The organism is Marinactinospora thermotolerans DSM 45154, from assembly GCF_900167435.1.
Lineage (GTDB): Bacteria > Actinomycetota > Actinomycetes > Streptosporangiales > Streptosporangiaceae > Marinactinospora > Marinactinospora thermotolerans.
On record NZ_FUWS01000003.1, the window covers coordinates 1 to 112007 of the forward strand.

Below are 112007 nucleotides of genomic sequence, written 5' to 3' on the forward strand. Positions count from 1 at the left end.
GGGGGACCATCCCCGCGTGCGCGGGGAGCACTCTTACTGACCTGCAACGTTACCGAGCTCCGAAGCCGTTCACGACCACTTCTTAAGAAACCGGCAAAACACCCACCGAACCACGAACCACCCTCTGGACGGCCACAGGCCACCTCCCGGAGGAACGGCGAGGTCCACACCCGCCCCGACCACCCGGGAGACCACACCCCGCTAGGAGCGTCGCCCCGGCCCTGTAGGAGCGCCGGCGAGAACGCGCCCGCCCGTCAGGCGCCGTTGGCGTACTGGCGGCACTCGCCCGTGAAGACGGTGGCCAGCTCGGCGGCGATCAGCGACTCGGCCAGCTCGGCCGCCGGCGTCCCGTTCACCCCGGCCGGGTCCCGGTAGACCTGGGTGGCGAGCCCCTCGGTCACGGCGGCGAGGCGGACCGCCGCGGGCCACGGGTCGAGGTCCGGGGCGACCTCACCGCACTCCTTGCCGTTGTGGACGGCCCGGGCGATGTCCTCGCGCACCCGCCGCGCGGTCTCGGTGTCGACCTCGGCGAGGGCGGGCGCGTCCAGGGAGCGGCCGGCGAACGCCCGGGTGACGCGGAACTCGGTGCGGCGCCGCTCGTCGAGGGGGACGAACTCGGTCAGCGCCTCGGCGAGGACCCACGCGATGGGCCGCCGGTGCTCGATCCCGGCCCGGATCCGCTCCCCGGCCCGGTCCCGGATGGCCGCGCTCACCTCGTTGAAAGCGTGCAGCAGCATCTCGTCCTTGCTGCGGAAGTAGTGCTGCACCAGGCCGACCGACATCCCGGCGGCGGCGGCCGTGCGGGCGACGGTGACGGCGTCCAGGCCGTGTTCGGAGATGAGTTCGCGGACGGCGCCGGCGATCTGACGGCGACGTTCCTCGTGGTCGGCGGTCCTCGGCACTTGATAACCGTACCACCATACGATAAAAACCGTATCGCCATACGGTTATCCGTCCCGCCTCCGAAACCGATGAGGAACCCATGCGCTCCCGCCTGCGGCGCGTCGCCGCGAGCACGTCATCCCTGCTGCTCTGCCTGCTCCTGTGCCCGCCGGCCGGCCCGGCGTCCGCCGCCACCACCCCGGCCGGCGGCTACGCCACGATCGACGCCTACGTCCAAGAGCGGATGGAGGCCACCGGCGCCCCCGGCCTCTCCTACGCCGTGGTCGGCCCCAACGGACCCCTCCACCAGCGTTCCTGGGGAACCGACGGGCACGGCGAACCCGTCACCGCCGACACCCCGTTCCTGTGGGGCTCGATCGCCAAACCGGCCGCCGCGACCGCCGTGATGGTCCTCGTCCAGGACGGGCGGCTCTCCCTGGACGACCGGATCGTCGACCACCTGCCCGGCTTCGGCTTCGGCGGCCCCGCGCACGCCTCCCGCGTCACGGTCCGCCACCTGCTCCACCAGACCGCCGGCATCCCCGCGTCAGCGACACCGAAGGTCACCGACTGCCTCGACGCCGACTGCCCCGGCGCGGCCGAACGCGCCCGCGCCCTCGACGACGTCACCCCCCTCGGCCCGCCCGGAACCGTGTACGCCTACAGCAGCGCCAACTACCTCGTCCTGACCGCCCTGGTCGAGTCCGTCACCGGACGGCCCTTCGCCGACCACCTCGAACACGCCGTGCTCGACCCGGCCGGCATGGACGGCGCCATCACCGGCCGGGCGTCCGCCCGGGAGCGGAACCTCCCCCCGGGGCACCAGCTGCTGTGGGGCGTCGCGAGCCCGGTCGCCGGCGGCGTGGACGACGACGGCGCGGGCTACGGCTACCTGGGCGGGGACCTGAACGACCTCGCCGCCTTCGCCGCGTTCCAGCTCCGACAAGGCGAGACCGCCGAGGGCGCGGCCGTCCTCACCCCCGAATCCACGCGGCTAATGCGTGAGGAGGGCCGGCTCCACCCCGACGGCTCCGGGACCGGGTACGGGCTGGGCTGGCGGGTCGGCGGCCTGGACGCGCCCCTCGACGGCGCCGTCTGGCACACGGGCGGGACCCCCGGCTACTCCGCGATGGTGTTCCTGCTGCCCGAACAGGACGTCGCCCTCGTCCTCTCCCAGAACCTGTACGGACTCCTCCAGGACACGGCGGTCATGGAGGTCGGCTTCGGCGCCGCCCGGATCCTCGCGGGCGGCGGGGCGCCCGCCGACGCGCCGTCCGCCTCCGCCCACCACGCGGCCGTGTGGGGCACCACCGCCCTGGCCGTGGCCATGGTCCTGGCGGCGCTCCGCTCGGCCCTGCTCCTGCGCCGCCCGGCCGCGCCCCTCCCCCTCCGGCGGCGCCTCACCTCGACCGTCGCCTGGTGCGTGGCGGGGGTGCTGCCGTGGGCCGCGCCGGCCCTGACCACGGGCCTGATGGGGCCGGGCCGGCTCGCGGCCTGGGTGCCCGACCTCGCCGTCTCGGTGGGTGCCGCCGTGGCCGCCGGCACCGCGACCGCCCTCCTGCGCATCGCCCTCGCCGTCCGCGACGCCCGCGCCGCCCGGCCATGACCGGCCCCCGGCCAGGTCGGTGACCCGCCGCGACCCGCCGCGCCCGGACCGCGAGCACGCGGGGAGCAGAAGCCGAGCGGCTCGCCACCAGTGCCGGTCCCGGGACCTTCTCCGCGCGCGTGGGCAGCAGATGCCCTCGCGCACCCAGCCGCGGATTTGTTTGGGACCATCCCCGCGTGCGCGGGGAGCAGGGGCTGGAACAGCAGTCCATGGCGTGGGTCCAGGGACCATCCCCGCGTGCGCGGGGAGCAGTTCCGCCTCGGCTTGCTGCTTGGTTGCTCGCGGGGACCATCCCCGCGTGCGCGGGGAGCAGCTCGGCCACGCTCTCGGGAGAGCGGCGCCGACGGGACCATCCCCGCGTGCGCGGGGAGCAGACTTACTGACCTGGGACGTTATCAGCAGGCACCCCTCGTTTCGACCACTTCTTGAAATTCGCCCAGTCGGCGAGAAAAACCATTCGGAGTCACAAAAGCCGCGAACAGTTCACGTCTTCGCCTCCCCCGCCTGTGGCGGTAGGCCCCGCTCCCGGCTCCGGAGTCGCGCGTCCGGCACCACGCACGGCCGGTCACAGCGTCGAGGACATGCCCGTTCCCAACGCGGACCGCTCCGAGGCCACGCCCCGCCCGCCCACCCCGTTCCCCTCCGGCCAGGGGAAACGCTGGATGCGCACGCCCACCGCGCCGCTCCTCCTCACCCCTCCTCCGCGTCGAACCGGGCGCGTGCGCGCTCGACGCGGGGCATGTTGGCGGTGGACCACTCCAGGAGCGCGTCGATGAGGTCCTGGAGCGTCTTACCGAGCGGCGTGATCCGGTACTCGACGGCGATCGGCCGCGTGTTCACGATGAGACGTTCGACCATCCCGTTGCGTTCGAGGCGCCGCAGCGTCGCCGTGAGCGACTTCTGCGTCACGACGGGGATCGCGCGGCGCAGCTCGTTGAAACGCAGGGACCGTTCACACAGCTCGTCGAGCACGTGGAGCGACCACTTGTCGAGCACCTGGTCGAGCAGCTCGCGGTGTGTCGCGGTGATCTGGGGCCGGTCGGGCGCGGGGTGGGCGGTTTCCTTCATGACACCTAGTCTCGTTGAAGTTCCCTTTACACACCAAGTAGACATGGGATACCTGCTGATCCGCAAGCGGAGGAGTCTCCCATGACCGTGCAGTTGCTGAGCCCCGAAGGCATGTTCCAGCCCGTCCCCTACCACCACGTCTCGATTGGCACGGGCACCCGCCACGTGCACGTGGCCGGCCAGATCGCCCGCGACGGCGAGGGGAACCGCATCGCGCCGGGCGACCTCGCCGGCCAGGTGGTGCAGTCCCTGCGCAACACCGCGCGCGGCCTGGCCGGCGCCGGGGCGACCTTCTCCGACGTCGTACGGCTCAGGTTCTTCGCCACGGACTGGAGCCCCGAGAAGTACGACGCCTTCATCGCGGGCATCGAACGCGCCACCGAGGAGCTGGGGATCCCGCGGCCGTTGCCGCCCGCGTCGCTCATCGGCGTCGACTACCTGTTCGAGCCCGACGTGCTCGTCGAGGTCGAGGCGTTCGCCGTCCTCGACTGACCGGGACACCCGCCACGGCCCCGCACTCCACGGAACGCGGGGCCGTCGGCGTCGGCCGGCCCCGCCCCGGCTTGATGCCGTGGGGCGCGCCTCGCAGCGGGTCCCACCCATCCCGGCGACGCCGCCCACAGCCCCCACGGTCTCCGGCCCACGCGATCCCGGTCCCCGCACGCGGGGCGACCCGGAAACCGGCAGGCCGCCGTGGGGCTGCCGGCCCCGGCGGGGAACGGATTTCCGTCCTTCCCTATCTCGCGCCGGATAGTGGCCGAAACCGGGAGACCGGAGATCAGCGGTTCGACATCTCCCGCAGTCCCTGCCGGGGAACCATCGGCCGTCGACCGGAACACGGGCCGCCCACTACGGCCGGACGGAAGCCCCTGTAAGACGGTTTCGGGCAGTCCGGTCGCGTCCTCACCACCGGAATGACCGCACCTCTATCGGCTCAGTGCATTTTCGTCATGGCCGGTTCTAGTCGGCGCGGCGAGTCCCCGCCCGCCGCCAACGGACCGGTTCTCCGCTTCACCCGCTGAGGGCCGACCTCGTGTGCGCCGAAACGTCGAAGGTGTGATCGCAGGCGTCGCGCACGCTGTCGTTGTGGGTGGCGACGAGCACGGTGCGCCCCTCACGGCTCATCTGCCGCAGCACGTCCACGACCATCGCGCCGTTGGCGGCGTCGAGCGCGCCGGTGGGCTCGTCGGCCAGCACCAGCGCGGGGCGTTTGACCAGCAGCCGGGCCAGGGCGACGCGCTGATGCTCCCCGCCGGACAGGTGGTGCACGATCTCGCGTTCACGGCCGGCCAGCCCCACGCGTTCGAGCGCCGCGCCGTGGTCCCGCGGGGTGCCGCGTCGCCGGGCCACGTCGAGGTTGGCCCGACCGTGGTGTTGTCGATGAGCGCGTAGTCCTGGAAGAGGTAGCCGAGCCGGTCGCGGCGGAACCGGCGCCGCCCGCCCGGCCGGAGCCGGGTCAGGTCGGTGCCCTCGAACAGGATCCGCCCGGTGTCGGGGTGTTCCAGCAGGCCGACGCAGTTGAGCAGGGTGGTCTTGCCCGAGCCGCTGGCGCCGACGAGGGCGAGCATCCGGCCCGGTTCGACCTCAAGGTCCAGATCGCTCCACAGGGTGCGCGCTCCGAAGGACTTGCCGAGGCTGTTCAAGGATGAGCATGCTCTCTCTCGCGTGTCAGGCCCGCGTGGCGCCTTGGCGGACCACTCGGCGGTGGAAGACGGTGAGGGCGCCCAGGACGAAGGCGGAGGCGAGCGAAGCGATCGGCCACGGCGTGGAACGGTTCGACGCCGAGGTGCGGGGGGAGGCCGGCGGGATTCGGCCGGATAGGGTCGCGCATGGCGGCGAGCAGGTTCAGGGGGCTCCAGGCCGACCAGCCGGCGAAGGCCAGGAGGATGGCCCCCTCCCCGGCCAGGAACCGCCGCGCGTCGCGGTGCCCCCTCCGCCCGGCGCATCTTCAGCTCGGTCCATCCCCGCGTGCGCGGGGCTTACACCGAGCGCGCCTACCCGGAGCTGGTCAACCACGGTCCATCCCCGCGTGCGCGGGGCTTGCTCGGCCGCGCCGCCCAGAGTGATCCCCGAGCGCGGTCCATCCCCGCGTGCGCGGGGCTTGCCCCGTAGGTAGGGGTCGCCAGGGCGTCCAGCTCGGTCCATCCCCGCGTGCGCGGGGCTTGCGGGCTCATGGGCCTCATCAGCCCGCTCGGGATGGGTCCATCCCCGCGTGCGCGGGGCTTGCAGAAGATGACCTGCGGGTTCGCGGGCCGTTATCTCCGCTTTATAAAACTCGGGAGCCCATTGGTGCGGCCCGTGGGTCGAGCCGGTGACAGTCATTCTGCCCGAAGGTTCTCCTTTCGGGACCGTGAAACCGGAGGGGCGCTCCGCGCGAGGAGCGCGTCATCCCAACGGGCGCCGTCATGACCCAGACGGGCCCCTCCCCGCCTGCGCGGGAGTGCACCCAGCCGACGACACCGCCGGGTAAGAGGCCGTCCCCTCCCCGCGCGCGGGGAGCACCGTCGTGACCTGGGACGTCATCAGTGGATCTCTCCCCGGAGCGGCCGCTTCCCGGAGCTCGGGTACGAGGCCCCGAAGCGCCCCGCGGCCCCCGGCTTCCAGGGTCCGGCGCCTCCCGCTCTTCCCGGGCGTTCGGAAGCCCTCCGCCGCCCGGTCGGTCTCCGAGCGTGTTCGCAGGACCCCTCCCGCCCCTGAGACGGGCCAGGGTCCTCTCAGGGTTACCTAGGGGGAAACCCCTATTGTCACCTGGCCATGCGTGCTAAATTCTGGCCATGCGGTCAGAAAATAAGCCAAGCGGCCAGAAGAACAGGAAGGGTCGTTCGTTCATCGAGCAGGCCCGGCGGGCGCAGATCATCGACGCCGCGATCGCCACGATCGCCGACGTCGGGTTCGCCAACGCCTCGTTGGCCCGGATCGCCGAGCGCGCCGGGATCAGCAAGGGCGTCATCTCCTATCACTTCGCGGGAAAGGACGAGCTGGTGCAAAAGGTGGTGGACCAGATCTACACCGACGTCGCCGATTCGGTGGTCGCCGAGATCACCGAATGGACCGAGGCGCCCACCGCCACCGCGGTCCTGCGTACCCACATTCTGACCGTGGCCGCCTATATGCGCGACCATCGCGAACACCTGAAGGCGCTGAGCGAGATCTTCACCGGATTCCGCGACCCCGACGGCCGTTCCCGCTACGGCGTGCAGAGCAGCGACCCGATCTACGACTCCCTGGAGGCCGTGTATCGGACCGGCCAGGAGCGCGGGGAGTTCCGCCCGTTCGACACGCGGGTGATGGCGGTCAGCCAGCAGGCGGCCATCGACCACATGTTCGCCTACTGGGAGAACCACCCCGAGCACGATCTCGACGCCTACGCCCGCGAGCTGGCCGACCTCTTCGAGCACGCCACTCGCGCCATCCCTCCCGGGAGCTGATCCCGGGCCCCCACCGGTACGGAAGCGAGCCCCCCCAGATGACCGAACAGGTACACCCCCCAACGGCCCCCGGCCGTCCGGAACCTCCCCGGACGGCCGGGCGGCCCCGGCTCTACTACGTCGACAACCTGCGCGTGGTGCTGACCGTCCTGGTCCTGGCCCACCACGTCGCCGTCACCTACGGCAACATCCCCGTCTGGTACTACAGCGAGCCGGCCACCGACGGCTCGGGGGCGCTGCTGGACCTGCTGGTCATCACCAACCAGACCTTCTTCATGGGCTTCTTCTTCCTCATCTCCGGGTACTTCGTGCCCGGCTCGCACGACCGCAAGGGGGGACGCGGCTTCGTCCGCGAGCGGCTGGTCCGGCTCGGCGTGCCGCTGCTGCTGTTCCTGCTGATCCTGCGCCCGATCGTGATGCACCCCAGCTTCGTCCTCATCCAGGAGGCGTCCGCCGCCGAGGGCACGGAGCTCCCGTACTGGCTGTTCTACCTGCTCTCCTGGGACCCGGGGCCGTTGTGGTTCGCCGAGGTGCTGCTGGTGTTCTGCCTGGTCTACGTGCTGGTGCGGCGGTTGCGCGACCGGCGGGCAAAGGACGTGGAAGCCGTGCCCGCGGCCCCCGGCCGGCTGCCCGGCCCGCTCGCGGTGGTGGCGTTCACGGTCGGGCTGGCGCTGGTCAGTCACGTCTGGCGCACCCTCTTCCCCGCCCTGCACTGGCCGGTCGTGGGCCTGCCCAGCCCGCAATACCTGCCGCAGTACGTGGCCCTGTTCGTCGTCGGCGTGTTCGCCTTCCGCGGGGACTGGCCCCGGCGGATCCCCCGCAAGGCGGGCGGGGTGGCCCTGGCCGTGGCCGGGGTGGCGTTGACCGCCTGGATCGCGGTGCACGTCCTGTGGGACGGGACCGTCCCGGGACCGGACGCCCTCGCGCCCGCGGTGCTCCTGCTGGTGGAGAGCACCTTCGCGGTGTCGGTGATCATCGCCCTGACCGTCCTGTTCCGCGAGCGTTTCAACCGGCAGGGCCGGTTCGGCCGGCTCCTGGCCGACAACGCCTTCGCCGTGTACGTCCTGCATCCGCTGGTGCTGATCGGGGTGAGCATGGCGTTGAGCGGCTGGGAGGCGATCGCCGTGGCGAAGTTCGCGGTGGTCTTGGTGCTCTCGGTGCCGCTGTGCTGGCTGGTGGCCGTCCTCGTCCGGGCGATCCCGGGGGTCAAACGGTTCCTGTGACGCCCCGCGGAGCGGGTGGGGGCGCCGTGCCGGTTACCCCGCCGTGAAGGCGGGTAGCGGCGCGGGGCACGACCGGCACGCGAGAGGAGCGGCGCGATGACGATGCCCGAGGAGAACAGGGCGAAGACCGGCGACACCGACCAGAACCTGCCGTCCCCCGATGAGGAGAACGAGCAGGGCAACGGGGAGGAGCGCGACGACCGGAGCCAGATGAGGGCCGCGCTGGAGGACGAGATGAAGCGGACGGGGACGACCCGCGAGGACTTCGAGTAGGCGCGCCCCGAGACGCTTCGCCGGCCGGTTCCCTCCACCCGGCCCCACGGCCCCCGCGGGCACGTTCCGCGGGGGCCGTCCCGTCTCCCCGAAGCGGGTCCGGCCGTTCCGGGCGTAGCGGACGACCGGATCCCCGACCCGGCCACCGGAACCCGCTGTTCCCGGCCCCCGCCCGCATGATTCCCCGAGCAGGGGGAATCCTCCGGGCGCGTCGGTGGCAGGACCGGTCCTCCCGGCCCGTTCCCGGTGATCCACCGGCGCAGGCGGCTCAGGAGGAAACGATGAACGTCCCCTCTCCGCAGACCGACGGACAGCCCGGCCCCGTCCGGGCCACACCCACGGAGCCGGGACAGCCCTCCCGGCTCCGGGCGTTCGGGGTACTGGTACTCCGCGCCCTCGCCGTGCTGGTGGCGTTCGTCGCCATGGTCGGCTTCGCGGCCTTCCTCGCCCAGATCACGCTCACCCCCGTGCCCGGCGCGGTCGGCGTGGTCCACAGCAACCTGGAGCCGGGCGCGTCGCTGCGGCTGTACCTGGACGCCCCGGCGCACGAGGCGCTCAAGCAGGTCGGCGGCAACGTCGTGCTGGGCGTCCCCTTCGGGGTGCTGCTGCCGGTGCTGCTGCCGCGGACGCGCGGCGTTCGGGTGGTGCTGTTGACCGCGCTGGTGATGTTGCTGGTGGAGGTGGCCCAGGGGCTCCTGGTGACGGGACGCGCCTTCGACATCGACGATGTCATCCTCAACACCTCGGGGGCGCTGATCGGGTACGCGGTGGTCGGCCGGCGTATCGCGCGGACCGTGCACCGGTCCCATCGGCGCCGCCGGGGCGCGCGGCACGCGGCCCGGGCCGAGCCCGGCGATGAGGCCACGGAGTCCACGCGGGCCGGCGCCGGCTAGGAGGCGGCCCGGCCGCCGAAGGTCCCCGGCCCTCGTCCGAGCGGCGAGGGGCGGGGACCCCCGCGCCCGATCAGACCCGCTCGACGATCGTGACGTTGGCCTGGCCGCCGCCCTCGCACATCGTCTGGAGGCCGTAGCGGCCACCGGTGCGGTGCAGTTCGTGGACGAGCTTGGTCATCAGCACGGCACCGGTCGCGCCGAGCGGGTGGCCCAGCGCGATCGCGCCGCCGTTGGGGTTGACGGTGGCGGGGTCGGCGCCGATCTCACGCTGCCAGGCGAGGGGGACGGGCGCGAACGCCTCGTTGATCTCGGTGACGTCGATGTCGCCGATGCTCAACCCCGCCTTCTTCAGCGCGATGCGGGTGGCGGGGATCGGCGCGGTGAGCATGTAGACGGGGTCGTCGCCCACCAGCGAGAGCTGCACGATGCGGGCCAGCGGGGTCAGCCCGTGGTCGGCCACCGCGCGCTCCGAGGCGATCAGGACGGCCGCGGCGCCGACGGAGATCTGGCTGGCCACCGCGGCCGTGAGCGCCCAGCCCTCGCGCAGCGGCTTGAGCCCGGCCATGGCCTCCAGGGAGGTGTCGGGGCGCACCCCCTCGTCGCGGGTGACGCCGGCGATCGGGGCGACCTGCCCGTCGAAGCGGCCCTCGGCGAGGGCGGTGGCGGCCCTGCGGTGGCTCTCCAGCGCGTAGACCTCCAGGTCCTCGCGGGAGAGACCCCACTTCTCGCACATGAGCTGGGCGCCGCGGAACTGGGAGATCTCCTGAAGGCCGTAGCGTTCGACCCACCCCTCGCCGTAGAGGGCGAGCCCGGCGTCGATCGCGTACTGGACGTTGGAGCCCATGGGGACCATGCCCATGTTCTCCACGCCGGAGGCGACCACGAGGTCCTGGGTGCCGGACATGACCCCCTGCGCCGCGAAGTGGACGGCCTGCTGGGAGGAGCCGCACTGGCGGTCGATGGTGACGCCGGGGGTGGTCTCGGGCAGGCCCGCCGACAACCAGGAGGTGCGGGCGAGGTCGAGGGCCTGAGGGCCGACCTGGCTGACGCAGCCCATGATGACGTCCTCGACCGCCGAGGGGTCCACCCCGGTGCGGTCGACGAGTTCCCTGAGCACGTGCGCCCCCAGGTCGGCGGGGTGCACGGCGGCCAGCGCGCCCTTCTTCGTCCCTACGGGGGTGCGGACCGCTCCGACGATGTATGCCTCAGCCACGGTGTCCTCCTGGGGGCCTCCGGTCGAACCTGTAAACCGAACCATATTCGGCCGAGGGCGGCCGGCACGACCCCGGGGCGCGATTGCGCGAGGTGGGCGGGCGTCCTACAGCGGGCGGGCGGGCCCCGGGTCGCGGACCAGCTCGGCGTCGGACTCCTCCCCCAGCGTCCGCCGGGACAGGTCGTAGAGCAGGGCCACCAGTTCGGGATGCTCCTCGGGCGAGTAGTCGCGCAACGCCCGGTGCAGCGCGTCGTCCTGGGCCTCGAAGAGCCGGCGGGCGACGTCGCGCCCGTGGGCGTTGAGCCGCCACGTCGAGGACTCGTCGGCGAGCAGGCGCGCGGCGGTGAGCTCCTGGTGCACCTGGTCGAGGGTCTCCTCCCGGGCCTTGGACAGGCGCGCCAGTTCCTCCCCGGTGATGGGACCGGTGACCGCCATGTGCGTCACCAGCCAGCACGCGGCCGGGGACAGGTCGACGTGGGCCTCCCCGGCCAGCCGTTCGTACATCCGCCGCCCGCCCTGGCGGCCGCTGATCCGCCAGGCCATCCGCTCGACCGCGGCGAGACGGTCGCGGCTGGTCGCCACCGGCGCGATCGTCTCGTCCAGGTCGGGGGTGCCGACCGTGGTGCGCAGCGGGACCTGGCGCAGGAACAGCGAGAGGAGGAAGGCGATGGCGGCCACCGGGACCGCGGCCAGGAAGACGGTGTCCACCGAGTCGGCGTAGGCGCCCAGGAACAGCTCGCGCGACTCGGCCGGGAGCTGCGCGAGCAGCCCCGTCTCGTTCTGGAGGCGTTGGATGTCCATACCGGCCGGGACCTGGATGCGCCCGGCCAGTTCGCTGATGTTGTCTTCGAGCTGCGCGGCGAACACCGCGCCGAAGATCGAGGTGCCGAACGCGCCGCCGATGGAGCGGAAGAAGGTCGCCGCGGACGTGGCCACCCCCAGGTCGCGGTACTCGGCCGCGTTCTGCACGGCGATGACGACCACCTGCATGGTCAGTCCCAGGCCCACCCCGAGCAGGAAGAAGTAGCCGCTCATGACCCACACCGAGGTGTCGGGTCGCAGGTGGGAGAGCAGGTAGAGGGCGACGGTCACCACCGCGGTCCCCACGATGGGGAAGAGCCGGTAGTGGCCGGTGCGGCTGACGAGAATGCCACTGCCGATCGAGCACAGCAGCAGGCCCAGCACCATGGGCAGCAGGTGCAGCCCCGAGGCGGTGGGTGAGTAGCCGTGCACCACCTGGAGGAACAACGGCAGGTAGGCCAGCGCCCCCATCATCGCGAACCCCACCGCGAAGCTCACCAGCACCCCGACGAGGATGACCGGGTTGCGGAACAGCCCCAGCGGCAGCACCGGCTCGGCCGCCCGGCGCGCGCTCAGCCACCACAGCGCCCCCAGGATGACGGCGGCCACGGCCAGGCCGATGATCTGCGGGGAGATCCAGTCATAGGTGGTGCCGCCCCACGAGGTGATCAGCACCAGCGCGACCGATGTCGCGCCGAGCAGCACGATCCCGGCGTAGTCGACGTCGGTGCGGCGGACGTCGGGACGCAGCGCGGGCAGCACGAACACCAGCACCACCAGCGCGACGACGCCCAGGGGGAGGTTGACGTAGAACACCCAGCGCCACGACAAGTTGTCGACGATGAACCCGCCCAGCAGCGGGCCGGCGACGCTGGCGACCCCGAACACCGCGCCGAACAGCCCCTGGTACCTGCCGCGCTCCCGGGGCGGCACCACGTCGCCGATGATCGCCTGGGCCAGCACCATGAGCCCGCCGCCGCCGACGCCCTGGACGGCCCGGAACAGGATGAGGTGTTCGAAGGTCCGGGCCAGCCCGCACAGCGCCGAGCCCACCAGGAAGATGACGATGCACAGCAGGAACAGCCCTTTGCGGCCGAACTGGTCGCCGAGCTTGCCCCACAGGGGCGTGGTCGCGGTGACGGCGAGCAGGTAGGAGGTGACCACCCAGGAGATGTGGCTGAGGCCGCCGAGGTCGGAGACGATCGTGGGCATGGCGGTGGACACGACCGTCTGGTTCAACGCCGACACCAGCACCGCCAGCAGCAGCGCGCCGACGATGACGAGGACGTGCGTCTCCCCCGCCTGCCGGCGCCTGCGGTAGGACGCCGCGTGCTTGGCCATGGCTCGCTCCCCCGTTCGAGACACCGGTCCCGCACATGACAATACGCTCAGTAACGTCTTCTTCACCTAGAGCGACGCAGTGAAGTTCCGACATCGGCGCCGGGAACACCTGCCATGTAAAACCGAACAGGATTCGGTTACGGTGTCCCCAGCAGACGACGGACACCGACCACCGCCCGCGCGGCGGCGCCGGCGCGACCGAGGGAGCGGAGATGCGCAGGGAACTCTTCGACACCGAACACGACCTCTTCCGCGCCTCCGTGGCCGAGTTCCTCAAACGCGAGGTCACCCCCTTCCACCCCCAGTGGGAGAAGGACGGCATCGTCCCGCGCGAGGTCTGGACGAAGGCCGGCGAGGTCGGCCTGCTCGGCCTGGGAGTGCCCGAGGAGTTCGGCGGCTCCGGGATCGACGACTACCGCTTCAACGCCGTGGTGGGTGAGGAGATCACCGCCGCCGGCGCCTCGGGGCTGGGCTTCACCCTGCAAAACGACGTGATGGCCCCCTACCTGGTCGGCCTGACCACCGACGAGCAGAAGCGCCGCTGGCTGCCCGGCTTCGCCGACGGGAGCCTCATCACCGCCATCGCCATGACCGAACCCGGGGCCGGCAGCGACCTCCAGGGCATCCGCACCACGGCGGTCCGCGACGGCGACCACTACGTCCTCAACGGGCAGAAGACCTTCATCACCAACGGCATCAACGCCGACCTGGTGATCGTCGTGGCCCAGACCGACCCCGACGCCGGCGCGCACGGCTTCTCCCTCATCGCCGTGGAGCGGGGCACGCCCGGCTTCGAACGGGGACGCAACCTCGACAAGATCGGCCTCAAGGCCCAAGACACCGCCGAGCTGTCCTTCACCGACGTGCGCGTGCCCGCCGCCAACCTCATCGGCACCGAGAACCAGGGCTTCATCCACCTGATGCGCAACCTGCCGCAGGAGCGGCTGTCGATCGCCGTCGCGGCGACCGCGGGCGCGGAGCGGATGCTCGCCCGGACCATCGACTACTGCAAGGAACGCACCGCGTTCGGCCGCCCCATCGGCAGGTTCCAGAACACCCGCTTCGTCCTTGCCGAGCTCGCCACCGAGATCGACCTCGCCCGTACCTACGTCGACCGCGCGATCACCCTGCACAACCGCGGCGAACTCACCGCCGAGGACGCGGCGAAGGCCAAATGGTGGACCACCGAACTGTGCAACAAGGTGATGGACCGCTGCCTCCAGCTCCACGGCGGATATGGGTACATGATGGAGTACCCCGTGGCGAAGGCCTGGCAGGACGCCCGCATCCAGTCGATCTTCGGTGGGACGACCGAGATCATGAAGGAGATCGTGGGACGCTCGCTGGGCCTGTAGCCACGTCCCCTCGGGTCACGGCGAAAGGGTCACGACGACATGTACTCCGGCGCGTACGACGGTGCCATCGTCCTTGGACTGCTGGTCATCCTCCTGGTCCTGGGGGTGCGCATGCTCCGCCGCCGGATACACGTCCCCTGGACGACCGGCGGGATCGTGGTGTTCTTCATCTTCCTGGTGCTGCTGCTGTGGGCGTGGTCCTGGCGGTGACACAACGGTGCGGGGCCCGTCGAGCGACGGGCCCCGCACCGTGGAAGCTCACTCGCCCTGCATGGGCACCTCGAACCAGACGGCCTTTCCGTCGGGGGTGGGACGCGACCCCCAGCGGGTGGCCAGCTGGTCGACGAGGTACAGGCCCCGGCCGCCCTCGTCGTCGGCGCCCGCGCTCCTGATCCGGGGCAGGCGCAGGTCGTGGTCGAACACCTCGACCCACACCGACGACGCGCCCCGCCGCAACCGGAGCAGGAACTCGCGGCTGGGCTGCTCCTCGGGTTCGCCGCCCGCCTCCTCCAGCAGGTCCGACCAGTCCTCGTCGAAGTCGTCGAACCCGCCCCCCGACACTCCGAAGTCGGTCGCGGCGTCGGAGTCCTTCACCCCGTTGGCGGTGAACTCGCGGCTCACGGGGTGCGGGGTGGCGTGGATGACGACGTTGGTGACGATCTCCGACACCAGCAGGCAGGCGAGCTCGGCCTGGTCGCGGTCCATCCCCCAGTCGGCGAAGGTCGACGCGGCGAGGTGGCGGGCCTCGGCGACGGTGGGCGCCTCGGCGACGAACCAGCCCTCCTGAAGGGCGAGCTCCTCGGGGTGGGAGCGCACCACCAGCAGCGCGGTGTCGTCGTCGATCTCGCCGGGGACCGCGGTCACGGCGGCCTCGGCGATCTGCTCCACGTCCTTGCTGGCGACCTCGCGCACCCGGTCGTGCAGCCGCGCCATCGAGCGGGCGATGTCGACCGTGCCCCCCAACGGGCGGCGGTCGACCAGGCCGTCGGTGTAGAGCAGCAGCGTGGCGCCCGGCGGGAGGGTGAGCGTGGCCTGGTGGTAGACCCCGTCGTCGAGGCCGGCCCCCTTGACCTTGACCCCCAGCAGGCGGTCGGTCACCTCGAGCTCCAGGTCCTCGACCCGGCCCTCGCAGATGAGCAGGGGCGGCTGGTGGCCGGCGTTGGCGTAGGACAGCTCGCGCGACCAGGCGTCGTAGACCATGTACAGACAGCTGACGCTGGGCACCCACACGCCGCCCTCGCCGTCGGGACGGCCGAGCTGGCGGACCCACTCGTCGAGCTCGCGCAGGATGTCGGCGGGTTCGCGGTCGGCCTGGGCGAAGGCGCGCAGCGCCGCGCGGAGCTGGCCCATGACCGCCGCGGCGTGCGGCCCCCGGCCCTCGACGTCGCCGACGACCATGCCGACCCGGCCCGCCGACAGGGGGATGACGTCGTAGAAGTCACCGCCCACCTGGGTCTGGATGCCGTGGCCGTGGGTCTCCAGCGGCTTGGCGGGGATGTAGCGGTGGGCGATCGTCAGGCCGTCGAAGGCGGGGAAGGAGCGGGGCAACAGGCTGTTCTGGAAGGCGAGCGCCGTGCTGCGCTCCTCCTCGAACAGCCGCGCGTTGTCGATGGCCAGCGCCACCCGCGAGGCGATCGCGCCCACCAGGTCACGGTCGAACCCGTCGTAGGCGGTCTTGTCGCGGGGGGACAGGTTGGACAGCGCGAGCGTCATGGCGCCCAGCAGCTCGCCCCGGGCCCGCAGCGGCGCCGCGATGGCCGAGGTGATGCCGACCTGCTCGGAGACGATGGCCGAGTGCTCGTTGGGGGCGACGTTGCCGGCGTGCACGTAGTCGCCGACGACGATGGTCTCGAGCCGCCGCATCGCCTTGCGCACGAAGTGGTGGTCGGGGTAGCTGACCTCCTCGCCGACGTCGATCCAGCTCCCGGGCGGGGGCCGCCACCCCTCGGCGTGCACCGAGACCTTGCGGACGAGACGGTCGTGGTCGTAGAGGTCGATGAAGCAGTGGTCGGCGAACTGGGGGACGAGGATCTCGGCGACCGACTTCATGGTGGTGCCGAACTCCAGGGAACTGGAGAGCCGGGTGCCGACCCGGTCGATCAGGCCGTACTGCTCCTCGACCCGGCCGTTGCGCATGGCCTCGTAGGCGAAGATGACGATGCCCTCGATGGCACCGGAGGAGTGCTTGTACGGAACGGCCTGGGCGCGCACGTGGATCCAGGTGGAATCGCCGCGCAGGGCCGCGAACGTGCCCTCCCAGGTCTCGCCCTTGAGGACCCTGCGGGCGAGCTGGGCGGCGTTCTCGGAGTCGGCGTCGTGGACGCCGATGTCGAGCAGGGAGGCGCCGAGGTGGTCACGACCGCGCGAGAGGCCGAACAGCTCCGCCGCGTAGGCGTTCCAGTAGCGGAGGTGACTGAAGCGATCGGTGACGATGACGGCGACCTGTGCATGATCCAGGACCTCGGCCCCTGCGAGCGGGTCCTCGCCGGAGAAGGTCTCCCCCCACCGCTTCATAAAGTCGCCACCTCGCCGTCACGGACCGTACTCATGATGACCCACACGTCCCGCACCGCCCCCGCGTGACGGGTACCTGGAGCTCCACGTCGACCGGCCCACGCCATGAGGTGAGGGTAGCAACAGGGAGAACACGCGCGCAGACCAACGTGACATCTGTCCGCGGAGCACCGCCCCGGCACTTCACGGATGTATCACGGCTTGGTGACGAAAATATGGCCGGCGATCTGCCGCGGCAGATCGGTCGGCTCACCGTCCCCGTTCGCCCCACTGCTCACCCGGACGCCATCGTCGCCGGCGACGACCACCACGTCCTGCTCGGGCCGGACCCCGGCGCGCTTGAGGAGCAGCATGACCTCGGTGTCGCTTTGGACCTGCTCGCTGATGCGCCGCACGGTGACGGCGGTCTCGACCGCGTTGGCGACCTCGACCATCGGGACGATCGAGTCGTCGGAGAAGGGCTCGGGCGAGTAGTCCTTGAGCCCGAGCTCGTCCAGACCGGGGATCGGGTTGCCGTGCGGGCAGACCGAGGGGGCGTTGAGCAGCTTGACCAGGCGTTCCTCGACGGCCTCGGAGATGACGTGCTCCCAGCGGCAGGCCTCGACGTGGACGTCCTCCCAGGGCAGGCCGATGACGTCGACGAGCAGCCGCTCGGCGAGACGGTGCTTGCGCATGACGTGAGTCGCGAGCGTGCGCCCCTCCTCGGTCATGACGAGGTGCCGGTCGTTCTCGACACGCAGCAGGCCGTCGCGTTCCATGCGCGCGACGGTCTGGCTGACCGTCGGACCGCTCTGCTGGAGTCGTTCGGCGATACGAGCGCGAAGCGGCACGATGCCCTCTTCTTCGAGCTCGAAGATGGTGCGGAGGTACATCTCCGTGGTGTCGATAAGCCCGTGTGCGGTCAAGGCTCCCCCTCCCCTCGTGGGCCCGTTGAGAGCGTTCAACGGCAGATCTCTCAACGCGGGCCAGCGCGCTCGTGTTCCGGGGTGTCCATGCGGTCTGCGCCGCATTTCGTCGGGTCACAGCGCTCCTGGCCGCGGGAGCGGCCACCGATATCCCCATCATAGCGTGGCAACGGAAGGCCCACTTCCCGGCAATGCACGGACCGTAACCGGGTCACACCCCCCGCGACCGGCCGTGGCCCTAGGGGGAGAGCCGGTCGATCTCCCACCCCTCCTCGCCGCCGTCCGGGGCGGGAAGGTAGCGGAAGCGGTCGTGCATCCGGTCGGGACGCCCCTGCCAGAACTCCACCTCCGTGGGACGGATGCGGAACCCGCCCCAATAGGAGGGGCGCGGCACCGGCTCGCCCGGCGCCCACCTCCGCTCGAACCGCGCGTACAGCTCGTCGAGCTCCTCCCGTCCCGTCACCCGGGCGGACTGCCGCTCGCTCGCCCACGCCCCGATCTGCGAGCCGCGGGGGCGGCGCGCGAAGTAGGCGTCGTTCTCCTCGTCACTGAGACGTTCGACACTGCCGCAGACGACCACCTGCCTGCGGAGCGCGTGCCAGGGAAAGACCGCGCAGACCCGGGGTTCGGCCTGGAGGGCGCGCCCCTTGCGGGAGGTGTAGTTGGTGAAGAACCGCAGGCCACGCTGGTCGTAGCCCTTCAGCAGGACGGTCCGCGCCCGGGGTGCGCCGGTCTCCTCCACCGTGCTCAGCACCATGGCGTTGGGTTCGGCCAGCCCCGCCGTGTGCGCCTGTGTGAACCAAATGTGAAACTGCTCCATGGGATGCGGAGCCAGAGCGGACCGGTACAAGGGCGTACCGTCGTAAGGTTCACGCAGCTCGGCGGGGTCACAATGGTCCATAGTGGTGCATCCTCACACGACCTGGAGGCAAGGCGCCAGCCGACGATAGAACCACCAGGCCTATCGGAACCATTGCGGCACCTCGCGTGTCATCGAAAAATGCCTAACCGGTTCACTGGACCAACCCCGTCCATGGACCGAGAAGACGGAGGAAGCCGGTATGTCGGACTTCAAACCCGGGCTCGAAGGAGTCGTGGCGTTCGAGACCGAGATCGCCGAACCGGACAAGGAGGGCGGCGCCCTCCGGTACCGGGGCGTCGACATCGAAAGCCTCGTCGGTCACGTCACCTTCGGGCGCGTATGGGGGCTGCTGGTCGACAACAGCCTCGATCCCGGACTTCCCTTCGCGGACCCCATCACCCCGCCGGTCTCGACCGGTGACGTGCGCGTCGACGTCCAAAGCGCGCTGGCGACCCTGGCACCGCGCTGGGGCTTCAAGCCGCTGCTCGACATCGACGACGCGGAAGCGCGCGACAACCTCGCCCGCGCGGCCTCCGCCGCCCTGTCCGTGATCGCCCAGTCCGCCCACGGCGACCAGCCCGCGGTCCCGCAGGAGCGGGTCGAGGAGGGCTCGACCGTGGTCGAGCGCTTCATGATCCAGCTCCGCGGCGAGCCCGACCCCCGCCACGTCAAGGCCGTCGACGCCTACTGGACGTCGGCCGCCGAGCACGGCATGAACGCCTCGACGTTCACCGCCCGCGTCATCGCCTCCACCGGCGCCGACGTGGCCGCCGCGCTCTCCGGCGCCGTCGGCGCCATGTCCGGCCCGCTGCACGGCGGCGCCCCGGCCCGCGTGCTGCACATGCTCGACGAGACCGAGCGCATCGGCGACGCCCGCGCCTACGTCACGCAGGCGCTCGACAAGGGCGAGCGGCTCATGGGCTTCGGCCACCGCGTCTACCGCGCCGAGGACCCGCGCGCCCGCGTGCTGCGCCGCACCGCCAAGGAGCTCGACGCCCCGCGCTACGAGGTGGCCGCCGCGCTGGAGACCGCCGCGCTGGAGGAGCTCCAGGCCCGCAAGCCCGACCGCGTCCTCGCCACGAACGTCGAGTACTGGGCCGCCGTGGTCCTGGACTTCGCCGAGATCCCCTCAACGCTGTTCACCTCGATGTTCACCAGCGCCCGCACCGCCGGCTGGTCGGCGCACATCCTGGAGCAGAAGCGCACCGGCCGCCTGGTCCGCCCCAGCGCCCGCTACACCGGTCCGGCCGAGCGCGACATCGCCACGGTCGAGGGCGCGAAGGAGGCCCTGGGCCAGGGCGTCTGAGCACCCGTGGAGCACACCTGAGAAGACCTCGTGGCCGTCGGCCACGGGGCCTTCTTGGTTTCCGGGGCTACTGGCAGCCGGGCCCCTGGAACTCGTCCCCCGCGGCGATCGGGCCGCACACGGCGATCGGCACCTGCCCGCCGCCCGGCCCGGGTTGGACGAGCTGGATCATCTTGTCCTCGAACCAGTGCCCCGCCTCCTCGCTCCCGAACTGGATGAGCCCGCTGACACCGCTGATGTCGCGCGTCTGCGTGATCGCCGCCAGCAGGTCCCTGGGCGGTGCCAACCTGTCGCCGTCGCCGACCCGCTGCCGCTCCTGGGTCCGGCGCACCGCCTCGGTGATCACGAACAGCCCGTCGGAGGCCATGACGGCGTGGGCCCACGAGGGGCGCTCGGTCGGCCCCTGCCCCTCCGAAGCCACGTTCAGCCCCAGTTCCTCCTCCAAGGCGCCGAGCTGCTCGTAGTATCCGGCGTCGCCGCGCTCGCCCCGGACGCCCCAGGTGCCCGTGGCGGCGAGGGGCGTGTAGTAGACCGGGTACTCCTCGGCGTGGGTCGCGAGCTCCCCCAGGTTGTCGGAGATGTACTTGCTGACGTCGTCGCCGGCCAGGACGCGGACCCCCGACACGCAGCGTCCCCGGGTGCGCAGGTCGGCGTAGAAGGCGCCGAAGTCGTCGGAACGGCCGGCGTAGTAGACGAGGTCGGGAGGGTCGGCGCAGATCTCGGCGACGCGCTCGCGCAGGGTCGGCTGTCCCTGGCCCCCGTAGGTGAGGACGCCCCGCTCCGAGAGCTGCCCGTCGGCTCTGGGCAGCCGCGTCCCCAGATCGGGGATCGTCCCGCCCAGTGCCTCGAACCGGGCGAGGAAGGTCGTCGCCAGCCCCACCCCGTACAGCTCGCCGGTGGAGTCGTCGGCGATGGCGATCGCGTCGCCGGACGGTTCGAGTCCGCCCTCCTGTCCCGCGCCGGCCCCGTAACGGGCCCAGTAGGCGGCCTGTTCGGCGATGCGCGTGTTGGAGGGGGCGATGGGGAAGAAGTAGGCGCTGTGCCGGAAGGGTTCCAGCAGGCTGATCTGGTCGTAGGTCGCCGTCGTGCCGACCATGGGCAGCCCCGCCTCGGTGAGCCGCGAGATGGCCTCGCGGGTCGGGGCGAGGCTGGTGCCGAACCCCAGCGCGACCAGCAGCGTGGGGTCCTGCCCGATCCGGTCGGCGATCATGTCGGCGACCCTGGGCGCGTGCTCCCAGGTCTGGCCGGCGTTGGCGAGCAGGATGCGCACCTGCGCGTAGCCGTGCCGGGGGAACTCGTCGTTGTAGGAGCGCTGCCCGTGGGCGAGCCCGAGCAGCTCGCCGTGGGTTCCGGCCAGCAGGTCGTTCTCGTCCTGGGTGTCGCGCACGGTCAGCGCACCGAAGTAGACGACCGTGACGTAGGGCCTGTCGGTGTCGACGGCGGCGTTCTGTTCGGCGATGCGCTGTTGGACCGACTCCAGCCGCTCGTGGAAGTCGAACGACCCGTCGGTGATCCCGACGCACTCGCCGGCCACCTCGACGATGCCATCGGGGGGCCGGTAGGCCGAGCCGCGCACGCAGGGGTTCCCGCTGCGGGCGAGGGCCGGCAGCATGTGCCAGAACAGGGCGAAGACCAGCACGGCGGCGAGTACTCCCCCACCGGTGAGGGAGCCCAGCCACAGCAGCGGCGTGGCGACCCGTTCCCGGTCGGCCGCCGCCACGGCCTCCTTCGCCCGCGGGCCCGCCGTGACCTGTCCCGTGACGACCCTGCGGGGGCCGAGCCGCCCCACCGCCTGCCGGGTCGCGTTCCAGGTGCCGAGCTCGTCGGGGAGCGTTCCCACCGTGGACGCCGCGTCGCGCGCGTCCACCACGCGCGTCAGTTCCGGCGGGAGCGCGGAACTGGAGGTGCGCACCACCACGACGACGAGCGGGTCGGGGAAGCGGTGCTCGCGCCGGACCCGTTCCAGCAGCCGCAGCAGGTACAGGCTCACCGCGTCGGCCCCGGCCGACCAGTCGACGACGAGGACCGGGGCGCGGTGCCGGCCCCGCCGGGGCAGCACCCCGTGCCGGCGCCGCGTGGAACCGTAGACGTCCTCCAGGTCCGACAGCAGCGCGTTCACCGCGAGCAGGTGCAGTGCCGAGGGCTGCTGCGGGTCGGGGGCGCGCTTCTTCCTGGCCGCCGCGCCGCGCTCGACGGCCTCCCTGGCCCTTCCCCGCTGGACGTCGTTGACGAGGTGCAGCCCCATGTCGCGGTGGCCGGCGCGCGCCCCCTTGGCCTGGATGGCCTCGTCCCTCAGGTAGGGCTGGCGGCGCAGCCACCGGTACCGCCGCCAGGGCAGCACCAGCAGCAGGAGCATCAGCAGGTACGGAACGAGCAGGACGACCGCGAGCACGACCGACATGACGTCGTCGAGGGTGCCCGCGCCGCGCGCGAGGACCGGGATGCCGATCGCGGCGACGGTGGTGAGGATGAAGCCGATCGGCGCGATCAGCCGCTCCTCCATCCGCCCGAAGGTCAGCCGTTCGGAGCAGAAGGCGACGAACCGGTAGAGCAGGTCGGTGAACCGCCAGATCCGGTCGGACCAGCCCTGCGGCAGGGCCGCGGTCCACGGGCCGGGGCCGGCGCCCGAACCTCCCCGAAGCTGCTCGGCGACGTAGATCTGGGCGCGGCGGTCCAGGGGCAGTCCAACGGGGTCGGGCGCGGAGGTGGAGTTGTGCAGCCTCTGGTAGACCTCGGCGGCGTCCAGGCGGACCAGGTGCCCCAGGGAACGGAACCGGCGCAGCCGAGGGCGCGGCGGGTCCTGGCTCACGCGCAGGTGGCGCTGGAGGAAGGTGGCCCCTCCGGCCGCCCCCGTGCCCGCCAGCTGGTCGGCGATCTCCTCCAGGCGGCGGTGCAGCTCGTCGGTGGAGACCGGTCCCGGCGCGCGGCCGACCGCGCGGGCGCTTCGGGGGGTGCGGGCCACGGGTTGGTTGCCGCAGCGCCGCACCAGCAGGTCTGTTGCCTCGCGGGCCTCCTGAAAGCCCGCGGCGACCAGGTCCAGCACCGGCGGGGGCGCCACGATCTCCCCGCCCCACGGCGCCGACGCCGGTTCGGGGCGTTCGGTCGGGCGCCGCCGGTCACGCCTGCGGGCCTCCCGGTGCCATCGGCGCACCTCCTCGGGGGCCGGCCGTCTCCTGAGAGCGTCGAAGACCCTCAGGAAGCCCGGCGTGGGGGCGACCGGGGCCGCCGAGGCTCCCGATCGGGGGGTGGGCCGGTGGCCGGAGGTCTGACTCATGGATGTCTCCGCTGGGGGTGCGGTGTCGCCGAGTGGGTCCGATCGCCGTTCTCCGACTATCCAGAAAAGGGATTTCTCTTATCGAATTCGGCCTTAACGGATTATGCGTCGCCCCGGGGAGTAGATAAAGAAGACAGCCGATTATGGCCACAAAGCGACATCTTGATCATCCCTGTTACGTGTTCACAGCAGGAAAAGGGTCGACACGCCCTCGCGCCCCCTCCCCGACCCCCTCCCCTCACCTGCGTCGCCACCGGCGCTGCGGGTACGCTTGGCCGAGTGACCGAGATCCAGATTCCCGCGAACATCCTGCCCGGTGACGGCCGCTTCGGCTGCGGCCCGTCCAAGGTCCGCCCCGAGCAGCTGAACGCCCTTGCCTCCTCCGGCAGCACCTACTTGGGCACCTCCCACCGCCAAAAGCCCGTCAAGTCCCTCGTCGGGCGGGTCCGCTCCGGTCTCGCCGACCTCTTCTCCCTGCCCGAGGGGTACGAGGTCGTCCTCGGAAACGGTGGCACGACCGCCTTCTGGGACATCGCGGCCCACGGACTCGTCCGGGAGAAGTCCCAGCACCTGTCGTTCGGCGAGTTCTCCTCGAAATTCGCGAAGGTCACCAAGGGCGCCCCGTGGCTGGCCGAGCCGACCGTGATCACCACCGACCCCGGCACCCACGGCGAACCCCGCGCCGAAGAAGGCGTCGACGTCTACGCCCTCACCCACAACGAGACCTCCACCGGTGTCGCCGCGCCGATCCGGCGTGTCGCGGGCGCCGCCGACGACGCCCTCGTCCTGGTCGACGCCACCAGCGGCGCCGGCGGCCTGCCGGTCGACATCACCGAGACCGACGTCTACTACTTCGCCCCGCAGAAGAGCTTCGCGGCCGACGGCGGCCTGTGGGTGGCGATCATGTCCCCCAAGGCCGTGGAGCGGGTCGCCGAGATCGCCGGCGGCGACCGCTACATCCCGGAGTTCTTCTCCCTGCCCACCGCGCTGGACAACTCCCGCAAGGACCAGACCTACAACACCCCGGCCGTGGCCACCCTGCTGCTGTTCGCCGAGCAGATCGAGTGGCTCAACGCCCAGGGCGGCCTCGACTGGGCGACCCGCCGCACCGCCGAGTCCGCCAACATCCTCTACACCTGGGCCGAGAAGTCCGCGTTCGCCACCCCCTTCGTCGCGGACCCGGCGCAGCGCTCCCAGGTCGTGGGCACCATCGACTTCTCCGCCGAGGTCGACGCCGCCGCCGTCGCCAAGGTGCTGCGCGCCAACGGCGTGGTCGACACCGAGCCCTACCGCAAGCTCGGCCGCAACCAGCTGCGGATCGGCATGTTCCCCGCGATCGAGCCGGCCGACGTGCAGGCGCTCACCGAGTGCGTCGACCACGTCGTCGGCGCCCTGGGCTAGACCCCGGGAACCAGGACCACGGTGGCCGGCCCGGGGACGTCATCCCCGGGCCGGCCCCTTCACGTCGGAGCGAGAACGGACCCGAAGGGTCGGACGGACGGATCGGCTGTGCGCAGGAACAAACCGGAACTCCCCATCAAGATCATCTCCCACCGGGGCGCGTCGGGTCACCGGCCCGAACACACCCTGGCCGCCTACGAACTGGGGGCGCGCTACGGCGGCGACTTCATCGAGGTGGACCTGGTGGCCACGAAGGACGGCCACCTCATCGCACGGCACGAACCCGAGATCGGGCACACCACCGACGTCGCCGCGCACCCGGAGTTCGCCGACCGGCGGACCACCCGGACCATCGACGGACGCGAGATCACCGGCTTCTTCGCCGAGGACTTCACGTTGGAGGAGATCTCGCGGCTGCGCGCGGTCGAACGGATCCCCGACGTGCGGCCCGACAACGCCGCTCTTGACGGCCAGTACCCGATCCCGACGCTGGCCGAGATCGTCGAGTTGGCCAAGAGGCTCACCGGCGAACTGGGGCGGCCGATCGGCGTCTACCCCGAGACCAAGCACCCGGCCTACCACGCCGCGGCCGGGCTGGAGCTGGAACCCCCGCTCATCGCCCTGCTGCGCGACAGCGGGCTGGCCGGCCCCGACCCCGAGGTGCCGGTCTTCCTCCAGTCCTTCGACCCCGAGAGCCTGAAGAAGCTGCGGGAACTGGAGGTGCCGCTCGTGCAGCTCGCCCACTCCGGGGCGGCGTTCGACGACGCGCTGACCCCCGAGGGACTGGCCCGCATCGCCGAGTACGCCGACGCGATCGGCCCCGACAAGACCCGCATCATCCCCCTGGGCGCGGACGGCGAGCCCGGCGAGCCGACGACCCTCGTCGAGGACGCCCACGCGGCGGGACTGCTCGTCCACCCCTACACCTTCCGCAGCGAGAACGCCTTCCTGCCCCCCTCGCTGCGGTCGGGGCAGGACGCCACGGCCTACGGCGGGTTCGCCGCCGAGTACGAGGCGTTCTTCGAACTGGGGGTCGACGGGGTCTTCACCGACCACTCCCGGCACGCCTACCTCGCCCGTGAGCTCTTCCTCCAGGAGCAGTAGAACGGTGGACCCCACGCCTCCCCGCCCCCGGCCCGCGCCCCCACCGGCCAGGGTCCGCGCCACGGTCGCGACGCTGCCGGGCGGGCCGGCCTGGCTCGCGGAACTGCCCGCCCTGCTGGAACGGCTGTGCGCGGAGTGGGGGCTGCGGCCCGACCGGCCCTTCGACGGGGGGAGCTGTTCGTGGACGGCGCCCGTCACCACCGCCGAGGGCGGGCGCGCGGTCATCAAGGTGCCCTTCCCGCACCGCGAGGCGCGCGGCGAGGCCACCGGGCTGCGGCTGTGGGACGGCGCGGGCGCGGTGCGGCTGTACCGGGCCGACGAGGACAGCGGCGCGCTGCTGATCGAACTGTGCGCCCCCGGCGATCCGCTGAGCGACGCCGGGGGACGCCCCGAGGAGACGCTCACGGCCGGGGCGGCCACGCTGCGCTCGCTGTGGGAACACGCCCCCGGCGAGAGACCGGGACTCGAACGGATCGACGACGTCGCCGCCGAATGGGCGCCCCTGCTCCGGGAACGCGCGCACCGCCACCGCGGCCTGCTGGACGGGGCGCTCGCCGAACACGCCGCCGGACTGTTGGAGACCCTGCCCGCGACGGCCGCGCGGCGCGTCGTCGTACACGGGGACTTCAACCCCGGCAACGTGCTGCGCGCACGGCGCGCCCCCTGGCTGGCCATCGACCCCAAGCCGATGTCGGGCGATCCCTGCTACGACCCCTGGCCGCTGCTCATGCAGATCGACCCGCCGATGGGGGCCGCGGATCCGGGGCGCAGGCTGCGTTCCCGGCTCGCGCTCGTGGCCGATGTGCTCGGCCAGCCGGCCGAACGGATCGCCGCCTGGGCGTTCGCCCGCTCGACGGAGTCGGCCTACGAACTGCTCGACCGCGGGCTGGGCGACGCGGCCGAGGAGGAGATCACGGCCGCCCGCGCCCTGGCCCGGACCGCCGGGGTGTGATCGGGGCGGGGACCGCCCGCGACCAGACCGGGAGGCGTCCTCACCCGCGACGGGCCAGCAGGACGATCCCCGCGATCAGCACCGCGGCCACGGCCGCGCCCGCCAGGATGCCGCCCGCCGCGCCCCGCTCCTCCTCCGTGGCCGCCTCCGCCGCGCCGTCCGGGGTCGCCTCCACCGCGCCGTCGGGGGTTCGCGCGGCCTCGGGCTCGGCCGGCCCGACCGAGGTGTCCCCACCGGCCTCCTCCAACGGCACCCGCCACACCGGGCTGCCGGGGCCCTCGGTCCCCGCCAGCAGCGCCGTGCCGCCGGCGTCGAACGCCAGCGACTCGCCCTGGTCCAGCCGTGGCAGCGTGACGCTGCGGAGCGTGCGGCCGGGCACGCCCGGCTCGGCGTCGTAGAGGACGGCGTTCCAGTAGGTGCGGATGGCGTAGCGCGATCCGTCGGGGGCGAAGGTGGCGTCCGTGGCGTACAACGGTGCCGAGCCGACCCGGACGAGTTCGTTGACCCCGTCCGGGTCCAGTTCCGGCGGTGCCGCGTAGACGCCCCCGGCCAGCTCCTTGCTGACGACGTAGAGACGGCCGTCGCGCGGATCGACCATCATCGCCTCGGCGTCACGGCCACCGTCGGCGTAGGTGAGGGTGTAGGTGGTGGCCTCGACGGTCTGGTCGGTGAGCTGGGCCGGTTCGGTGAAACGGTGGACGCGGACATTGGGCCAGCCGCCGTTGAAGTTGTCCCCGATGTCACCGACGTAGACCGCGGGCGCCCCGCTGTCGTCGGTCCCCACCGCGATCGCCTCCCAGTCGCGCGCCTCCACCCCGGCGAGGGTGATCGTCGCGACCGTCCGCCCCTGCCCGTCCACCGCGTACACGTCCGGCCCGTACTGGTCACCGCTGTCGTTGTGCGTCCAGTAGACGTCCTCGTGGCGTCCTGACGCGGTCAGGCCGCTGGACTCGGTGATCCGGGGGTCGGAGAGCCGGAAGGCGAGCTCCGAGCCCTCCGGCAGGCCCGCGGTGGCGGAGGGGTCGGGGTCCGGGGGCGGCGTGGAGCCGAGCGTCGCGGCGAGCACCGCGATCGCCAACGGCACCCGGACGACGGCGTTCCTCGTCATGATCGGCATCTTCCCCCATCAGCAGGGCGGTCGCGTGGCTTGCGCCCCGCGCCCCGTGGGCATGTTCCGCTTCAGGAACGGGTCCGAGGCGAGAGGATGGCCATGAGGATAGTCGCCTGCCTGAACGGTGATCGGCTCCCCGGAGCCCACCCCACTCTTCCGGTCTCGGCGGAGCAGGTCGCCGCGGACGCGGAGGCGGTCGTGGCCGCCGGCGCCACCGAGATCCACGTCCACCCCCGCGACGGCCGCGGCGAACAGTCGCTGGAACCCCAGGTGGTGGCACCGCTGCTGGAACGGCTGCGCGCGGCCGTCCCCGGCGTACCGATCAGCGTGACCACGGCGCTGACGGCGGAACCCGATCCCTGGCGCCGCTTCGACCTGGTGCAACGCTGGGGCGCGCTGCCGGACTCGGCGACGGTGAACCTGCACGAGCCCGGGGCGATCGAGGTGGCGCGGCTGCTCGCCGACCGCAGGGTGCCGGTCGAGGCCGGGCTGCGCGACGTCAACGCGGCCCGCATCCTGGTGGCCAGCGGTATCGCCGAGGAGTTCTCCTCGGTGCTGGTGGAGCCGGAGGAACCCGAGGTGCGCGGCGCCCTGGACCAGGCGGCGCGGATCGGGGCGGTCCTGGAACGGGCCGGGCTGGCGGACCTTCCCAGGATGCTCCACGGCGCGGAGGAGACGGCCTGGCCGCTCCTGGACGCCGCGGTCGCCGAGGGGCTGGACGTGCGGATCGGGCTGGAGGACACGTTGCGCTCCCCCGACGGCGCCGAGACCGACGGTAACGCGGCCCTGGTGACGCTGGCGGTGGCCAGACTGCCCGAACGCTGACCCGCGGCCGCGCGAGCGGGACCGCCTACTGCACGAGGGCGCCGATGACGACGATGAGCATGATCGCCGCGAGCACCGTGGGCAGCAGCCAGCGCTGCTTGCGATTGTTGGTGAGCATGCTCATGTTCGGATCCCGATTCTGCGGTGGGCGGATGTGCCGTGGGGTGTCGTCCTCAGGCTAACGGCCAGGTGGCAAGGGTCTGGTACCGGGGAGCGCCGTCCAGACGGCTGTGGACCAGCCGCACCTCGGTGGCCGTCCACGGCCGGGTGTCGATCCCGGCGAGGGCGGCGCGCTGGCCGCTCAGGTCGGTGGGGGCCTTCGCCCGGGCCAGGGTGAGGTGGGGCACGTAGCGGCGGTGCTCGACCTCCAGGCCGAGGTCGCGGGCGGTGTCCCCCAGGGCCGTGGCCAGGCGGGCCAGCGCGGCGGTCTCGCCGGCCACCCCGGCCCACAGCACGCGGGCCCGGGCGGGATCGCCGGGAAAGGTGCCGGCGCCGCGCAGCCGCAGCAGCGGGGCCGGGTGCCGGGCGACCTCAGCGGCCAGTCCGGCGCCGATCGGTTCGATCCGCTCCTCGGCCACCTCACCGAGGAACAGCAGTGTGACGTGCCACTTCTCCCGGGAGGCCCACCGGATTCCGCGCGGCCCCGGACGGGCCGCCGCCACGGCGGCGCCGACCTCTTCGAGCAGCGCGCCGGGCGGGTCGATCGCCACGAACAGCCGCATCCGCTCCCCCTGTCCCCGATCCCTGGTTTCGAGGGTAGGGCCACGGCCCGCGCCGCGCGGGCCGTGGGGAGCGCGCGGCGCGGGTCAGTCCCGCTCAGTCCTGCCCGGTCGCGCCGACCGGACGGCGCGTGACCCGCACGAAGGGGCGGCCGCGCGCGGGCCGGACCGTGACACCGAGGTGGCGGGCCAGCAGGACCGCGGCCAGCACGGTCACCACGACCGTCACGACGCCGCCCGTGGCCAGGCTGACGCGCGGGCCGAAGGCGTCGGCGAGGAAGCCGACGATGGGGGCGCCGATCGGGGCCATGCCGAGGAAGACGAACATGTACATGCTCATCACCCGGCCGCGCATCTGGGGGTCCACCCCCAGTTGGAACAGCGCGTTCATCGACGTGTTGAACGTGAGGAAGGCGATCCCCATGGGGACCAGGACCACGATGAACGGCAGGTAGCCCGGCACGACGGCGGACAGCGTCTCCAGCGCGCCGAACGCGAACGCGCCGATGAGGACCGTGCGCAGCCGGGGACGGTCGCGGCGGGCGGCGAGGAGCGCGCCGGCCAGGGCGCCGATCGCGATCGCCGCGGCGGCGACCCCGAAGGCGTCGGGACCGGCGCGGTAGACGTTGTTGGTCATCAACGCGATCTGGTTCTGCACGTTGGCGCCGAACATCTGGAGGAAGGCGGTCATCACCAGGAGCAGCAGCAGGTCGCGGCGGCCCACGATGTAGCGCAGCCCCTCCCTGATCTGTCCCTTGGCCCGCGGGACCGGCTCGGTGACGTGCAGTTCCCCGGGGCGGATCAGCCACAGGCCGCCCAGGACGGCGATGAACGACAGGGCGTTGATGAGGAAGACCGGCCCGCTGCCGATCGCGGCGATGAGCAGGCCCGCGATCGCCGGACCGGTGACCCGGCCGAGCTGGAAGCTGGCGCTGTTCAACGCGATCGCGTTGGGCAGGTCGGTGCGGCCGACCATCTCCACCACGAAGGTCTGCCGCGCGGGGTTGTCGAGGACCGTGACCAGGCCCAGCGCGAAGGCGAAGACGTAGACGTGCCACACCTGCGCCGCCCCCGCGGTGGCCAGGACGCCCAGGATCAGCGCGAGGACGCCCATGGCGGCCTGGGTGGCGATGAGCAGGCGGCGTTTGTTCATCCGGTCCACGAGCGTGCCGCCCCACAGGCCGAACAGCAGCATCGGCAGGAACTGCAACGCCGTGGTCAGGCCGAGCGCCATGCCGCTGCCCCCGCTGAGCTGGAGGACCAGCCAGTCCTGGGCGATCCGCTGCATCCAGGTCCCCGTGTTGGAGACGACCTGGCCGATGGCGAAGAGACGGTAGTTGCGGATGGTCAACGACCGGAACATCGCCGGACCGCGGCTTTTCGACGCGGTCCGGGAAGATCCGGCCGGTGCCGTGGGCTCCTCCTCGAGGGGGCCGGCGGGGGCCGGGGCGTCATCGGGGGTCGCCTCGGAGGCGGGGGCGATCGTGCCCTCGGCGTCGGGGGTGGGGCCGGTGGCGGAGTCGGTGTGGAGTCGGGTCGTGCGGTCTCGAGATGGGGTCGCGGCGGCCGTGATTCCTCCCGGTTCGTCGGTTTCCCCGCCGTCTCCCGTCGTCAGGACTGACTCAGCCGGTCCAGGATCTCCGCGGCCTTGCGCAACGTCGCCTTCTCGTCGGGGGTCAGCTCGCCGAGACGCTGGGTCAGCCACGCCTCCCGGCGCCTGCGATCGGCGCGCACCAGGCGGATCCCCTCCTCGGTCAGCTCGACGAGCTGCTGGCGCCGGTCGTCCGGATGCTTCGTCCGGTGCACCAGCTCCCGTTCCTCCAGCGCCGCGATGATCCTCGTCATCGACGGCGGCTGCACCTTCTCGTGGTCGGCGAGCGCCCGTGGCGTCATCTGCCCGTGCCGGGCGAGCGTGAACAGCACGGCGGTCTGCCCCAGGGAGAGCGAGGCGTCGGGCCGCTGTGCGCGGAGTCTCCTGGCGAGCCTGCCCACGGCGACGCGCAGCACCGCGGCCAGACCGGCGTCGGTCCTGGTCTGCTGGGATACGGTGGGATGCTTCATTAGCAGAACTCATTACTTTTGCTAACAGTATCTCGCGGTGCCGCATTTCACGACGTGTGACACCCAGGTCCATGGCTCCCGTCACAGCAGGCCACGGATACGCGAAGTGCCCCGTCCAAATAGCGGACAGGGCACTGTAGCGCGGCGCGGGCCGGATCAGGCCATACCCAGGGCCGCCTCGATCGGTCCCATGCAGAAGAAGACGAGGAAGGCGACCGCGACGATCCACATCAGGGGGTGGATCTCCTTGAACCGCCCCTGAGCGACCTTGATGATCGTGTAGCTGACGAACCCGGCCCCGATACCGTGGGCGATCGAGTACGAGAACGGCATGACGACGATCGTCAGGAACGCGGGGATCGCGATGCTGTAGTCGGAGAAGTCGATCCTGGTGACCTGGGTCATCATCAGGAAGCCCACGACGATGAGGACCGGCGTGGCGGCCTCGAACGGCACCAGGTTGACCAGCGGCGAGAACAACGTGGCGATGAGGAACAGCACGCCCGCGATCACCGAGGCGAAGCCCGTGCGCGCGCCCTCGCCGGCGGCCGCCGCGGACTCCGCGTAGACCGTCGCCGAGGAGGCCGACGCCGCGCCGCCCGCGGCGGCGGCCAGCGAGTCGACGACCAGGACGTTGCGGGCGCCGGGCAGGTCGCCGTCCTTGGTGAGCAGGCCGGCCTGGCCGGCGACGCCGACCATCGTGCCCATCGTGTCGAAGAAGTCCGCCAGCAGGAGCGTGAAGACCAGCAGGAGCGCCGCGACGATCCCGACCTCCCGGAAACCGCCCAGCAGGTTGAACTCGCCGATGAGGCCGAAGTCGGGGATGCCGATGACGGACCCCGAGAGCTCGGGCACGTTGAGCGACCAGCCCGTCGGGTTGGGGCCGTCCTCACCCCCGGCGGAGGGGCCGATCGAGGCGACCGCCTCGACCACGATCGCCAGCACGGTCGCGGCGATGATGCCGATCAGCATCGCGCCCTTGACCTTGCGGACCAGGAGCACGATCGTCAGGAACAGACCGACGACGAACACCAGGAGCGGCCAGCCGGCGAGCCCACCGGGGCCGCCGAGCTGGACCGGGACGGTGCTGTTGGCCGCGTCGGGGACCCGGCGGATGAACCCGGCGTTGACGAATCCGACCAGGGTCAGGAACAGGCCCAGGCCGACCGCGATCGCGGTCTTCAGCCCGGCCGGGATGGCCCGGAACACGGCGGTGCGGAACCCGGTCAGCACGAGGACCAGCAGGATGAGCCCCTCGATGACGACCAGACCCATCGCGTCGGCCCAGGTCATGTCGGGGGCGATGGTGACGGCGAGGGTGGCGTTGAGCCCCATGCCGGCCGCCAGACCGAGCGGGTAGCGGCCGACGATGCCCATGAGGATCGTCATGACGCCGGCGACCAGGGAGGTGACGGCGGCCACCATCGGGATGGCGACCGAGACGTCTTCGGCGCCGCCGACCAGCGCGCCCTCACCGTCGACGGCGGTACCGATGATCAACGGGTTGAGGACGACGATGTAGGCCATGGCGAAGAACATCGCCAGGCCGCCACGCGTCTCGCGGCCGAAGTCGGAGCCACGCGCGGAGATCTGGAAGTAACCGTCCAGACGGCCCTTGAGGCCGCGCTGCGTGGACGGTGAGGAGGTCGTGGACGGGGGAACGGGCGGTTGCTTCACTCGCTTAAGCCTGACATGTCCGAGTTACGGTACTAAGACAGGTTAATTGCATCTTTCTCCAAGTCAGGACGCTTGTGAGGCTTTCCTCTTTGGAGGATCATCCAAGTCCACCCGGGGATCGCCGCCCGCGCCGGGCCTCGGGGGACGGACGATCGTCTAGCCTGAAACCGTGCGCAAACCCCGCCGCCCCGACCCCGAGGTCCTCGAGTTCGACTACCGCGTCCCCACCGCCTTGGGGTCGATCGGTTGGACGGTCGCGCTCGTGGTCCTCCTGGCCATGGGCGACCGCCTGCCCCTCGAGTCCCGCTGGTGGATCTGGGTGTGCGTGACCGGGATCGCCCTCGGCGTCTTCGCCTACTTCTACATCCCCCGCCTCCTGCGCAAACGCGCCGAGGCCGAACAGCGGCACGCCGCCCGCAGGAACGCCGGATCCAAGCCCCCCGCCTCCGCGGCGCCGGCCGAGGGGGCCGGCCCGTCCGGAACGACCTCGGACGCAGCCCCCTGAGCCGGGATCCTTTCCGGTATATGTCCTTGATAATGGGCTAGTGCCTGATTCGCTTCGCCCTCTCTCGCCCCGGCTCGCCGAGCGACTGCGTCAGATCCTGATCGACGCCGACTACACCGTGTCCGGCGTGCGCGACCGACTCGGGAGCACGGCCGCCCGCGCCCTCGCCCGCGAGCAGCTCGTCCCCGCGCTGCGCGCCACCGGCGGCGAGGAGCGCCTCGGCGTGCTGCTGCGGCTGTGGTGGCTTCAGGAACCCGTCGCGGAGGAGGCCGCCCGCGCCATCCTGCCGGTCCCCGAACTCGCCGACGTCGGCCTGCTGGCGGTCTCGGGCGGCACGGTCCGGGCGCGGGTGCACCTGGGCCCGTGGGAGCTCGACGGGGGACGGCCCGGCTACGTCGTCTCCGACCTGACGGTCCGCCCCGGCCACGGACAGCCCCGCCCCGACCACGTCGTGGGAGCCGGCGGCGCCTCCATGACGCTGTCCGAACTCCTGGTGGACGGCCCGGTGGAGCGCGCGCTCGACATCGGCACGGGATGCGGCGTGCAGTCACTGCACCTGTCCGGCCGCGCCGGAGAGGTCTGGGCCACCGACCTCAACCCCCGCGCGCTGCGGATGGCCGAGATGAGCTGCGCGCTGTCGGGGGTCTCCAACGTCCGCACCCGCGAGGGGTCGCTGTACGAGCCGGTCGCCGAGGAGCGGTTCGACCTGATCGTCTCCAACCCTCCGTTCGTGGTCACCCCCGGCTCCGCCCGCTACACCTACCGCGAGTCGGGGATGGCCGGTGACGCGGTGTGCGCCGAGATCGTCCGCAACGCCCCCGCCCACCTCACCGACGGGGGCTGGTGCCAGCTCCTCGCGAACTGGCTGCACGTGGACGGCGAGGACTGGCGCGACCGGGTGGGCGAATGGGTCACCGGCACGGGATGCTCCGGCTGGGTGGTCCAACGCGACGTCCAGGACCCGGCCGAGTACGTCGAACTGTGGCTGCGCGACTCCTGCGAGCACGGCACCCCCGAGTACACCCGCCGCTACGACGCCTGGCTGGACTACTTCGAGCGCGAGGGCATCAAGGGCATCGGCTTCGGCTGGATCTGCCTGCGCAACGACGTCGCCCAGGACGCCGCGGTCCGGATCGAGGAGCTGCGCCACGAGATCGAACGCCCCGTCGGCGGCTACCTGCCCGACGTGGTGGACGGGGCGATGACCTCGCACCGCCTCACCGACGCCGCCCTGCTGTCGGCCCACCTCGCCCTCGCCCCCGGCGTGAAGGAGGAGCGGATCGGGGTGCCGGGCGCCCCCGACCCCGAACGCATCCTGCTGCGGCAGAGCGACGGCCTGCACCGAGTCGCCCAGGTGGGCACCGTGGAGGCCGCGCTGGCGGGGGTGTGCGACGGGACGATGCCCGTGGGCCCCCTGCTCGACGCGATCGCGGAGCTGACCGGCCAGGACCCGGCCGAGCTACGCGCCCGCACCCCCGACGTGCTGCGCGGGCTGATCGCCGAGGGGTTCTTCCGCGTGGCCCGCTGACCCGGCCGCCCTCGTGCCGGGGCTCAGGCGGTGGGCAGCGGATCGAGGTCGGCCTCGGCCAGCAGGTCGGAGACGGTCTGCGGGTCGCGCAGCACCGCCGAGACGAGGTGGCGGCGTTCCCACCGGCCCGCCCCCCAGGCCAGCGCGCGGGCCAGGCCGTCGCTCGTGGAGGCGTGCACCGCGCCCTTGACCCGGCGCCACTCCACCGGCACCCCGTCGACGAGCAGTTCCTCGTGATGCAGGTAGGTGAGCACGTCGGTGTCCAGGAAGACGCGCACGACGTCGGGGACCGGGCGGATCTCCCCCGACGAGGTGACCCGTCCCTCGATCTCCTCGCCGGCCAGCGCGACGTCGAGCACGTCGGCGAGGGTCTCCGCGAGGTCGGCGGGGGCCAGGATCACCGGCCGGTCGGCGAGCAGCGGGAGAAGGTCGGGCTCGTCGACCACGACGGCCTCCTCGGCGTCGACGACCACGAGCGCGCCCGCGCGCACCGCGCGCACGGCCTCGGGAGGCGTCACCCGGTCGGGTCCGACCACGGCCAGCGCCGTCCAGATGCCGCGCAGCCCCTCGCGCGACACCTTCAGGGAGGGATCGGCCAGGCGTTCCAGCAGCTCGTCGGGGCCGTCCGGCTCGGCCAGCAGGTCCGCGAGGGAGTCGCGCACCCCCAGGGCCCGGGCGAGCCCGATGTCGATCCCGGCCGGCAGCTCGGCGTAGAGCCCGCGCAGGGCGGGGTCGGCCGTAGGGAGCCGCAGCTCGGTGGGCGGCCGACCATCGATCAGGGCGCCCGTGCGCAGCCACCAGGCGGTGTAGGAGGGCACCTGGACGGTCCGGCCGTCGGCGCCCAGCACCCGGGCCGGATCGGCGACGGCGGCGCGCGGCCCGGGCGCGGTGAGCAGGTCGAGCGCCCGCGGCCAGCGGTCCTCGCGGACGAACTCCAGGTCGCGCACCCCGACGAACTCGGGGACGACGGGGGGCAGCTCGGGATCGCCCAGTCGTTCGGCGACCTCGGCGGCCCACTCCTCCAGGCCGTCCAAGGGCAGGTCGTCCTCTGCCGCGAGCGCGTCCGCGAGGGTCACGTCCTCGGCCCGCAGCACCGCGAAGGAGCGCAGGACGCCGACGGCCTCAAGGGCCTCGGCGCCGTGGCGTTCGACGAGCTCGCCATCGACGACCCCGAACGGGGCGTCCTCGACGAACACCTCGCGCAACGGGCTGTCGGGGAGCAGCAGCTCGCCGGCCGGCGAATAGCCGCCCTCGTCGTCGCGCAGGGCGAGCTCGGCCAGCCACGGCGCCTCGTCCACCGTGAAACCGGTGGCCGACACCAGTTCGAGCACCGCGTGGGCGATGCCATCGGGCTCGTCGGCGTCCAGGGAGTGCTCGACCGCCGCCCGGGTCGACGGGTCGGTGAGGACGGCCCGCTCGTTGGCCTCGACCGCGCCCAGCCGTAGCAGCAGCGGATCGGCGGCCCGCGGGTGGACGATGCGCAGCCCCAGGGGGACCAGCGAGTCGGGGTCGAGCGCCCCCGAGGCGAACGCCTCGCCGCTGGGCAGCAGCAGCCCGCGCGGGCCGCGTACGAGCCTGCCGTCGACCAGGGGGACGGCGAGCGCGCCGAGCTCGCCGAGGTCGGCGCCGCCGGCCCCCGCGCCGCGCAGCGCGGCGTACAGGCGCGCCCACCACTCGGGGTCCCGTTCCAGGTCGGCGAGCATGTCGGCGAGTTCGGCCAGGCCCAGACGGCGCGTCCGGAGCGCGGCCAGCCCCGGGTGCCGGGGGTCGTAGGTCCCCGGAAGCAGGTTGGCCACCACGTCGCCGAGCACATCGGTGAGCTCGGCCCCACCCTCGATCACGACCGCGTCGCGCGGGCGCACGGGATCGCCGGACACGGTGGCGAGGAACGGCGTGTCGCGGATCCGTTCGGCGGCCAGGGCGCGGAAACGCGCGTCGAACTCGCCGCTTGCCAGGGTGGGGAGGGGAACGAGGTCGGGCGCCTTGCGCGGACCGACCTGACACAGCAGGTCGCAGTAGGCGTCGACGGCCGCGCCGAGCAGCGCGTCGGCGGCCGGGCCGGAGGCGACGCGCCGCCGGTCGGGGGTGAGCGGGAAGGAGGCGATGAGCAGGGCGGGAAGGTGCAGCCCGGCGTCACTGGGGGTGGGGGCGTGCACGACCCGGGGGACGTCGGAGGGCGGCGGCACGGGATCGCCGGCGTCGTCGAGCGCGACGGCCCAGGTGAGCGCCCAGGTGGAGCGTTCGCGTTCCTCGGTGGGACGGTCGGCCAGCAGTTCGGGGGCGAACCGCCCCGTACGGGTGAGGGTGTGCCACACGGTCACGCGCTCGCCCGAGGTGTCGCGGACGGACACCGTGACCTGCCCGGACGCGGGGCCGGGGTCGGCGCGCAATACCCGGACGGCACCGTCGAGGTCGATCTCGACCTGGGCCAGCGCGGGCAGCGCGAGCAGCAGCGCCTGGCCGGTCTCGCGCAGCTGCCGGGCCAGGCGGTCGCGGGCGTCGGAGTCGCGCAGGAGCAGGCGGACCTCGGTGTCGTACCCCTCGGGCGGGGCCGCGTCGGCCTCGAAGGGCAGCCGGAGCAGCGGGACCGCCCCCGCCCGACGCTCGATCTCGGCCGCGAGCCCGGGACGCGCTCCAGAGGCGAGCAGGGCGGCCCGGACCTCGGCGAGGGCGCGTTCCCGCTCCCAGCGGACGGCACCGTCCCGCGAGGCGATGGTGACGTCGTCGCTCAGGGCGGCGACCGCGGAGAACCCGACACCGAACCGGCCGGCCGTGGCGGAATCGGCGGGATCGCGCTTGGCCGAGGCGCGCAGTGTGGACAGGGACTCGACCCCGGCGGCGGTGAGCGGGGCTCCGGTGTTGGCCGCGGCGAACACCGCGCCGCGCAGCGCCAGCCGCAACCGTCCGCGACCGCCGGCCCGCGCGGCGGCGTCAGCGGCGTTTTGGGCCAGCTCCACGACCACCCGGTCGCGGTAGCCCCCGAGGGCGTAGTCCTCCTCGGCGTTGGCGTCCTCGCGGAAGCGAGCGGGCGAGTCGGCCCAGCCGTTGAGGACGCGCCGGCGCAGCTCGGCGACGCCGAACGGATCGACCTTGGCCTGGACCATGCGGGCTCCTCCCGAAACGGTGCGGGACTACGGTACGCGACCCGGGCCCGGGCGCCACGCCGTTTTCCACCTCTCGTCCGATCTCGGGAGGAGCCGCACCGTTCTAGCCCTGCTGGACCGGGACCTGGGGGCCCTCCGACGCCTGGACGAGCACGAACCCCTGGCCCTCGAAGGCGAGCTGGACCGCCTCGCCGCTGCCGCGCCCGATCAGCGCGCCGGCCTTCACGGTGCGCCGCACGCCGGTGCGCAGCGAACTGGACCAGGCGACGGCGGAGTCGGTGTCGACGAAGGTGGGCTGGTCGACGTTGAGCATCACCGGGGTGCCGTGGCAGGCGATGGCCAGCCGCCCCTGACCGGTGAACACCGTGTTGAACAGGCCCCCGGCCGCGATGCCGGCGCCTTCGACCCGCCGGATGTCCCACTGGAGGCCCGACTCGAAGGCGAGCACGTTCTCGCCGTTGACGGTGACGGAGTCGCCCTCCAGGTCGATCACGTGGATCTCCCAGGCGTCGCGGGCCAGGAACACGTCGCCCCGCCCCGACACCCTCATCAGCGGGAGCCCCTCGCCGGTGATGGCCTTCTTGAACAGCCGACCGATCCCGCCCGCGCCCTGGTAGGCGAAGTCGACCTCGCCCTGGTAGGCCACCATCGCGCCCTGGCGGGCGAAGAACTCCCCGTTCAGGGCGACCCGCAGCATCTTGGAGTTCTGCAGGGTCATGCCGGGCCCGCTGGTCTCCCGGGCCTGGTTGAAGAGTTCACTGCGCACGATCGGTTCCCTTCGGCTGTCCTGGTGGGGTGGTGTCCCCAGATGGGACGCGCGGGACGCGACAAGGGTTCCATGACGGCCCGTCCCACCTCCGCGGACACACCCGGCGGAGGCGGGACGGTCGGACTATTTCTCGGACGAGACGAGTTCGAGCTCGCTGGTGTCGTCGAAGACGATGTGGTCGTACCCCATCTCGTCGACGACCGGCGAGACCCGCTCGCTCCGGGAGGCCGGCGGGGCGGCCTCGGAGTGGGCGCCACAGCCGTGGTCCATCGAGACGACCCTGCCGTCGTCGGGCGCGTACTCGTTGGCGCAGACGCCGAACAGCTGGCGGAACTCCCCCGCCAACGGCGTCATGAAGCCACAGGTGGCGCACTTGGCCGGGGCGGCGTTGGCGATCGGGCTGTCCGGGCCCGAGGGACCGGTGTACCAGCGCTCGGCGGCGGCCTCGCGCCCCGCCTCGGACAGCACCCGGGCGCGGCCCAGGCCGAGCTCCCAGACCATCTGGCGGTCGGTGCCGTCCTCGCTGAGGTCGCCCTCGGCGACCTGGGCGTAGCCGGGCATCAGCCGCTCGTCGTCCTCGGGCGCCGGCAGGAGGTCACCGACACCCAGGTCCCCCGGGCGGAGACGTTCCTTCCAGGGCAACCACTCGGGAGCGAGCAGCGCTTCGGAACCGGGCAGCAGCACCGCCTCGTTCACCGTGACGTACTTGGCGCGCGCGGCGCGCACCACGGTGACGGCGTAGTGCCAGCCCGGGTAGGCGGGATCCAGGCAGGCGAAGAAGTGGGTGACCAGGCGATCGCCCTCGACTTGCGTGGAGAGGTGTTCACCCACCCACTCCGGCCGGCCGATTTCGGCGGCGGCGGAACGGGCCAGGTCCACCGCCTCAATACATGCCTTGTCTGGTGTGGGAGAACGACGGGTACGGCTCACGTTTCCATTTTCGCTGATTACGGGCACCAACTTGACCATGCCGACGATCGATAGCCGACCGTTACGTGGCCATCAGGACGACATGACCCGCCCCGCCGCGGCGACGCGGCGGGGCGCGGCCGGCGACCGGCTCCCTGACTCCAGGCGCCCGGAAGCTATGCCTCCAGGTCGTCGGCGACGACGCGGAGCACGTGGGCGATCTTGGCCGCATCACGGCGGTCGGGGTGTTTCCCCCTACGGTATGTGGTCGAGATACCGTCGAGGAGCTTGATCAGGTCCTCGACGATGATCACCATCTCGTCGGGTTTCTTGCGCAACGCCTTGGCCACCGACCTCGGCGCATCGAGCAGTTTCACCTGGAGGGCCTGGACCCCCTTGCGTCCCTCGACGACACCGAACTCCACCCGCTGCCCGGGGCGCAGGACGGTGGTGCCCGGGGGAAGGGCGGAGGAATGCACGAAGACCTCACCACCGTCGTCACGGGTGAGGAAGCCGAATCCCTTGTCGCTGTCGTACCACTTGACCTTGCCGGTGGGCACGTGTGACCTCATCGCTCTCGACATCGGACCAAGACGAAGGAGCCGACCGAAATCCCAGCGCACACCGCTGTTCGCCCGGTTGGCCCCTAATACGGCATCTTCCCACAGGGGGGTTTTCAGGCTAGTCCTCGGCGCTCCGGAGAGGCGAGGGGGCAGACCAGCGAATTGGTGTCCACAACGGGTAATCCACGGCCGTAACCGGTCACCGGACGGTCCGGATGGACGAGAGGTCCGGAGAACGTTCCCCGGACCTCCCCCGACGGCACCTCTCCACCGCTGGTTGCGGAGTTGTGGGACGGGACCCGGCGGTCTCGGGATGCCGTCGCCTCGGCGGCGCATCCGACCGGGGCTGCCCCCGGCGGTCCATGGCACTGGCGCGGCCACCGACCCGGATCGCCGTCGCGTTCCCCGACGTCTTCGAGAGCGGAACGGAACGCAGTGACATCATTACCCCTCACCCCTCCCCGCATTCCAGCGAAACCCCAGGTCAAAGAGGTTATTCCAGCTCGTTTACCTTGTCATGGGATGCGCCGGGGCGTGTCCGGGGGACCCCTCCGGGCATGACGCCCCCGACCTCTCCCGGGCCGATGGCACCGTGCCATGGCATAGCGTGATGAGCGATGATCGACGACGCCGGCCCTGCGGCCCACCAGGGTGCAGGGCGTCCTCCCACCTACACGTCCTGGCTGCGCGAACGTTCCGACGCCGAACTCGACGCGCTCCTCGCCGCGCGGCCCGACCTGCTCACGCCGGTCCCGGCCGACATCGCGGCGCTGGCCGCCCGGGCGGCGTCGCGCCCCTCGGTCGTGCGCGTCCTCGACCAGCTCCACCTCTTCGAACTCCAGGTGCTCGAAGGGGTGGTCGCGCTGGGCGATGAGCGCTCCGGACGCTCCCCGCACGGGGTGGCCCCCTCCGCGCTCGCCACGGCCATGGCGGCTCCCACGGACCGGTTCGCGGCCGCGCTGGACCGGCTGCGCGCCACGGCGCTGGTGTGGGAGGAGGAGGGGCGGCTGCGCCCCGTCACCGCGCTGCGCGACATCCTGCCCCGTCCGGCCGGGCTCGGGCCTCCCCTCCGCGTCCTCCTCAGCGGACGTCCCCTGTCCCAGCTCGACCGGCTGGCCGCCGACCTGGGACTGCCCACCGGCTATGGCGAGGGCGACCCCGCCGACCGCCTCTCCGCGGCCCTGTGCTCCCCCGACCGCGTCGACGCCCTGCTCGACGACGCCGGTCCCGACGCCCGGTCCGTGCTCGACCGTCTCGTCTGGGGGCCGCCCGACGGCACGGTCTCCCAGGCCCGGCCCGACGCCGACATCGCGTCGGCCGCCTCCCCGGTCGAGCGGCTGCTCGCCCGCGGCCTCCTCTACGTCACCGGCGAGCACACCGTCACCCTGCCCCGCGAGATCGCGCTGCGCCTCCGCGGCGGACGGCTGTTCCGCGAGGCCGCCCCTCACCCTCCCGAACTCGACGGCCCTCAACGCTCCCCCCTGACGGTGACCCGGGCCGCGGCCGGGCAGGCGTTCACCGTCATCCGCTACGTCGAGGAGCTTGTGGAGCACTGGGCCGAGGACCCTCCCTCGGTGCTGCGCAGCGGCGGGCTGGGAGTACGCGACCTGCGACGCAGCGCCCGCCTCCTCGACACCGACGACACCACGGCCGCCGTCGTCATCGAGGCGGCCCACACGGCCGGACTGATCGCCGCCACCTCCGAGGTGGACGGGGAATGGCTGCCCACCGGCCACTACGACGTGTGGCGGGTCACCGAACCGGCCCGACGCTGGGCGCTCCTGGCCTCGGCCTGGCTGGGCTCGACCCGGGTGGCGAGCCTGGCCGGCTCCACCGACGCGCGCGGACGCTCCCGCAACGTGCTCGGCGAAGGGCTGGACCGGCGCCCGGCCCCCGAGGTACGCCGGGACGTGCTCGGGGTCCTCGCCGAGGCGCCCGAGGGGACCGCGCCCACCCGCGACTCCATCGCCGCCCGCCTGGCCTGGCGACGCCCCCGCCGGCAGGGCCGGGGTTTCGACGAGCTCCTCGACTCCACCCTCGCCGAGGCCGCCCTGCTCGGCCTGACCGGCCGGGACGCGCTCGCCCCGCACACCCGCGCGCTGCTCGACGAGACCGCGGACGGCCAAACCGTCGCCGAGGCGGCCGACTCCGCCACCGTCCGCGCGCTCGCCGCCGAACTCCCCGAGCCCGTCGACCACATCCTGATCCAGGGCGACCTCACCGCCATCGCGCCCGGCCCCCTCGTCCCCTCGCTGGCCCGCGAACTGGCGCTCGCCGCCGACGTCGAATCGACCGGCGGGGCCACCGTCTACCGGTTCGGCGAATCGTCCATCCGGCGCGCGCTGGACGCCGGACATGGCGCCGCGGACCTCATCGGCCTCTTGGAGCGGCACTCGAAGACACCGCTGCCCCAGGCGCTGCGCTACCTGATCGCCGACGTCGCCCGCCGGCACGGCCGGCTTCGGGTCGGCACCGCCTCCAGCTACCTGCGCTGTGACGAGCCCGCGCTCCTGGACGAGCTCCTCGGCGACCGCAGGGCCGACGACCTCGTGCTGGTCCGGCTCGCGCCCACCGTCGTCGCCAGCCGGACCACCCGGCCGGTCCTCCTGGACAGGCTGACGGAACTCGGCTACCACCCGGTCCCCGAGGCGGCCGACGGGACGATGCAGCTGAGCCGCCCGGACGCGCGACGGGCGGAGGAGCACGCCCCCGACGGGGGCCTCGACAGCCCTCCGGTCCCCGGTCCCCGGCTGCGCGCGGCCGCGGTGCGCGCCCTGCGCGCCGGCGACGAGGCGGCGACGGCCGCGCGCACCCCCGTCGCGGCCCCGCCCAACGGACCGTCCCGTCCCTCCACCGCCGCGACGCTCACGGCGTTGAACCGGGCCGCGGCGCAGGGACAGCGGGTGTGGATCGGCTACCTCGACCCCGAGGGGCGGGCCAGCAGCCACATCGTGGAGCCGCAGCGCGTGGACGGCGGTTTCCTCACCGCCTACGACGCGACCCGCGACGCGGTCCGCCGGTTCACCGTCCACCGCATCACCGGGGTCGCCTCGTTGGAGCGGGACGGCGCCTGAGGGGCCGCGACGGCTCGCCCGCCGGTTCCCCCTCCGGCCCTGCGCGGCAGGTCCCGGTCTGATGAGATAGGACCGTATCCGGTCGCCGATCCGCGGAGAGGGGCAGCGAACGCCCATGAGTCACCCCCCGTCGCTCCCCCCGGGAGCCTCCTCCCCCGACGAGAGCCGCCCCTTCCGCGGGCGTCCCCGGGACCCCGACGGCGTCCGGGAGGTCTCCTCCGATCGGCCCGCCGGCGGCTCCAGCAGCTCCACGATGGCCCTGGTGCTGCACGCGCTGACCTTCCTGTGCTGCGCGAACTGGCTGTTCGGGGTGATCGGCATCGTGTTCGCGGTCCGTGCCGCGCACAAACGCGACCGCGGTCTCCACGAGGAGGCCGAGACCCTGACCCGCTACTCCTGGTACTGCCTCGGCGCCGGCGCGGTGATGCTCCTGGTCACCGTGATCCTGTCCGGCATCATCCTCACCCAGGCCGGATCGTGGGTGAACGACATCGCGCCGGTCACCAACTACTGACCCCTCCCCGGGCATGGCCGAACCTCCTCCCCGGCTTCTGTAGGGTCGGATGCCGAAGACGAGGACGACGCCCTCCACGGGGGCTCCGAGGAACGGAAGCGGGGAGCGATGAGCAGCCAGTGGCCACCGGAGTACGGGAACGGTGGCCCTCCCGGGGGAGCCGGCTGGGGTGGCGGGTACGGCCAGCCCAGCGGGTATGACCAGCCCGGTGGATACGGACAGGGCGGCGGATGGAGCGGCGGCGGCTACGGTCCCCCCTACCCGCCGGCGAGCCCGCCCCCGTCCAAGGGCAGTACGATCTTCGCCCTGGTCGTCGCCATCGTGATCACCGTCCTGTGCTGCGGCGCGACGAACATCGTGGGCATCGTGTTCGCGGCCATCGCGCTGAGCAAGGACCGCGAACCCGACCAGGCGGAGAAGTTCACCCGTTGGGCGTGGTTGTGCAACCTCATCCACATCGGGCTGCTCGCCATCGGCGCCGTCGTCATCGGGATCATCATCGCCACGAGCCCGTGACCGGTCGCGGCCAGCGGCGGAGACAGTGTGGCGGATCCCGCGCGCGGGAATTCTCCCGGGTCGGGGCCGCGTTGGTCTGTGGCGGGACGGTATCGCCCGTCCCCGCCGCACCGTCCCCCACCCGGCGGACATAAGGCGCGCCCCCCGTCAGCCGGGGCCGCGTGCCCCGGCCCGAGGCGGCACACCGCCGGAAGAAGGAGAACCGTGACCGCCGGACCGCTCATCGTCCAGTCCGATAAGACCCTCCTCCTCGAGGTCGACCACGAGCTGGCCGACGAGTGCCGCCGCGCGATCGCGCCGTTCGCCGAACTGGAACGCGCCCCCGAGCACGTCCACACCTACCGGGTCACCCCCCTCGCCCTGTGGAACGCGCGCGCCGCCGGCCACGACGCCGAACAGGTCGTCGACGCCTTCATCGCCTACTCGCGCTACCCCGTCCCCCACTCGCTGCTCGTCGACGTCGCCGACACCATGGACCGTTACGGGCGGCTGCGGCTCGTCACCCACCCGGCCCACGGCCTGGTGCTGGAGGCCGTGGACCGCGCGGTGCTGGAGGAGGTCGTCCGTTCCAAGCGGATCGCGCCGATGCTCGGCGACCGCATCGGTTCCGACAGCGTCGTCGTCCACCCCAGCGAACGCGGCAACCTCAAACAGGCCCTGCTCAAGCTCGGCTGGCCGGCCGAGGACCTGGCCGGCTACATCGACGGCGAGGCCCACCCGATCGAGTTGGCCAAGGGCGACTGGGAGCTGCGCGGCTACCAGCGGGAGGCCGCCGAGAGCTTCCACTCCGGCGGCTCGGGCGTCGTCGTACTGCCGTGCGGCGCGGGAAAGACGGTCGTCGGCGCGGCGGCGATGGCGCTGACGAAGGCGACCACCCTGATCCTGGTGACCAACACCGTCTCGGTGCACCAGTGGCGCGCCGAACTCCTGCGCCGCACCAGCCTCACCGAGGACGAGATCGGCGAGTACTCCGGCGCCCGCAAGGACATCCGGCCGGTCACCATCGCGACCTACCAGGTGATGGCGGCGCGCCGCAAAGGCGTCCACACCCACCTGGAACTGTTCGAGGCGCGCGACTGGGGCCTGATCATCTACGACGAGGTCCACCTGTTGCCGGCCCCCATCTTCCGGATGACCGCCGACCTCCAGGCCCGTCGCCGCCTGGGACTGACGGCGACGCTGGTCCGCGAGGACGGCCGCGAGGGGGACGTGTTCTCCCTCATCGGCCCCAAGCGGTACGACGCCCCCTGGAAGGAGATGGAGAACCAGGGGTGGATCGCGCCGGCCGACTGTGTCGAGGTCAGGGTCGCGTTGGGCGACGATGAGCGGCTCGCCTACGCCACGGCCGAGCCCGAGGACAAGTACCGCTTCTGCGCTTCGGCCCCGGCCAAGATCGAGGTGGTGCGCGAACTCGTGCAGCGCCACGCGGAGGAGCAGATCCTCGTCATCGGCTCCTACATCGACCAGCTCGACGAGATCGCCGCCGCCCTGGACGCCCCCGTCATCAAGGGCGAGACCAAGGTCGCCGAGCGCGAACGGCTGTTCGGGGACTTCCGCTCGGGGAGGCTGCGCACGCTCGTGGTCTCCAAGGTCGCGAACTTCTCGATCGACCTGCCCGAGGCGGGGGTCGCCATCCAGGTGTCGGGCTCGTTCGGGTCGCGCCAGGAGGAGGCGCAGCGGCTGGGCCGGGTTCTGCGCCCCAAGAGCGACGGCCGTGGCGCCCGCTTCTACGCGGTCGTCACGCGCGACACCCTCGACCAGGACTACGCGGCACACCGTCAGCGTTTCCTCGCCGAACAGGGCTACGCCTACCGGATCGTCGACTCCGGTGACGTGCTCGCCGGCAACGAGATCTGAACCGCCCCACCGCCCCCTTTCCCCCTGTCCTCGGAGGTCCGCGTGGCCCTGGGTTCCCCCCGTCTTCGACGCGTGTGCGCGATCGCCTCGGCCCTGCTCGCCGTCGTCCTGGTGCTCGCCGGCACGAGAGCCGTCATGAACGCGCGCTCGTTCCAGTTCTACGGCGGGATCGTCCACCGGGTCGAGACGCAGGACCGGGTCGTCGCGCTGACCTTCGACGACGGCCCGTCCGAACACACCGACGAGGTCCTGGCGACGCTGGCCGACCTGGGGGTGCCCGCGACGTTCTTCCTGACCGGCCGCGAGCTGGAGGAACGTCCGGACCTCGGCAGGCGGATCGCCGCCGCCGGCCACCAGATCGGCAACCACTCCTACTCCCACCAGCGGATGGTGCTGCGCTCACCGGAGTTCATCGCCGAGGAGATCGAACGCACCGACGCGGCGATCCGGGCCACCGGCTACTCGGGTGAGATCGTCTTCCGCCCGCCCAACGGCAAGAAGCTCGTGGCGCTCCCCCGCTACCTGGACGCGACCGGACGCACGACGGTCACCTGGGACGTCGAACCGGACTCCGCCGGGACCTCCGACGCCGCCGCCATCACCCGGCAGACGCTGCGCGAGGTAGGACCGGGTTCGATCGTGCTGCTGCACCCCATGTACGGTGCCCGCCAGGCCACCCGCGACGCCATCCGCCCGATCGTCGAAGGACTCCAGGCCGACGGCTACCGCCTGGTCACCGTCGAGGAGCTCATCGCGGCGGGCACCGAGGGCTAGACCGAGGGCAGGCCGCCCAGGACGAAGGTGGAACCCGCGATCACCCAGGCGATGAGGGAGTAGCCGAGCGTCTGCGCGCGCAGGCCGGGCCGCTCGCGCAACCCGGGGGTGATGAAGGCCGCGACCATGAGGATCAGCGCGAGCATCGCGGGAATCAGCGACGCGATCGCGAACAGCGTCATCTGGTCGACGCAATCGGCGTAACCGGCGGCCGACGGACTCCCACAGAACACGTTTTCTCCCGGATCTCCGAACACGAACAGCAGGTAGGAAACCGCCACCAGGGCATTGGCGATGAGCAGCGCCACCGGCGCCGCGGTCACGGGGCTGCGGGGCCGCGACCGGCCCCGTGCGGACGACACCTCCCGACGGTACCGTTTCGCGGGACGCGATGTGCGGCTCGGACACGGCCGGCCATGGCCGCGTCACGGAGATTTCCCCCGCGCCCTTTACCCGGTACCCGGGGCCGCCCATCATGGGATGGCAGCGCCCCCCAGCGGAGGGAAGACCATGCCAGCTCCGTCCCGCCCCGCGCCCCCGCCGCCGGCTCCCCGCCGCGACGGCTTCCATTCCCTCCGCGCCGGCGGCCTGAACTGGGATTCCCTCCCGCTCCGGCTGTTCGCCAAGGGCAACGCCCGCTTCTGGGATCCCGCCGCCATCGACCTGAGCCGAGACGCCGAGGACTGGGCCGCCCTGCCCGCCTCGGCCCGGGAGCCGATTCTACGGTTGTGCGCCCAGTTCGTCGCCGGCGAGGAGGCGGTGACCCAGGACATCCAGCCGTTCGTCCGCGCAATGGCGGCCGAGGGGCGTCTCGGCGACGAGATGTACCTGACCCAGTTCGCCTTCGAGGAGGCCAAGCACGTCCAGGCCTTCCGCCGCTGGTTGGACGCGTTGGGCGTCGACGTCGACCTGCACGCCCATGTACGCGACAGCCCCGGTTACCGCGTCCTGTTCTACGAGGAGCTGCCCGCCGCGCTCGCCGCGCTCGACGACGATCCGGGACCGCGCAACCAGGTCCGCGCCTCGGTGACCTACAACCACATCATCGAGGGCTCGCTGGCGCTGACCGGCTACCACTCCTGGCAGCACATCTGCACGGCGCGGGGCCTGTTCCCGGGCATGCGCCGGATCATCCGGCACATCGGCGACGACGAACGTCGCCACATGGCCTGGGGCACCTTCACCTGCCGTCGCCACGTCGCCGCTGACGACGCCAACTGGTCCGTCGCCGAGGAACGGGTGCGCGAGCTGCTCCCCCACGTGCTGGCGGTCGTGGGGCCGGTGGGCCCGGGCGTCCGGGGCAACACCAGCGCGAACACGGACGCCTCCACGCCCCCGCCCGAGAAGCTGGTGGAGTACGCGCGAGACCGGGCGCTGCGACGGTTGGGCGCGATCGAGACGGCGCGGGGGATGGCGCCGGAGCAGATCGACGCCGACGCCTCCCCCGAGGCGTTGGAGGAACGGTTCGGCGAGGAGGATCGCACCGCCTTCGCCGAGGGCGGCTGACCTGCCGGGACCGGCCGCCGTCACCCGGGAGCGCCTATCCTGGGGGACATGGGAACCTCCGCCTCCTCGGCTGCCGCGCCGGCGGTCATCGACGCCCTCGCCTGGGTCCACGTGCGGGAGGGCAGGGTGCTCAAGGTACGTTCCACCGGCAAGGACGCCTACTATCTCCCGGGCGGCAAGCGTGAGCCCGGCGAGAGCGACGCCGAGGCGCTGCTCCGCGAGGTCGAGGAGGAGCTGTCGGTCCGGTTGCGGCCCGAGACGCTGGAACCGTTCGCGGTGATCGACGCCGAGGCGCACGGCCACGCCCCGGGCACCCGGGTCCGGCTGACCTGCTACACCGCCGAGCACGACGGCGAGCCCGTTCCCAGCAGGGAGATCGAGGAGATCGCCTGGCTCGGCCTCGACGACGCCGCGCGGTGTGCCCCGGCCGGGCGGCGGGTCCTGGAACGGCTGCACGAACGCGGCCTGATCGGCTGACGGCCGGCCCGCGCCGCGGCAGCGGGCGCGGACCGGCGGCACGGCACCGGATCAGTCGAGGAAGCTCACCCGGGAGTCGTCGAGGTCGTAACGGGCCGCGACGACCCGGAGGGACCCGTCGGCGACGTGCCCGGCGAGCTCGGGATCGGCGCGCAGCAGTCCGGCGATGTGCCGCGCGTTGGCGCTGACACCGGCGTCGACCGGGTCGTCGCCCCCGGGAGTCGCCTCGATCACCGGCAGGATCTGTTCGACGAGGTAGCCGACATGCCCACCGGGGACCTGCCCGGTCTCGTGGGCGTCGACCGCGGCGGCCACGGCGCCGCAGGAGGCGTGGCCGAGCACCACGATCAGGGGCACGTGCAGGTGCTCGACGCCGTAGACGATGCTGCCGAGGACGGACTCGTCGAGGACCTGCCCGGCGGAACGGACGGTGAAGAGGTCGCCCAGCCCCCGGTCGAAGACCAGCTCCGGGGGGACCCGGGAGTCGGCGCAGCCGAGAATGATCGCGAAGGGCTGCTGGCCGGCGACCAGCTCGGAGCGCCGGGCCGCGCCCTCGTGGGGGTGGCGCTGCTCCCCACGCTGCCAGCGCAGGTTGCCCTTCTTCAGCAGGTCGAGGGCTGAGGTGGCATCGACGGCCGCCCCCTCTGGCAGCGGCGCGGCGAGGGCCGTTGCCGAGCCCGCCAGGAGCGCTCCCGCTCCCGCGACGAACGAAGCGCCTAAAGCGGTCCGACGTGACATCACCATGCGGTTTCCCCGTTCTCTGACATGTGACATTTCGCCACGAAACTCAAAAAACGGGGAAATATTAGTCTTGAGAACTTGAAAAATGAATGGGATTTTTTGCGAGAAAAGTACTCCTATCGCACCATCTATATACTTTTGTCGCTTTTCCGGGGGTCGGGCGGCCACTTCAGGCCAGAGCCGCGACCCGGGCCAGGCGCCGGTAGGAATCGAGCATCTCCTCCCGGTCGAACGTGCTGGTGGTCACCAACAGCTCGTCGGCGCCCGTACGCTCGACCAGCCCCTCCAGCGCCTGAGCCACCTCCTCGCCCGTCCCGTGGACGTGGCCCCGCATCGCGGCGTCGAACCGCTCCCGCTCCTGCCGGGACATCACGCGCCCCTCGATCTCCTCCGCGGGCTCCAGCGGAGGAAAGACGCCATGGACCCTTGCGTGGGCGTTCGCCCACGCCTCCGGCACCAACAGCGACCGGGCGCGCTCGGCGCTCTCGGCGACCGCGACGTTGCCCGACACCACCACGTAAGGGGCCTGGGACCACACCGAAGGGCGGAACCGCTCCCGGTAGCGGGCGATCAGATCGACCATCCGCCCCTCCCCTCCCACCGGGGCGACCACCAAGGGCAGTCCCAGACCCGCCGCGACCAGCGCGCCCTCACCGGTGGCCAACAGGAAGGGCGCCGGCCTCAGCCCCTCCCCCGGATAGGCCCGCACCCCCGAAGGGCGGGACGGGTCACCGGTGAAATAGCCGAGCAGCTCGGCCAGGCGCTCGGAGAAGTCGGCGGTCGCGTCCATGCCGGTGCCCAGGGCCCGTCTGATGGCCCCGGTGAAGGCGAGGGAACGCCCCACCCCCATGTCGATACGCCCCGGGTGCAGCGCCTGGAGCACGCCGAACTGCTCGGCCACCACGAGCGGCCGGTGGTTGGGAAGCATCACTCCCCCCGTCCCCACCCGGATACGCGAGGTGGCCGCGGCGACCGCCGCGGCGAGGACCGTGGGCGCGGGACCGGCCAGCCCGGGGACCCCGTGATGCTCGGAGACCCAGAAACGGTGGTAGCCCAGCTCCTCCACCCGCCGAGCGAAACGCACCGTCTCCCGGACCGCTTCGGCGGGTTCCCGGCCCCGGCGGACACTGGATCGGTCGAGGACGGACAGGGGGATCGAACGCAGTCGTCGTGAGGTCGCCACGTCGTTGCCAACACCACGGAACACCGGGAATTCCAGCCGTGGGGGAAACTTCCGGCATCGGACCACCGATCGCCCCGATCCACAGTGACACGGCCGATACCTTCGGTAACTTCGCGACCGTGCCCACACGAGATCACGAGATCCTGATCCAGATGTTCCGCAACGCCCCCTCCCTGGCTCCGGCGCTGCTGAACGAGGCCCTCGGGATGAGGATCCCCGACCATTCCGAGTCCAGGGTCGAGCCGGGAGACCTCACCGACTGCGAACCCACCGAATACCGCGCCGACGCGGTGGTCACGCTGCGCTCCGACGGCCCGGTGCTGGCCGTGGTCGTGGAGATCCAACGCGGACGCGACCCCGGCAAGAGGCTGACCTGGCCCGTCTACCTGGCCACGGTCCGCGCCCGGTTGAACTGTCCCGCCGTGCTGCTGGTGCTGTGCCCCGACGAGTCGACCGCGACCTGGTGCGGCTCCCCCATCGACATGGGGCATCCGGGTTGGGTCCTGACCCCCCTGGCCGTCGGCCCGGACACGATTCCGGCTCTCACCGATCCGGAGCGCGCGGTCCGCTCACCCGAGCTGGCCGTGCTGTCGGCCCTCGCCCACGGTGAGGACCCCCGGGTGCTCGACGCGCTCGAACACTCGCTGCGATCGATCGATGACGCACGGATGCGGCTCTACACTGACTATGTGCTCGCGGCGCTTCCCGAGACCGCCCGGAAGTACCTGGAGGAACTGATGGCAACGGGAACCTACGAATACCAGAGCGACTTCGCCCGCAAGTACGTGGCCGAGGGGAAGGCCGAGAGCGTCCTGGCCGTGCTCTCCGCACGCGACATCCCCGTCACCGACGAGGCTCGCCAGCGCATCACCACCTGCACCGACCTCGACCTCCTCGACACCTGGCTCCGCCGCGCCGCCACCGCCCACACCACCCACGACATCTTCGGCTGAGGACGCCCCGGCGGCCGCATGATCGCGAAAGGGCGGCCCCCGTGCGGGGACCGCCCTTCTCGACGTGGGAGCGAACGGACTTAGAAGTCCATGCCGCCCATGTCAGCGCCCGGGGCGGCCGGAGCGGCCTTCTCCGGCTTCTCGGCGATGACGGCCTCGGTGGTCAGGAACAGACCGGCGATGGAGGCCGCGTTCTGCAGCGCGGAACGGGTGACCTTGGTCGGGTCGATGACGCCGTCCTTGAACAGGTCGGTGTACTCGCCCGTGGCGGCGTTCAGGCCGACGCCCGCCTCCAGGTTCTTCACCTTCTCCGCGACGACGCCGCCCTCGAGGCCGGCGTTGATCGCGATCTGCTTCAGCGGCTCCTCGACGGCGCGGCGCACGATGTCGGCGCCGATGGCCTCGTCGCCCTCGAGCTCGAGCTTCTCGAAGGCCGGGACCGAGGCCTGGAGCAGCGCGACACCACCACCGGGGAGGATGCCCTCCTCGACGGCCGCCTTCGCGTTGCGGACGGCGTCCTCGATGCGGTGCTTGCGCTCCTTGAGCTCGACCTCGGTGGCGGCACCGGCCTTGATGACCGCGACACCGCCGGCCAGGCGGGCCAGGCGCTCCTGGAGCTTCTCACGGTCGTAGTCGGAGTCGGTACGCTCGATCTCGGAACGGATCTCGTTGACCCGGCCGGCGATCGAGGCGGCGTCACCGGCACCGTCGACGATGGTGGTCTCGTCCTTGGTGACGACGACCTTGCGGGCGCGGCCGAGCAGCTCGAGCTCGGTGTTCTCGAGCTTGAGGCCGACCTCCTCGGTGATGACCTGGCCGCCGGTCAGCACGGCGATGTCGCCGAGCTGGGCCTTGCGGCGGTCACCGAAGCCGGGGGCCTTGACCGCGACGGACTTGAAGGTGCCGCGGATCTTGTTGACGACGAGGGTCTGCAGGGCGCCGCCCTCGACGTCCTCGGCGATGACGACGAGCGGACGGCCGGCCTGGAGGACCTTCTCGACGACCGGCAGGAACTCGTTGTTGTTGGAGATCTTCTGGTTCGCGATGAGGATGTAGGGCTCCTCGAGAACCGTCTCCATGCGCTCCAGGTCGGTGGCGAAGTAGGGCGAGATGTAGCCCTTGTCGAAGCGCATGCCCTCGGCCAGCTCGAGCTCCAGACCGAAGGTCTGGCCCTCCTCGACCGTGATGACGCCTTCCTTGCCGACCTTGTCCATGGCCTCGGCGATGATCTCGCCGATCTGGGTGTCGCCGGCGGAGATGGAGGCCGTGGAGGCGATCTGCTCCTTGGTCTCGATGTCCTTGGAGAGGTTCGCCAGCTCCTCGCTGATGCGGGCGACGGCGGCGTCGATACCGCGCTTCAGACCGATCGGGTTGGCACCCGCGGCGACGTTGCGCAGGCCCTCGCGCACCAGCGCCTGGGCGAGGACGGTGGCGGTGGTGGTGCCGTCACCAGCGACGTCGTCGGTCTTCTTCGCGACCTCCTTGACCAGCTCGGCCCCGATCTTCTCCCACGGGTCCTCGAGCTCGATCTCCTTGGCGATGGAGACACCGTCGTTGGTGATGGTCGGCGCGCCCCACTTCTTCTCAAGGACGACGTTGCGGCCCTTGGGGCCGAGCGTGACCTTGACGGCGTCAGCGAGCTGGTTCATGCCGCGCTCGAGGCCGCGCCGGGCCTCCTCGTCAAACGCGATCAGTTTGGCTGCCATAAGAGTTCTTGTCCTCCCGAGACCGGGCTGGTACGCATTGGAACGAGCCGACGCCCGCGACGGACGGCCACCGTCCCACCGACAACCCGTCTGCCGGGGGATGCGGCCTCGTCGCCTCGATCCAGGATTAGCACTCGATGTCTCAGAGTGCTAACGGTCCCATTTTTAGCACTCACCACCGGCGAGTGCAAACGCCTTCGCCAGGAATTCGCCCCCCTCTTACCAGCAGGTCAGGGGAGGAAACGGAACCGGCCCGCCCCGCCGGACGGGCGGGAACGGGCCGGGAACGGACAGGCGACGCTCAGCAGCCGCCGGCCACCGCGGGGATGACCGACACCTGGCTGCCCGCGGGCGTGGCGGTGTCGAGCCCTTCGGCGAACCGGACGTCCTCGTCACCCACGTAGACGTTGACGAAGCGGCGGATCTTGCCCTGGTCGTCGAGAATGCGCGCCCGGATGCCGGGGTGGTTCGCCTCAAGGTCGTCGAGGACCTCCCTGAGGGTGCTCCCCTCGGCGGTGACCTCGGCCGCGTCCTTGGTGTAGGTGCGCAGGATGGTGGGCACGCGAACGCTGACGCTCATCTTCGGGATGTACTCCTCGTGCTGGCCGGAGCGATCCGGCGGTCTGGGTGGGACGGCGGACGGACCCGGCCTACAGCAGGCCGGCCTCCTTGAACGCGCGCAGGGAGGGCGGGATGGTGGCGGTGACGCCGGTGCCGCTCACCGCGTTGAGCGTCTTGAGGCCGTCACCGGTGTTGAGGACGACGGTCTCGGCGTCGGGGTCGATGTCCCCTTGGGCGACCAGCTTGCGCAGCACACCGGTGGTGACCCCGCCGGCGGTCTCGGCGAAGACGCCCTCGGTGCGGGCGAGCAGGCGGATCGAGTCGACGATCTCGTCGTCGTCGACGTGCGCCACCGCGCCGCCCGTACGCCGGCAGATGTCCAGCACGTAGGGGCCGTCCGCCGGGTTGCCGATGGCCAGGGACTTGGCGATGGTGTCGGGCTTGACCGGCTGGATGACGTCGTGGCCGTCCTCCCAGGCCCGCGCCACCGGTGAGCAGCCCGTGGCCTGCGCCCCGAACACCTTGTAGGGCCTGTCCTCGACCAGGCCGAGCGCGATCAGCTCCCGGAAGCCCTTGTCGATCTTGGTGAGCTGGGAGCCCGAGGCGATCGGGACGACGATCTGGTCGGGAAGCCGCCAGCCGAGCTGCTCGGCGATCTCGTAGGCCAGCGTCTTGGAGCCCTCGCCGTAGTAGGGCCGCAGGTTGACGTTGACGAAACCCCAGTCCTCACCCGCCGGGTCGCCGATGAGCTCGGAGCAGAAGCGGTTGACGTCGTCGTAGTTGCCGTCGATGGCGACGACCCGGCCACCGTAGACGGCGGCCATGACGACCTTGGCCTCTTCGAGGCCGGCCGGGATGAACACGCACGAACGGAACCCGGCGCGGGCCGCCGCCGCCCCCACCGCGCCGGCCAGGTTGCCGGTGGAGGAGCAGGACAGCGTCGTGAACCCGAAGTTGCGCGCCGCCTCGACGGCCATGGCGACGACGCGGTCCTTGAAGGAGTGGGTGGGGTTGGCCGAGTCGTCCTTGACGTGCAGCGAGCGCAGCCCGAGTTCGGCGGCGAGGCGGTCGGCGCGCACCAGCGGGGTCAGGCCCGGGTTCATGTTCGGGAGTTCGCGGACGTTGGCCGGGACCGGCAGCAGGCCCGCGTAGCGCCAGATGTTGTTGGGGCCGCGCTCGATGGACTCGCGGGTGATGTCGCCGAACTCGTAGGCCACCTCAAGAGGGCCGAAACAGAACTCGCAGGCGAAGCGCGGGCCGAGGTCGTAGCGCTCACCGCACTCGCGGCAGGAGAGCGCGACGGCGGGGCCGAAGGCGGCGGAGGTGGGCGTGCTGGGTTCCGTGGCGGTTACCGCCATGCGAGGCGTCTCCCCTCATCTTTACCCGTGGACCACTTTGGTCCCGGGCCGGAGTTGGCACCTGTCCCGGCCGCCTCGCACCTGACGAGCAACGTGTACCGAGATGGTTGCCGGGGCTTCGTAGGGCCGGTCCCTCCACCCCTCTGGATGAGCAATATGAAGTTGTCGGGAAAAGCGGATTCCTGAATCCGTTGGTCACTGTAACCGACCGCCTCGCGGTTTTTCCAGCCGGGTCCGGGAGTTCCCCCGGCCCCCGAAACCGGAGGTGATCAACCGCCCCGGCGGGGCAGCAGATGGTAGGGGGGCCACCCCACGTCCTGGCGGTGGGGCGAGCGGGGACGTGTTTGCGCCGCATCCGTCCGGGTGAGACTCACCACGTCACTACCGCATACCCCGCTCTGTCCCACTGCCCGATCCATGTAGTTAAGTAGGGGTTCCTTGCAATTCACGGGAGAGGTGGACGATCAGGTGGACAAGGCGCAGATCCTCGTCGCTTCCAACCGGGGTCCGGTTTCCTTCTCGGTCGACGATGACGGTTCCCTGAGGTTCCGTCGTGGCGGCGGTGGTCTCGTCTCCGGGCTGAGCTCGGTCGCCGGGGACGCCGACACCCTGTGGGTGTGCGCCGCGCTCTCCGACGCCGACCGCAAGGCGGTCTCGGAGTCTCCCGAGGGCCGCATCGACCAGGCCGGCTTCGATCTCGGCGGTGCCCGGGTGCGGATGATCGACATCCCGGCCGCCACGTTCGCCAACGCCTACAACTCGGTCGCCAACTCGACGCTGTGGTTCGTCCACCACATGCTCTACGACACCCCGAACAAGCCGCTGTTCGACGCCGGTTTCCGCACCGAGTGGGACGACTACCGCGCCTACAACGCGGCGTTCGCCGAGGCGCTGGTCACCGGCGCCGCCGACGGCGCCAAGGTCGCGGTCCAGGACTACCATCTGGCGCTCGTCCCCAGGATGATGCGCGGCCGCCGCCCCGACCTGCGTATCGCGCACTTCTCCCACACCCCCTGGGCCCCGCCCGAGTACTTCCGGATGCTGCCGGCCGACATCGGCCGGGAGCTCCTGGAGGGCATGCTGGGCGCCGACCACGTCGGTTTCCTCAGCCGGCGCTGGGCCGACGCCTTCCTGCGCTGCTGTGAGACGTTCCTGCGCGCCGACGTCAACTGGGACAACCGGACCGTGGACTGCGGTGGGCGGATCGTCCGGGTGGGCGTGCACGGGCTGGGCGCCGACGCCGAGGGGCTGCGCGCCCGGGCCGCGGCCGAGGACGTCGCCGAACGCCGCGCCGCCCTGCGGGAGATGGTCGGCGACCGCCGGCTGATCCTGCGCGTCGACCGCACGGAACTGTCCAAGAACATCGTCCGCGGCCTGGCCGCCTACCGTGAGCTGCTGGTGAAGCGGCCCGAGTGGCGCGAGCGCGTCACCCACCTCGCCTTCGCCTACCCCAGCCGGGGCGACGTCCCGGAGTACCGGGCCTACACCGAGAGCGTGCGCCGCCTCGCCGAGGAGATCAACGCGGAGTTCGGCACCGACGACTGGACGCCGGTCGTCTTGGAGGTCAACGACGACTACGCGCGTTCGCTGGCCTCCTACCAGATCGCCGACGTGCTGCTGGTCAACCCCATCCGCGACGGCATGAACCTGGTCGCCAAGGAGGGGCCGGTGCTGTCGCAGGAGGGCTGCGCGCTGGTGCTGTCCACGGAGGCCGGAGCGGCCGACGACCTGGGCCGTGACGCGATCCTGGTCAACCCCTACGACGTCAGCGAGACCGCCGAGGCGCTGCACACCGCGCTGTCGATGCCCGACGCCGAGCGCCGTGAGCGCTGCACCCGCCTGGCCGAGGCGGCCGTCGCGCTGCCGCCGCAGCGCTGGTTCGCCGACCAGCTGCGCGCCCTGGTCTGAGAACACGACGCGACGGCGGACGCCCGCGGCGGGACCTCCCGCCGCGGGCGTCCGCCGTCGCGTTCGGGCGCCTCTCCTCCCCTCTGCCCTGAGCAGATCTCCGCAGGGCAGAAACGCTCGCCGGCGCCTTCCCCCAAGGCGCAGCCTGGAGGGGACCGGCCGGGAGCGGGCGAACGCGCCCGCCCACCGCGGCCGCGAGAAGGAGGAGATCATGCTCGTGACACCCCCACGGCTCGCCGCGTCGGAGATCGGCGCGGCACCGTTCGACGACCACGTCGCCACCCGGCTCCTCCACGGCCGGATGGTGGTCCTGGGCACCCAGGTGGACGAGGCGAGCGCCAATCGCGTCTGCGCCCAGCTGCTGCTGCTCGCCGAGGAGGACCCACGGCGGGACATCGTCCTGTGCGTCAACAGTCCCGGCGGCTCGGTCCACGCCGGGATGGCCGTCTACGACACGATGCGCTTCATCCCCAACGACGTCGTGACGCTCGGGATGGGCATCGCCGCCAGCATGGGGCAGTTCCTGCTGTGCGCGGGAACGCCGGGCAAGCGCTACGCCCTGCCCCACACTCGCGTGATGATGCACCAGCCCTCCGGCGGGCTGGGCGGCACCGCCGCCGACATCGCCGTCCAGGCCGAGAACCTCGCGCACACCAAGTCGACGATGCAGCGGCTCATCGCCGAGCACACCGGTCAACCGCTCGAACGGGTCGTGGCGGACCAGCGCCGCGACCGGTGGTTCACCGCCGAGGAGGCCAGGGACTACGGGTTCGTCGACCAGGTCGTGCGCAGCGCCGCGGAGCTGGGCGGCGACGCGGCCCGCCGGTTCGGGTTCAGCGCGGACGGGCGGGGGGCGCGGGCGTGAGCGGGCGTTACACCGTGCCGATGGTGGTCGAACGCACCCCGTCGGGGGAGCGCTCCTCCGACGTGTTCAGCCGCCTGCTGTCGGAGCGGATCGTCTTCATCGGCACACCGATCGACGACGACGTCGCCAACGTGGTCATGGCGCAGCTGCTGCACCTGGACCACGAGAGCAGCACCGGCGACATCCAGCTCTACATCAACTCCCCGGGAGGGTCCACCACCGCGTTGACGGCGATCTACGACACGATGCAGTTCGTACGCGCCGACGTCGCGACGTTCTGCATGGGCCAGGCGGCCTCGGCCGCGGCGGTGCTGCTCGCGGCCGGAGCGCCCGGCAAGCGCATGGCGTTGCCGCACTCGCGGGTCCTGCTGCACCAGCCTTCGGCCGAGGGTCGGGGCGAGGCCGCCGACCTGGAGATCCAGGCGGCCGAGGTGCTGCGGGTGCGGGCGGAGATCGAGGAGATCCTGGCCCTGCACACCGGGCAGAGCGTGGAACGGCTGCGGGAGGACACCGACCGGGACAGGATCTTCACCGCGCGCCAGGCGCAGGAGTACGGCCTGGTCGACGGGCTGGTCGCCACGCGCCTCCCCGCGGTGGCGCCCCGATGAGACGCCACCGCGACACGGCTCCACGGCCCCGGGTCAGGCCGCCAGCGCCATGGCGCGCGGAGCGCTCCCCCGCATCGGGCGCATCGGGGGGTGGGCCGGTGCGGCGGTGAGCTCGCTGTGCAGGCCGCCCAGGAGATCGACGAGGTGGAGGCCGAGCGCCCGGTACACGGCCGCGAGCACCTCGGAGGAGGGCTCCTTGCGGCCCCGTTCGATCTCGGAGAGGTAGGGCAGCGACACCTGGGCGGCCTCGGCGACCTCGCGCAGCGTGCGCCCCTGCTCCAGGCGGGCACGGCGCAGCACGGTGCCGATGAGATCGCGCATCAGCGGCTCGCCGTGGACCTGGGGGAGGGGGGTGGCCGGTACCGGGCGTTCGCTCATGGGTCCTCCGCAACCGGATCGAACGGTGTGGCTGGACCCGACCCTAAGGTCTTCCCGGGGGCCACACCACGGTTTGGTCCCCGCGGGCGCCCGGTTCAGCGCGCGGCGTAATCCAAGGCCGGTTCAGCCGTCCTTGACCGCTGCGGCCAGCTCCTCCAGAAGCTCCACGACACCGGCCGGGCCGGTCACGACCAGGTCGGCTCGTTCGGCGAGCGCGACGACCTCGTCCGAGCCGCTGCACACGGTCAGCCCGGCCACCCCGCGCTCGCGTGCCCGTTCCACCGCGTCGAAGGCGGCGAGGTCTCCCAGGTCGTCCCCCGCGTAGAGCACGGATCCGGCGCCGCGCTCGGTGAGGAAGGCGGTCAACGCCGCCCCCTTGTCCATGCCGGGCGGGCGCATCTCGATGACCATGCGCCCCGGTTCGATGGCCAGGCCGGTGCGGGCGGCCAGCTCGGTCAACGGCGCGCGCAGCAGGTCCAGCGCGGCGTCGGGGTCGGGGGTCCGGCGGGTGTGCACGGCCAGCGCGTGCTCCTTGTCCTCGATCCAGGTGCCCTCGGGCGCGCCGCAACGGGACAGCAGCGCGGGCAGCTCCGCGCGGACGGTCGCCACACCGGGCGGGGGCTCGGGAACGTCGATCCGCCCCGCCTCCCAGCGCTCCCTGCCGTACTGGCCGAGCACGACGATGCCGGGGACCTGCGCCAAGCCCCCGTATTCGACCGCGGTCGCGGCCGGCCGCCCGGTGACGATGACGACGGTGTCGACCAGCGGGGCGAGCCGGCCCAGCGCCGGGACGACACCGGGGTGGGCGCGGGCCTGCCTGGGGTCGGGGACGATGGGGGCGAGCGTTCCGTCGAAGTCGAACGCGAGGACGGCCCGACGCGGATCGGACAGGATCTGTTCCAGCGCCTGTACGCCTACGGTGGTCCGGGGAGAGGGCAGGGACATCGGGTGGCTTCCGGTTTCGTGGTCCTCGTCGCCGCGCGGTGCCGCGCGGGCGGGAGTTCGCGGCTGCGCCGCGGCCCCTAGAGCTGGATGCCCAGCATACGGGCGGTGCGCTGGCGGCGACGGTCGGCGCGCAGCCGGCGGATCCGCTTCACGGTCATCGGGTCGTGGGCCAGCGCCTCGGGCCGGTCGATGAGACCATTGAGCAACTGGTAGTAGCGCGTCGGGGAGAAGCCGAACTCGTCACGGATGGCCTGTTCCTTGGAGCCTTCGAACTTCCACCACTGGCGTTCGAACGCGAGGATCCGCTGTTCGCGTTCGCCGAGATCGGTCTCTCCTGTGGCCCCGTCCGCTGGGAGATCTGATGTTCCTCGGGAAAAAGGCCCGACATCTGACATTGGGCGGCTCCTCGTCCGGATTGGCGCGACTTATCGTAGCGACTCCGCTTGAGTGTTGAGGGGGAGAACATCCATGACTGACCTCGGGGGGAACAGATACCTGTCCTTCCTGACCGACTACGGAACCCTCGACGGCTTCGTGGCGATCTGCCACGGGCAGATGCTGCGCCACGCCCCGCACGTCCGGGTCATCGACATCACCCACGAGATCGCGCCGGGCAACGTCCGACGTGGTGCGACGGTGCTCGCCGAGACGCTTCCCGAACTTCCTCCCGGGGGCGTGCACGTGGGCGTGGTGGACCCCGGGGTGGGCACCCGACGGCGCAGCGTGGCGATCGCCGCGGGCGGTCACGTGCTCGTCGGCCCCGACAATGGGCTGTTGCCCTGGGCCGCCGACGCGCTCGGCGGCGCGGAGGCGGTGTGGGAGCTGACCAACGAGGACCTGTGGCGCCGTCCCGTGTCGGCGACCTTCCACGGCCGGGACGTCTACGCGCCCGTGGCGGCGCGGATCGCGGCGGGGCTGTCGCCGGCCGAGACCGGGGAGCGCATTCCTCCGGAGTCCCTGGTCCGGCTTCCCCCGCCACGTCGTTCGGTCACGGCCGGTACCGCCCTGGGAGAGGTCCGGGCGGTCGACCGGTTCGGCAACTGCCAGCTCTCCCTGCGCGGTGACGACATGGAACGCCTCGTCCCCGGGGGCACACCGGCCACTGTGGAGGCGGCGCTGCCCTGTGGCGTGCGCGAGCTTCCCGTCACCACCACGTTCGGCGCCGTCCCCGAGGGCCGACCGCTCCTGTTCGTCGATTCCGCCGGGTACGCCGCGCTCGCCGTCAACGGCGGTGACGCGGCGGCCGTCCTCGGGCTGACCGTGGGCGACCACGTCACCCTGCGCGCGGGAGGACGGTCCCGGCCCGGGCCCCGCGGGGTCTAGGCGCGTGACGGCAGAGGCAAGTGGTGCACTCGTGACAGAATGACCAGCGCCTACGGGGGCACGGCAAGGGCGACGAAGTACGACATCAGCCCGGCCGAAGGGATCGCGGGAGGGGTAGTCCGCCATGCGCAGGCACAGGATCGTCACATCCGCCGTCCTAGGGGCGTGCACCGCGCTGTCCGGGAGCCTCCTCGCAGCCGCTCCCGCGACCGCGGCGCAGGCGACCGAGGGCGTGCAGGACCTACGACTCGACCAATGGGGCCTGGAGGCGATCGGCGCCTCCGACGCCTGGGAGACCACACGCGGCGCCGGGGTGACGGTCGCCGTGCTCGACACCGGTGTGGACGACACCCACCCCGACCTCTCGGGCTCCGTCGCCTTCGGCCCCGACCTCACCGGGCAGGGCCGCGAACCCGGCAACGGCTACGCCGGGGAGCACGGCACGATGATGGCGGGGATCATCGCCGCCAGCGGACACGGCCGGGAGCACACCGGCGGTGTCATGGGGGTGGCCCCTGAGGCGGGGATCCTGTCGATCCGGGTCGCCTCCGACGAGGGCGTCCCCTCCGCGACGCCCGGTTCGATGGCCAAGGGGCTGCGCCACGCGGTGAGCCAGGGCGTGCAGGTCATCGTGGTCCCCATCGGCGACGGCGCGGACGAGCCTGGAGAGGCCGAGCGACAGGCCATCGAGTTCGCCCAGGACCACGGCGTACTGGTCGTCGCGGCCGGCGGGGTCGGCGGGGTCGCCGACTTCACCTCCTCCCCGGAGTCCTACGAGGGGGTGCTCACCGTCGCCCCCGTCGGCCAGGACCAGGCCCCGGCGTCCCCCGCGCCGGAGGGCGTGGCGCTGACCGCGCCCGGCGCGCAGATCACGACGACCGGACTGGACGGCGGCTACGCCGACGCCTCCGGCGGTGGCGCGGCCGCCGCCTTCACCGCCGGTGTGGCCGCCCTCGTCCGCGCCGAGCACCCGCAGCTACGTCCCGAGCAGGTGGCGGAGGCCCTGGTCACGGGGGCCGACACGGCCCAGGGGGCGGGTGCGCCCCTGCTCAACGCTCCCGGCGCGCTGGAGGCCGCCGGGCGGATCGCCCAGGACGTCCCCCCGTTCGATCCCGAACTCGCGCAGGAGGCGGACGAGGGGCTGCCGGTTCCCGCCTGGACGTTGTGGGCCGGCGGCGCGCTCGTGGTCGTGGTCCTGGCCGTCGTGGGCGTCCTCACGCTGCGACGCCGGCTCGCCAACCCCTACGACCTGCCCGAGCGTGAGCCCGCGCAGGAAGCGCAGGAGGAGCGGGAGGAACGGCCTCGGCGCGGTCGGCGCCGCAAGACACGTGGACGTGGGCGCGAAACGTCCTGATCCGACGTCTCCCGCCCCGCTCGTCCCTCCCGGCCGAACGGGGCGGGCCGGCGCTGTTCAGGCGACCAGGGAGGCCCGTACGGCGGCGCGGAGGTCGAACAGCCCGACACGGCGCCGTCCGTGGTACACCGCGTTCGTCAGCAGCCCCACGTACCGTCCGGTCTCGGGATAGAGGTAGAGGCTGGTCCCGGTGTAGCCGTTGTGGTAGACGAGCCCGTCGTCGGTGACCAACCAGGCCAGTCCGCGCGAGAACTCCTCCCCGACCGGCACGTGCGGGCGCCAGCTCTCCCGGACGAAGCCGGTGAGGGGCTGCGGCCCCCCTTCGCCGTCGTAGGTCCGCAACAGTTCGCGCGCGAACGCGCCCAGGTCGGTCGCCGTGGTGAACACGCCGGCGTGCCCGGCCACGCCGCCCATCAACGCGGCGGACTCGTCATGGACGACCCCCCAGGTCGGCGCCGCCCCGGGAATGCGCCGTTCGGTCGGGGCGACAGAGGGCGTGCGGGGAAGCGGACCGTAGGTGGTCGCCGACAGTCCCATGGATCGCCACGTCTCCTCGGCCAACCGGTCGAGGGGTGCGCCGAAGAGCCGCTCCAGCAACAGTCCCAGCAGGATGAACCCGCGGTCGATGTAGCGGTAGCCCGTGTCGTCCAACGGTTCGCTCAGGATGGCCTCGGCGAGATCCTGTCCCGTTCCGACGTAGCGCTCCAGCCAGGTCACCGGGTTCAGCCGGGAGGTGTGGGTGAGGATCTGCCGGGCCGTGACCCCATCGCCCGGTCGGGGGCCTCCGGGAAAGTAGGACCCCATGGGCGCGTCCAGGTCGAGCGCCCCGTCGCCGACCGCCAGCCCCACGAGCGGCCAGGTCGCCATGACCTTGGTCAGGCTCGCCGTGTCGTAGTAGACGTCGGGCGCCGCGATCGCCTCGCCGCACTCCCGGGCGATCCCGCCCACCGCGACGAACTCCCACATGCTGTCCGTTCCGACGACGGCCACCCCGCCCGGTAACCAGCCGGCGTCCACCATGACCTTCAGGACGCCCCGGATCTCCGTTCCCGTCTGCGCAACCCAGTCGCCGTCCCGCACCTGTCCTCCTCGCCGCTCTCCCCCCACCGAGCGGATACCCGCCCGGAATGGGAACGTCACCCGATTTCCGATCGTGCCGGGACCCGATGACCTCGAAAGGCCCATCCGAAACACGAATCAATGGTCGGATCCGTCCGCTGACGTCACGGGACGCGGAATCGGCAGCCACCCCGTCCGAACGCGGAAAGGCGGGCCCGGACTCCCGGACACAGCGGGGAAGAAGGGGGCGAAGACGCCGATGGCCGGCCCCTGAGCGGGGCCGGCCATCGCACCATGAGCCGGCGAGGGGACTTGAACCCCTAACCTGCCGCTTACAAGGCGGCTGCTCTGCCAATTGAGCCACGCCGGCCGGATGCCCGAAGGGCACCCAGACGAATGGTACCGGCTCGTGACTACGCTTCGGACAACCTGCGCCGCGCCACCTCGTACAACGACACCCCGGCCGCGACGGAGGCGTTCAGCGACTCCGCGCCGCTGATCGGGATGCTCGCCACCTCGTCGCACGTCTCGCGGACCAGGCGCGACAGTCCCCTGCCCTCGGAGCCGACCACGATCACCAGCGGCCCCGTCGCCAGTTCCAGGCCGTCCAGCCGGACCTCTCCCTCGGCGTCCAGCCCCACGACGAACAGGCCGGCCTTCTTGTAGGCCTCCAGCGTCCGGGTGAGGTTCGTGGCCTGGGCGACGGGGAGCCGGGCCAGGGTGCCCGCCGACGTCTTCCAGGCCGCCATCGTCACCCCCGCGGCGCGGCGCTCGGGGATCAGCAGGCCATGCGCGCCGAACGCGGCCGCCGAGCGGGCGATCGCCCCCAGGTTGTGCGGGTCGGTGACACCGTCCAGGGCGACGATGAGCGCCGGCGTCTCGTCCTCCAGCACGCGGTCGAGCAGGTCCTCGGGCTCCCAGTAGCGGTAGGCGGGCACCAGCAGCGCCACCCCCTGGTGCGCGGCGCCCGGCTGCCCGTTGCTCTCGCAACGCCGGTCCAGCTCGGGGCGGGTGATCTCCGAGATCTCGATCCCGGCCTCCCCGGCGAGCCGGGCCGCCTCCGTGACCCGCTCGTCGCTGTCGAGGTTGGTGGCCAGGAACAGCCGGTTCGCCGGCATTCCGGCACGCAGCGCCTCGACCACCGGGTTACGGCCGACCAGCAGCTCCGCGCCGCCGGCGCGGCGAGCGCCACGCGGATCGCGGCGGGTCCCGCCGGAGGCGGGCGCGGCGGACTCGTTCTTGCGCTTGGCGGCGCGAGCCCGCTGCTTGTCGTCGTACCAGTGTCTCTTCTCGGCGGGCAGCGTCCCCTTCTTCCCTTCCAGGGAACGTCGCCCCTTGCCGCCACTGCCCTTGGTCGGGCCCTTCTTGCTGTGCTTCGCCGTCATGGGACGCGGTCCTTTCCGTTCGCTCGTGCAGCGCGGGTGCGCGATCGCCGCGCGTGCCTGCGTGCACGCGGCAGAGCCGCGGCCTCCCCGGCCGCGGCCCTCGCTGTCTCGTGATGTTCGTTCCTGGCGGCGCGGCGGCTACCCGCGCTTGAGTTCCCAACGCGGTCCGTGTGGCGTGTCCTCGACCAGGATCCCGGCCGCGCCGAGACGGTCGCGGATCTCGTCGGCCGCGGCGTAGTCCTTACGGGCCCGCGCGGCCTGGCGCTGTTCCAGCGCCACCGTGACCAGGGCGTCGACGACCTCGCGCAGCCCCGTGTCCTCGGCTCCGGCCCACTGCTCCGACAGCGGGTCCAGGCCGAGCACGTCGAGCATGGTGCGCAGCCTCGCCGCGATGCCGGCGGCGCGTTCCTTGGCTCCCTCGGCCAGGGCGGAGTTGCCCTCGCGGACGTGGCCGTGGACCACGGCCAGCGCCTGGGACACCCCCAGGTCGTCGTCGAGGGCCAGGGCGAACTCGTCGGGCACCGTGGCGGCCGGCTGGATTCCCCCGGTGACCTCGGCCACCCGGGTGAGGAACCCCTCGATGCGCTGGTAGGCCGCCGCGGCCTCGGCGAGCGCCTCGTCGGAGTAGTCGATGATGGACCGGTAGTGGGCCTGGCCCAGGTAGTAGCGGAGCTCGACCGGGCGGACCTTGCGGACCATCTGCGGGATCAGGAGCGAGTTGCCCAGCGACTTGCTCATCTTCTCGCCGCCCATGGTGAGCAGGCCGTTGTGCAGCCAGTAGCGGGCGAACCCGTCTCCCGCGGCCCGGGACTGGGCGAGCTCGTTCTCGTGGTGGGGGAAGACCAGGTCGAGGCCGCCACCGTGGATGTCGAACGTGTCGCCGAGGTACTTGGTGGCCATGGCCGAGCATTCGAGGTGCCAACCGGGGCGGCCGGGTCCCCAGGGCGTCCGCCAGCTGGGCTCGCCGGGTCGGGCGCCCTTCCACAACGCGAAGTCGCGGGGATCGCGCTTGTCGCGTTCGCCCTCGCTGTCGGCGGCGGCCCGCATCTGATCGATCCGCTGGTTGGAGAGGGAGCCGTAGTCGGGGAAGGAGCGCACGTCGAAGTAGACGTCGCCGGAGCCGTCGGCGGCGGGGTAGGCGTGACCGCGGTCGATCAGCCTGCGCATCAGCTCGATCATCTCGGGCACGTGCCCCGTGGCGCGCGGCTCGACCGTGGGCGGTAGGCAGCCGAGCGTGTCGTAGGCCCAGGTGAAGGCCCGCTGGTTACGTTCGCTGACCTGCCACCACTGGATGTCCTCGGCCTTGGCGACGCGGATGATCTTGTCGTCGATGTCGGTGACGTTGCGGCAGAAGGTGACCTCGTAGCCGCGGTAGGTGAGCCAGCGCCGCAGGATGTCGAAGTTGACCCCCGAACGGATGTGTCCGATGTGCGGCGGCGCCTGCACCGTGGCACCACACAGGTACAGCGAGACACGTCCCTCGTGCAGGGGCGTGAAGTCGCGGACCGTGCGGGCTCGGGTGTCATAGAAGCGCAGACTCACGGTCTCAAGGGTAGCCGTTTCCCCACCCCTCACGGAGGGGTTCGCGACCGACCTCTTCTCCCCGTTCCGCCATCGGCCTCCGTTCCGCCGCCCGGAGGCGGGGATCCTGCCCGGAAACCGGGCGTCCGTAACCAAAGGAGTGTTGTGCGGAAAATCCCGACGTCCTCCGTCCGGGCCTGTCCTCCCCGCCCTTCCCGGACGGTGCAGGCGTCCGCCACCTGCGGGAATCCCGGTCCCCGGTGCTCCGCCACGTCCCCGGGCGACCGTCTCGGCGCGCACCGGTCCCTCGTGCCACCGGGGCCTCCTGGGCTAACCTGCTGCGCACGATGGCCGCTCATACCTCCTCGAAGCCCCCAGCCGACAGGCCCGCAGAGCGCGGGTCCCGCTCCGGCTCCCGCGTCGGCGCCATCGCGCTGGCCGGGATCGCCGTCCTGGTGATCGCCGCGAGCGCCATACTGCTCTCCTACAACGGCATCTACCAGATCGCGCTCCAGGGCAACATCGATCCGCCACTGGCCCACGTCTTCCCCGGTGTGTTCACGCTGTTGCTGCTGGTGGCCTTCTGGACCACCTACCTCCTGCGGGACGCGCCCCGGGCCCAGCGCATCTGGGTCGACCTGTTGATCCTGCTGCTCATCCTGCTGGCGGCGGCCGCCAGCGCGCTGCGCTCGCTGGACTACCGCCTGCTGGAGCCGGTCGCCGTCGTGGTCGTCGCGGGCGCCCCGTGGCTGGCCCTGCTGATCGCGTTCCGGCTGTGGCTGTGGATCATCGCGCACCTCCGCGGCGAGATCCCCGCGCGCGCCCGCGTCGAAGACCCCGTGGCGGAGGACCCCGGCCACCCGGTCAGCTGGGAGGAGGAACCCACCCGGTCCATGGCCCACCCCGGCCGGTCGGTGCGGGTGGCGCCTCCCCACGAGCACACGGGGCCGGCCGGGTCCGATCCGCGCGACAACGACGACACCGTGCCGCTGCCCGTTGTGGAGGAGGGCCCGGAACGGGACACCGCCCCCTCGGTCGACGGGGACCGGACGCGCCCCGCCCCTGGCGGAGCGAGGGGGACGGACGACCTGCCCCGGCGCCGTCCCGGTGGCGACAACCCGATCAAGCGGGCGGCGGACCCGGTCCCCGCGCCCGTTCCCGCCCCGGCGCGCGACGCGGGGACGGCGCCGCCGGTGGACGGCGTGGACGACGGGTTCGTCCCCGACCCGCCGATCGACGATCCGGCGGGCGACGAGTCCTACAGCGAGGGGTCCGACGCCCCGGCCCCCGCCCACCCCCCGACACCGGAGCTGCGCAAGCGGGCGATGGTGCTCAAGCCGCGGCGGACCGTCCCCGAGGGCGTTCCGCCGGAACCCCCGTCAGGGCGGGTGCGCAGCGAGCCCACGCCCCCGGGCGGGTGACGCACGGCGCGGCGGGCGGGGACGGTACCCCGCCCGCGCGCCCGTCTCAGTTCGAATCGTCGGTCCGCACGCACAGCGCGGTGGCGATCGCGGCGATGCCCTCGCCCCGGCCCGTCAACCCCAGGCCGTCGGTCGTGGTGGCCGCCACCGTCACGGGCGCCCCCACCGCCTCGGACAGAACCTTCTCGGCCTCGGCCCTGCGCGGCGCGAACTTCGGCCGGTTGCTGACGATCTGGACGGCGACGTTGCCGATCTCGTAGCCGGCCGCCCGGACCCGCGCCGCGGTCTCGGTGAGCAGGGCGATCCCCGAGGCGCCGTGCCAGGCGGGGTCGGAGGTGCCGAACTGGGCACCGAGGTCGCCCAGCCCGCAGGCCGAGAACAGGGCGTCACAGGCCGCGTGGGCGGCGACATCGCCGTCGGAGTGGCCGCTCACGCCTTCTTCCCCCGGCCAATGCAGTCCGGCGAGGAAAAGGGGGCGACCCGATGTAAATGGGTGGACGTCGGTTCCGACGCCCACCCGTGGCATATTCCGCATCAAGACACTGGTTCTCAGTTGGTCAGAACCTCGTCGAGGAGCGCTTCGGCTTTGTCCTCGTTGGTCTTTTCGGCAAGAGCGAGTTCGCTCACGAGAATCTGTCGAGCCTTGGCCAGCATTCGCTTTTCACCCGCGGAAAGTCCGCGCTCCTTGTCACGCCGCCACAGGTCGCGAACCACCTCGGCGACCTTGTTGACGTCGCCGGAGGCGAGCTTCTCCAGATTGGCCTTGTAGCGCCGTGACCAGTTGGTGGGCTCTTCCGTGTGCGGCGCGCGCAGCACCTCGAAGACCCGGTCCAGGCCCTCTTGGCCAACCACGTCACGAACACCGACATCCTGGGCGTTCTCCGCCGGCACACGCACCGTCAGATCGCCCTTGTCGACCTTCAAAACGAGGTAGGTCTTTTCCTCGCCCTTAATGGTGCGAGTCTCGATAGCCTCAATGCGAGCAGCCCCATGATGGGGGTAGACAACGGTGTCGCCGACCTTGAAAGTCATGTGACAAGTACCCCTTCCGCTACCACAAGGGTACCACGAATCTGTGACTTAACGTACCTATTTGGTTTACGAACGCGCAGGTCAACACCGCTTTCCGCCCCTTGACAAAGCCTACCGCAGGTGCTTGCACACAGACGGGAAAGCACACGCCACGCCCTGCCGGCCGTGGCCGTCGCGACCCGCCGGGACGGCCCGCGCACCCTTTCCCGGGGGCCCGGAACGGCCCGTCGAGGCACGCCGCGACGGATCAGACCTCGGACTCGTAGTCCTTGGGCTTCTTTCCGGTCACCAGGTAGACCAGGTTGTCGGCGACGTGCACCGCGTGGTCGCCGAACCGCTCGTAGAACCGGCCGGCGAGGGTGACGTCCATCGTCGCCTCGACCCCGTGCGACCAGCCCTCGTTGAGGATCCGCTCGAGGAGCTTGCGACGCAGCCGGTCCATCCGGTCGTCGTCCTTGTCGAGCTCCAGCGCCGTCTCCGCGTCGCGGTCCGCGACGACCTCGCCGGCCTTGATGACCAGCAGCTCGGCCTGGTGCCCCATTTCCAGCACGATGGAACGCAGCTCGGTCGGGATGGCGGAGTCGGGGTGGCGGCGGCGGGCGATCTTGGCGATGTGGACCGCGTGGTCCCCCATCCGCTCCAGGTCGCCGGCCATGTGCAGCGCGGTGATGATGGTCCGCAGGTCCTTGGCGACGGGCTGCTGGCGCGCCATCAGGTCGAACGCGCTCTGCTCGATCTCCTCGTCGAGCCGGTTGAGCTCCTCGTCTCCGGAGATCACCTCCTGCGCGGCTGCCAGATCGGCGTCGAGCAACGCGGTGGTCGCGCGGGCGATCGCGTGGCGCGCCAGTCGTGTCATCTCGATGAGCCGGTCGCTGAGGGCGTCGAGGTCCTCGTGGTATGTGTCGCGCATGGTCAAATCGTCCCAGGTGGTAGTTGAATCATTTCAGAATCGATGGTGAACACTGCGGGAACCTCGGTTGTAACACATGGTCACACGGGTAAAGGAGGTCTTCTCCCGCTTACGATCGAAGTGTGCAAGGGGAGCTACTGGCCGCGCTAGCGGGGCTCGTCGGACTCGTGACAGGCGTCGCGGCCGGTCTGGCGTTTCGGATCAGTGAGGCGGGCCGTAACCGTACCCCGGTCCCGGCGCCGCAATCAGAACTTCCGTCGGGCATCGCCGAGGTGCTCGCCGCGCTCCCCTCCTCCGCTGTCGTCCTGGACTCCACCGACCGGGTCCTGCGGGCCAGTTCCGCGGCCCGCGCCTTCGGCATCGTCCGCGGTGAGGAACTCGTCATCGGCGACCTGCTCGCGCTCGCCCGGCAGGTGCGCCGCGACGGCGTCATCCGCGAGACCGAGATCGAGGTGGCGGTCCGCAAGTTCGGCCCCGACTCCACCTCCTTCGCGGTGCGCGTCGCCCCGCTCGGCGGCACGGGGCTCGTGCTGGTGCTGGCCGAGGACCAGACCGAACGCCGGCGGGTCGAGGCCGTGCGCCGCGACTTCGTCGCCAACATCAGCCATGAGCTCAAGACCCCGGTGGGCGCGCTGTCCCTGCTGGCCGAGACCGTGGCCGACGCCAGCGACGACCCCGAGGCCGTACGCCGCTTCACCGCGCGGATGCAGCAGGAGGCCGCCCGGCTGACCAGCGTCATCCAGGACCTCATCACCCTGTCGCGGATCCAGGGCGCCGAGCCCATGTCCGAACCCGACGAGGTCGAGATCGCGTCCGTGGTCGACGAGGCCCTGGACGCCGTTCGGATGGCGGCCGACGCCAAGAAGATCGAGCTGGTCTCCAGCGGCACCGAGGGCATCCGCGTCATGGGGGACGAGGGCCTGCTCGTCACCGCCATGCGCAACCTGGTCGCCAACGCGGTCGCCTACAGTCCTGAGCAGACCCGTGTCTCCGTCACGGCCGACGTCACCGACAAGACGGTGGACATCAGCGTCGCCGATCAGGGCATCGGGATCCCTCCGCAGGATCTCGAACGCATCTTCGAGCGCTTCTACCGTGTGGACGCCGCTCGAAGCCGGTCCACCGGTGGCACCGGTCTGGGCCTGGCCATCGTCAAGCACATCACCACCCACCACCGTGGGGAAGTGAGCGTGTGGAGCAAGGAGGGTTCGGGTTCGACGTTCACCCTGCGTCTGCCCCGGATCGAAACTCGGGAGCCGCAGCGCTCCGGTGAGAACACCTATCGGGAGGCACCACAGTGACGCGTGTACTCGTCGTTGAGGACGAGGAATCCTACAGCGATGCCCTGTCGTACATGCTGCGCAAGGAAGGCTTCGAAGTCGCCGTGGCGCCCACCGGCACGGTCGCCTTGGAGACCTTCGACCGCACCGGGGCCGACCTCGTGCTGCTGGACCTGATGCTTCCGGGGCTGTCGGGCACGGAGGTGTGCCGGACCCTGCGGCAGAAGTCCAACGTCCCGGTCATCATGCTGACGGCCAAGGACAGCGAGATCGACAAGGTCGTCGGCCTGGAGCTGGGCGCCGACGACTACGTGACCAAGCCCTTCTCCTCCCGTGAGCTCGTGGCCCGCATCCGCGCGGTGCTGCGTCGCCGCGGCGAGGACGAGACGCTGCTGCCCACGACCCTGGAGGCCGGTCCGGTCCGGATGGACGTGGAACGGCACGTGGTGACCGTGCGCGGCGAGAACGTCCAGCTCCCGCTCAAGGAGTTCGAGCTGCTGGAGGTGTTGCTGCGCAACGCCGGCCGGGTGCTGACCCGCATGCAGCTCATCGACCGGGTGTGGGGTGCCGACTACGTGGGCGACACCAAGACCCTCGACGTCCACATCAAGCGGCTGCGCGCCAAGATCGAGACCGATCCCGGCAACCCCCGCTTCATCGTGACCGTCCGGGGTCTGGGCTACAAGTTCGAGCCCGTCACCGACTGAGGCCCCCGCGGCCCGGCCGGCTCCCGGCCGGGCCGCCCGCTCCCCGCCCCGAGGCCCCGGCGCTCCACAATCAGGGCCAGAGCCCACTGTTCCGACACGGGGCCACGGCCGCTGCTCTAGGAGCCTGTCCCGGTAGAGTTCACAGGCCGTTTCCCGGCATCACATCCACGGGCACGACCGCCAAGACCGTTTCGCCGACTGACCGCGCCCTCCTTTCCAGCGCCGTCTTGGCCGTCGGGAGGCGGCCAGGCACCATTTCCTCCCTGCGGTGAATATGAGGACCTACACGGGAGCAGGCGCTGTTCTCCACCTACCGTCGAGAAGGCGGTCCCCGGCCGGGTCAGCGGCTTTGGTCAACGACGTGCTCCCCGTGGCCCCTTCGGCTGGCCCGCGCTCGGACACGCCCAGCCGTCAGCCCACCAACGTCACGATCAGGCACTGCCACGTGACGGTGAGGAGCCTCTCCCGAAGACGAGCAGAGGAACACGAAGGCGACCCGCCCGGCCCTGAGGGCTCGTCGACGCCGCGCAGAGGCCCCGGCCCGTGGGAACCACGGACCGGGGCCTTCCTCGTCGATGCCGGCTACTTCTTACCCTGGTTCTTGACGGCCTCGATGGCGGCCTTGGCGGCCTCGGGGTCGAGGTACTCGCCCCCTGCCTTGCGCGGCGTGAAGTCGTCGTTGAGCTCGTAGACCAACGGGATGCCCGTGGGGATGTTCAGGCCCGCGATCGTCTCGTCGTCGATGCCGTCGAGGTGCTTGACCAGCGCGCGCAGCGAGTTGCCGTGCGCGGCGACCAGGACGGTGCGGCCCGCGGCCAGGTCCGGGACGATCGAGTCGTACCAGTAGGGCAGCATGCGGTGGACGACGTCGGCCAGGCACTCGGTACGCGGCATGAGCTCGGGCGGGAGGTCGGCGTAACGCGGGTCGCCGACCTGGGAGTACTCGGCGTCGTCGGCGAGCGGGGGCGGCGGGGTGTCGTAGGAGCGCCGCCAGATCATGAACTGCTCGTCGCCGTACTCCTCGCGCGTCTGGGCCTTGTTCTTGCCCTGGAGCGCGCCGTAGTGACGCTCGTTGAGCCGCCAGGAACGGCGGACCGGCAGCCACAGCAGGTCGGCCTCGTCGAGCGCGATGTTGGCGGTGCGGATGGCCCGCCGCAGCACCGAGGTGTGCACGACATCGGGGCGCAGGTCGGCGTCGAGCAGCAGCCGGCCGCCCTTACGCGCCTCCTCCTCGCCCTTGGTGGACAGGTCGACGTCGACCCAGCCGGTGAACAGACCTTCGGCGTTCCAGACGCTTTCGCCGTGACGCAGCAGAACAAGAGTGCCCATGGGCATCAGCCTAGCGAGTCGGCCCCCGGAGGAGGGCACCGCCCCGAAGATTGGTCTACTCCAATGCGGGCGTCTGGTCGCCCGTCCGCTCCGAGACCGGTTCGCCGAGCAGGTGGCGGAACGCGCGGAGGTTGCGCGGGTTCTCGCCCCGCCGGGTCCGCCACTCCCACTCCTTGCGGATGGCCGAGGCGAAGCCGCGCTCCAGCGCCGGATTGAAGTTGTCGTCGGAGTAGGTCAGCACGCAGCCCAGCAGCCGGTCCACCTCCCGGGGCGTGACTCCCCCCAAGGGCAGGCGGCCGGTGATGTAGACGTCACCCACCTCGTCGGCCGCGAACGCGACTCCGTACATGTCGCTGTTCTTGCGCATCAACCACCGGTAGAACTCCGCCTCGTTCTCGTCGGGGCGGCGGCAGAAGAACGTCTTGACCAGCAGGCTGTGCTCCCCGACCCCCAGCCATACCAGGGTCTTGAGCTTGCGCTCGCCCGGCAGCGTCACGACGAAGGCGTCGGGGTCCGGGCGTTCGAACTCCAGCCCCGCCTCGCGCAGCGCGGTCCGGATCGCCTCGATCGCCTGGCTCTGCTCCTGTGATGGCATACGGCTCCGTTACTGGTTGGCGGCGGCGGGCAGCGGCTCGGTGGCCGAGGTGGCGCGGTAGACGTCGAGGAGGCCGTCCACGGTGGCCGACCAGCTCAGACCACGGGCGTGCCCCACCCCCGCGGCGCCGAACCGGTCCCGCCACGCGGGCTCGGTGATCATGCGGTGCAGCACCCGCGCGTAGTCGGCGGGGTCGTGGCCGTCGATCAGCACGCCGGAGACCCCGTCGCGGACGGCGGTGGGCAGGCCGCCGACACGGGCCGCGACGACCGGCGTCGCACACGCCTGCGACTCGACCGCGACGAGCCCGAACGACTCCGAGTGCGAGGGGACGACGGTGGCGGTGGCGGCCCGGTAGTAGTGGACCAGCTCGGCCCGGGTGCGCGGCGGCTCCATGCGGACCAGATCGGCGATGCCGAGCGTGCGGGCGAGTTCGGCCAGGCGGCGCGGCTGCTCCAGGTCGGCCCCCGACAGCCCGCCGACCACGGCGACGACCAGGCGCTCGCGCAGCGCCGGGTCGGCCTCGACCAGCCGCGCCGCCGCGCGCAGCAGCACGTCCGGGGCCTTCAGACGCTGTACCCGGCCCACGAACAACAGCAGCGCGGTGTCGGACGGCAGCCCCAGGGTGCGCAGCGCGTCGGCGCGCGACCCGGGGGTGAAGACGTCGAGGTCCACGCCGGGCGGGACCGTGCTGACCCGGCCGGGATCGGCGTCGTAGTGGTGGATGAGCTGGGCGGCCTCGTCGGCGGTGTTGGCGACGAGGTGGTCGGCCTGGCGCACCAGCTGGTCCTCGCCCCGGACCCGGGCCTCGGGTTCGGGGACGTCGCCCTCGGCCAGCGCGCTGTTCTTGACCCTGGCCAGCGTGTGCATGGACTGCACGAGGGGGACCCCCCAACGCTGCGCGGCGACGAGCCCGGCGCGGCCCGACAGCCAGTAGTGGCCGTGGACGAGATCGTAGTGCCCGGGGTCGTTGCGCGCCTCGGCGCGCAGCACGCCGAAGACGAAGGGGCACAGGTACCGGGCGAGCGTGTGCTTGTCCAGCGCGCCGAACGGGCCCGCCCCGATGTGGCGGACGGTGACCCCGGGAGCCATCTCGACCTCGGGCGGCTGCTCGGGTCCGGTGGCGCGGGTGAAGACGTCGACGGCCACCCCGCGTTCGGCGAGCCGTTTGGCGACCTCGACGATGTAGACGTTCATGCCGCCGGCGTCGCCGCTGCCGGGCTGGTCCAGCGGGGAGGTGTGCAGGCTGATCGTGGCGATCCTGCGTGGTGCCGCGCTTCCTCCGGGGCCGCCGGCTCCCGTGCCGGCCGCGCCGGGAATCTCTGACAGCACTGGACTTCGCCCTCTTTTCCGTCAACGGTCGCTCACTGCGTGCCACAACGGTCAACAGCCCCGGGTGGCCGCGGTGTTCCCATAATGGATGCGCGACCGTCCGCGCGAGGGCGCGGGGGTGAGGTAACGGGAGGACGCCGCCACCGGAACGGCACGCCGGCGGGGCACGCCGGCGCCGCCCTCCCTTGGGTGGGAGAGCGATCTCACGTCGCCGGTCCGGTCAGATGTCCCGTCCCCGGGCGCGGCGGCCCGGCGCCCAGGCGGTCAGGCGGGCTGCTCGGACCACCCTTCCACGAGGAAGTCGACGACCTGGGGATAGGTGGTGATCCAGGTCGAGTAGTCGTGGCCGCCCACGGGAAAGGCCGTCTCCACGGTCATGTCGCGCCGCTCCAGCAGTTTCGCGAAGCGCGCGGCCTCGCCGTGGATCGTGCCCTTCTGCAACGGCGTGTAGTCGTCGGTGCCCTCGACCAGGAAGAAGCGGATGTCACGTACCTCGGGGTCGTCCAGGAGCAGGTCGGGGGCGTGGGCCTCGGGGTCGTCACCGAAGGTGCCGGCGGGGTCGTCGACCTTGAAGTAGCCGCCCCAGCTGACCGACTGGGAGTACAGGTCGGGGTGGCGCAACGCGAGCGCGGCGGCACCGTACCCGCCCATCGAGTAGCCCGTGATGGCGCGCAGGCTCCGAGGACGGCGGTTGTCGCCCTCGACGGCCTCGATCGCCTTCCCCGTCACGAAGCTCTCGATGGCGAAGTCCCCGTTGACGGAGTCACCCCATTCGGTGTCGCTGCCGTTGACCTCCTGACCGAAGGGCGCCGCGATCACGAACTGGACGCCGACACGGCACATCTGCTCGTCCATCAGGGGGCCGACGTTGGTGTCGCGGACCGTCTGGTGGGTCCCGGTGGAGCCGTGCAGGAGGTACATCACCGGCAGGTCGGCGCTGTCCTCGCCGGGAGGACGCCGGATCCAGATGGGCCGGCCCTGGCTGGGCGCCCCCTTGTCGGGGATGTGGACGATCTCGTCGCGGCCGGGTTCGTGGCAGACGGGGACGTCGCCGGGGCGTGGTTCGACGGTCGCCTCGCCGCCCCCGGGCTCGACGAAGGCGGTGGCGCGTGGAGGGGCCTCCTGGCGTGCCGCGGTGACCGGGACCGGCCCCGCCTCCTCGGCCCGGAAGGCGGCGAGCATTCCCGCCGCGGACACGACGAGTGACGATGCGACGAGCACCGTGGTCCTACGCGAGAGCGTCGCGAACACAGCAGTTTCCTAAGGTCAGAGCTGGCGCGTCCCTGTTCCGGCGATCACGCGGGCGAACGCGGCATACACCGGGTCGGCGAAGAGGACGAAGCGAACCTCACCCACTGTAGTCGAGGCGTCTCGCACGGCGTGGACCGCGACACGCGCCGCGTCCAACGGCGGCCAGCGGTAGGCCCCGGTCGAGACAGCGGGGAAGGCGACCGTGCGCGCCCCCAGTTCGTCGGCGACGCGCAGCGAGGAGAGGTAGCAGGAGGCGAGCAGCTGTGACCGGTCCTGCGTGGCGCTGTAGACCGGGCCGACCGTGTGGATCACCCATTCGGCGGCGAGGTCTCCGGCCGTGGTGGCCACCGCCTGCCCGACCGGCAGGCCCGCGCCGTAGCGGGAGGCCCGCAGCTCGCGGCAGGCGGCGAGGATGGCCGGCCCTCCTTTGCGGTGGATGGCGCCGTCCACGCCGCCCCCGCCCAGCAGGGAGGAGTTGGCGGCGTTGACCACCGCGTCGACACGCTGCTCGGTGATGTCGCCCTTGAGGATCTCGATTCGCATGGCCGACAACGTAGCCGGGGCGTCGCCCTCCGTCACGACCACGGCGCGCGCGTCCCCCCGGGAGCCGTTCGCGAAAGGTCCGTGGAGGAGACCCCGGCACGTGAGGTATTGCACGGGGTGTTCGGCGCCCCCTCCGGCCCGTCCCGCACCATGCCGTCTTCGAGGCCCCATATCCCGCGCCCCAGGGGAATCCAGAACTCACCCGGGGGTGCGACAGTGCGTAGTACTACCCTCGGTAGACTGTGACGCATGAATCGGCTCGGTGACCTTGAACGCGCGGTGATGGATGTACTGTGGGAACGAATCGAGCCAATGACGGTTCGTGAGGTGGGGCGCGCGCTCTCCGACCGCGACCTCGCCCACACGACCGTCATGACGGTGCTTGATCGGCTAGCCAAGAAGGGTGTGGTGGAACGCACCCGCGAAGGGCGCGCGTGGCGTTACCGTCCGGCCGCCAGCCGGGAGAACTACGTCTCCGAGCTCATGTTCGACGCACTGGGACAGACCGGTGACCCGGACGCAGCGCTGGCCGCATTCGTACGCTCGATGAGCGGGACGGAAGCCGAAGCGCTTCGCCGCGCGCTCGCGGAAATCGACCAGCCGAGGACGTAGCCCTATGGTCAGTGCCGCACTGCTCGCCACCATCGCCGTTGGCTGTCTGTTCGCGGCGGCACGCCTTCGCCGGGCCTCTTGGCCTCTACGCGGCCCCCACGTGGCCGTCGTCGCCTGGCAGGCCCTCGGGCTGGCCTGGGGCATCTCCACCATCGGCGCGCTTCTCGCGTTCGGGCTCGCCCCCTACGAACAGGGGGTCTTCGGGGGGCTCTCCGCGCTGGCCGTCGACGCGGCCACCCACGGCCTGTACCTGTCCGGGCTCGCCGAGACCCCGTTCGGTGCCACGCAGGTGGTCGCCATCGTGGCCGCCGTCGCCCTGACCCTGTTGCTGTTCTGGGGGCTGAGCACCTCCTTCCTGCACGTGCTGCGCACCCGCAGGCGCCACCGCGACCTGCTCAGCCTGGTCGCGCGCGACGACCCGGACGTTCCGGGCGCCCGCATCCTGGACCACCCCGCGGCCGCGGCCTACTGCCTGCCCGGCGTGCTCAACTCCCAGATCGTCATCAGCGCGGGGGCGCTCGCCGTCCTGGACCGCAGCGAGCTCGCCGCCGTCCTCGCCCACGAGCACGCCCACCTGCGCCAGCGGCACGATCTGGTGCTGCTGCCGTTCTCGTCGCTGAAGCGCGCCTTCCCCCGGGTCGGCCTCATGGTCGGCTACTACAACGCCGTCGCCCTGCTCATCGAGATGTGCGCCGACGACGAGGCCCGGCGCGAGCACTCCCCCAAGGAGCTCGCGATGGCGCTGCTGCGGTTCGGGACCGCCGGCACCGCGCCGGTTCCCGCCGGCGCGTTGGCCGCGGCGGCGGCCCACACCGACCAGCCCGAGGTCGTCACCCGCGTGTCGCGGCTGCTCAACCCGGTCGCCCAGCTCTCGCGGGGGGCCACCGTGGCGGTGCTCGCCTCGGCCGTCACCCTGATGACCACGACCGTGGGGCTGTGGCACCTGCCGATGTGACACCCCGCTCATCCGGGCACGTTCTGTGCCCCTCGGGCGTTTACTGTGGAGAACACCCACCCGTCCACGTACACGCAAAGGTTCGGTGCTCGCTGTGGTCGCCCTGTCGTTCTTCTCGCTGCTGTGGAAGGTCATCTACCTGGCGATCTTCGTGACCACCCTGTACGCCCTGGTCGAGGCCGTCCGGACCCCCGCTCAGGCCTTCCCCGCCATGGACAAGCAGACCAAGGGGCTGTGGGTGGGTCTGCTCGGCGCGGGAACGCTGCTGTCGCTGAGCGCGGTGCTCGGTTACGGCGCCTTCCTGACCATCCTCTCGTTGATCGTCTCGCTGATCTACCTGCTGGACGTGCGTCCGGCGGTGAAGAGCATCGGCCGTCCGGGCGACGGCCCCTACGGTCCCTGGTAGGGCTCCAGCGTCTCCTCCCCCGTCGTGGCGTCCTCCTCGCCCACGTCCCTTTCCTCTCCCGCCCGCTCGGACGCGTCGGATCCCGGCCGCGTCCCGGCCAGCCGGCGCGCCGCGGCGGCGACCGCGTCCCGGTAGGCGGGGTCGCCGGTGTAGTCGGAGTGTCCGAGGACCCTCGGGTACAGCGCCTCGCCGCCGCGCCGCTCGTAGTGCCGCGGGTCGGGCAGCGGCTCGGCGAACCCCACGTCGCCCCGGTCGGTCGGGATCGGCCCGCCCACCGCGTCGGTGGCCCGCCACAGGTTGCGCCAGCCCGCCACCCTCCCGCGCAGCTCTCCCAGCGCCTCCGGACCGAAGTAGGCCGGGAAGTACCGTCCGTACAGGCGGTACAACGGGGAGCCGTGGGTGATCAGCACCACCCGGTCCCTGCACCGGCCGGGAAGCTGCCAGACGGCCGCCGCGGCGAGCACCGACCCCTGCGAGTGTCCCGAGACCACCACCCCCGTGCCGTCGGCCGTCAGGCCGGCGATCCGGGTCGCGAGCTGGGGCACCGCGCGTTCGGCGTAGGAGGGCGGGGCGAGCGGGTGCGCGGCCCTGGGCCAGAAGGTCCCGATGTCCCACAGCACGCCGACCGCCTGCCGGGTGGGCCGGTCCCGGTAGGCGCTGCGCCCCAGCCACATCAACGCGAGAAGGAAGGCGCCGCCCAGCCACGCCCCGATCCCGACCATCGCCGCGACGGTGGCGTTGGCCCATCCGGGCGCGTCGACCACCGCCACCGGTGAGACGAACCCGCCCCACCCCCCGCCGGCCCCGTCACCGGTGAGCCGTCCGGTCATGGCCGCGTACAGCGCCAGGGCGGCCAACGCCACGACCGGCAGCAGGAGCGCCCCCAGACAGGCCGGCAGCACCTCGGTGAGCGAACCGAGGGCACGGGCCCGCGCGATGTCGCGGGTCCGCGCCGCCGTGGTGGAGCGCTGGTAGCGTCCGGCGACGGCCTCCCGCTCGGCCCGCGCGCGCCCGCGCAACAGCAGCCACACGACGCCCGCCGTTCCCAGCGCGATGACCGCCTCCAGGGTGAACGCCATCTGCAACCAGGCGTAGACGTCCGGCGGGCGCAACGCCATGCAACCGGCCCTCTCGGCCCCCTGGTAGTGGCAGCCCCCCAGCCACCCGGCCGACTGGTGGACCAGCGCGGCGGAGAACACCCCGCCGAGGACGACCCCCGTGGCCGCGACCGAAGGGCCGGCCAGGCCCCCCATCGCGGTCTCGGCGTGGGCGCGCCCACGCCGGTACTGGATGACGGCGGTCACCGCGAGCAGCGCGCCCACCAGGCATTGCGCCGCGAGCAGGAGATCGAGCAGGACCGTGTGCCCGGGCAGCGTCCCCGTCGCCGTCCACCCGGGGCGGGGCCACAGCGCGTATCCCACGGCGAGCGCGAGCAGCAGGGTCGAGACGTTGCGCAACGCGCGGCAGAGGCGGGCGGTCACGTGGTTGACCGTGCGGGCGGTGGTGGGGACGAACAGGCTCACCGTGGAGACCGCCGCGGTCGCGGCGATCAGGCCGACCAGGACGGTTCCGGCCGGCGCCGCCCCGGACGCGCGGTCATGGGTCAACGGCGGAACGGCCAGCGACAGCGCGATCGTGGCGAGGGCGACCGCGATGTGCGCCGACCGCAGCCGCCCCACGGCGGCGCCGTTGTGCCAGAACCTCGGGTCGCTGAGGGGGGCGTCCGCGTCCCGGGACGTGCGCATCGTCGCCGAGACCACCTCGTATTCGACGCCGGTGCGCCGCGACAGCCTCCACAGCACCGCGACGACCAGCAGGGGAAGAAGCGCGCCCACCGTCAGCGAACGGCCCGGGGTCGCCAACGGCGCGCCCGGCTCGGACAGAAAGCCCAGCCAGGGACGTAGTCGGGCGCACGCGCTGCCGTGCCCGGCGCACTGCCAGCCGACCAGATCCATGCCGACGCCGGCGGCGGCGAGGGTGAGCAGGACGGTCAGGCTCAACGCGAGCAGCCGCACGAGCACGTCGTAACCGTGTTCCACGGCCCGATGCGTCAGGGCGCGGTCGTCCCCCGTGCCGCGCGGTCCCATCCAGTAGGCGACGTTGACGAGCATGAACGGCAGGAGCAGCAGCCACAGCGCGCGGGAGGAGCGGCCCGAGGTCAGGTTGCCCCACGCGAACGCCTCGCGGGTCACCCCCGGGACGGTCTCGGCGTCGGCCGCGCTACGTCGGCGGTAGAAGCCGGCGAGGTCGTCTCCCGATACCGGGCCCGCCGGCTGGACCTCCAGCAGCTCCTCGGCGGAGGCCCCGCTGACTCCGTGGATCCTCAGTTCCACCGTGCTTTCGTCGGGCATGGCCGGATCCTCCCAGGACCGGCGACGCGGGCACAATGGGGAGTGACCCGGTTCCCGGGAGTCACCCCCGCGCACAGCGGCCGGGGACCTTCCTCCCTCCGGGCGCTACTGCACGGTCTCCTCGGCGGCCTCCCAGGTGTTGCACGCGCCGGGGTCCTGCTCCTCCAGACCGTGCTCCATCCACAGCACGCTGTTGTCGGCGGAACCGTGGGTGCGCTCTTCGGCTGAGCTGCCCTCGCGATCGGCGGTGGCCGCCGCGTCGGCGAGGATGACCTCGCGGTCGGCCGCGGAGATGGGGTAGGTGACGCTGACGGCGCCGAGGAAGGCTCCGGCCAGACAGTTGGCCTGCAACTCACTGCGCCGGGTCCAGGCGTTCTGCCGGGCCCGGTCCGGCTCCAGCCTGCGCTGCTCGTGGTAGTACTCCAGCAGTCCGGACTCGCCCTGGACGTGGTGGGCGTACTCGTGCGCCAGCAGGGAGGCGTAGACGACGCTGTCGTCGGCTCCGTTCCACTTGGCGACGACGTCGGAGGTGCCGATGTAGATGCCCTTGCTGGCCCGGCAGTAGAAGGCGCCGGCCGTGGAGGGGTAGTCACGGCAGGGGCTGGTGCCCGGCGTCTCCCAGAACACGCGTGAGGGCGGTTCGAAGGAGATCCCCGCCTTGGCGAACTGGGTCTGCCACGTCTTGTCCAGGCAGTCGGCGACGACGTTCAAGAACCCCTCCATCGATTCGGGGTCGTCCACGTCGGGGACCGGGACGGGGCAGGGCAGGGGGGCGAGCCGGCCGGTCGCGTACAGCGGGTTGTCGACGAGCGCGGCCTTGCCAGAAGGGCGCTGGACGGCGGTCAGGCCCCCCGAGGGGGAGAGGCGTCCCTCTCCCGACGCGGCCGTCCGCGGCTCGGGTTCGCCGGGAGCCGGCGAGGCCGCGGCGACCCCCGCCGCCTCGTGCCGGGGAGGCTCACCGGTGGCCGTGCTCCACACGAGCACGACCAGGGCGGCCATGGCCGCCGCGACCGCCGACCACATGCCCGGACCGCCGACACGCGGGCGCGCGGAAGGGGGTGACCGTCGTCCCCCGTCATCCCGCAGATCCGGTTCCACGCCCCTGTGCCCGCCCCTCGTCGGCTACTTCGGCGCCGATCCGCTCACTGGACCAGCTCCTCTCCGGCCTCCCAGGTGTTACAGGCTGCCGGATCCCTGCGGTCCATCCCATGAGCCGTCCACATCCGGCCGTTGTCGGGGGAACCGTGGGTGCGCCCGGCTGCTCCGTAATCGCCCCGGAGTTCGGCGTCTTCGAGGATATGCGCCTGTTCCCGTGCTCCCAGGGGGAAGCTGTCGTCGACCGTGCCGAGGAAGACGCCGCCCAGGCAGTTGGCCTGCAACTCGCTGCGCCGGGTCCAGGCGTCGCGTTCGGCCTCGGTGTCCGCGGCGCCGCGCACGGCGTGGAAGTGGTCGAGGATCCCGGCCTCGCCCTGGACGTGGTGGGCGTACTCGTGGCTGAGCAGGAAGGTGTAGGCCGCGGGACGCCTGCTGTCGGCCGAGTTGTCCACGATGTCCTCGACCCCCAGGTAGAGGCCCTTGTTGGCCTGGCAGTAGAACGCCGCGGCGCCCTCCACCGGGTAGGTGCCGCACGGACTCTGGCCGGAGGTGTACCAGTAGATCCGGTTGGGCGGTTCGAAGGGCATCCTCGAATCACCGAACTGCGCCGTCCAGGCCTCGTCGAGGCAGTCGGTCACGGTGTGCAGGAACGTCTCCATGGACGCGGCGTCGTCGGGGTCGAGCTCGGGTGCCGGGCACTCCACCTCGACCAGCTCACCCCCCTCGTAGAGACGGTTGTCGGTGAGGGCGTTTCGGCCCACACGCCTGACACCGTCCTCCTCCCGGCCGAGGTCCGCGCTGGTCCCCGGCAGACCCGCGGCCCCCTGCTCGGTCCCGTCCTCGTCGAAGAGCCCCGCGACGGTGACGAATCCGGCCAGCCCCACCGCGGCGAACCCGGTCAGGAGGACCCCCGTCACTCCGATGTCCAGCCGGCGTCGCGGCCGTCGCGCATAGGACGGCGGCCCGTACCCGGCGCCGGTGTCGTCGTCGGCCGTACCGGAAACGCGGCTACGCCATCGCGCCATGGTCTCCGTCCCACCTCCTGGTTGCCTCTCCCCCACATCGGGGCAATCGTTTCAGGGCCGACCTTTCGATTATGACGGCTATGCCAGGTCCACCACGTCGCCGTTCCCCGTCGTCACCGGCCCCGCTCCGGCAACGGCTAAGCTCTCTCGCCATGTGGTGGGATCGATTCGCGCGCCCGGCCGCCGCCACGGTGGCCGGCCTCGCGCTGTTGGGGTTGGCTCCCACCGGGGCATGGGCGCAGAGCGGCGACACCGCGCCGCAGACGCACGCGGGCGTCCCCGGCTCCGCCACGGGAAGTAGCAGGACCACCAACGAGATCGACCTCCTCCTCGACGCCGAGGGGGTGCTCCACGCCGAGGAGCGCATCTCCTTCGGGGGCGCCGCGCCCGAGCGGTTCACCCGGACTTTCGTGACCCGGGAACCCTACGACACCGACCACGACCGGATCTACGAGGTCACCGGCCTCACCGCGACCAGCGCCGACGGCCGCGCCACCGAGGTGACGCTGGCCCACGGGGAGACGACGCTGGAAGCCACCGTCGAGCCCTCCGGCGCCGATGAGATCATCCTCTCCTACCAGGTCCGCGGTACGACCAGTGAGATCGGCGAGCGGGTCGAGATGGAGTGGGCGGCGGTCGGCGGTTACAGCCTCCCGGTGGAGGAGACCACGGTGACCGTGGACGCCGGTCTCCCCCCGCTCGCGCTGTCGTGCGCCGCCGGCGAACCGCGTAGTTCGATCTACTGCACCTCCTCCGACATGGGCGGGCACCAGGCGCTGATCGCCCGGTTCGTCCAGGCCGACCTCGACGTCGGTCAGACGTTGAGCATCGTGGTGGGCTACCCGTCCGGCGTGGCCCCCGGCGAACCGATCCTGGACCGGACCTGGTCGCTCACCTCCGCGTTCTCGATCACGCCGGTGACCTCGGCGGTGTTCGGCGTGGTGCTGCTCGTGCTGGTGGGCGGGCTGATCGTGCTCATCCGGACCCGCGGGCGCGACGAACGGGCCCTGCGCACCGAGGCCGCCGCTGGTGACAACGCCCCCCTGCTGAGCGGCGACGAGGGGCCGATCGGCTTCCGGCCGCCCGACGGGGTCCACCCCGGTCAGATCGGGACGCTCATCGACGAGCAGGCCGACGTCGTCGACATCACCGCGACCGTCGTGGACCTGGCGGTACGCGGCCACCTCGTCATCGAGGAGCTGCCGCACGAGCACTTCACCTCGGTCGACTGGCGGCTGGTGCGCGCCCCGGAGCCGGAGGACGACGAGGAGCTGCTGCGCTACGAGCGGCTGCTGCTGGACGCGCTGTTCCACAACCGCGACGCGGTACGCCTGTCGGAGCTGGGGGACAGCTTCGCGACCCGGCTGGCCGGTGTGCGCGAGGAGCTGTACCGCGACATGGTCCGGTTGAAGTGGTTCGCCCGGCGTCCCAACCTGGAGCGCAACCGCTGGACCACCACCGGCATCGCGCTGACGGCGTTCGGTGTGATCCTGACGGTGCTGCTGGCGGTTTACACCCATGCCGCGTTCACCGGGCTGGCCGTGGTCATCGCGGGCGCGGCCGTGACGGTGGGAGCGCAGTACATGCCGGCGAAGACGAAGCTGGGCAGCGCGGTGTTCGCGCACACCCTCGGTTTCCGCGCCTACCTGCACCGGGCCGACGCCGACGACGTCCCGCCCAGCCGGCGGGTCCCGTTGTTCTCGCGTTACCTGCCCTACGCGATCATCTTCGACAACGTCGAACGCTGGGCGCAGATCCTGGCGACCGCGGGCTCGGCCGAACTGGACGGCGACCGGCTGCCCTGGTACCACGGTCCCGCGGAGTGGCAGCTCGACGACTTCGCCGACTCCATCAAGACCTTCACACTGACGCTGTCGGGGGTCATCTCCAACACCCGGCAGTTCCGGACTCTGAGTTAGACGGGGAACAGAGGATGCGAGCGGTCGCACAACGGGTGAGCCACGCCTCGGTCACGGTCGGCGGTGAGGTGGTCGGTTCCATCACCGGGCCCGGCCTGCTGGCGTTGGTCGGGGTGACCCACGACGACACCCCGGCCCAGGCGGCCAAACTGGCGGCCAAGCTGTGGACGCTGCGGATCCTGCCGGAGGAGAAGTCGTGTTCCGACATCGGCGGACCGCTCCTCGTCGTCAGCCAGTTCACCCTCTACGGCAACGCGCGCAAAGGGCGCCGCCCCACCTGGCAGGACGCGGCTCCCGGTCCGGTCGCGGAGCCGTTGGTGGAGGCGGTCGTCAAGGAGCTGCGCGCCCTGGGCGCGCACGTCGAGACCGGTGTCTTCGGCGCCGACATGTCGGTCTCGCTGACCAACGAGGGGCCGTTCACCGTCATCGTGGACGTCTGACAGGCCCATCAGCGCCGATCCCTCGTCCGTCAACCCCGGATCCCCCCTTTCGCCCGTGGTGGCGGCGGCCTCCGCCTCCCTAGGCTCGGCCGCACCACGACGGACGACATCGCGAGGGAGTGGAATGGGCGGATCATCGGGACGGCGCGGTTCACGGCACAGGGTGCTGCGTCTCCTCCTGGCCGGCGGTGTCATGGCGTTGTCGCTGTCGGCGGGGACCGGCGCGGCCACCGCCTCCCCCCACGGGGGGCATCCCACCGTGGCGCTGCCGCCCGCCACCGGGCCGCATCCCATCGGCACCACGACCCTGCACCTGGTGGACGGGGACCGGACCGACCTGTGGGATCCGGACGCCGGGGTGCGGGAGATGATGGTGACCCTGTGGTACCCCGCGCGGGCCGAGACCGGCCGCAGGGCGCCCTACATGTCCCCGGAGGAGTCCGCCGCGGCGATCGGCGCGCAGGGGCTCGACATCCCCCTCGACACCCTCTCCTCCATCGGCACCAACGCGTTCGTGGACGCTCCCGTCGCCGGCGCGCCCCGCAGCGCGCCCCTGGTCGTCCTCTCCCCGGGCGCGGGGTTCGGGCGGGCCTGGCTGACGGTCCTCGCCGAGGGGCTGGCCGGTAACGGCTTCGTCGTCGCGGGCGTCGACCACGCCCACGAGGCCACCGGCGTCGCCTTCCCCGGTGGACGTCTCCTGGACTGCCTGGCCTGCGGACAGGACCGCTGGGCCGAGGCCTCCCTCAACCGCGCCGCCGACATCGGGCACGTCCTGGACTCGCTGACCGGCCGAGGGGCGCCGTGGTCGGGTTCCTATGTGATCGACCCTCGCAGGATCGGCGTGGCCGGGCACTCGGCCGGCGGGTCGGCCGTGGCCGAGGTGCTCCGTTCGGATCCCCGGGTGGACGCCGGGATCGGCTTTGACGCCCCCGTCTTCCCACCGGCCCTGGACGAGGGGACCGATCGTCCACTGGCGATGGTGACCAGCGACCTGTCTCCCCCGTTGTTCCACGACTCCCAGGAACAGCTGTGGCCCCGCCTCGGCGGCTGGCGCCAGTGGCTGCGGCTGACGGACTCGGGGCACTCGTCCGTCACCGACCAGGGCTACCTGATCGACCGGCTCGGTCTGCGCGACCGGCTACCGGCCGAGACGATGGCGCGGCAGTTCGGCTCCCTGCCCACCGACCAGGGTCTGGGCGTCCTGCGGGACTACGCCACCGCGTACTTCACCCACCACCTGCGTGGCGAGCGGCAGGAGCTGGTCGTGGACCCGCCGTCGGTGCACCCCGGGCTCCAGGTGGTCGAGGCGGCGGATCCGGAGCCGACCGTGGCCGACGGCCGGCCTCAGTAGACGAGCGCCTGGACCCCCTCGGCGGTGACCTCGGCGACGAACGTCGCCGCTCCCGAGATGCGCACCCCTTCCACCAGGTCGGCCTCGGTGAGGCCGCGCCGGGCCGCGCACTGGGTGCAGACCGTGACCCGCCCGGCCGCCAGGACGGCGTCGAGGAGGTCGTTCAACGGGGCGGCGTGGGGGAGCGAGAACTCCGCGGCCCGGCCAGGGACCGCCAACCAGCTCGCCTCTCCGGTCAACCACAGGGAGATCTCGACACCGCTCGCCGCCGCCGCGGCGGCGACGGTGAACGCCTGGTTGCAGCGTTCCGGGGCGTCCTCGCCGGAGGTGGCCTTGATCACCAGAGCGCGACTCATGCCGACCAGGGTAGTGCCCGCCCCCCCTCGGGTGCCCGTGGGGGCTCACACCCCGGCGAGGACCAACGCCAGCCCCACGAACGCCGAGGCGACCGTGCCGCCGCCGAGCAGCAGCGCGCCGGCGCCGCGGGCCTGCGGTCCCGCCTCTTCGGCCGCCCCCCACTCGATGCGCAGCCGGCCGTCCGGAGGCGCCACGATGACCGGTCGGCCGTCGCGCAGCACGACCCGGCCGCGCACGACGACGGGGTCGCCGGGGCGGATGACCCACTCGCGGTACTCGAACTCGATCGTCTCACCGCGGAAGATCCCGGAGACGCGCCCCTTGATACGGCCGAGGAGGTCGTCGGCGGGGGCCGGCACCCCGCGCTGCGGGCGCCCGACCAGCCGTTGCAGGCACATGTCCACGCCCACGACCTCGGCGTCCCCGGGGTCGACGAGGACGCCGGCCCTCGGCGGCCCGTCGCCGTTGGGCGCGGCCAGGCCGAACAGCTCCGGCGACCCGTACTCGGCGATGGGGTCGCAGCCGCGCACGCGCTCGCGCTCGCCCTCACCCCGCTCGGGAGAGCGCCACGTCCAGTAGTGGCGGAGCACCTCGTGGCCGTGCCACACGCAGTCGACCCGGGCGAGGCGGGACTCCACGAGACCGTCCGGTCCCGGCACCGCACGCCCCGGTATGGCCACGTCCCTGCCCGCGCGCGCGGCCAACGCCCGCGGTCGCACCTCGGCGAGGGCGCGCTGTCCGAGCCAACGACGCAGGGCGAGAAAGGCCGGAGGTGCCAGGATCGCCGCGCCGATGAGGAGGGCTGTCCCGATCACCAGCATGTGGGCCGCCTCTTCTTCTCGTTGGTCGGTGGTCGTCGGCTAACCATGATCGTGCCTCGCCGCGACGTTTGAATCCTCTTTACCAGTTTCCGCGGTGATATCGATCATGGTCGCGATCGTCATGATCACCCCCGGGCGTTGCGGCTTCACACCCGGCACCTACCCGGCGTGGGCGGACGCCGCGCGAATCGGAGGTTTCCGACAGTCGTTGAACCGGGGACAAACCACACCGCGATCTGGACGGCCACCGGTACGGTCCGGTGCGCCCGCGCCGCTAATCTCGATCACTATGCAGCAGCCTGAGGTGCACCCCGATCTGGAGAGACTGTCGTTCCTGCTCGGCCGTTGGGAGGGGGTCGGCGTCGCCGGTTATCCGGACATGGAGGAGTTCCAATTCGGCCAGCAGGTCGAGTTCACGCACGACGGAGGTCCGTATCTGAACTACCGTAGCCGCGTCTGGCGGGTGCTCGAGGACGGCTCCCTCGGTGATTTCGTGACCTCGGAATCCGGCTACTGGCGGGTGCGCCCGCAGACGTCGGAGGGCGGGGAGTCAGACGCTCCCAGCGTCCACGTCGAGGTGCTGCTCTCTCACCCCGAGGGCTTCACCGAGGTCTACGTCGGCACGATCTTCGCCAACCGCGTGGAGGTGTCCACCGACGTGGTGCTGCGCACCGAGACCGGCAAGGGTGTGACCGCCGGCCACCGCCTGTACGGCCTGTTCGGGGAGAATCGCGAGATCCTGGGGTACGCCTGGGACCTCGCGGCCGACGGCCACGAACTCCAGTCCTACATGTCCGCCCAGCTCAAGCGCGCGGCCTAAGGCCCGCGCGCCAAGCGCGATGCGCGCCCGGCCATGGGGGCGGAACGCTCCAGGGGCGCGGCGGAGGGGCCGCGCCCGGACATGGACGGACCCCCGGGCTCGGAGCGCCGAGGCGCTCCGTGGCCGGTGGACAAGGCCGGCCACCCGGAGGTCTGGGTGTCCATCAGGGATTCGCCGGAGCGATCCCGTATACGGGTCGCCCTAGCGGACGAACACCTCGCGAGTCCTAAAAGAATGCACTTTCGGACCACCTCCCTTCTTGCGTGCTTATGACGCTACGTCCCCTGGCGCGGGTGGGGCAAATGTTTTTCCGGCCCCACCCTCGGCCCACCCGGGTGAGCTCCGCCACCACCGTCCGCGCGGCGTGGGGACGGCCGTTGCCACCGCGGCGTCCAGACCTCCACCGGGGACCGTAGACTCGGTTCATGTCGCACACCTGGCGTGAAGAGCTGCGCTCTCGCGGCTACCGCGTGACGCCGCAGCGACAGCTCGTCCTCGAAGCCGTCCGCGAACTTGAGCACGCCACTCCCGACGCGATCTGCGCCCGCGTCCAGCAGACCGCCTCGGGCGTGAACCTGTCGACCGTCTACCGGACACTCGACGTCTTGGAGAAGGTCGGCCTGATCACCCACACCCACCTCGGCCAGGGCTCGACGGCCTACCACCCCGCGGAGGAGGCCGACCACCTGCACGTGGTGTGCCGCGGGTGCGGCGAGGTCTCCGACATCTCCCTGGACGCGGCGGCGGGCCTGGTCGAAGCGCTCGACCGCGAGCTCGGCTTCGAGGCCGACCCCCACCACCTCACCGTGTTCGGCCGCTGCGCACACTGCCGCGCGCCGGCCTGAAAGCGACGTCGGGCGGCCTTCGTCCCGGCGGCGGGGACATAGGCTCGGGGGTATGACTTCGCCGCTGCTGAAGCGTCCTGGCGCCGTCGCCGCCGAGCCGCCGGACGCCGACATCGCCGCCCACTATGGTGAGCCCGCCCAGGAACAGCGCGCGCTGGACCGTTCCTGCGGCTGGGTGGACCGGAGCAACCGAGGCGTCGTCCGCGTCTCCGGTCCCGACCGGTTGGGCTGGCTGCACAGCCTCACCAGCCAGTTCCTCGACGGGATCGCGCCGGGCACCGCGACCGAGGCCCTGGTCATGGACAGCAAGGGACACATCAAGCACCATCTGTCGCTGGTGGACGACGGCACCGCGGTCTGGGCGCACGTCGAGCCGGGAACCGCCGAGGAGCTGGCCCGGTTCCTCGACTCCATGCGCTTCATGCTGCGCGTGGAGGTCGAGGACCTCGGCTCCACCCGCGGCGTCGTCACGCTCGCCGGGCCCGACCGCGAAGCCCGGCTGGCCGACGTGGCCGGACTTGTGGAGGACGTTCCGGTCCGGCGCGCCACCGACGAGATCGACCTGTTCGTTCCCGTCGAGAGGCTCGTCGAGGTGACCGACGCCCTCACCGAGGCCGGCGCCCGGCCGGCGGGCCTGTGGGCCTGCGAGGCGCGTCGCATCGCCGCGCACCGCCCCCGGCTCGGCTTCGACAGCGACCACCGCGCGATCCCGCACGAGATGGGTTGGGTCGGTTCGGCCGTCCACCTGGAAAAGGGGTGCTACCCGGGCCAGGAGACGGTGGCGCGCGTCCACAACCTGGGACGGCCGCCCCGCCGCCTGGTCATGTTGCACCTGGACGGCACCGCCGAGCGCCTGCCCGAGCGTGGCGCGGCCCTGGAGCTCGACGGCCGCGCCGTCGGCGTGGTGGGCTCCTCCGCCCGCCACCACGAACTCGGCCCCATCGCCCTGGGCCTGGTGAAGCGGACCGTCCCGGTGGACGCGGACCTCACCGTGGACGGCATCGCCGCCGCCCAGGAGGTCATCGTCAGCCCCGACACCGGGGCCAACGCCAAGATCGAGCTGCGCCGCCGGCCCAACTGACCCGCGGAAGGGGCGGCGGCCCAGTCCAGGCCGCCGCCCCCGGAACGCGGGACGGGACGGCTCACAGCACCGCGGCCAGCCGCTCCTCGTGCAGGGCATCGCCCCAGGACCGCTGGAGCGGGGGGATGTCGCCCACGCGCATGCGCAGCAGGAGGTCGGCCAGCGCGGGGTTGCGCGGCAGCGCCGGGCCGTGCAGGTAGGTACCGATGACCTGCCCCTGGTAGGCCCCCTCCGTGGCGCCGTCGTTGCCGACACCGCGCACCGTGGTGGAGAAGGGACGGGCCGAGGGACCCAGCGCCGTGCGCCCCTGGTGGTTCTCGAACCCGGTGATGCGACCGACCCCCAGCCCGGGATCGACGTCGGCGACGATCTCGCCCACCGCGCGGGACGTGCCCCGGCCGCTGCGGATGTCGAGGATGCCCAGGCCCGGCAGGGGGTTGTCGGCGTCGTCACCGTAGGACTCGCCGATGATCTGGTAGCCGGCGCAGATGGCCAGGATCGCGGCCCCCCGCTCGGCCGCCCGCTTCAGGCCGCCGTCGGCGCGCAGTCGCTCCGCCGCGAGGATCTGCGGCCGGTCCTCGCCCCCGCCGATCAGGTAGATGTCGCCCTCGACCGGGACCCGGTCGCTGGAGTGGACGTGGATCGTCTCCGTGGGGATTCCGCGCAGTTCGGCGCGGCGGCGCAGGATGAGGACATTGCCCCGGTCCCCGTAGGTGCTGAGCAGATCGGGGTAGATCCACACGATCCGCAGCCTGCTGCTGGTGTCGCTCATGTTGGTCTTTCCTACTGGACGCGGCCGTAGGCCGTGCGGATCTGCTGGAAGGCCGTGTAGTTGGCGATGACGTCGACCTTGGTGATGTCGGGCTGTTCGGCCTTCAGCTTGGCGACGACCTCGTCCACGCGGTCGGCGATCTCGAACGGAACCTCGTCGGTCTCCAGACGCAACGCGAGGTCGGTGCGCCGCTCCCCCATGCAGAACACGCGGCGCCCGCGCAGCACGGTGTAGTCGACGTCCCACAGCCAGGAGGTGTCCTTGCCGTCGGGGACCTGGGCGTTGATGGACAGGATCACCGGGACGTGCGGCGGGCTGAGCACCGCGAACGACTCCAGCCAGCCCGCGGGGTTCTTGGCGAGCAGCAGCCGCACCTCGACGCCGTTGGTGACGACCGAGGTGTAGCGGCCCGCGACGGAGCGGATCTCGCGCAACCGGGGCAGCGCCTGCTTGGGGTGGATGCCGTAGGCCGCGGCGGTGGCCAGCGCGATGACGGCGTTGGCGCGGTTGGCGTCACCCGGCAGGTTGAGCTGCAACGGGAGCCGCTGGCCGTTGGGGTCGATGACGCTGTCGGTCTGGTTGTCCACCGCCCAGCTGGTGTCGGGCCTGCGCAGGCCGCACTCGGGGCACTCCCAGTGCGGGTCGGGGTCGCGCTTGAGGTGACCGCCGCACTCGGGGCAGCACCAGGAGTCCTCCTTCCAACGCTGTCCCGCCGAGACCCAGGTGGCGTAGCGCGCGCCGAGGCCGGCCCAGGCCACGAGCGGGTCGTCGGCGTTGGCGATGACGTGGGTCTCGCTCTTGGCCAGCGCCTCGCGCCACTTCTTGGCGAGCAGGTTGATCTCGGAGGCGCGGTCCATCTGGTCGCGGCTGAGGTTCATCAGCACGACCACGGCGGCGTTGGTCTCGCGGAGCACCTGGGGAAGGTACTTCTCGTCGACCTCCAAGACACCGTTGCGCGCGTCGGGGCTGTCGGCGAGCGCGGTGATGTGCCCGGTGGGCATGTTCGCGCCGTGCTCGTTCGTCGCGATGTCGCCGAGCTCGCGCAGCGCGGAGGCGATCAGCCGGGTCGTGGTGGTCTTGCCGTTGGTGGCGCTGACCAGCGACAACCGCCGGCCGCGGGCCAGCTTGGCGAGCAGGTCCGGTTCGACCTTGAGCGCGACGCGGCCTCCGATGACCGAGCCGTCGCCGCGCCCGGTGGCTCGGGACAACGTCGCCGCGCCCTTACCCAGTGCGGCGGCCAACTGGGCACGCAGGGGAAGTTCGCTCATGATCTCCACAATTCACTGGAATGACGAGACGCCTGAGTGATAGGCGATCGAACCCAGCCTATTGCCAACCGCAAAGGGCGGGCACGGGTGACACCTGCGCGGGAGGCCCGGCCCCGCCGGGGCGCGGTGGTGACGTCGCCTTCTCCACCGTCACCCCGGCCAACGACTAGCCGGCTTCGCGCATTCCCCCCTCGTTACGCCAGTCGGGGCGCTCGGGAGGCGGCCCGAGGTTGGGGCGTGGGGCCTCGTCCTCCTCGGCCGCGGGGGCCGGGGCGGGGACGCCGCCCGGTCCGGCCGCGGTGGCGAGCGTCGCATCGGGCAGCGTGAGAATGCCGGGGTTGGCGTCGGCGAGCACCGGGGTGCCGCCGTCGAGGACCAGCATCGCGGTGGGCGGCAGCGCGCGCATCCCGGTGGCGTCGCAGCGCAGCGTCTCCCCCGGGGTGGCGGAACCGCTGACGTCGGCGGCCTGGGCGGTGACACGCCCCCAGGCGGTGGCGGAGCGGACGTGGCGGACGAGGTCGAGGGGAGGGATCGTCCGGCTCGCGTGCCGGACGGGGATACCGGTGGTGACGCTCTCGGCCGGGTCGGTGACGTAGCCGTCGGCGATGGAGTCGCCCAGCGCCTCGCCGACGACCTCGGTGAGCGGGTGCAGGGGGAGCCGGTGCCCCTCCCCCACGCGCGCGGCCGCCTCGGACGCGGCCCGCGCGTCCGGCTGGCGCATGAGGACCGGCAGGCACCCGTCCTCGCCGAGCATCGCCAGGGCGTCGCGACTGGCCCTTCGGTACAAAAGGACGACCCCGGCCCCCACCGCCCCGGCCGCGCGCAGCAGGTCCCGGACCCGCGCGTCCGGCAGCGCGTCGGCGCCGCAGACCACGATGGTGTGCGCCCAGGGGCGGGGGGCGTTGCCGCGGCGGGCGCGCATCCGCAGCAGCTCGCTCAGCGCCGCGAGGGCGTAGGTGCCGTAGGAGCGTCCGGCCCGCTCCCCTGAGGAGCGGTCCGTGGCGATGATCTTGATCTGGGCGTAGGGCTCCTCGACGGCTTGGGCGCCGAGCCCTTCGAAGGCCACGAGGCGGCGCTCCAGCTCGGCCGCGCGTAACCGGTCCGCCCGATCGGGGTGGGGCAGGTCGCGCAGCCGCCGGCGTTGTTCCGCGGTGAGCGGCGACAACGCGGGGTCGTCGTCCGCGCCGGAGCCGTCCGGCAGCGCGAGCGCGCGCAGGGCCGCCGTGAGATGGGTGAGGGGCGCGTCGGCGCCCAGGATCCCCAGCAGCGTCGTCAGGAACTCCCTGTCGGCCGCCACGTCGGCCGCGGGCTCCGAGGCGCGGGCGGTGACGGCGAGCAGGCCGGCCCGGCCGGCCGCGTCGAGGTTCGCGCCGAGGGTCATGTGCGGCAGGTCGGCGGGCAGCACCCAGATCCGGGGGAGGACGGCGCACCTTCGGGCGAGCGAGGCGAGGTCGCCGGCCACCGCCCGGCCGGACAGGTCCACGACCGTGAGGTCTCCCCCGTCGCGCAGCAGGGAGGCGCCGAGGTTGGCCAGCAGCGCCGACCAGCCGGCCGGCGTCCCCCCGGCGACCGTAGCCAGGCGGGCCCACTCCGGGACGGCGACCCCGTACCAACGGGGCTGGGCCTCGTAAGCGCGACGGCGGGTCTCCCATTCGGCGTACTCGCGGGCGTGCTCCTCCTGGCGCTCGCGCAGCAACCGTTCGCGCTCCTGGTCCAGTTCCTCGACACGGCGCCGTTCCTCGACGAGCCGCCGCCGGACCGCCTGACGGCCCTGGAGTACCGCGAGGGCGATCGGGGCGGCGACGATCAGGCAGGCCAGGGACGCCGAGACCGCGAACAGCCCCGGAAGGACGCCGAGCGGCCACAGCGCGACGGCGAGCAGGGCGATACCCGCCAGCGCGGCCAGGGCGAAGGAGAGCGGCCGGTCGCTCTGGGCCTCGGCGCGGCGTCGGGCGGCGGCCCACTCCTCGTCGAGCGTCTCGCGTTCCGAGGGGCTCGGCCGCCGCGGGGCCGGACCGGGGTCGGCGACGACGACCTCATAACGCCAGCCGAGGTAGACCGATCCCGGCCGCCTCCGGTCCCCTTCTCGCGTGCTCGCCACCGCGTCGCACCTCCCGCCCGGCCGCGGGTGTGGCCCCGGCGGCTCTCCGTTGGTACGTCGGCATGGTGTCAGGCCGTAGCCCTCTTGTCACCGGCTCCCGCAGATTCCCCGGGACGGTGCCGCGGCCGCCCGCAGACACCGGACGCCGGCGGCACCGGGACCCGCTCCCGGTGCCGCCGGCGTCCGATGGGCCGTCTACGCCTGAACGGCCAGGTCGACGATCCTGCCGGTCTCGGCCTTCACCTCGTACTGGGCGGTGAACCCCTGGGAGGCCAGGACGCGCACCGTCCAGTCGCCGTCGGCGGCGAAGAAGCGGAACGTGCCCTCCTCGCCGGTGGCGACCTCGCCGACGAAGTCGCCCGAGGCGTTGAGCAGCCGCGCGTAGGCGCCGCTGAGCGGACGCCCGTCACGGGTGACCACCCCCTGGATGACCGCCTGGTCACCGGCGTTCACGTCGGCGAGGGCGACCCCTCCGACGGGAGCGCCGCAGCCGTTGTCGCTCACTTGGCCTCCCCCAACTCGACCGGGACGCCCACCAGCGACCCGTACTCGGTCCAGGAACCGTCGTAGTTCTTGACGTTGGACAGGCCCAGCAGCTCGTGCAGAGCGAACCAGGTGTGCGAGGAGCGCTCGCCGATGCGGCAGTAGGCGATGATGTCCTTGTCGAGGTCGACGCCCGCCTCGGTGTAGAGGGCGCGCAGCTCCTCCTCCGACTTGAAGGTGCCGTCCTCGTTGGCGGTCTTGGCCCACGGGATGTTGCGCGCGGTGGGGATGTGCCCCGGCCGCTGCGAGGTCTCCTGCGGCAGGTGCGCCGGCGCCAGCAGCTTGCCGACGAACTCGTCGGGCGAGCGGACGTCGACGAGGTCCTTCTTGCCGATCGCGTCGACCACCTCGTCGCGGAAGGCCCGGATCGAGGTGTCCTGCTCCTTGGCGGTGTACTGGGTGGCCGGCCGCTCGGGGACCTCCTCGACCAGCTCGCGGGAGTCGAGCTCCCACTTCTTGCGGCCACCGTCGAGCAGCTTCACGTCCTGGTGGCCGTAGAGCTTGAAGTACCAGTAGGCGTAGGCCGCGAACCAGTTGTTGTTGCCCCCGTAGAGCACCACGGTGTGATCGTTGGCGATGCCACGCTCGGAGAGCAGCTTCTCGAAGCCGGTCTTGTCCACGAAGTCGCGGCGGACCGGGTCCTGGAGGTCCTTCTTCCAGTCGATCTTGATGGCGTTGCGGATGTGGCCCTTGTCGTAGGCCGACGTGTCCTCGTCCACCTCGACGAGGACGACGTTCGCGTCGTCCAGGTGAGCCTCCACCCAGTCGGCGTCGACCAGGACGTCGGAGCGGCTCATGGGAACCTCCTTGTTTGGTTTGCGGGTCGTGCTACGTCACGGGGAAGCCGTCCGCCCACCCTCATCCGGTGTGCCTCGCGGAGGCGACGGCGCTCGGGGCGGGGGACGGCTCGCGCCGCCGGCGGGAACCGGAGGTCGCGAAGGCGGGAGGCAGAGCGGCCGGGCGACCGGCGGAAGCAGCCCACGGGGGACACGGCACGCGGGCGGGGAACGCCGCCCCAGCGGACGGCGCCCGCCTGGCGTGGGGAAGGAGGGCGAGGACCGGCGCCCCGGCCGTGTTCCCGCCGACCGGCCGCGCGGTCCTGCCGGTGGGCAGGGCTGTGGCCGGGAGGGTGGTGACGACGGCTGCGGGGGGACGCTGACCTCTGGGGTCGACCTTCATCGTGGTTCCCAGGTGCGTGAGCGGTGCTGAGGGATGTGGAGCGCACCCGTTGCGGGGTGCGGTCGCTTCCGTGGGGCGCGTACGGCGCCGTGGGCTCGCTCTACAGGGCAGCGCGACAGAGCGCGGTGGCGACGCGGCAGAAATCGACCGCGCGTCGCTTCGTCAAAAGCGCGTCTGTCAGGAAGGTCACGGTGACGATCGTACGGCGTGGGCCGCGGGATGTCACGGGTGCGCTAATTCACAGTGGCCGGGACCGGGGTCAGGGGATCGCGGCACCGAGCGCGGCGATGACGTCGGCCTTGCGAGGGGTACCGCTCGCCTGGCGGACGATCCGGCCCCCGGCGTCCAGGACGAGGACCGTGGGGGTGCGATCGACGCCGAGACGCCGGACGAGCTCAAGGTGGGACTCGGCGTCGATCTCGACGTGGGCCACCCCCTGGACGAGGGCGGCGACATCGGCGAGGATCCGCCGGGTCGCCCGGCAGGGCTGGCAGAAGGCGGTGGAGAACTGGACGAGCGTGGCGCGCTCTCCGAGCGGCGCGCCGAGCTCCGCCGCGCCGAGGAGGCCTTCCCCGGTCATGGCCGTCCCCTCCGATCGTGTCCACGCCGGCCGTCCGCCCGCCGTCCCCGCACAGACGGCGGGGACGGCTCCCGCGGGCCCGCGGGGCCCGCGAACCGGGCCGGGGTCAGCCCTGTCCCCCGCCGCCGGTGATCGGGATGTCGCTGCCCTCGCCGGACAGTTCGACCCCGTTGGGCAGGGCCTCGACCCCGGTGATCTGGAAGTCGAAGGGCAACGGGGGAACGGCGACCGTCAGCGAGAGCCGCTCGGCGACGGAACCGAGGTCGATCTGGTTGCCGCCGGCGGAGACGTTGGTCGGGGTCATCGTCAGCGTGTCACCGTCGATGGTGATCTCGATGTCGCTCTCGATCGGGATGCTGAACCCTCCGACGGCGAGGTCGCCGGTGATGCGGGGGGTCCCGTTGTCGGTCTCGACGACGATGCCCTCGGGCAACCGCTTCTGCAGCTCGCTGTAGGGGAGCATGACCTTGGCCTGTCCCTGTTCCGCGGTCACCTGGGGGGTGGAGAGCAGGTCGGCCAATGGCGCCTGGACGCCGGTGAAGGTCGCGTCGACGCGCTCAAGCTGGACGTCGTTGACGGTCATCGCTCCGGTGACGATGTTGATCTCGGAGTACTCGCCACCGAAGAACTGGGTCAGGAAGGGGAAGCCACCGATGGTGACCTCGGGCTCCGAGGCCAGCTCGTACTGCTGGCTGACCCGCTTGGCGATCTCGCTCTGCGCGGCGTGGTGCAGGCCTCGATCAGCGGCCACCAGGACGACCAGCAGAAAGATCAGGAAGACGAGGAACTTTCGCATCGGGCTTCCAGCACACTCCGGTTGATTGCGGTGAACCGTCGGGGTCGTGTGTGACCTCGCGCCGGCGGCCCCGCCGGGACGGCGTCAGAACGGACGACCGGGTCGAACAACAGGAAGCGTACTTCAAACATCCGCTTTCGCTGTTTTCCGGTCTCTTTTCCCAGGGAACTCCGAGCGAACTCCCCGCAACGCCACGGAGACTCAGCGCGGCATCAGCATGCCCGCCAGGTTGTCGGCCGCCGAAGCCCCGGACAGGGCGAGCTCGATCACGTTCGTCGCCACGACGTGGGGGGCCCGCCGGCGCTCGAACTCCAGGACGTGCGGCTGCTGCTCGTGCTCCTCGTAGGCGAGCTGATCGCGGTAGATCGCGTAGACGATGCGCTGTGACGGCGCGCTGGGCACCGTGTGGCAGGCGAACAGCAGGGTGTCCGGCTCGTGCCGCGCGACCTCCTCGACGACCTCGTCCGCGCAGTCGTCGAAGGCGTCACCATGCCCCTCGGCCAGGGTGTAGATGGTGATGATCCCGCGGAGCCGGGAGGGACGCGGCGGCGGCGCGGGCTCGGGGTCGTCGTAGTCGGCGCCGCGGCGTTTGCGTCGCACGTCATCCTCCTCGGTGTCGAAAGGTTCGTCTTCTTCGTCGTCGAATCCGTCGTCCTCGCGCGCGGCGCGGGACCCCGCGGAACGACGCCCCCGGCGGCGGCCGTGGTTCCGGTCGCGCGGCGGGGAGACCGCCCGGGTGAGCGTCCCCCACACACAGGCGACCGCGCCCACCAGCAGGAGCTGGCCGAGGATGTCCAGACCGAAGCGGCTGACGAGCACCTCGAGCAGCACCGCCGCGCCCGCCAACCCCACCACCGACAGCCGGTGCCGGGCCGCGCGCGGGCGATCGCGCAGGTCCCGCGCCACCACGATCGCACAGGTGAGAACCGCGATGAGGGCGAACCCGTGAACCAGGGCCAGGGCCGTCATGGGGATGACGTCGTAGTGGTCCGACGCCGCGGGATAGCCGTTGTCGTACCGGCCGCGCAGCCGGTCCAGGATCAAGATGACCAACGGCACGATCGTCAACGTCGTGACGACCAGCCGGACCCCGAACCTCGCGCGGGCGGACCCGATCGCGTACTCCACGGCCCCCCACCCCAGCAACAGCGGGCCGAGCAGCCCCACACCGATCTGGAAGATGCGGAAGGTGACCTCGGAGAAGTCGAGCAGCGCGCCCGGGAAGGCCGCGCTCAACGCGATCGTGACGGCTAGAGCCGAGCCCGTCCACGCCCACGCATGCAGGCTCGGGTTTCGGTGACAACGCGCAGCCAGCGCCGCGGTGGCGCTCCAGGCCACCAGGGCGCAGACGAAAGCTAGTCCTACCTCGACCATCCCGCTAATGATGCTGCACTTTCGGGCCACAATGCGCACGAACGGGGAGCCGAGCCTGACCGAACGGGCGAATCCCGCTGGCACACGGCCCCCTACCCGGGAGAGGATGTGAGTTACCTCACGAGATGATCCGCCTCTTCGCGACCACGCCGTCGCCACCCCACGGGAGCCTTAGGCTCGGAGCATGTGGGGCCATCTCCGACGCCGTGACAACGGCCGCGCCACTCTCGCTGGTCGAGCAGCCGCAGCGGCTGCTGAGGCGATGCTGGACGATCCGCCCCTCCGGGCAGCCGGGGGATCCGCGGCGTTCTTCGACGTCGACAACACGCTCATGCGCGGTGCGTCCATCTACCACTTCGCCCGCGGCCTGGCCGCGCGGGACCTGTTCACAACACGCGACCTGCTGCGTTTCGCCTGGGGCCAGATGGTGTTCCGGGTCAGCGGGAACGAGCGGGCCGGGCACATCAACGCCGCGCGCGAGGCCGCGCTAGCCTTCGTCGCGGGCCACAAGGTCGACGACCTCGTCTCGCTGTGCGAGGAGATCTACGACGACACGATGGCCGACCGGATCTGGGAGGGCGCCCGCGCCCTGGTCCAACGGCACCTGCGGGCCGGCCGGCGGGTCTGGCTGGTCACGGCCACGCCCGTGGAACTCGCCGACATCATCAAACGGCGCCTGGGGCTCACCGGCGCGCTCGGCACCGTCGCCGAATCGGTGGACGGGGTCTACACGGGCCGGCTGGTCGGCGACCTCCTGCACGGTCCGGCCAAGGCCGAAGCGGTGCGCGCCCTGGCCGAGCACGAGAAGCTCGACCTCGAATCGTGCACGGCCTACAGCGACTCCTACAACGACCTGCCGCTGCTGTCCCTGGTGGGCCACCCCAACGCCGTCAACCCCGACGACGACCTGCGCGGGCACGCCGCGCGCAACGGCTGGCCGGTACACGAGTTCCGCACGCACCGCAGGGCCCTGCGGGTGGGCGTGCCGGCGGCCTTCGCCGGCGCCGTGGCCGGCGGGGTCGCGGTCGGCATGGCCCGCCGCCGCCGCGTCTGAGCGCCGCCCCGCGGTCGCGGGGCGGCCCGTCTCCGCGGGGTCAGCGGCCGACGACGCCGCGGACGCGATGGGTCATCTGGCCGATGAGGCGGGTGGGGGTCCGGGCCGACGGCACCCGTTCGGCCACGAAGGAGTCGAACGCCTCCTGCGAGGAGTAGCTCGGCGACCACTCCAGGGCCCGTTCCAGCTTGCCCGAATCGAGCACCCGGCCCGAACAGAGCAGGCGCAGGTGGTCGGGGGAGTAGTCGAGCCGGGCCCGGCGGGCCAGGCTGTCGAACACCCGTAGCCCGCCCGCGGGAACCGGGAACTCCGGCCGGCCCGCGCGACGCAGACACTGCGACAGCGGAATCGCGCCGGGCGCGGCGACGTTGAAGGTGCCCTCGCCGTCGCTCGTCGCCATCCGGCGGAGGGCCTCGACCCCGTCGTCCTCGTGGAGGAACTGCATGCGGGGATCGTGTCCTCGGAGCGTGGGAACGATCCGCAGGCCCAGGTAACGGGTGAGGGGGGTCTCGACGGACGGCCCCATGAGGTTGGCGAACCGCAGCACCGCGACGGAGATGTCGGGGCGGCGCCGCACCAGGCCGCGCACGTGCCGTTCGAGTTCGACCGCGTCCTTGGCGTATCCGGGCCGCAGCACCTGCTGCGCCTCGGCCTCCTCGGTGCACACCTCGGGGCCGCACGAGGAGGGGCCGTAGACCGCCGCGCTGGAGCGGACCACCAGACGGTCCACCTTCGCGGAGCGTTGGCAGGCGGCGAGCACCTGGAGGGAACCGAGGGCGTTGTTCTCACGGAACGGCCGGCCCGCCGTGTCGCGCGGCGCCGTCGCCAGGCCCAGGTGCAGGACCGTGTCGGCGCCCGAATCGCTCACCACCGCGTTGACACTGCCATCGTGCGGATCGGCCCGAACGAACTCGGCCCCTCCCAGGAGGGGATGGGGCCGGGCGGAATCCACACCGATCACCCGGTCGACACCGGGATCGGCCTGGAGGGCGTTCGCGACGCGGGCCCCCAAGTACCGGGAGACCCCGGTAACGAGTACGACGCGAGCCATGTCGACTCGCCTCCTTAGGCGTTCTCACTGCGGGGAGGTAGGTGTCTCCGCCTCGGTCTCGGACAGGGCCGGCGCGGCGGGGACGGACCCGGGCGGCGCGTACCGCACCCCCATGGCCCGCGATCCCGGCGCGCCCCGCTGCCACGGGGCCCCTGCGCGCGGGCGCGGAGCGGGCCCACGGCACGTCGGCGGAGAGGGGCGCCTACTTCTTGTTGCGACGCGCGATGCGGGTCTTCTTCAGCAGCTTGCGGTGCTTCTTCTTCGCCATGCGCTTGCGGCGCTTCTTGATGACGGAACCCATGGGATCACCTCTTGAACGCGATGAAAGAGACATGACGGCGGAGCGCGGGCGGGAAGGCCCGTCCAGCCGTCCTGTGACTGCGGCGGCACGTCACCGTAGGGGACATGGCGCGGCAGATGGGCGGACACGGCCGGAGGGGACGCGCCACCCAACGAGCTAGCCTACCCTCTCGGGCAATCGGACGGACGCGCGTAGGGGAAACGTCACCCGCCCGGGCGGTCTAGGCGCCGGGGACGCTGGCCCGGCCGGTGTAGAGCTCGGCGGCCGGCTCGCTGTAGCCGACGCTGACCAGCCGGTAGTCCTCGAAGGTCAACGACGTGACGCTGGCGAGGTTGCACTGCCGGCGGTCGGGACGGTGCCACAGCCGCTGCCCCTCGGAGGCGCGGCGCGCCATCCAGATCGGCAGCTGGTGACTGACGCACACCGCCTCGCCGCCCCAGGCCTCGCGGCGGACCTGCTTGATGACCTCGACCATGCGCGCCACGATCGTCGTGTAGGACTCGCCCCACGACGGCAGGAACGGGTTGTAAAGCCGCCGCCAGGTGCGCGGGTCCGCCATCGCGCGCGACGTGAACGGTTTGCCCTGGAAGCTGTTGCCGGCCTCGATCAGCCGGTCGTCGAGCTGGATCGGCAATCCGAACCCGTCGGCCAGGGGCTCCGCGGTCTCCTGGGCGCGCTCCAGCGGGGAGGAGTAGAGCACCTTCAGGTCACGGCCCGCAAACCACTTCGCGGCCAGCTCCGCCATGCGACGGCCTCGCTCGCTGAGGTGGAAGTCCGGAAGCCGGCCGTAGAGGACCCCCGCGGGGTTGTGCACTTCACCATGCCGCAGCAGGTGGACGACGGTGGTCGTGGACATCGTGCGGAACCGTTTCCCTTTCGGTGTGCTTCACGCCCTCTGAGTGGGGTGGCGGCGGTCCGGCCGGAACCGGCCGCGCGCCCTCAACCGTACCGACCGCGGCGCGCAGTGCGGCAACCACGGCCTGGACCGCGGGGCGTCGCCCCGCCTCCGAACGCCATACCGCGTACAACCGTCGCACCAACGTGGGCCGCACCGGGACGGTGACGAGGCCGTCGGGCAGCCGGCCCCGGCCCAGCCGGGGCAGGACCGCGACGCCCAGGCCGGCCGCGACCAGTTCGAGCTGGGTCGGGTACTCCGTCGAGTAGTGGGCGATCTCGGGTTCGACGCCCGCCTCGCGCAGCATCCCGACGAGCCAGTCGTGGCATATGTCACCGCTGGGCGCCGCGATCCACTTCTCGGTGGCGAGCTCGGCGAAGGCCAACGACGGGCGTCCGGCCAGCGGATGGGAGGCGGGCAGCGCGATCTCGGCGGGATCGTCGAGGAGGTGGACGCGCTCCAGTCCCTCGGGGAGGGGCAGGGGGGAGTTACGCCAGTCGTGCACGATGGTGAGGTCGTACTCGCCGCGCAGCATCCGGGGCAGCGACGTCTTGGGAACGGTCTCGTGGAGTCTGACGGTGAGCCGGGGGTGATGGGTGGCGAGGTCGCGCACCACCCTCGGGAGCAGTCCCCGCGAGACCGTGGCGGGCGCGGCGATCCCGATCTGGCCGACCACGCTGCCGCGCTGGGCCTCCAGGTCGGCCTCGGCCTCGGTGACCAGTCTGAGGATGCGTTCGGCGTGGCCGACGAGCAGCCAGGCGGCGTCGGTGAGCCGCACGCCGCGTCCGTTGCGCTCCAGCAGGCACGAGGAGGTCTCGCGCTCCAGTTTCGCGATCTGCTGTGAGACCGCGGAGGCGGTGATGCCGAGGGCGTCGGCCGCCGCGCTCACCGAGCCGTACTCGGCGATGGTGGTGAGGGCGCGCAGCCGATCGAGATCAAGCATGTCTCAATGCTAAAGAGTCCGTTAACGGTGATCTAGCGGAATCCGTAGCGTTTCTGTTCCTCCGCGATCTTCCGGGGCGACGGCCGGACGGGTCCGCCGCCCCGAGCCCACCGGATCGTCAGTCAGCCACCTGGGCGGCGGCCTTGGCCGCCGCGGGCAGGGCCGAGACGACCCGATCGATGGCCTCATCGTCGTGCGCCGCCGAGAAGAACCACGCCTCGAACGCCGCCGGCGGCAGGTAGACGCCCTGCTCCAGCATCGCGGTGAAGAACGCCGCGAAACGGCGGGTGTTCTGCGCGCGGGCGTCGTCGAAGTCGACCACCTCGTCGGCGGTGAAGAACACGGTGAAGAGGTTGCCGCCGTGCTGGATACGGTGCGGCACGCCGGCCGCGCTCAGCTCCGCGGCCACGGCCGCCGAGACCTGCTCGGCCACCCGGTCGATGTGGGCGTAGACCTCGGGGGTGGCGTTGCGCAGCGTCGCCAGGCCGGCCGCGGTGGCCAGCGGGTTGCCCGAGAGCGTGCCCGCCTGGTAGACGGGGCCGCTCGGGCTGAGCTGGTCCATCAGGTCGGCGCGCCCGCCGAACGCGGCGGCGGGCAGTCCGCCCCCCATCACCTTGCCGAAGGTCATCAGGTCGGGGGCGACCCCCTCAAGGCCGTACCACCCCGACGGGCTCACCCGGAAGCCGGTCAGCACCTCGTCGAGGACGAGGAGCGCGCCGTGCCGCGCGGTGATCTCCTTGAGCCTGGCGTTGAAACCGTCCTTGGGCGGCACGATGCCCATGTTCGCCGGGCACGCCTCGGCGATGACACAGGCGATCTCCTCGCCCGACTCGGCGAAGGCCCGCTCGACCGCCTCGATGTCGTTGTAGGGCAGCACGATCGTGTCGGCGGCGCTGGCGCCGGTGACACCCGGCGAGTCGGGCAGGGCGAACGTCGCGACACCCGAGCCCGCCGCGGCCAGCAGCGCGTCCACGTGTCCGTGGTAGTTGCCGGCGAACTTGACCACCTTGCTGCGCCCGGTCGCGCCGCGGGCCAGCCGGATCGCCGACATGGTGGCCTCGGTACCGGAGTTGACCAGCCGCACCTTCTCGACGGGGGTGCGGGAGACGATCTCCTCGGCCAGCTCGACCTCGCCCTTGGTCGGCGCGCCGTAGGAGGTGCCCTTGGCCGCCGCGGTGGCGAGCGCCTCGACGACGGCCGGGTGCGCGTGGCCGAGGATCAGCGGCCCCCACGAGCAGATGAGGTCGACGTAGCGGTTGCCGTCGACGTCGGTGAGGTAGGCCCCCTCGCCCGACGCCATGAACGGCGGGGTCCCGCCCACCGCGCCGAAGGCCCGGACCGGGGAGTTCACCCCTCCCGGCACGACCGCGCTCGCGCGCTGGAACAGGTCGGTTGAAATCTGATGAGTACCCACCCCTCCAGTGTGGCAGTTACCTGCGAAAGCGCGCGCCCCGTCCCCAGGGGCCGGGGTCGCCGCGGCCGGTCACGCGGGCCCGGATAGGTTGGGGCCCCGTCGTCCCGACACGAGGGAGCCACCATGGCCGAGGTGCCCGCGACCGCCGACCTGATCGACGCCCACGGCGACCTGCTCGCGAGCTGCGAGACGCAGCTCCGCCAGTTCGGCGCGCGCCGCGCCTTCCAGGGCACGATCGTCACCGTCACCTGCCGCGAGGACAACGCGCTGGTGAAGCGGCTACTGGGCACTCCCGGCCAGGGCCGGGTGCTGGTGGTGGACGGCGGGGGATCGCTGCGCAGCGCGCTCATGGGAGACCTCATCGCCGCGTCGGCCGCGCGCAACGGCTGGGCGGGGGTGGTCATCAACGGCGCCGTGCGGGACACCGCTCAACTGGCCCACATCGACCTGGGGATCAAGGCGCTGGGCAGCAACCCTCGCAAGTCGGCCAAGACCGGCGCCGGAGCGGTGGACGTGCCGGTGGCGTTCGGCGGGGTCGTGTTCGACCCGGGGGCCTGGCTGTGCAGCGACGAGGACGGAATCGTCGTGGCCGCCGAGAAACCGGGCGCCTGAACGCCCCGGTCAGGCGGTGAACTCCTCGCAGGCGTCGGCGAGGACGTCGAGGACGGGGATCGGGTCGGGCAGGGCGATGGCCGCGCCGTCGGCGACCGGTGAGCGGATCCAGGCGACCTGGCCGCCGGAGGGCAGCCGCGAGGGAGGCGCCGGCACGTAGCTGTCCCGGCAGTGCCACCGCAGGCCCGGCGTCTCCTCGACGGTCTCGGGCACGCAGTCGAGGTGACAGGACCACCACTCGTCCTCGTCCACCGGCGACCGCGTGGCCACGAAGAAGAGATAGCGCCGGGCCTCGACCGCCGCCACCGGGCCGGCCGCCACACCGGCACGGTCCATCCGGGCCAGCGCCATGATCCCGGCGCCCGCGGGAACGTCGAAGACGTCGAAGACCCGTCCGGTGGGCAGGATGATGTTGGCGTCGGGGGTGGCGTTCCACCAGCGGGTGATGCGAGCGGGGTCGGTCGTCGCCTCCATGGCCCAGGCCGCCGACATCGGATGGGCGCCCGGGTCGGGGCAGCCCAGCCGGTCACAGGCACAGGCCCGACCGTTGTCCTGCGCCGGCCGCGCCCCACGGCACACCGGCCACCCCAGCGCGGCGTACTCCAGCGCCGCGCCGAGCCCGCTGCTCGCGGTCTGCCTCCGGCGTTTGCGCCGGCTGAGCACGTCTACCACGTTTCCCCCTTGGTCCGGTTCGCGGTGCGGAGTCGATGGTGTTGCCTCCCCGCACCCGGCCCCGGCCCGATTGGGAGAACACCGTTGTCACGGATCAGCGCAGAAGGCGCGCGGCCTCGGTGGCCCAATAGGTGAGGATCTGGTGGGCGCCGGCCCTCCGATAGGAGGTGAGCGTCTCCAAGATGACCCGTTCGCGGTCCAGCCACCCGTTGGCCGCGGCGGCCTCGACCATGGCGTACTCGCCGCTGACCTGGTAGGCCGAAACGGGCACGGTGACCGACTCGGCGACCTTGGCGACGATGTCGAGATAGGCCAGGCCCGGCTTCACCATGACCATGTCGGCGCCCTCGGCGATGTCCAGCTCGACCTCGCGCAGCGCCTCGCGGGCGTTGGCCGGGTCCTGCTGGTAACGGGTGCGGTCGCCGAACTGGGGCGCCCCCTCGGCGGCCTCGCGGAAGGGCCCGTAGAAGGCCGAGGCGTACTTGGCGGCGTAGGCGAGGATCGGGACGTTGGTGTAGCCGGCCCTGTCCAGCGCGGTGCGGATGGCGGCGACCTGGCCGTCCATCATGCCGCTGGGCGCGACGACGTCCACCCCCGCGGCGGCCTGGGCCACCGCGATGGAGGCGTAACGCTCCAGCGTCGCGTCGTTGTCGACATCGCCGGAGGGCGTGAGCAGGCCGCAATGGCCGTGCGAGGTGTACTCGTCCAGGCACAGGTCGGCCATGATCACGATCTCACCGCCGAGGTCGGCCGACAGGTCGCGCAGCGCCTTTTGGACGATGCCCGCGGGGTCGTCGGCGGCCGAGCCGCGCTCGTCCTTCACCTCGGGGACACCGAACAGCATGAGGCCGCCGACCCCCGCCTCGGCCGCCTCGTGGGCGGCCTTGCGCAGGCTGTCGCGCGTGTGCTGGACGACGCCCGGCATCGACGACACCGGGTTGGGCGTGTCGATGCCCTCCTTGACGAACATCGGCAGGATCAGGTCGGCCGGGGCGACCCGGGTCTCGGCCACGAGCCTGCGCAGCGCCGGCGTGCTGCGCAGCCGGCGGGGCCGGGCCGCGGGGAAGCGTGCGGTCATGTCGGGCGACTCCCTGGTGGGCTGGTCGGTGGTGCGGCGGGTCAGGCGAGCTTGCGCCGACGGCCGCGCCGCTTCTGGCTGGGCCGGAGCACGGGCTTGCCGTCCCGGATCGCGGCTTCGCGCTGAGCCGCACCGTACTCCGAAAGGGCCGCGGCGAGGGCCGAAACCGAGGTCTTGGGGGCGACCACGTCGACACGCAGCCCGTACTCCTCGGCCGTCTTGGCGGTCTCGGGGCCGATGACGGCGATGACCGTGGTCGCGTGCGGCTTGCCCGCGATGCCGACGAGGTTGCGCACCGTCGAGGAGGAGGTGAACAGCACCGCGTCGAAACCGCCCCCCTTGATGGCCTCGCGGATCGGCGCGGGCGGCGGCGCCGCGCGCACCGTCCGGTAGGCGGTGACGTCGTCCACCTCCCAGCCGAGGTCGGCCAGGCCGGCGGCGAGGGTCTCGGTGGCGATGTCGGCACGCGGCAGGAGCACGCGCTCGATCGGGTCGAGCTCGGCGTCGTAGGGCGGCCAGACCTCGACCAGTCCGGCGCCGGACTGACGGTCCTCCGGCGGCATGAGGTCGGGCTGGATGCCGAACGCGCGCAGCGCGGCGGCGGTCTGCTCACCCACGGCCGCGACCTTCACACCGGCAAACGCCCGCGCGTCCAGACCGTATTCCTCGAACCGCTCCCGGATCGCCTTGACCGCGTTGACCGAGGTGAACGCCACCCACTGGTAACGGCCGGTCACCAGGCCGCGGACGGCCCGCTCCATCTGCTGCGGGGTGCGCGGCGGCTCCACGGAGATGGTGGGGACCTCCTCGGGCACCGCGCCGTAGCCGCGCAGTTGCTCCGACAGGCTGGCGGCCTGCTCCTTGGTGCGGGGGACGAGCACCCGCCATCCGAACAGGGGGCGGGTCTCGAACCACGAGATGCGCTCCTGGCCGCGCACGCCCTCACCGACGACCATCAGCGCCGGCTTGGTGATGTTGTTGCCCTTGGCGTCGGCGGCCTTGAGGTCGGCGGTGAGGCGGGCCAGCGTGGACACGACGGTGCTCTGCGCCGTGGTGGTCCCCATCCGGGTGACGGCGACCGGGGTGGTGTCGGGGCGGCCACCGGCGATGAGCGCCTTGCACACGCGGTCGAAGCCGGGCCCCGTGGCCTGCGGGTCCTCGTCATCGGGGGCGTCGGGGAACATCACCACGAGCGTGGCCTCCCCCTCGGCCGCCCTCTCCCAGTCGGGGCCGGGCTCCCGGGCGTCGAGGACGCGCAGCTCGCCGACCCCGCGCGGCAGCAGCGGAACGCCGGCGTAGGTGGGGACGGCGGTGACCGAGGACAGGCCCGCGGCGATCTCGAACTCGACGCCGGCTTCGCGGCAGGCGTCGGCGAGCTCGGCGCCACGGCAGCCCAGCAGCGGATCGCCGCTGTAGAGGCGGACGACGCGACGGCCGTCGCGGGCGTGGGCGAGCGCGAGCGCGTTGGCGTCGCCCCCGCACTCGGCCGGCTCGATGACCTGGACGTCGGGACGGCAGTGCGCCAACAGCGGTGAACGGTAGGCGGCCATCCTGGGGCCCGGCTCACGGATGGTGAAGACGACGTCGGCCCGCGCGAGCAGCGCGGCGGCGCGCAGCGTCAGCAGCTCGGGGTCTCCGGGCCCGGCCCCCACCAGGGCGACGTGCCCGGCGGCGGCCCCGGCGGGCGTCCCCGGGGTCTCTTCCGGGTTCTCGGTGTGCGGGTTCATCGCTCCTTGTTCCTCCTACCGACTCCCCCACCTGACGGGTGGGGCTGCGCGGCCAGTCGTCAGCGCCCCGCGGCGTCGGCCACGATGCGGTCGGCTCCCTGCGCGATCATCTCGGCCGCCAGCGAGCGGCCGAGGTGGGCGGCCGCGGCCGCGGCGGTGGGGAAGTCGGCGAGGCTCGCCTGTCCCCGGCGGCGGATGGACTGGCTGCCGTCGACCGCGACCACGGCGGCGTGCAGGACGATCTGGCCGTCGGCGCAGCGGGCGTAGGCCCCCACGGGGGCGGCGCAGCCGGCCTCCAGTTCGGCCAGGACGGTGCGCTCGGCGAGGACCGCGGCGCGGGTCTCGGCGTGGTCGACCGCGGTGAGGTAGGCCAGATCGCCGTCGATGTCGGCGGCCCGGCACTCCACGGCAAGCGCCCCCTGCCCGGGGGCGGGCAGCACCTGTCCGGGGTCGAACACGTCGGTGACGTCGTCGAGGCGGCCGACCCGGGTCAGGCCCGCGTAGGCCAGGACGACGGCGTCGAGCTCACCCGAGGCGACCTTGCCCAGACGGGTCTCGGCGTTCCCGCGGATGGGGACGTAGTCGAGGTCGGGGCGCAGCGCGGCGAGCTGGGCGACACGGCGCGGCGAACCCGTGCCCACCCGCGCTCCGGCGGGCAGGTCGGCGAACTTCAGGCCGTCCCGGGCGCACAGCGCGTCGCGGGGGTCGTCGCGCTCGGTGACGGCCGCGAGGGTGAGGCCGTCGGCGGGGGCGGTGGGCAGGTCCTTGAGGGAGTGCACCGCGAACTCGATGTTCCCGGCCAGCAGCTCGTCGCGCAGGGCGTTGACGAACACCCCGGTGCCGCCGAGCTGGGCCAGGTGGGCCTTGGTGACGTCACCGAAGCTGGTGATGAGCACGAGCTCGATCGAGACTCCGGTGCGCTCGGTGATGGTGTCGGCGACCATCTGCGACTGGGTGGTGGCCATGGTGCTGCGGCGGGTGCCGAGCCGGGCCGGTGCGGAGGTCATCTTCACTTCTCCTCGCCGACGGCGGGGTCGATCCGGGTGACCGCGTCGGGCGTTGCGGGGTCGAGGTCGAACAGTTCGCGCAGCGCCGCCTCATAGGAGTCGCCGTTGGGGCCGGCCGCGAGCTGCTTGACCCGGACGGTGGGCTGGTGCAGGAGCTTGTCGACGACGCGGCGCATGGCGTGGGTGATCTCGCCGCGGGCCTTGTCGTCGAGGTCGGGGAGGCGTCCCTGGAGGCGGGCCAGCTCGGTGTCGACGACGAGCCGGGCCTTGCTGCGCAGCGCGACGACCGTGGGCGCGACGAGCTCGGCGCGGCGGACCGACTGGTACTCGGCGACCTCCTCCTCGACGATGTCGCGGACCAGGGAGAGGTCGTCGGAGCGCCCGGAGGTGTCGTCGGCGCCCTCGGCGGCGGCGCGGCGCAGGTCCTCGATGTCGACCAGTTCGACGCCGGGCAGCTCGCGCACCGCCTCGTCGACGTCGCGCGGCAGGGCCAGGTCCAGGAAGACCAGCGGGCGGGCGCCGCGCCCGGCCAGGGTGGCCTCGACCTCGTCGCGGGTGAGCACCAGCCCCTGCGCGCCGGTGCAGGAGATGACCAGGTCGACGTCGGCGATCTGGGCCGCGGCGTCCTCGAACGGGACCGCGCGGCTGGCGATCGGCTCATAGGCCTCGGTGAGGCACTCGGCCAGCCGGGCGGCCCGTTCGAAGGTGCGGTTGGCCACCACCACGGAGCTCGCCCCCTGACGGGCGACGGTGTTGGCCGACAGCGCGCTCATCGAGCCGGCGCCCAGCACCAGGACGCGCCGGCCGGTGAGGGCCTGCGGCTGGGGAAGCGCGGCGGCGACGGCGTCGGCGGTGGAGGCGGCGTGGACCGGGCACCGCCCGCCGGTCGCGGCCGGGGCGGCGCCGGCGGCCGCGACCGGAAGGTGGCGCATGGCGACGGTCAGGCCGAGGGAGACCATGTCGGCCCCGGCGTGGTCGAGGTGGGTCTCGGTGTGGGCGCGCTTGCCGACGCGCAGGGCCCGCTGGCCGAGGTCGTTGAGGACCCGGCCGAGGGTCCCGCCCTGCTGCGCCTCCTTCAGGGCGGTGCGGACCTGTCCGAGGATCTGCCCCTCGCCGACGACCATGGAGTCCAGGCCGCAGGCGACGGAGAACAGGTGCTGGACGGCGCGCTCCTCGTAGTGGACGTAGAGGTGCTCGGTGAGTTCGCCCATGGACACGCCGGTGTGCCAGGAGAGCAGCTCGGAGATCGCGGTGACACCGGGGTGGAACTTGTCGACGTCGGCGTAGACCTCCATGCGGTTGCACGTGGCGACGATCATCACCTCGTTGACCGCGGAGGTGCCCACCATCTCGGACATGACCTTCAGGCGGGACTCCCCGCTCAACGCGACGCGCTCCAACAGCGCCACGGGCGAGCTGCGGTG

103 protein-coding genes, 1 tRNA gene, 1 pseudogene, 2 CRISPR repeat arrays and 1 riboswitch (1 of these 108 running past the window's edge) are annotated in these 112007 nt (G+C 72.1%); of the genes and pseudogenes, 42 read left to right on the forward strand and 63 right to left on the reverse strand.

Annotation, left to right across the window (positions count from 1 at the left end):
* Positions 1 to 254: 254 nt before the first annotated feature.
* Entirely contained in the window at positions 255 to 902 is a 648-nt protein-coding gene (locus B5D66_RS05570; RefSeq protein ID WP_078760560.1) for a TetR/AcrR family transcriptional regulator, read from the reverse strand.
* 80 nt (positions 903 to 982) lie between these two features.
* Here B5D66_RS05570 and B5D66_RS05575 point away from each other — a divergent pair, with 80 nt between their 5' ends.
* Positions 983 to 2488, forward strand: coding sequence for a serine hydrolase domain-containing protein (locus B5D66_RS05575; protein WP_078760561.1), 1506 nt, complete (start codon positions 983 to 985; stop codon positions 2486 to 2488).
* 101 nt (positions 2489 to 2589) lie between these two features.
* Positions 2590 to 2862: direct repeats of the CRISPR family, unit length 29 nt; unit sequence GGGACCATCCCCGCGTGCGCGGGGAGCAG.
* 316 nt (positions 2863 to 3178) lie between these two features.
* On the opposite strand, the gene B5D66_RS05580 is transcribed toward B5D66_RS05575, so the two are convergent.
* Positions 3179 to 3556 (reverse strand): winged helix-turn-helix transcriptional regulator, encoded by a 378-nt coding sequence (locus tag B5D66_RS05580; RefSeq protein WP_078760562.1) that lies wholly within the window; start codon positions 3554 to 3556, stop codon positions 3179 to 3181.
* Between the two features lie 81 nt (positions 3557 to 3637).
* On the opposite strand from B5D66_RS05580, the gene B5D66_RS05585 reads away from it, so the two are divergent.
* Positions 3638 to 4048: a RidA family protein gene (locus B5D66_RS05585; RefSeq protein WP_078760563.1), complete on the forward strand. Its 411-nt coding sequence runs from the start codon at positions 3638 to 3640 to the stop codon at positions 4046 to 4048.
* A gap of 519 nt (positions 4049 to 4567) precedes the next feature.
* Here the strand turns inward: B5D66_RS05585 and B5D66_RS05590 are convergent.
* Positions 4568 to 5199, reverse strand: a pseudogene (locus B5D66_RS05590) (ATP-binding cassette domain-containing protein).
* 311 nt (positions 5200 to 5510) lie between these two features.
* A CRISPR array of direct repeats spans positions 5511 to 5783; the repeat unit is 29 nt; unit sequence CGGTCCATCCCCGCGTGCGCGGGGCTTGC.
* Positions 5784 to 6330: 547 nt separating this feature from the next.
* Between B5D66_RS05590 and B5D66_RS05595 the strand changes: the two are divergent.
* The 4 genes from B5D66_RS05595 (at position 6331) to B5D66_RS05605 (ending at position 9373) form a co-directional block, all read left to right on the forward strand.
* A complete protein-coding gene (locus B5D66_RS05595; protein WP_078760564.1) occupies positions 6331 to 6984 on the forward strand; it encodes a TetR/AcrR family transcriptional regulator in 654 nt (217 codons plus the stop codon).
* A 38-nt stretch (positions 6985 to 7022) separates the two neighbouring features.
* A complete protein-coding gene (locus tag B5D66_RS05600) occupies positions 7023 to 8207 on the forward strand; it encodes an acyltransferase family protein (protein ID WP_078760565.1) in 1185 nt (394 codons plus the stop codon).
* Positions 8208 to 8303: 96 nt separating this feature from the next.
* Positions 8304 to 8480 (forward strand): hypothetical protein, encoded by a 177-nt coding sequence (locus tag B5D66_RS25390; RefSeq protein ID WP_159457218.1) that lies wholly within the window; start codon positions 8304 to 8306, stop codon positions 8478 to 8480.
* Positions 8481 to 8761: 281 nt separating this feature from the next.
* Entirely contained in the window at positions 8762 to 9373 is a 612-nt protein-coding gene (locus B5D66_RS05605) for a VanZ family protein (protein WP_200813540.1), read from the forward strand.
* A 70-nt stretch (positions 9374 to 9443) separates the two neighbouring features.
* On the opposite strand, the gene B5D66_RS05610 is transcribed toward B5D66_RS05605, so the two are convergent.
* Both B5D66_RS05610 and B5D66_RS05615 read right to left on the reverse strand, forming a co-directional pair.
* Complete coding sequence (locus B5D66_RS05610; RefSeq protein WP_078760567.1) at positions 9444 to 10586, reverse strand: acetyl-CoA C-acetyltransferase; 1143 nt, start codon at positions 10584 to 10586, stop codon at positions 9444 to 9446.
* A 105-nt stretch (positions 10587 to 10691) separates the two neighbouring features.
* The gene (locus B5D66_RS05615; protein ID WP_078760568.1) at positions 10692 to 12728 is read right to left on the reverse strand and encodes an MDR family MFS transporter; all 2037 of its coding nucleotides are present in this window, start codon (positions 12726 to 12728) and stop codon (positions 10692 to 10694) included.
* A 212-nt stretch (positions 12729 to 12940) separates the two neighbouring features.
* On the opposite strand from B5D66_RS05615, the gene B5D66_RS05620 reads away from it, so the two are divergent.
* Positions 12941 to 14083: an acyl-CoA dehydrogenase family protein gene (locus tag B5D66_RS05620; protein WP_078760569.1), complete on the forward strand. Its 1143-nt coding sequence runs from the start codon at positions 12941 to 12943 to the stop codon at positions 14081 to 14083.
* Between the two features lie 39 nt (positions 14084 to 14122).
* Complete coding sequence (locus B5D66_RS25660) at positions 14123 to 14293, forward strand: hypothetical protein (protein WP_200813541.1); 171 nt, start codon at positions 14123 to 14125, stop codon at positions 14291 to 14293.
* Between the two features lie 48 nt (positions 14294 to 14341).
* Here B5D66_RS25660 and B5D66_RS05625 read toward each other — a convergent pair whose 3' ends face one another.
* The 3 genes from B5D66_RS05625 to pdxH form a co-directional block, all read right to left on the reverse strand.
* Complete coding sequence (locus B5D66_RS05625; RefSeq protein ID WP_078760570.1) at positions 14342 to 16597, reverse strand: ATP-binding SpoIIE family protein phosphatase; 2256 nt, start codon at positions 16595 to 16597, stop codon at positions 14342 to 14344.
* A 194-nt stretch (positions 16598 to 16791) separates the two neighbouring features.
* Positions 16792 to 17502 carry an iron-dependent transcriptional repressor DtxR gene (locus B5D66_RS05630; protein WP_078760571.1) on the reverse strand — a complete coding sequence of 237 codons (711 nt, stop codon included), beginning with the start codon at positions 17500 to 17502 and terminating at the stop codon, positions 16792 to 16794.
* A gap of 238 nt (positions 17503 to 17740) precedes the next feature.
* A complete protein-coding gene (gene pdxH / locus B5D66_RS05635; RefSeq protein WP_078760572.1) occupies positions 17741 to 18403 on the reverse strand; it encodes a pyridoxamine 5'-phosphate oxidase in 663 nt (220 codons plus the stop codon).
* A gap of 160 nt (positions 18404 to 18563) precedes the next feature.
* Here pdxH and B5D66_RS05640 point away from each other — a divergent pair, with 160 nt between their 5' ends.
* Positions 18564 to 19670 carry a citrate synthase 2 gene (locus tag B5D66_RS05640; protein WP_078760573.1) on the forward strand — a complete coding sequence of 369 codons (1107 nt, stop codon included), beginning with the start codon at positions 18564 to 18566 and terminating at the stop codon, positions 19668 to 19670.
* A gap of 67 nt (positions 19671 to 19737) precedes the next feature.
* On the opposite strand, the gene B5D66_RS05645 is transcribed toward B5D66_RS05640, so the two are convergent.
* Positions 19738 to 22944 (reverse strand): type 1 periplasmic-binding domain-containing protein, encoded by a 3207-nt coding sequence (locus B5D66_RS05645; protein ID WP_078760574.1) that lies wholly within the window; start codon positions 22942 to 22944, stop codon positions 19738 to 19740.
* Positions 22945 to 23223: 279 nt separating this feature from the next.
* Between B5D66_RS05645 and serC the strand changes: the two genes are divergently transcribed.
* The 3 genes from serC (at position 23224) to B5D66_RS05660 (ending at position 26401) form a co-directional block, all read left to right on the forward strand.
* A complete protein-coding gene (gene serC, locus B5D66_RS05650) occupies positions 23224 to 24345 on the forward strand; it encodes a phosphoserine transaminase (protein WP_078760575.1) in 1122 nt (373 codons plus the stop codon).
* Positions 24346 to 24453: 108 nt separating this feature from the next.
* Complete coding sequence (locus tag B5D66_RS05655; RefSeq protein WP_078760576.1) at positions 24454 to 25449, forward strand: glycerophosphodiester phosphodiesterase family protein; 996 nt, start codon at positions 24454 to 24456, stop codon at positions 25447 to 25449.
* A 4-nt stretch (positions 25450 to 25453) separates the two neighbouring features.
* Complete coding sequence (locus tag B5D66_RS05660; protein ID WP_159457219.1) at positions 25454 to 26401, forward strand: aminoglycoside phosphotransferase family protein; 948 nt, start codon at positions 25454 to 25456, stop codon at positions 26399 to 26401.
* A gap of 40 nt (positions 26402 to 26441) precedes the next feature.
* Here the strand turns inward: B5D66_RS05660 and B5D66_RS05665 are convergent, their stop codons facing one another.
* Positions 26442 to 27509: a hypothetical protein gene (locus B5D66_RS05665; protein WP_078760938.1), complete on the reverse strand. Its 1068-nt coding sequence runs from the start codon at positions 27507 to 27509 to the stop codon at positions 26442 to 26444.
* A 102-nt stretch (positions 27510 to 27611) separates the two neighbouring features.
* Here B5D66_RS05665 and B5D66_RS05670 point away from each other — a divergent pair, with 102 nt between their 5' ends.
* Positions 27612 to 28337, forward strand: a complete 726-nt coding sequence (locus B5D66_RS05670) for a 3-keto-5-aminohexanoate cleavage protein (RefSeq protein ID WP_078760577.1) — start codon at positions 27612 to 27614, stop codon at positions 28335 to 28337.
* 173 nt (positions 28338 to 28510) lie between these two features.
* On the opposite strand, the gene thpR is transcribed toward B5D66_RS05670, so the two are convergent.
* The 4 genes from thpR to B5D66_RS05690 all read right to left on the reverse strand — a co-directional run bounded on the left by thpR (position 28511) and on the right by B5D66_RS05690 (position 32794).
* Positions 28511 to 29059: an RNA 2',3'-cyclic phosphodiesterase gene (thpR, locus tag B5D66_RS05675; protein ID WP_078760578.1), complete on the reverse strand. Its 549-nt coding sequence runs from the start codon at positions 29057 to 29059 to the stop codon at positions 28511 to 28513.
* A gap of 94 nt (positions 29060 to 29153) precedes the next feature.
* A complete protein-coding gene (locus B5D66_RS05680) occupies positions 29154 to 30419 on the reverse strand; it encodes an MFS transporter (RefSeq protein ID WP_078760579.1) in 1266 nt (421 codons plus the stop codon).
* 248 nt (positions 30420 to 30667) lie between these two features.
* A complete protein-coding gene (locus B5D66_RS05685) occupies positions 30668 to 31117 on the reverse strand; it encodes a MarR family winged helix-turn-helix transcriptional regulator (protein ID WP_078760580.1) in 450 nt (149 codons plus the stop codon).
* A gap of 156 nt (positions 31118 to 31273) precedes the next feature.
* On the reverse strand, positions 31274 to 32794 hold the full coding sequence (locus B5D66_RS05690; protein ID WP_078760581.1) for an NCS2 family permease: 1521 nt from the start codon (positions 32792 to 32794) through the stop codon (positions 31274 to 31276).
* A gap of 169 nt (positions 32795 to 32963) precedes the next feature.
* On the opposite strand from B5D66_RS05690, the gene B5D66_RS05695 reads away from it, so the two are divergent.
* Both B5D66_RS05695 and B5D66_RS05700 read left to right on the forward strand, forming a co-directional pair.
* Positions 32964 to 33299: a DUF2530 domain-containing protein gene (locus B5D66_RS05695; protein WP_078760582.1), complete on the forward strand. Its 336-nt coding sequence runs from the start codon at positions 32964 to 32966 to the stop codon at positions 33297 to 33299.
* Positions 33300 to 33339: 40 nt separating this feature from the next.
* Complete coding sequence (locus B5D66_RS05700; RefSeq protein ID WP_078760583.1) at positions 33340 to 34827, forward strand: DUF7059 domain-containing protein; 1488 nt, start codon at positions 33340 to 33342, stop codon at positions 34825 to 34827.
* A 23-nt stretch (positions 34828 to 34850) separates the two neighbouring features.
* On the opposite strand, the gene B5D66_RS05705 is transcribed toward B5D66_RS05700, so the two are convergent.
* From B5D66_RS05705 to B5D66_RS05720, 4 genes are all read right to left on the reverse strand, one after another.
* Positions 34851 to 37931 (reverse strand): sacsin N-terminal ATP-binding-like domain-containing protein, encoded by a 3081-nt coding sequence (locus B5D66_RS05705; RefSeq protein ID WP_078760584.1) that lies wholly within the window; start codon positions 37929 to 37931, stop codon positions 34851 to 34853.
* 103 nt (positions 37932 to 38034) lie between these two features.
* Complete coding sequence (locus B5D66_RS05710) at positions 38035 to 38697, reverse strand: AIM24 family protein (RefSeq protein WP_078760585.1); 663 nt, start codon at positions 38695 to 38697, stop codon at positions 38035 to 38037.
* 126 nt (positions 38698 to 38823) lie between these two features.
* Positions 38824 to 39579 (reverse strand): DUF3027 domain-containing protein, encoded by a 756-nt coding sequence (locus B5D66_RS05715; RefSeq protein WP_078760586.1) that lies wholly within the window; start codon positions 39577 to 39579, stop codon positions 38824 to 38826.
* A gap of 206 nt (positions 39580 to 39785) precedes the next feature.
* Positions 39786 to 40169, reverse strand: a complete 384-nt coding sequence (locus B5D66_RS05720) for a cold-shock protein (RefSeq protein WP_078760587.1) — start codon at positions 40167 to 40169, stop codon at positions 39786 to 39788.
* Positions 40170 to 40789: 620 nt separating this feature from the next.
* Here B5D66_RS05720 and B5D66_RS05725 point away from each other — a divergent pair.
* The 5 genes from B5D66_RS05725 to B5D66_RS05745 all read left to right on the forward strand — a co-directional run bounded on the left by B5D66_RS05725 (position 40790) and on the right by B5D66_RS05745 (position 46907).
* Positions 40790 to 43246: a helicase C-terminal domain-containing protein gene (locus B5D66_RS05725; RefSeq protein ID WP_078760588.1), complete on the forward strand. Its 2457-nt coding sequence runs from the start codon at positions 40790 to 40792 to the stop codon at positions 43244 to 43246.
* Positions 43247 to 43361: 115 nt separating this feature from the next.
* Positions 43362 to 43760 (forward strand): hypothetical protein, encoded by a 399-nt coding sequence (locus B5D66_RS05730; protein ID WP_078760589.1) that lies wholly within the window; start codon positions 43362 to 43364, stop codon positions 43758 to 43760.
* 108 nt (positions 43761 to 43868) lie between these two features.
* Positions 43869 to 44276 (forward strand): hypothetical protein, encoded by a 408-nt coding sequence (locus B5D66_RS05735; RefSeq protein ID WP_078760590.1) that lies wholly within the window; start codon positions 43869 to 43871, stop codon positions 44274 to 44276.
* Positions 44277 to 44480: 204 nt separating this feature from the next.
* Entirely contained in the window at positions 44481 to 46133 is a 1653-nt protein-coding gene (locus tag B5D66_RS05740) for a DNA repair helicase XPB (protein WP_078760591.1), read from the forward strand.
* A 42-nt stretch (positions 46134 to 46175) separates the two neighbouring features.
* Positions 46176 to 46907 (forward strand): polysaccharide deacetylase family protein, encoded by a 732-nt coding sequence (locus B5D66_RS05745; RefSeq protein ID WP_235000799.1) that lies wholly within the window; start codon positions 46176 to 46178, stop codon positions 46905 to 46907.
* On the opposite strand, the gene B5D66_RS26525 is transcribed toward B5D66_RS05745, so the two are convergent.
* The gene (locus tag B5D66_RS26525; protein WP_394330033.1) at positions 46904 to 47269 is read right to left on the reverse strand and encodes a hypothetical protein; all 366 of its coding nucleotides are present in this window, start codon (positions 47267 to 47269) and stop codon (positions 46904 to 46906) included. The genes B5D66_RS05745 and B5D66_RS26525 overlap by 4 nt on opposite strands.
* Before the next feature lie 148 nt (positions 47270 to 47417).
* On the opposite strand from B5D66_RS26525, the gene B5D66_RS05755 reads away from it, so the two are divergent.
* Positions 47418 to 48413 (forward strand): R2-like ligand-binding oxidase, encoded by a 996-nt coding sequence (locus B5D66_RS05755; RefSeq protein WP_078760592.1) that lies wholly within the window; start codon positions 47418 to 47420, stop codon positions 48411 to 48413.
* A gap of 48 nt (positions 48414 to 48461) precedes the next feature.
* On the forward strand, positions 48462 to 48890 hold the full coding sequence (locus B5D66_RS05760; RefSeq protein WP_078760593.1) for an NUDIX hydrolase: 429 nt from the start codon (positions 48462 to 48464) through the stop codon (positions 48888 to 48890).
* 51 nt (positions 48891 to 48941) lie between these two features.
* Here the strand turns inward: B5D66_RS05760 and B5D66_RS05765 are convergent, their stop codons facing one another.
* Entirely contained in the window at positions 48942 to 49634 is a 693-nt protein-coding gene (locus tag B5D66_RS05765; protein WP_078760594.1) for a carbonic anhydrase, read from the reverse strand.
* Between the two features lie 166 nt (positions 49635 to 49800).
* On the reverse strand, positions 49801 to 50814 hold the full coding sequence (locus tag B5D66_RS05770) for an LLM class flavin-dependent oxidoreductase (protein WP_078760941.1): 1014 nt from the start codon (positions 50812 to 50814) through the stop codon (positions 49801 to 49803).
* A 119-nt stretch (positions 50815 to 50933) separates the two neighbouring features.
* Between B5D66_RS05770 and B5D66_RS05775 the strand changes: the two genes are divergently transcribed.
* Entirely contained in the window at positions 50934 to 51767 is an 834-nt protein-coding gene (locus B5D66_RS05775) for a hypothetical protein (protein WP_078760942.1), read from the forward strand.
* A gap of 80 nt (positions 51768 to 51847) precedes the next feature.
* On the opposite strand, the gene groL is transcribed toward B5D66_RS05775, so the two are convergent.
* The 3 genes from groL to thrC all read right to left on the reverse strand — a co-directional run bounded on the left by groL (position 51848) and on the right by thrC (position 55392).
* A complete protein-coding gene (groL, locus tag B5D66_RS05780) occupies positions 51848 to 53473 on the reverse strand; it encodes a chaperonin GroEL (RefSeq protein ID WP_078760595.1) in 1626 nt (541 codons plus the stop codon).
* Positions 53474 to 53774: 301 nt separating this feature from the next.
* On the reverse strand, positions 53775 to 54053 hold the full coding sequence (locus B5D66_RS05785) for a ubiquitin-like small modifier protein 1 (protein ID WP_078760596.1): 279 nt from the start codon (positions 54051 to 54053) through the stop codon (positions 53775 to 53777).
* Between the two features lie 70 nt (positions 54054 to 54123).
* Positions 54124 to 55392: a threonine synthase gene (thrC, locus tag B5D66_RS05790; protein ID WP_078760597.1), complete on the reverse strand. Its 1269-nt coding sequence runs from the start codon at positions 55390 to 55392 to the stop codon at positions 54124 to 54126.
* 12 nt (positions 55393 to 55404) lie between these two features.
* Positions 55405 to 55546, reverse strand: a riboswitch (SAM riboswitch).
* A 314-nt stretch (positions 55547 to 55860) separates the two neighbouring features.
* Here thrC and B5D66_RS05795 point away from each other — a divergent pair.
* From B5D66_RS05795 to B5D66_RS05805, 3 genes are all read left to right on the forward strand, one after another.
* Positions 55861 to 57300, forward strand: coding sequence for an alpha,alpha-trehalose-phosphate synthase (UDP-forming) (locus tag B5D66_RS05795; protein WP_078760943.1), 1440 nt, complete (start codon positions 55861 to 55863; stop codon positions 57298 to 57300).
* A gap of 211 nt (positions 57301 to 57511) precedes the next feature.
* Positions 57512 to 58165: a ClpP family protease gene (locus tag B5D66_RS05800; RefSeq protein WP_078760598.1), complete on the forward strand. Its 654-nt coding sequence runs from the start codon at positions 57512 to 57514 to the stop codon at positions 58163 to 58165.
* Positions 58162 to 58773, forward strand: coding sequence for an ATP-dependent Clp protease proteolytic subunit (locus B5D66_RS05805; RefSeq protein ID WP_078760599.1), 612 nt, complete (start codon positions 58162 to 58164; stop codon positions 58771 to 58773). Before B5D66_RS05800 ends, B5D66_RS05805 begins: the two co-directional genes overlap by 4 nt.
* A gap of 33 nt (positions 58774 to 58806) precedes the next feature.
* Here B5D66_RS05805 and B5D66_RS05810 read toward each other — a convergent pair whose 3' ends face one another.
* From B5D66_RS05810 to B5D66_RS05820, 3 genes are all read right to left on the reverse strand, one after another.
* Positions 58807 to 59151: a helix-turn-helix domain-containing protein gene (locus B5D66_RS05810; RefSeq protein WP_078760600.1), complete on the reverse strand. Its 345-nt coding sequence runs from the start codon at positions 59149 to 59151 to the stop codon at positions 58807 to 58809.
* 123 nt (positions 59152 to 59274) lie between these two features.
* Positions 59275 to 60096 carry a trehalose-phosphatase gene (gene otsB / locus B5D66_RS05815; RefSeq protein WP_078760601.1) on the reverse strand — a complete coding sequence of 274 codons (822 nt, stop codon included), beginning with the start codon at positions 60094 to 60096 and terminating at the stop codon, positions 59275 to 59277.
* A gap of 77 nt (positions 60097 to 60173) precedes the next feature.
* The gene (locus B5D66_RS05820) at positions 60174 to 60491 is read right to left on the reverse strand and encodes a DUF3263 domain-containing protein (RefSeq protein ID WP_078760602.1); all 318 of its coding nucleotides are present in this window, start codon (positions 60489 to 60491) and stop codon (positions 60174 to 60176) included.
* A 73-nt stretch (positions 60492 to 60564) separates the two neighbouring features.
* Between B5D66_RS05820 and B5D66_RS05825 the strand changes: the two genes are divergently transcribed.
* Complete coding sequence (locus B5D66_RS05825; RefSeq protein WP_078760603.1) at positions 60565 to 61419, forward strand: SAM hydrolase/SAM-dependent halogenase family protein; 855 nt, start codon at positions 60565 to 60567, stop codon at positions 61417 to 61419.
* 124 nt (positions 61420 to 61543) lie between these two features.
* Positions 61544 to 62773 (forward strand): S8 family serine peptidase, encoded by a 1230-nt coding sequence (locus B5D66_RS05830; RefSeq protein WP_078760604.1) that lies wholly within the window; start codon positions 61544 to 61546, stop codon positions 62771 to 62773.
* Between the two features lie 57 nt (positions 62774 to 62830).
* On the opposite strand, the gene B5D66_RS05835 is transcribed toward B5D66_RS05830, so the two are convergent.
* The 4 genes from B5D66_RS05835 to cysS all read right to left on the reverse strand — a co-directional run bounded on the left by B5D66_RS05835 (position 62831) and on the right by cysS (position 66759).
* On the reverse strand, positions 62831 to 63853 hold the full coding sequence (locus B5D66_RS05835) for a serine hydrolase domain-containing protein (protein ID WP_078760605.1): 1023 nt from the start codon (positions 63851 to 63853) through the stop codon (positions 62831 to 62833).
* A 276-nt stretch (positions 63854 to 64129) separates the two neighbouring features.
* Positions 64130 to 64202, reverse strand: a tRNA-Thr gene (locus B5D66_RS05840).
* Between the two features lie 43 nt (positions 64203 to 64245).
* Positions 64246 to 65217, reverse strand: a complete 972-nt coding sequence (gene rlmB / locus B5D66_RS05845) for a 23S rRNA (guanosine(2251)-2'-O)-methyltransferase RlmB (RefSeq protein WP_078760606.1) — start codon at positions 65215 to 65217, stop codon at positions 64246 to 64248.
* A gap of 138 nt (positions 65218 to 65355) precedes the next feature.
* On the reverse strand, positions 65356 to 66759 hold the full coding sequence (gene cysS, locus B5D66_RS05850) for a cysteine--tRNA ligase (RefSeq protein ID WP_078760607.1): 1404 nt from the start codon (positions 66757 to 66759) through the stop codon (positions 65356 to 65358).
* 326 nt (positions 66760 to 67085) lie between these two features.
* On the opposite strand from cysS, the gene B5D66_RS05855 reads away from it, so the two are divergent.
* Complete coding sequence (locus B5D66_RS05855) at positions 67086 to 68159, forward strand: hypothetical protein (RefSeq protein ID WP_235000801.1); 1074 nt, start codon at positions 67086 to 67088, stop codon at positions 68157 to 68159.
* A 46-nt stretch (positions 68160 to 68205) separates the two neighbouring features.
* Here the strand turns inward: B5D66_RS05855 and ispF are convergent, their stop codons facing one another.
* The 3 genes from ispF to phoU all read right to left on the reverse strand — a co-directional run bounded on the left by ispF (position 68206) and on the right by phoU (position 70101).
* Positions 68206 to 68685 carry a 2-C-methyl-D-erythritol 2,4-cyclodiphosphate synthase gene (gene ispF, locus B5D66_RS05860; protein ID WP_200813543.1) on the reverse strand — a complete coding sequence of 160 codons (480 nt, stop codon included), beginning with the start codon at positions 68683 to 68685 and terminating at the stop codon, positions 68206 to 68208.
* A gap of 23 nt (positions 68686 to 68708) precedes the next feature.
* Positions 68709 to 69191, reverse strand: a complete 483-nt coding sequence (locus B5D66_RS05865; RefSeq protein ID WP_078760609.1) for a CarD family transcriptional regulator — start codon at positions 69189 to 69191, stop codon at positions 68709 to 68711.
* A 247-nt stretch (positions 69192 to 69438) separates the two neighbouring features.
* Positions 69439 to 70101 (reverse strand): phosphate signaling complex protein PhoU, encoded by a 663-nt coding sequence (gene phoU / locus B5D66_RS05870; RefSeq protein WP_078760610.1) that lies wholly within the window; start codon positions 70099 to 70101, stop codon positions 69439 to 69441.
* Between the two features lie 137 nt (positions 70102 to 70238).
* On the opposite strand from phoU, the gene B5D66_RS05875 reads away from it, so the two are divergent.
* Together B5D66_RS05875 and B5D66_RS05880 are read left to right on the forward strand one after the other, a co-directional pair.
* Complete coding sequence (locus tag B5D66_RS05875; RefSeq protein WP_144390022.1) at positions 70239 to 71402, forward strand: sensor histidine kinase; 1164 nt, start codon at positions 70239 to 70241, stop codon at positions 71400 to 71402.
* A complete protein-coding gene (locus tag B5D66_RS05880) occupies positions 71399 to 72088 on the forward strand; it encodes a response regulator transcription factor (protein WP_078760612.1) in 690 nt (229 codons plus the stop codon). Before B5D66_RS05875 ends, B5D66_RS05880 begins: the two co-directional genes overlap by 4 nt.
* Positions 72089 to 72670: 582 nt before the next feature.
* On the opposite strand, the gene B5D66_RS05885 is transcribed toward B5D66_RS05880, so the two are convergent.
* The 5 genes from B5D66_RS05885 to B5D66_RS05905 form a co-directional block, all read right to left on the reverse strand.
* A complete protein-coding gene (locus B5D66_RS05885; RefSeq protein WP_078760613.1) occupies positions 72671 to 73417 on the reverse strand; it encodes a phosphoglyceromutase in 747 nt (248 codons plus the stop codon).
* Between the two features lie 55 nt (positions 73418 to 73472).
* Positions 73473 to 74012, reverse strand: a complete 540-nt coding sequence (locus B5D66_RS05890) for a type III secretion system chaperone family protein (RefSeq protein WP_078760614.1) — start codon at positions 74010 to 74012, stop codon at positions 73473 to 73475.
* 9 nt (positions 74013 to 74021) lie between these two features.
* Entirely contained in the window at positions 74022 to 75341 is a 1320-nt protein-coding gene (gene mshA, locus B5D66_RS05895; protein WP_394330039.1) for a D-inositol-3-phosphate glycosyltransferase, read from the reverse strand.
* A 267-nt stretch (positions 75342 to 75608) separates the two neighbouring features.
* The gene (locus tag B5D66_RS05900) at positions 75609 to 76595 is read right to left on the reverse strand and encodes an alpha/beta hydrolase (RefSeq protein ID WP_078760615.1); all 987 of its coding nucleotides are present in this window, start codon (positions 76593 to 76595) and stop codon (positions 75609 to 75611) included.
* A 15-nt stretch (positions 76596 to 76610) separates the two neighbouring features.
* Positions 76611 to 77138: an O-acetyl-ADP-ribose deacetylase gene (locus tag B5D66_RS05905; protein WP_078760616.1), complete on the reverse strand. Its 528-nt coding sequence runs from the start codon at positions 77136 to 77138 to the stop codon at positions 76611 to 76613.
* Between the two features lie 249 nt (positions 77139 to 77387).
* On the opposite strand from B5D66_RS05905, the gene B5D66_RS05910 reads away from it, so the two are divergent.
* The 3 genes from B5D66_RS05910 (at position 77388) to B5D66_RS05920 (ending at position 79111) form a co-directional block, all read left to right on the forward strand.
* The gene (locus tag B5D66_RS05910) at positions 77388 to 77750 is read left to right on the forward strand and encodes a BlaI/MecI/CopY family transcriptional regulator (protein ID WP_078760617.1); all 363 of its coding nucleotides are present in this window, start codon (positions 77388 to 77390) and stop codon (positions 77748 to 77750) included.
* A 4-nt stretch (positions 77751 to 77754) separates the two neighbouring features.
* Positions 77755 to 78705 (forward strand): M56 family metallopeptidase, encoded by a 951-nt coding sequence (locus B5D66_RS05915; protein WP_078760618.1) that lies wholly within the window; start codon positions 77755 to 77757, stop codon positions 78703 to 78705.
* A 94-nt stretch (positions 78706 to 78799) separates the two neighbouring features.
* Positions 78800 to 79111, forward strand: coding sequence for a DUF2516 family protein (locus B5D66_RS05920; protein WP_078760619.1), 312 nt, complete (start codon positions 78800 to 78802; stop codon positions 79109 to 79111).
* Here the strand turns inward: B5D66_RS05920 and B5D66_RS05925 are convergent.
* From B5D66_RS05925 to B5D66_RS05935, 3 genes are all read right to left on the reverse strand, one after another.
* A complete protein-coding gene (locus B5D66_RS05925; protein WP_078760620.1) occupies positions 79096 to 81462 on the reverse strand; it encodes a hypothetical protein in 2367 nt (788 codons plus the stop codon). The genes B5D66_RS05920 and B5D66_RS05925 overlap by 16 nt on opposite strands.
* 105 nt (positions 81463 to 81567) lie before the next feature.
* On the reverse strand, positions 81568 to 82485 hold the full coding sequence (locus B5D66_RS05930; RefSeq protein WP_078760621.1) for a neutral zinc metallopeptidase: 918 nt from the start codon (positions 82483 to 82485) through the stop codon (positions 81568 to 81570).
* Positions 82486 to 82604: 119 nt separating this feature from the next.
* A complete protein-coding gene (locus B5D66_RS05935) occupies positions 82605 to 83582 on the reverse strand; it encodes a neutral zinc metallopeptidase (RefSeq protein ID WP_078760622.1) in 978 nt (325 codons plus the stop codon).
* Between the two features lie 152 nt (positions 83583 to 83734).
* On the opposite strand from B5D66_RS05935, the gene B5D66_RS05940 reads away from it, so the two are divergent.
* From B5D66_RS05940 to B5D66_RS05950, 3 genes are all read left to right on the forward strand, one after another.
* On the forward strand, positions 83735 to 85501 hold the full coding sequence (locus B5D66_RS05940; protein ID WP_078760623.1) for a DUF2207 domain-containing protein: 1767 nt from the start codon (positions 83735 to 83737) through the stop codon (positions 85499 to 85501).
* Between the two features lie 14 nt (positions 85502 to 85515).
* Positions 85516 to 85941, forward strand: a complete 426-nt coding sequence (gene dtd / locus B5D66_RS05945) for a D-aminoacyl-tRNA deacylase (RefSeq protein WP_078760624.1) — start codon at positions 85516 to 85518, stop codon at positions 85939 to 85941.
* A 124-nt stretch (positions 85942 to 86065) separates the two neighbouring features.
* A complete protein-coding gene (locus B5D66_RS05950; protein WP_078760625.1) occupies positions 86066 to 87292 on the forward strand; it encodes an alpha/beta hydrolase family protein in 1227 nt (408 codons plus the stop codon).
* Here B5D66_RS05950 and B5D66_RS05955 read toward each other — a convergent pair.
* Together B5D66_RS05955 and B5D66_RS05960 are read right to left on the reverse strand one after the other, a co-directional pair.
* Entirely contained in the window at positions 87286 to 87648 is a 363-nt protein-coding gene (locus tag B5D66_RS05955; protein WP_078760626.1) for a DsrE family protein, read from the reverse strand. The genes B5D66_RS05950 and B5D66_RS05955 overlap by 7 nt on opposite strands.
* Before the next feature lie 45 nt (positions 87649 to 87693).
* Positions 87694 to 88470, reverse strand: coding sequence for a GIDE domain-containing protein (locus B5D66_RS05960; protein ID WP_078760627.1), 777 nt, complete (start codon positions 88468 to 88470; stop codon positions 87694 to 87696).
* A gap of 289 nt (positions 88471 to 88759) precedes the next feature.
* On the opposite strand from B5D66_RS05960, the gene B5D66_RS05965 reads away from it, so the two are divergent.
* The 3 genes from B5D66_RS05965 (at position 88760) to ygfZ (ending at position 91216) form a co-directional block, all read left to right on the forward strand.
* A complete protein-coding gene (locus tag B5D66_RS05965) occupies positions 88760 to 89290 on the forward strand; it encodes a nitrobindin family protein (protein ID WP_078760628.1) in 531 nt (176 codons plus the stop codon).
* 425 nt (positions 89291 to 89715) lie between these two features.
* Positions 89716 to 90135 carry a Fur family transcriptional regulator gene (locus tag B5D66_RS05970; RefSeq protein ID WP_078760629.1) on the forward strand — a complete coding sequence of 140 codons (420 nt, stop codon included), beginning with the start codon at positions 89716 to 89718 and terminating at the stop codon, positions 90133 to 90135.
* Positions 90136 to 90187: 52 nt separating this feature from the next.
* On the forward strand, positions 90188 to 91216 hold the full coding sequence (gene ygfZ / locus B5D66_RS05975; protein WP_078760630.1) for a CAF17-like 4Fe-4S cluster assembly/insertion protein YgfZ: 1029 nt from the start codon (positions 90188 to 90190) through the stop codon (positions 91214 to 91216).
* A 61-nt stretch (positions 91217 to 91277) separates the two neighbouring features.
* Here ygfZ and B5D66_RS05980 read toward each other — a convergent pair whose 3' ends face one another.
* The 9 genes from B5D66_RS05980 to B5D66_RS06015 all read right to left on the reverse strand — a co-directional run bounded on the left by B5D66_RS05980 (position 91278) and on the right by B5D66_RS06015 (position 99829).
* Positions 91278 to 91988 carry a type 1 glutamine amidotransferase gene (locus B5D66_RS05980; RefSeq protein WP_078760631.1) on the reverse strand — a complete coding sequence of 237 codons (711 nt, stop codon included), beginning with the start codon at positions 91986 to 91988 and terminating at the stop codon, positions 91278 to 91280.
* An 11-nt stretch (positions 91989 to 91999) separates the two neighbouring features.
* Positions 92000 to 93256, reverse strand: a complete 1257-nt coding sequence (locus B5D66_RS05985) for a MurT ligase domain-containing protein (protein WP_078760946.1) — start codon at positions 93254 to 93256, stop codon at positions 92000 to 92002.
* 166 nt (positions 93257 to 93422) lie between these two features.
* Positions 93423 to 95357 carry a coiled-coil domain-containing protein gene (locus B5D66_RS05990; protein WP_078760632.1) on the reverse strand — a complete coding sequence of 645 codons (1935 nt, stop codon included), beginning with the start codon at positions 95355 to 95357 and terminating at the stop codon, positions 93423 to 93425.
* Between the two features lie 195 nt (positions 95358 to 95552).
* Positions 95553 to 95861, reverse strand: coding sequence for a DUF1416 domain-containing protein (locus tag B5D66_RS05995; protein WP_078760633.1), 309 nt, complete (start codon positions 95859 to 95861; stop codon positions 95553 to 95555).
* Complete coding sequence (locus B5D66_RS06000) at positions 95858 to 96697, reverse strand: sulfurtransferase (RefSeq protein ID WP_078760634.1); 840 nt, start codon at positions 96695 to 96697, stop codon at positions 95858 to 95860. Before B5D66_RS06000 ends, B5D66_RS05995 begins: the two co-directional genes overlap by 4 nt.
* 482 nt (positions 96698 to 97179) lie before the next feature.
* Positions 97180 to 97305: a putative leader peptide gene (locus B5D66_RS26530; protein WP_394330034.1), complete on the reverse strand. Its 126-nt coding sequence runs from the start codon at positions 97303 to 97305 to the stop codon at positions 97180 to 97182.
* Positions 97306 to 97338: 33 nt separating this feature from the next.
* Positions 97339 to 97659, reverse strand: coding sequence for a thioredoxin family protein (locus B5D66_RS06005; protein WP_078760635.1), 321 nt, complete (start codon positions 97657 to 97659; stop codon positions 97339 to 97341).
* A 106-nt stretch (positions 97660 to 97765) separates the two neighbouring features.
* Positions 97766 to 98455, reverse strand: a complete 690-nt coding sequence (locus tag B5D66_RS06010) for an LmeA family phospholipid-binding protein (RefSeq protein WP_078760636.1) — start codon at positions 98453 to 98455, stop codon at positions 97766 to 97768.
* 201 nt (positions 98456 to 98656) lie between these two features.
* Entirely contained in the window at positions 98657 to 99829 is a 1173-nt protein-coding gene (locus B5D66_RS06015; RefSeq protein ID WP_078760637.1) for a putative quinol monooxygenase, read from the reverse strand.
* Between the two features lie 262 nt (positions 99830 to 100091).
* Here B5D66_RS06015 and B5D66_RS06020 point away from each other — a divergent pair, with 262 nt between their 5' ends.
* The gene (locus B5D66_RS06020) at positions 100092 to 100883 is read left to right on the forward strand and encodes an HAD family hydrolase (RefSeq protein ID WP_078760638.1); all 792 of its coding nucleotides are present in this window, start codon (positions 100092 to 100094) and stop codon (positions 100881 to 100883) included.
* Between the two features lie 40 nt (positions 100884 to 100923).
* Here the strand turns inward: B5D66_RS06020 and B5D66_RS06025 are convergent, their stop codons facing one another.
* The 5 genes from B5D66_RS06025 to hemL all read right to left on the reverse strand — a co-directional run bounded on the left by B5D66_RS06025 (position 100924) and on the right by hemL (position 105487).
* The gene (locus B5D66_RS06025) at positions 100924 to 101934 is read right to left on the reverse strand and encodes an NAD-dependent epimerase/dehydratase family protein (RefSeq protein WP_078760639.1); all 1011 of its coding nucleotides are present in this window, start codon (positions 101932 to 101934) and stop codon (positions 100924 to 100926) included.
* Between the two features lie 202 nt (positions 101935 to 102136).
* Positions 102137 to 102235, reverse strand: coding sequence for a 30S ribosomal protein bS22 (locus tag B5D66_RS06030; protein ID WP_078760640.1), 99 nt, complete (start codon positions 102233 to 102235; stop codon positions 102137 to 102139).
* A gap of 220 nt (positions 102236 to 102455) precedes the next feature.
* Entirely contained in the window at positions 102456 to 103091 is a 636-nt protein-coding gene (locus B5D66_RS06035; protein ID WP_078760641.1) for a histidine phosphatase family protein, read from the reverse strand.
* Entirely contained in the window at positions 103051 to 104073 is a 1023-nt protein-coding gene (locus B5D66_RS06040; RefSeq protein ID WP_078760642.1) for a LysR family transcriptional regulator, read from the reverse strand. Before B5D66_RS06040 ends, B5D66_RS06035 begins: the two co-directional genes overlap by 41 nt.
* 118 nt (positions 104074 to 104191) lie before the next feature.
* Entirely contained in the window at positions 104192 to 105487 is a 1296-nt protein-coding gene (gene hemL / locus B5D66_RS06045; protein WP_078760643.1) for a glutamate-1-semialdehyde 2,1-aminomutase, read from the reverse strand.
* Between the two features lie 123 nt (positions 105488 to 105610).
* Here hemL and rraA point away from each other — a divergent pair, with 123 nt between their 5' ends.
* Positions 105611 to 106099 carry a ribonuclease E activity regulator RraA gene (gene rraA / locus B5D66_RS06050; protein ID WP_078760644.1) on the forward strand — a complete coding sequence of 163 codons (489 nt, stop codon included), beginning with the start codon at positions 105611 to 105613 and terminating at the stop codon, positions 106097 to 106099.
* Between the two features lie 9 nt (positions 106100 to 106108).
* Here the strand turns inward: rraA and B5D66_RS06055 are convergent, their stop codons facing one another.
* From B5D66_RS06055 to B5D66_RS06075, 5 genes are all read right to left on the reverse strand, one after another.
* Positions 106109 to 106771 (reverse strand): bifunctional DNA primase/polymerase, encoded by a 663-nt coding sequence (locus B5D66_RS06055; RefSeq protein WP_078760645.1) that lies wholly within the window; start codon positions 106769 to 106771, stop codon positions 106109 to 106111.
* 94 nt (positions 106772 to 106865) lie between these two features.
* Positions 106866 to 107849, reverse strand: coding sequence for a porphobilinogen synthase (gene hemB, locus B5D66_RS06060; RefSeq protein ID WP_078760646.1), 984 nt, complete (start codon positions 107847 to 107849; stop codon positions 106866 to 106868).
* A 41-nt stretch (positions 107850 to 107890) separates the two neighbouring features.
* A complete protein-coding gene (locus B5D66_RS06065) occupies positions 107891 to 109576 on the reverse strand; it encodes a bifunctional uroporphyrinogen-III C-methyltransferase/uroporphyrinogen-III synthase (RefSeq protein WP_078760647.1) in 1686 nt (561 codons plus the stop codon).
* A 59-nt stretch (positions 109577 to 109635) separates the two neighbouring features.
* Entirely contained in the window at positions 109636 to 110583 is a 948-nt protein-coding gene (gene hemC / locus B5D66_RS06070) for a hydroxymethylbilane synthase (protein WP_078760648.1), read from the reverse strand.
* A gap of 2 nt (positions 110584 to 110585) precedes the next feature.
* A protein-coding gene (locus B5D66_RS06075; RefSeq protein WP_078760649.1) for a glutamyl-tRNA reductase crosses the window boundary here: on the reverse strand, positions 110586 to 112007 show its 3' portion. Its footprint extends 27 nt past the window's final position; the window shows 1422 of its 1449 coding nt (coding positions 28-1449); its start codon lies beyond the right edge, outside the window; the stop codon is at positions 110586 to 110588.

What these genes read in the sequence shown, in the direction of transcription:
- B5D66_RS05575 (WP_078760561.1), top strand. Translation starts at nt 983, where the DNA reads ATGCGCTCCCGCCTGCGGCGCGTCGCCGCGAGCACGTCATCCCTGCTG.
- B5D66_RS05580 (WP_078760562.1), bottom strand. Translation starts at nt 3,556, where the DNA reads ATGAAGGAAACCGCCCACCCCGCGCCCGACCGGCCCCAGATCACCGCG.
- B5D66_RS05585 (WP_078760563.1), top strand. Translation starts at nt 3,638, where the DNA reads ATGACCGTGCAGTTGCTGAGCCCCGAAGGCATGTTCCAGCCCGTCCCC.
- B5D66_RS05595 (WP_078760564.1), top strand. Translation starts at nt 6,331, where the DNA reads ATGCGGTCAGAAAATAAGCCAAGCGGCCAGAAGAACAGGAAGGGTCGT.
- B5D66_RS05600 (WP_078760565.1), top strand. Translation starts at nt 7,023, where the DNA reads ATGACCGAACAGGTACACCCCCCAACGGCCCCCGGCCGTCCGGAACCT.
- B5D66_RS25390 (WP_159457218.1), top strand. Translation starts at nt 8,304, where the DNA reads ATGACGATGCCCGAGGAGAACAGGGCGAAGACCGGCGACACCGACCAG.
- B5D66_RS05605 (WP_200813540.1), top strand. Translation starts at nt 8,762, where the DNA reads ATGAACGTCCCCTCTCCGCAGACCGACGGACAGCCCGGCCCCGTCCGG.
- B5D66_RS05615 (WP_078760568.1), bottom strand. Translation starts at nt 12,728, where the DNA reads ATGGCCAAGCACGCGGCGTCCTACCGCAGGCGCCGGCAGGCGGGGGAG.
- B5D66_RS05620 (WP_078760569.1), top strand. Translation starts at nt 12,941, where the DNA reads ATGCGCAGGGAACTCTTCGACACCGAACACGACCTCTTCCGCGCCTCC.
- B5D66_RS25660 (WP_200813541.1), top strand. Translation starts at nt 14,123, where the DNA reads ATGTACTCCGGCGCGTACGACGGTGCCATCGTCCTTGGACTGCTGGTC.
- B5D66_RS05625 (WP_078760570.1), bottom strand. Translation starts at nt 16,597, where the DNA reads ATGAAGCGGTGGGGGGAGACCTTCTCCGGCGAGGACCCGCTCGCAGGG.
- pdxH (WP_078760572.1), bottom strand. Translation starts at nt 18,403, where the DNA reads ATGGACCATTGTGACCCCGCCGAGCTGCGTGAACCTTACGACGGTACG.
- B5D66_RS05640 (WP_078760573.1), top strand. Translation starts at nt 18,564, where the DNA reads ATGTCGGACTTCAAACCCGGGCTCGAAGGAGTCGTGGCGTTCGAGACC.
- B5D66_RS05645 (WP_078760574.1), bottom strand. Translation starts at nt 22,944, where the DNA reads ATGAGTCAGACCTCCGGCCACCGGCCCACCCCCCGATCGGGAGCCTCG.
- B5D66_RS05665 (WP_078760938.1), bottom strand. Translation starts at nt 27,509, where the DNA reads ATGACGAGGAACGCCGTCGTCCGGGTGCCGTTGGCGATCGCGGTGCTC.
- B5D66_RS05670 (WP_078760577.1), top strand. Translation starts at nt 27,612, where the DNA reads ATGAGGATAGTCGCCTGCCTGAACGGTGATCGGCTCCCCGGAGCCCAC.
- thpR (WP_078760578.1), bottom strand. Translation starts at nt 29,059, where the DNA reads ATGCGGCTGTTCGTGGCGATCGACCCGCCCGGCGCGCTGCTCGAAGAG.
- B5D66_RS05680 (WP_078760579.1), bottom strand. Translation starts at nt 30,419, where the DNA reads ATGTTCCGGTCGTTGACCATCCGCAACTACCGTCTCTTCGCCATCGGC.
- B5D66_RS05685 (WP_078760580.1), bottom strand. Translation starts at nt 31,117, where the DNA reads ATGAAGCATCCCACCGTATCCCAGCAGACCAGGACCGACGCCGGTCTG.
- B5D66_RS05705 (WP_078760584.1), bottom strand. Translation starts at nt 37,931, where the DNA reads ATGGTCCAGGCCAAGGTCGATCCGTTCGGCGTCGCCGAGCTGCGCCGG.
- B5D66_RS05725 (WP_078760588.1), top strand. Translation starts at nt 40,790, where the DNA reads ATGATCGACGACGCCGGCCCTGCGGCCCACCAGGGTGCAGGGCGTCCT.
- B5D66_RS05730 (WP_078760589.1), top strand. Translation starts at nt 43,362, where the DNA reads ATGAGTCACCCCCCGTCGCTCCCCCCGGGAGCCTCCTCCCCCGACGAG.
- B5D66_RS05735 (WP_078760590.1), top strand. Translation starts at nt 43,869, where the DNA reads ATGAGCAGCCAGTGGCCACCGGAGTACGGGAACGGTGGCCCTCCCGGG.
- B5D66_RS05755 (WP_078760592.1), top strand. Translation starts at nt 47,418, where the DNA reads ATGCCAGCTCCGTCCCGCCCCGCGCCCCCGCCGCCGGCTCCCCGCCGC.
- B5D66_RS05760 (WP_078760593.1), top strand. Translation starts at nt 48,462, where the DNA reads ATGGGAACCTCCGCCTCCTCGGCTGCCGCGCCGGCGGTCATCGACGCC.
- B5D66_RS05765 (WP_078760594.1), bottom strand. Translation starts at nt 49,634, where the DNA reads ATGGTGATGTCACGTCGGACCGCTTTAGGCGCTTCGTTCGTCGCGGGA.
- groL (WP_078760595.1), bottom strand. Translation starts at nt 53,473, where the DNA reads ATGGCAGCCAAACTGATCGCGTTTGACGAGGAGGCCCGGCGCGGCCTC.
- B5D66_RS05785 (WP_078760596.1), bottom strand. Translation starts at nt 54,053, where the DNA reads ATGAGCGTCAGCGTTCGCGTGCCCACCATCCTGCGCACCTACACCAAG.
- thrC (WP_078760597.1), bottom strand. Translation starts at nt 55,392, where the DNA reads ATGGCGGTAACCGCCACGGAACCCAGCACGCCCACCTCCGCCGCCTTC.
- B5D66_RS05800 (WP_078760598.1), top strand. Translation starts at nt 57,512, where the DNA reads ATGCTCGTGACACCCCCACGGCTCGCCGCGTCGGAGATCGGCGCGGCA.
- B5D66_RS05810 (WP_078760600.1), bottom strand. Translation starts at nt 59,151, where the DNA reads ATGAGCGAACGCCCGGTACCGGCCACCCCCCTCCCCCAGGTCCACGGC.
- otsB (WP_078760601.1), bottom strand. Translation starts at nt 60,096, where the DNA reads ATGTCCCTGCCCTCTCCCCGGACCACCGTAGGCGTACAGGCGCTGGAA.
- B5D66_RS05820 (WP_078760602.1), bottom strand. Translation starts at nt 60,491, where the DNA reads ATGTCAGATGTCGGGCCTTTTTCCCGAGGAACATCAGATCTCCCAGCG.
- B5D66_RS05825 (WP_078760603.1), top strand. Translation starts at nt 60,565, where the DNA reads ATGACTGACCTCGGGGGGAACAGATACCTGTCCTTCCTGACCGACTAC.
- B5D66_RS05830 (WP_078760604.1), top strand. Translation starts at nt 61,544, where the DNA reads ATGCGCAGGCACAGGATCGTCACATCCGCCGTCCTAGGGGCGTGCACC.
- rlmB (WP_078760606.1), bottom strand. Translation starts at nt 65,217, where the DNA reads ATGACGGCGAAGCACAGCAAGAAGGGCCCGACCAAGGGCAGTGGCGGC.
- B5D66_RS05855 (WP_235000801.1), top strand. Translation starts at nt 67,086, where the DNA reads ATGGCCGCTCATACCTCCTCGAAGCCCCCAGCCGACAGGCCCGCAGAG.
- ispF (WP_200813543.1), bottom strand. Translation starts at nt 68,685, where the DNA reads ATGCCACGGGTGGGCGTCGGAACCGACGTCCACCCATTTACATCGGGT.
- B5D66_RS05865 (WP_078760609.1), bottom strand. Translation starts at nt 69,191, where the DNA reads ATGACTTTCAAGGTCGGCGACACCGTTGTCTACCCCCATCATGGGGCT.
- phoU (WP_078760610.1), bottom strand. Translation starts at nt 70,101, where the DNA reads ATGCGCGACACATACCACGAGGACCTCGACGCCCTCAGCGACCGGCTC.
- B5D66_RS05885 (WP_078760613.1), bottom strand. Translation starts at nt 73,417, where the DNA reads ATGGGCACTCTTGTTCTGCTGCGTCACGGCGAAAGCGTCTGGAACGCC.
- B5D66_RS05890 (WP_078760614.1), bottom strand. Translation starts at nt 74,012, where the DNA reads ATGCCATCACAGGAGCAGAGCCAGGCGATCGAGGCGATCCGGACCGCG.
- B5D66_RS05905 (WP_078760616.1), bottom strand. Translation starts at nt 77,138, where the DNA reads ATGCGAATCGAGATCCTCAAGGGCGACATCACCGAGCAGCGTGTCGAC.
- B5D66_RS05910 (WP_078760617.1), top strand. Translation starts at nt 77,388, where the DNA reads ATGAATCGGCTCGGTGACCTTGAACGCGCGGTGATGGATGTACTGTGG.
- B5D66_RS05915 (WP_078760618.1), top strand. Translation starts at nt 77,755, where the DNA reads ATGGTCAGTGCCGCACTGCTCGCCACCATCGCCGTTGGCTGTCTGTTC.
- B5D66_RS05925 (WP_078760620.1), bottom strand. Translation starts at nt 81,462, where the DNA reads ATGCCCGACGAAAGCACGGTGGAACTGAGGATCCACGGAGTCAGCGGG.
- B5D66_RS05930 (WP_078760621.1), bottom strand. Translation starts at nt 82,485, where the DNA reads ATGTGGTCGGCGGTCGCGGCGGCCATGGCCGCCCTGGTCGTGCTCGTG.
- B5D66_RS05935 (WP_078760622.1), bottom strand. Translation starts at nt 83,582, where the DNA reads ATGGCGCGATGGCGTAGCCGCGTTTCCGGTACGGCCGACGACGACACC.
- B5D66_RS05940 (WP_078760623.1), top strand. Translation starts at nt 83,735, where the DNA reads ATGTGGTGGGATCGATTCGCGCGCCCGGCCGCCGCCACGGTGGCCGGC.
- dtd (WP_078760624.1), top strand. Translation starts at nt 85,516, where the DNA reads ATGCGAGCGGTCGCACAACGGGTGAGCCACGCCTCGGTCACGGTCGGC.
- B5D66_RS05950 (WP_078760625.1), top strand. Translation starts at nt 86,066, where the DNA reads ATGGGCGGATCATCGGGACGGCGCGGTTCACGGCACAGGGTGCTGCGT.
- B5D66_RS05955 (WP_078760626.1), bottom strand. Translation starts at nt 87,648, where the DNA reads ATGAGTCGCGCTCTGGTGATCAAGGCCACCTCCGGCGAGGACGCCCCG.
- B5D66_RS05960 (WP_078760627.1), bottom strand. Translation starts at nt 88,470, where the DNA reads ATGCTGGTGATCGGGACAGCCCTCCTCATCGGCGCGGCGATCCTGGCA.
- B5D66_RS05965 (WP_078760628.1), top strand. Translation starts at nt 88,760, where the DNA reads ATGCAGCAGCCTGAGGTGCACCCCGATCTGGAGAGACTGTCGTTCCTG.
- B5D66_RS05970 (WP_078760629.1), top strand. Translation starts at nt 89,716, where the DNA reads ATGTCGCACACCTGGCGTGAAGAGCTGCGCTCTCGCGGCTACCGCGTG.
- ygfZ (WP_078760630.1), top strand. Translation starts at nt 90,188, where the DNA reads ATGACTTCGCCGCTGCTGAAGCGTCCTGGCGCCGTCGCCGCCGAGCCG.
- B5D66_RS05980 (WP_078760631.1), bottom strand. Translation starts at nt 91,988, where the DNA reads ATGAGCGACACCAGCAGCAGGCTGCGGATCGTGTGGATCTACCCCGAT.
- B5D66_RS05985 (WP_078760946.1), bottom strand. Translation starts at nt 93,256, where the DNA reads ATGAGCGAACTTCCCCTGCGTGCCCAGTTGGCCGCCGCACTGGGTAAG.
- B5D66_RS06000 (WP_078760634.1), bottom strand. Translation starts at nt 96,697, where the DNA reads ATGAGCCGCTCCGACGTCCTGGTCGACGCCGACTGGGTGGAGGCTCAC.
- B5D66_RS06005 (WP_078760635.1), bottom strand. Translation starts at nt 97,659, where the DNA reads ATGACCGGGGAAGGCCTCCTCGGCGCGGCGGAGCTCGGCGCGCCGCTC.
- B5D66_RS06010 (WP_078760636.1), bottom strand. Translation starts at nt 98,455, where the DNA reads ATGCGAAAGTTCCTCGTCTTCCTGATCTTTCTGCTGGTCGTCCTGGTG.
- B5D66_RS06015 (WP_078760637.1), bottom strand. Translation starts at nt 99,829, where the DNA reads ATGGTCGAGGTAGGACTAGCTTTCGTCTGCGCCCTGGTGGCCTGGAGC.
- B5D66_RS06020 (WP_078760638.1), top strand. Translation starts at nt 100,092, where the DNA reads ATGCTGGACGATCCGCCCCTCCGGGCAGCCGGGGGATCCGCGGCGTTC.
- B5D66_RS06025 (WP_078760639.1), bottom strand. Translation starts at nt 101,934, where the DNA reads ATGGCTCGCGTCGTACTCGTTACCGGGGTCTCCCGGTACTTGGGGGCC.
- B5D66_RS06030 (WP_078760640.1), bottom strand. Translation starts at nt 102,235, where the DNA reads ATGGGTTCCGTCATCAAGAAGCGCCGCAAGCGCATGGCGAAGAAGAAG.
- B5D66_RS06035 (WP_078760641.1), bottom strand. Translation starts at nt 103,091, where the DNA reads ATGTCCACGACCACCGTCGTCCACCTGCTGCGGCATGGTGAAGTGCAC.
- B5D66_RS06040 (WP_078760642.1), bottom strand. Translation starts at nt 104,073, where the DNA reads ATGCTTGATCTCGATCGGCTGCGCGCCCTCACCACCATCGCCGAGTAC.
- rraA (WP_078760644.1), top strand. Translation starts at nt 105,611, where the DNA reads ATGGCCGAGGTGCCCGCGACCGCCGACCTGATCGACGCCCACGGCGAC.
- hemB (WP_078760646.1), bottom strand. Translation starts at nt 107,849, where the DNA reads ATGACCGCACGCTTCCCCGCGGCCCGGCCCCGCCGGCTGCGCAGCACG.
- B5D66_RS06065 (WP_078760647.1), bottom strand. Translation starts at nt 109,576, where the DNA reads ATGAACCCGCACACCGAGAACCCGGAAGAGACCCCGGGGACGCCCGCC.
- hemC (WP_078760648.1), bottom strand. Translation starts at nt 110,583, where the DNA reads ATGACCTCCGCACCGGCCCGGCTCGGCACCCGCCGCAGCACCATGGCC.